At 63.9% G+C, this 105,779-nt stretch carries 81 protein-coding genes and 1 tRNA gene; 40 read left to right on the top strand and 42 right to left on the bottom strand.

Annotated features, from left to right (window positions below):
- Window positions 1–42: 42 nt before the first annotated feature.
- The 3 genes from ACG2LG_RS09340 to ACG2LG_RS09330 all read right to left on the bottom strand — a co-directional run bounded on the left by ACG2LG_RS09340 (window position 43) and on the right by ACG2LG_RS09330 (window position 3,565).
- On the bottom strand, window positions 43–2,091 hold the full coding sequence (locus tag ACG2LG_RS09340) for a TonB-dependent receptor (protein ID WP_396258382.1): 2,049 nt from the start codon (window positions 2,089–2,091) through the stop codon (window positions 43–45).
- Window positions 2,092–2,275: 184 nt separating this feature from the next.
- Window positions 2,276–2,704, bottom strand: coding sequence for a hypothetical protein (locus tag ACG2LG_RS09335; RefSeq protein WP_396258380.1), 429 nt, complete (start codon window positions 2,702–2,704; stop codon window positions 2,276–2,278).
- Between the two features lie 132 nt (window positions 2,705–2,836).
- Window positions 2,837–3,565 carry a hypothetical protein gene (locus tag ACG2LG_RS09330; RefSeq protein ID WP_396258378.1) on the bottom strand — a complete coding sequence of 243 codons (729 nt, stop codon included), beginning with the start codon at window positions 3,563–3,565 and terminating at the stop codon, window positions 2,837–2,839.
- Between the two features lie 207 nt (window positions 3,566–3,772).
- Between ACG2LG_RS09330 and msrB the strand changes: the two genes are divergently transcribed.
- A complete protein-coding gene (msrB, locus tag ACG2LG_RS09325; protein ID WP_396258387.1) occupies window positions 3,773–4,258 on the top strand; it encodes a peptide-methionine (R)-S-oxide reductase MsrB in 486 nt (161 codons plus the stop codon).
- A gap of 336 nt (window positions 4,259–4,594) precedes the next feature.
- Here msrB and ACG2LG_RS09320 read toward each other — a convergent pair whose 3' ends face one another.
- Window positions 4,595–5,410, bottom strand: coding sequence for a TIM barrel protein (locus ACG2LG_RS09320; RefSeq protein WP_396258377.1), 816 nt, complete (start codon window positions 5,408–5,410; stop codon window positions 4,595–4,597).
- Between the two features lie 144 nt (window positions 5,411–5,554).
- On the opposite strand from ACG2LG_RS09320, the gene ACG2LG_RS09315 reads away from it, so the two are divergent.
- The 3 genes from ACG2LG_RS09315 (at window position 5,555) to ACG2LG_RS09305 (ending at window position 9,123) form a co-directional block, all read left to right on the top strand.
- On the top strand, window positions 5,555–6,838 hold the full coding sequence (locus ACG2LG_RS09315) for a Gfo/Idh/MocA family protein (RefSeq protein WP_396258375.1): 1,284 nt from the start codon (window positions 5,555–5,557) through the stop codon (window positions 6,836–6,838).
- A 15-nt stretch (window positions 6,839–6,853) separates the two neighbouring features.
- Complete coding sequence (locus ACG2LG_RS09310) at window positions 6,854–7,447, top strand: hypothetical protein (protein WP_396258374.1); 594 nt, start codon at window positions 6,854–6,856, stop codon at window positions 7,445–7,447.
- A 209-nt stretch (window positions 7,448–7,656) separates the two neighbouring features.
- Window positions 7,657–9,123: a rhamnulokinase family protein gene (locus tag ACG2LG_RS09305; protein ID WP_396258372.1), complete on the top strand. Its 1,467-nt coding sequence runs from the start codon at window positions 7,657–7,659 to the stop codon at window positions 9,121–9,123.
- Window positions 9,124–9,182: 59 nt separating this feature from the next.
- Here the strand turns inward: ACG2LG_RS09305 and ACG2LG_RS09300 are convergent, their stop codons facing one another.
- On the bottom strand, window positions 9,183–10,298 hold the full coding sequence (locus tag ACG2LG_RS09300; protein WP_396258371.1) for an aldo/keto reductase: 1,116 nt from the start codon (window positions 10,296–10,298) through the stop codon (window positions 9,183–9,185).
- Window positions 10,299–10,420: 122 nt separating this feature from the next.
- Between ACG2LG_RS09300 and ACG2LG_RS09295 the strand changes: the two genes are divergently transcribed.
- Window positions 10,421–10,915 (top strand): DUF5362 family protein, encoded by a 495-nt coding sequence (locus ACG2LG_RS09295; RefSeq protein ID WP_396258369.1) that lies wholly within the window; start codon window positions 10,421–10,423, stop codon window positions 10,913–10,915.
- Here ACG2LG_RS09295 and ACG2LG_RS09290 read toward each other — a convergent pair.
- The gene (locus ACG2LG_RS09290; RefSeq protein WP_396258368.1) at window positions 10,912–11,892 is read right to left on the bottom strand and encodes a hypothetical protein; all 981 of its coding nucleotides are present in this window, start codon (window positions 11,890–11,892) and stop codon (window positions 10,912–10,914) included. The two genes, ACG2LG_RS09295 and ACG2LG_RS09290, sit on opposite strands and share 4 nt — an antisense overlap.
- Window positions 11,893–11,936: 44 nt before the next feature.
- Entirely contained in the window at window positions 11,937–12,812 is an 876-nt protein-coding gene (gene cysE, locus ACG2LG_RS09285; RefSeq protein WP_396258366.1) for a serine O-acetyltransferase, read from the bottom strand.
- On the opposite strand from cysE, the gene ACG2LG_RS09280 reads away from it, so the two are divergent.
- On the top strand, window positions 12,811–13,224 hold the full coding sequence (locus ACG2LG_RS09280) for an RrF2 family transcriptional regulator (protein WP_396258364.1): 414 nt from the start codon (window positions 12,811–12,813) through the stop codon (window positions 13,222–13,224). The genes cysE and ACG2LG_RS09280 overlap by 2 nt on opposite strands.
- Before the next feature lie 6 nt (window positions 13,225–13,230).
- Here ACG2LG_RS09280 and ACG2LG_RS09275 read toward each other — a convergent pair whose 3' ends face one another.
- From ACG2LG_RS09275 to ACG2LG_RS09265, 3 genes are read right to left on the bottom strand one after another with little or no spacing between them, the layout of a single operon-like run.
- Window positions 13,231–14,064 (bottom strand): S1C family serine protease, encoded by an 834-nt coding sequence (locus ACG2LG_RS09275; RefSeq protein WP_396258362.1) that lies wholly within the window; start codon window positions 14,062–14,064, stop codon window positions 13,231–13,233.
- A gap of 14 nt (window positions 14,065–14,078) precedes the next feature.
- Complete coding sequence (locus ACG2LG_RS09270) at window positions 14,079–14,468, bottom strand: hypothetical protein (RefSeq protein WP_396258360.1); 390 nt, start codon at window positions 14,466–14,468, stop codon at window positions 14,079–14,081.
- 59 nt (window positions 14,469–14,527) lie between these two features.
- The gene (locus tag ACG2LG_RS09265) at window positions 14,528–15,127 is read right to left on the bottom strand and encodes an RNA polymerase sigma factor (RefSeq protein WP_396258358.1); all 600 of its coding nucleotides are present in this window, start codon (window positions 15,125–15,127) and stop codon (window positions 14,528–14,530) included.
- Between the two features lie 110 nt (window positions 15,128–15,237).
- Here ACG2LG_RS09265 and ACG2LG_RS09260 point away from each other — a divergent pair, with 110 nt between their 5' ends.
- Both ACG2LG_RS09260 and ACG2LG_RS09255 read left to right on the top strand, forming a co-directional pair.
- Window positions 15,238–15,765 (top strand): adenine phosphoribosyltransferase, encoded by a 528-nt coding sequence (locus ACG2LG_RS09260; RefSeq protein ID WP_396258357.1) that lies wholly within the window; start codon window positions 15,238–15,240, stop codon window positions 15,763–15,765.
- 46 nt (window positions 15,766–15,811) lie between these two features.
- Window positions 15,812–17,365: a glucose-6-phosphate isomerase gene (locus ACG2LG_RS09255; RefSeq protein WP_396258355.1), complete on the top strand. Its 1,554-nt coding sequence runs from the start codon at window positions 15,812–15,814 to the stop codon at window positions 17,363–17,365.
- 47 nt (window positions 17,366–17,412) lie between these two features.
- Here ACG2LG_RS09255 and dnaA read toward each other — a convergent pair whose 3' ends face one another.
- Both dnaA and ACG2LG_RS09245 read right to left on the bottom strand, forming a co-directional pair.
- Entirely contained in the window at window positions 17,413–18,837 is a 1,425-nt protein-coding gene (dnaA, locus tag ACG2LG_RS09250; protein WP_396258353.1) for a chromosomal replication initiator protein DnaA, read from the bottom strand.
- A 367-nt stretch (window positions 18,838–19,204) separates the two neighbouring features.
- Window positions 19,205–20,842 carry a sodium/solute symporter gene (locus tag ACG2LG_RS09245; protein ID WP_396258352.1) on the bottom strand — a complete coding sequence of 546 codons (1,638 nt, stop codon included), beginning with the start codon at window positions 20,840–20,842 and terminating at the stop codon, window positions 19,205–19,207.
- Between the two features lie 252 nt (window positions 20,843–21,094).
- On the opposite strand from ACG2LG_RS09245, the gene ACG2LG_RS09240 reads away from it, so the two are divergent.
- The 7 genes from ACG2LG_RS09240 to ACG2LG_RS09210 all read left to right on the top strand — a co-directional run bounded on the left by ACG2LG_RS09240 (window position 21,095) and on the right by ACG2LG_RS09210 (window position 26,299).
- Window positions 21,095–21,331 carry a hypothetical protein gene (locus ACG2LG_RS09240; RefSeq protein ID WP_396258350.1) on the top strand — a complete coding sequence of 79 codons (237 nt, stop codon included), beginning with the start codon at window positions 21,095–21,097 and terminating at the stop codon, window positions 21,329–21,331.
- A gap of 69 nt (window positions 21,332–21,400) precedes the next feature.
- On the top strand, window positions 21,401–22,156 hold the full coding sequence (gene kdsB, locus ACG2LG_RS09235; RefSeq protein WP_396258349.1) for a 3-deoxy-manno-octulosonate cytidylyltransferase: 756 nt from the start codon (window positions 21,401–21,403) through the stop codon (window positions 22,154–22,156).
- Window positions 22,157–22,178: 22 nt separating this feature from the next.
- Window positions 22,179–23,810 carry a CTP synthase gene (locus ACG2LG_RS09230; RefSeq protein WP_396258347.1) on the top strand — a complete coding sequence of 544 codons (1,632 nt, stop codon included), beginning with the start codon at window positions 22,179–22,181 and terminating at the stop codon, window positions 23,808–23,810.
- Window positions 23,811–23,955: 145 nt separating this feature from the next.
- Window positions 23,956–24,030, top strand: a tRNA-Arg gene (locus tag ACG2LG_RS09225).
- Between the two features lie 107 nt (window positions 24,031–24,137).
- Complete coding sequence (locus ACG2LG_RS09220; RefSeq protein ID WP_396258345.1) at window positions 24,138–24,563, top strand: hypothetical protein; 426 nt, start codon at window positions 24,138–24,140, stop codon at window positions 24,561–24,563.
- Window positions 24,560–25,330, top strand: a complete 771-nt coding sequence (locus ACG2LG_RS09215) for a metal ABC transporter ATP-binding protein (protein WP_396258343.1) — start codon at window positions 24,560–24,562, stop codon at window positions 25,328–25,330. The genes ACG2LG_RS09220 and ACG2LG_RS09215 overlap by 4 nt, the downstream gene beginning before the upstream one ends.
- A gap of 120 nt (window positions 25,331–25,450) precedes the next feature.
- Window positions 25,451–26,299 (top strand): metal ABC transporter permease, encoded by an 849-nt coding sequence (locus ACG2LG_RS09210; RefSeq protein WP_396258386.1) that lies wholly within the window; start codon window positions 25,451–25,453, stop codon window positions 26,297–26,299.
- Between the two features lie 303 nt (window positions 26,300–26,602).
- On the opposite strand, the gene ACG2LG_RS09205 is transcribed toward ACG2LG_RS09210, so the two are convergent.
- Window positions 26,603–26,857 (bottom strand): FitA-like ribbon-helix-helix domain-containing protein, encoded by a 255-nt coding sequence (locus tag ACG2LG_RS09205; protein WP_396258342.1) that lies wholly within the window; start codon window positions 26,855–26,857, stop codon window positions 26,603–26,605.
- Window positions 26,858–27,151: 294 nt separating this feature from the next.
- On the opposite strand from ACG2LG_RS09205, the gene ACG2LG_RS09200 reads away from it, so the two are divergent.
- From ACG2LG_RS09200 to ACG2LG_RS09180, 5 genes are all read left to right on the top strand, one after another.
- On the top strand, window positions 27,152–28,105 hold the full coding sequence (locus ACG2LG_RS09200; protein ID WP_396258340.1) for a DUF4007 family protein: 954 nt from the start codon (window positions 27,152–27,154) through the stop codon (window positions 28,103–28,105).
- A complete protein-coding gene (locus ACG2LG_RS09195; RefSeq protein ID WP_396258338.1) occupies window positions 28,102–30,987 on the top strand; it encodes a hypothetical protein in 2,886 nt (961 codons plus the stop codon). Before ACG2LG_RS09200 ends, ACG2LG_RS09195 begins: the two co-directional genes overlap by 4 nt.
- Complete coding sequence (locus ACG2LG_RS09190; RefSeq protein ID WP_396258336.1) at window positions 30,890–32,119, top strand: HNH endonuclease domain-containing protein; 1,230 nt, start codon at window positions 30,890–30,892, stop codon at window positions 32,117–32,119. The genes ACG2LG_RS09195 and ACG2LG_RS09190 overlap by 98 nt, the downstream gene beginning before the upstream one ends.
- Before the next feature lie 18 nt (window positions 32,120–32,137).
- On the top strand, window positions 32,138–32,983 hold the full coding sequence (locus ACG2LG_RS09185; protein WP_396258334.1) for a phosphoadenosine phosphosulfate reductase family protein: 846 nt from the start codon (window positions 32,138–32,140) through the stop codon (window positions 32,981–32,983).
- Between the two features lie 110 nt (window positions 32,984–33,093).
- A complete protein-coding gene (locus ACG2LG_RS09180) occupies window positions 33,094–35,139 on the top strand; it encodes a hypothetical protein (RefSeq protein WP_396258333.1) in 2,046 nt (681 codons plus the stop codon).
- Here ACG2LG_RS09180 and ACG2LG_RS09175 read toward each other — a convergent pair.
- A complete protein-coding gene (locus ACG2LG_RS09175; RefSeq protein ID WP_396258331.1) occupies window positions 35,136–36,689 on the bottom strand; it encodes a cysteine desulfurase family protein in 1,554 nt (517 codons plus the stop codon). The genes ACG2LG_RS09180 and ACG2LG_RS09175 overlap by 4 nt on opposite strands.
- Window positions 36,690–36,780: 91 nt before the next feature.
- Window positions 36,781–37,017 (bottom strand): hypothetical protein, encoded by a 237-nt coding sequence (locus tag ACG2LG_RS09170; RefSeq protein ID WP_396258330.1) that lies wholly within the window; start codon window positions 37,015–37,017, stop codon window positions 36,781–36,783.
- A gap of 158 nt (window positions 37,018–37,175) precedes the next feature.
- On the opposite strand from ACG2LG_RS09170, the gene crcB reads away from it, so the two are divergent.
- Together crcB and ACG2LG_RS09160 are read left to right on the top strand one after the other, a co-directional pair.
- Window positions 37,176–37,565 carry a fluoride efflux transporter CrcB gene (crcB, locus tag ACG2LG_RS09165; protein WP_396258328.1) on the top strand — a complete coding sequence of 130 codons (390 nt, stop codon included), beginning with the start codon at window positions 37,176–37,178 and terminating at the stop codon, window positions 37,563–37,565.
- Window position 37,566: 1 nt separating this feature from the next.
- A complete protein-coding gene (locus ACG2LG_RS09160) occupies window positions 37,567–38,451 on the top strand; it encodes a glucosyl-3-phosphoglycerate synthase (protein ID WP_396258327.1) in 885 nt (294 codons plus the stop codon).
- A gap of 25 nt (window positions 38,452–38,476) precedes the next feature.
- Here ACG2LG_RS09160 and ACG2LG_RS09155 read toward each other — a convergent pair whose 3' ends face one another.
- Complete coding sequence (locus ACG2LG_RS09155; RefSeq protein WP_396258325.1) at window positions 38,477–39,589, bottom strand: hypothetical protein; 1,113 nt, start codon at window positions 39,587–39,589, stop codon at window positions 38,477–38,479.
- A 173-nt stretch (window positions 39,590–39,762) separates the two neighbouring features.
- Between ACG2LG_RS09155 and ACG2LG_RS09150 the strand changes: the two genes are divergently transcribed.
- The 7 genes from ACG2LG_RS09150 (at window position 39,763) to ACG2LG_RS09120 (ending at window position 52,838) form a co-directional block, all read left to right on the top strand.
- Window positions 39,763–40,668: a 3-methyladenine DNA glycosylase gene (locus tag ACG2LG_RS09150; RefSeq protein ID WP_396258323.1), complete on the top strand. Its 906-nt coding sequence runs from the start codon at window positions 39,763–39,765 to the stop codon at window positions 40,666–40,668.
- A gap of 36 nt (window positions 40,669–40,704) precedes the next feature.
- Window positions 40,705–41,727, top strand: coding sequence for an AAA family ATPase (locus ACG2LG_RS09145; RefSeq protein ID WP_396258322.1), 1,023 nt, complete (start codon window positions 40,705–40,707; stop codon window positions 41,725–41,727).
- A 97-nt stretch (window positions 41,728–41,824) separates the two neighbouring features.
- Window positions 41,825–42,754 (top strand): DUF58 domain-containing protein, encoded by a 930-nt coding sequence (locus tag ACG2LG_RS09140; RefSeq protein WP_396258320.1) that lies wholly within the window; start codon window positions 41,825–41,827, stop codon window positions 42,752–42,754.
- Window positions 42,751–44,913, top strand: coding sequence for a BatA domain-containing protein (locus ACG2LG_RS09135; protein WP_396258318.1), 2,163 nt, complete (start codon window positions 42,751–42,753; stop codon window positions 44,911–44,913). Before ACG2LG_RS09140 ends, ACG2LG_RS09135 begins: the two co-directional genes overlap by 4 nt.
- A gap of 4 nt (window positions 44,914–44,917) precedes the next feature.
- The gene (locus ACG2LG_RS09130; RefSeq protein ID WP_396258317.1) at window positions 44,918–47,287 is read left to right on the top strand and encodes a hypothetical protein; all 2,370 of its coding nucleotides are present in this window, start codon (window positions 44,918–44,920) and stop codon (window positions 47,285–47,287) included.
- Window positions 47,287–51,699: a hypothetical protein gene (locus tag ACG2LG_RS09125; protein WP_396258315.1), complete on the top strand. Its 4,413-nt coding sequence runs from the start codon at window positions 47,287–47,289 to the stop codon at window positions 51,697–51,699. The genes ACG2LG_RS09130 and ACG2LG_RS09125 overlap by 1 nt, the downstream gene beginning before the upstream one ends.
- Window positions 51,700–51,857: 158 nt before the next feature.
- Window positions 51,858–52,838 carry a prenyltransferase/squalene oxidase repeat-containing protein gene (locus tag ACG2LG_RS09120; RefSeq protein ID WP_396258313.1) on the top strand — a complete coding sequence of 327 codons (981 nt, stop codon included), beginning with the start codon at window positions 51,858–51,860 and terminating at the stop codon, window positions 52,836–52,838.
- Window positions 52,839–52,853: 15 nt separating this feature from the next.
- On the opposite strand, the gene ACG2LG_RS09115 is transcribed toward ACG2LG_RS09120, so the two are convergent.
- Both ACG2LG_RS09115 and ACG2LG_RS09110 read right to left on the bottom strand, forming a co-directional pair.
- Complete coding sequence (locus ACG2LG_RS09115; protein ID WP_396258312.1) at window positions 52,854–53,723, bottom strand: hypothetical protein; 870 nt, start codon at window positions 53,721–53,723, stop codon at window positions 52,854–52,856.
- Between the two features lie 50 nt (window positions 53,724–53,773).
- Window positions 53,774–55,024, bottom strand: a complete 1,251-nt coding sequence (locus ACG2LG_RS09110; RefSeq protein WP_396258311.1) for a hypothetical protein — start codon at window positions 55,022–55,024, stop codon at window positions 53,774–53,776.
- Between the two features lie 330 nt (window positions 55,025–55,354).
- On the opposite strand from ACG2LG_RS09110, the gene ACG2LG_RS09105 reads away from it, so the two are divergent.
- The 5 genes from ACG2LG_RS09105 to ACG2LG_RS09085 are packed head-to-tail and all read left to right on the top strand — an operon-like array spanning window position 55,355 to window position 65,659.
- Complete coding sequence (locus ACG2LG_RS09105) at window positions 55,355–57,268, top strand: hypothetical protein (protein ID WP_396258310.1); 1,914 nt, start codon at window positions 55,355–55,357, stop codon at window positions 57,266–57,268.
- A 23-nt stretch (window positions 57,269–57,291) separates the two neighbouring features.
- The gene (locus tag ACG2LG_RS09100) at window positions 57,292–59,973 is read left to right on the top strand and encodes a hypothetical protein (protein WP_396258308.1); all 2,682 of its coding nucleotides are present in this window, start codon (window positions 57,292–57,294) and stop codon (window positions 59,971–59,973) included.
- Window positions 59,974–59,975: 2 nt separating this feature from the next.
- On the top strand, window positions 59,976–62,696 hold the full coding sequence (locus ACG2LG_RS09095; RefSeq protein ID WP_396258307.1) for a hypothetical protein: 2,721 nt from the start codon (window positions 59,976–59,978) through the stop codon (window positions 62,694–62,696).
- Window positions 62,697–62,750: 54 nt separating this feature from the next.
- A complete protein-coding gene (locus ACG2LG_RS09090) occupies window positions 62,751–64,736 on the top strand; it encodes a purple acid phosphatase family protein (protein ID WP_396258305.1) in 1,986 nt (661 codons plus the stop codon).
- Window positions 64,736–65,659 carry a tetratricopeptide repeat protein gene (locus tag ACG2LG_RS09085; protein WP_396258384.1) on the top strand — a complete coding sequence of 308 codons (924 nt, stop codon included), beginning with the start codon at window positions 64,736–64,738 and terminating at the stop codon, window positions 65,657–65,659. Before ACG2LG_RS09090 ends, ACG2LG_RS09085 begins: the two co-directional genes overlap by 1 nt.
- A 24-nt stretch (window positions 65,660–65,683) precedes the next feature.
- Here the strand turns inward: ACG2LG_RS09085 and ACG2LG_RS09080 are convergent, their stop codons facing one another.
- The 7 genes from ACG2LG_RS09080 to ACG2LG_RS09050 form a co-directional block, all read right to left on the bottom strand.
- Window positions 65,684–66,550 (bottom strand): sugar phosphate isomerase/epimerase family protein, encoded by an 867-nt coding sequence (locus tag ACG2LG_RS09080; protein ID WP_396258304.1) that lies wholly within the window; start codon window positions 66,548–66,550, stop codon window positions 65,684–65,686.
- Window positions 66,551–66,630: 80 nt separating this feature from the next.
- On the bottom strand, window positions 66,631–68,073 hold the full coding sequence (locus ACG2LG_RS09075) for a tetratricopeptide repeat protein (protein WP_396258302.1): 1,443 nt from the start codon (window positions 68,071–68,073) through the stop codon (window positions 66,631–66,633).
- Between the two features lie 161 nt (window positions 68,074–68,234).
- Entirely contained in the window at window positions 68,235–69,641 is a 1,407-nt protein-coding gene (locus ACG2LG_RS09070; RefSeq protein ID WP_396258301.1) for a DUF4159 domain-containing protein, read from the bottom strand.
- Between the two features lie 107 nt (window positions 69,642–69,748).
- Window positions 69,749–70,201: a hypothetical protein gene (locus tag ACG2LG_RS09065; protein ID WP_396258299.1), complete on the bottom strand. Its 453-nt coding sequence runs from the start codon at window positions 70,199–70,201 to the stop codon at window positions 69,749–69,751.
- On the bottom strand, window positions 70,198–70,608 hold the full coding sequence (locus tag ACG2LG_RS09060; RefSeq protein WP_396258297.1) for an ExbD/TolR family protein: 411 nt from the start codon (window positions 70,606–70,608) through the stop codon (window positions 70,198–70,200). Before ACG2LG_RS09060 ends, ACG2LG_RS09065 begins: the two co-directional genes overlap by 4 nt.
- Complete coding sequence (locus tag ACG2LG_RS09055; RefSeq protein ID WP_396258295.1) at window positions 70,605–71,027, bottom strand: ExbD/TolR family protein; 423 nt, start codon at window positions 71,025–71,027, stop codon at window positions 70,605–70,607. Before ACG2LG_RS09055 ends, ACG2LG_RS09060 begins: the two co-directional genes overlap by 4 nt.
- Window positions 71,024–71,731: a MotA/TolQ/ExbB proton channel family protein gene (locus ACG2LG_RS09050; RefSeq protein WP_396258294.1), complete on the bottom strand. Its 708-nt coding sequence runs from the start codon at window positions 71,729–71,731 to the stop codon at window positions 71,024–71,026. The genes ACG2LG_RS09055 and ACG2LG_RS09050 overlap by 4 nt, the downstream gene beginning before the upstream one ends.
- A 148-nt stretch (window positions 71,732–71,879) precedes the next feature.
- Between ACG2LG_RS09050 and ACG2LG_RS09045 the strand changes: the two genes are divergently transcribed.
- Window positions 71,880–72,164, top strand: coding sequence for an antitoxin (locus tag ACG2LG_RS09045; protein ID WP_396258293.1), 285 nt, complete (start codon window positions 71,880–71,882; stop codon window positions 72,162–72,164).
- Window positions 72,145–72,582, top strand: a complete 438-nt coding sequence (locus ACG2LG_RS09040) for a TA system VapC family ribonuclease toxin (protein ID WP_396258291.1) — start codon at window positions 72,145–72,147, stop codon at window positions 72,580–72,582. The genes ACG2LG_RS09045 and ACG2LG_RS09040 overlap by 20 nt, the downstream gene beginning before the upstream one ends.
- A 40-nt stretch (window positions 72,583–72,622) precedes the next feature.
- Here ACG2LG_RS09040 and ACG2LG_RS09035 read toward each other — a convergent pair whose 3' ends face one another.
- The 14 genes from ACG2LG_RS09035 to ACG2LG_RS08970 form a co-directional block, all read right to left on the bottom strand.
- Complete coding sequence (locus ACG2LG_RS09035; protein ID WP_396258289.1) at window positions 72,623–73,324, bottom strand: M48 family metallopeptidase; 702 nt, start codon at window positions 73,322–73,324, stop codon at window positions 72,623–72,625.
- Window positions 73,317–76,565 carry a type I restriction endonuclease subunit R gene (locus ACG2LG_RS09030; RefSeq protein WP_396258288.1) on the bottom strand — a complete coding sequence of 1,083 codons (3,249 nt, stop codon included), beginning with the start codon at window positions 76,563–76,565 and terminating at the stop codon, window positions 73,317–73,319. The genes ACG2LG_RS09035 and ACG2LG_RS09030 overlap by 8 nt, the downstream gene beginning before the upstream one ends.
- A gap of 511 nt (window positions 76,566–77,076) precedes the next feature.
- Window positions 77,077–78,396, bottom strand: coding sequence for a Fic family protein (locus tag ACG2LG_RS09025; protein ID WP_396258286.1), 1,320 nt, complete (start codon window positions 78,394–78,396; stop codon window positions 77,077–77,079).
- A gap of 16 nt (window positions 78,397–78,412) precedes the next feature.
- The gene (tnpA, locus tag ACG2LG_RS09020) at window positions 78,413–78,865 is read right to left on the bottom strand and encodes an IS200/IS605 family transposase (protein ID WP_396258285.1); all 453 of its coding nucleotides are present in this window, start codon (window positions 78,863–78,865) and stop codon (window positions 78,413–78,415) included.
- Between the two features lie 452 nt (window positions 78,866–79,317).
- Window positions 79,318–80,610, bottom strand: coding sequence for a restriction endonuclease subunit S (locus tag ACG2LG_RS09015; protein ID WP_396258284.1), 1,293 nt, complete (start codon window positions 80,608–80,610; stop codon window positions 79,318–79,320).
- Window positions 80,611–80,622: 12 nt separating this feature from the next.
- The gene (locus ACG2LG_RS09010) at window positions 80,623–81,645 is read right to left on the bottom strand and encodes a hypothetical protein (protein ID WP_396258282.1); all 1,023 of its coding nucleotides are present in this window, start codon (window positions 81,643–81,645) and stop codon (window positions 80,623–80,625) included.
- Complete coding sequence (locus ACG2LG_RS09005) at window positions 81,620–82,216, bottom strand: hypothetical protein (protein ID WP_396258281.1); 597 nt, start codon at window positions 82,214–82,216, stop codon at window positions 81,620–81,622. The genes ACG2LG_RS09010 and ACG2LG_RS09005 overlap by 26 nt, the downstream gene beginning before the upstream one ends.
- A 47-nt stretch (window positions 82,217–82,263) precedes the next feature.
- Window positions 82,264–83,760, bottom strand: coding sequence for a type I restriction-modification system subunit M (locus ACG2LG_RS09000; protein ID WP_396258280.1), 1,497 nt, complete (start codon window positions 83,758–83,760; stop codon window positions 82,264–82,266).
- A gap of 3 nt (window positions 83,761–83,763) precedes the next feature.
- Window positions 83,764–84,351: a restriction endonuclease subunit S gene (locus ACG2LG_RS08995; protein ID WP_396258279.1), complete on the bottom strand. Its 588-nt coding sequence runs from the start codon at window positions 84,349–84,351 to the stop codon at window positions 83,764–83,766.
- Between the two features lie 12 nt (window positions 84,352–84,363).
- Window positions 84,364–84,651 (bottom strand): DUF3892 domain-containing protein, encoded by a 288-nt coding sequence (locus tag ACG2LG_RS08990; RefSeq protein WP_396258278.1) that lies wholly within the window; start codon window positions 84,649–84,651, stop codon window positions 84,364–84,366.
- A gap of 315 nt (window positions 84,652–84,966) precedes the next feature.
- The gene (locus tag ACG2LG_RS08985; protein ID WP_396258276.1) at window positions 84,967–91,953 is read right to left on the bottom strand and encodes a tetratricopeptide repeat protein; all 6,987 of its coding nucleotides are present in this window, start codon (window positions 91,951–91,953) and stop codon (window positions 84,967–84,969) included.
- 236 nt (window positions 91,954–92,189) lie between these two features.
- On the bottom strand, window positions 92,190–94,367 hold the full coding sequence (locus ACG2LG_RS08980; RefSeq protein WP_396258275.1) for a tol-pal system YbgF family protein: 2,178 nt from the start codon (window positions 94,365–94,367) through the stop codon (window positions 92,190–92,192).
- Complete coding sequence (locus ACG2LG_RS08975) at window positions 94,364–95,626, bottom strand: DUF1501 domain-containing protein (protein WP_396258273.1); 1,263 nt, start codon at window positions 95,624–95,626, stop codon at window positions 94,364–94,366. The genes ACG2LG_RS08980 and ACG2LG_RS08975 overlap by 4 nt, the downstream gene beginning before the upstream one ends.
- Window positions 95,627–95,738: 112 nt before the next feature.
- Window positions 95,739–98,180 carry a DUF1553 domain-containing protein gene (locus tag ACG2LG_RS08970; RefSeq protein ID WP_396258271.1) on the bottom strand — a complete coding sequence of 814 codons (2,442 nt, stop codon included), beginning with the start codon at window positions 98,178–98,180 and terminating at the stop codon, window positions 95,739–95,741.
- Window positions 98,181–98,343: 163 nt separating this feature from the next.
- Here ACG2LG_RS08970 and ACG2LG_RS08965 point away from each other — a divergent pair, with 163 nt between their 5' ends.
- From ACG2LG_RS08965 to ACG2LG_RS08950, 4 genes are all read left to right on the top strand, one after another.
- The gene (locus ACG2LG_RS08965) at window positions 98,344–99,804 is read left to right on the top strand and encodes a sulfatase (RefSeq protein ID WP_396258269.1); all 1,461 of its coding nucleotides are present in this window, start codon (window positions 98,344–98,346) and stop codon (window positions 99,802–99,804) included.
- 118 nt (window positions 99,805–99,922) lie between these two features.
- Window positions 99,923–102,178: an NAD-dependent DNA ligase LigA gene (gene ligA / locus ACG2LG_RS08960; protein WP_396258268.1), complete on the top strand. Its 2,256-nt coding sequence runs from the start codon at window positions 99,923–99,925 to the stop codon at window positions 102,176–102,178.
- 221 nt (window positions 102,179–102,399) lie between these two features.
- Complete coding sequence (locus tag ACG2LG_RS08955; protein WP_396258267.1) at window positions 102,400–102,726, top strand: hypothetical protein; 327 nt, start codon at window positions 102,400–102,402, stop codon at window positions 102,724–102,726.
- Window positions 102,727–102,794: 68 nt separating this feature from the next.
- Window positions 102,795–102,956 (top strand): hypothetical protein, encoded by a 162-nt coding sequence (locus ACG2LG_RS08950; protein WP_396258265.1) that lies wholly within the window; start codon window positions 102,795–102,797, stop codon window positions 102,954–102,956.
- Here the strand turns inward: ACG2LG_RS08950 and ACG2LG_RS08945 are convergent.
- The 3 genes from ACG2LG_RS08945 to ACG2LG_RS08935 all read right to left on the bottom strand — a co-directional run.
- A complete protein-coding gene (locus tag ACG2LG_RS08945) occupies window positions 102,927–104,546 on the bottom strand; it encodes a peptide chain release factor 3 (protein WP_396258263.1) in 1,620 nt (539 codons plus the stop codon). The genes ACG2LG_RS08950 and ACG2LG_RS08945 overlap by 30 nt on opposite strands.
- A gap of 417 nt (window positions 104,547–104,963) precedes the next feature.
- Complete coding sequence (locus ACG2LG_RS08940) at window positions 104,964–105,215, bottom strand: hypothetical protein (protein ID WP_396258261.1); 252 nt, start codon at window positions 105,213–105,215, stop codon at window positions 104,964–104,966.
- Window positions 105,215–105,779, bottom strand: a 565-nt coding sequence (locus tag ACG2LG_RS08935; RefSeq protein ID WP_396258259.1) for a hypothetical protein, incomplete at its 5' end; no start/stop codon positions are given. The genes ACG2LG_RS08940 and ACG2LG_RS08935, both read right to left, overlap by 1 nt.

Raw genomic sequence — 105,779 nt, 5'->3', positions numbered from 1 at the left:
TGACAGGAGAGCCGCCAAACTCCGGCGCAGACCCACTCCGGGTCAGAAGCTCCAGCGCACCGAGGCGTAGCCGAATCTTCCCGCGTTGGGGATCCGCTGCCCCACCCCGACATCGCTGCCCGCCACGCGGTTGATCCCGCCAAGGTGGTCGGCATAGCGTTTGTCGAAGAGGTTCTCGACCCCGGCCTCGATCCTGACGCCGCTGGCGAACTCCCGGGCCGCCCGGAGGTGGAACACCGCATACCCGGGCGTGGTCGGCTCGTTCTGGATCCTCGAAACCTGGTTCTGCGCGTCGGCCCATTCGCACTCGAAGGAGGCCTCCCAGCCCGCATGCGCGTAATCGAGCGCCGCCAATCCCCGCAGCGGGGCGATGCGGTAGAGCGGGTTGCCGGTGGACGCATCGCGTCCCCGCACCCAGCTCGCGTTCGCCCGCAGCGTGAGCCGCTCGTGCAGTGCGGCATCGAATTCAAGCTCCGCCCCGTAGAGCTCGGCCCGGTCGATGTTTTGGAACTGCAGCACGGGGCGTCCCTGACCATCGAGACGGGCGATCGGCCGGCCCTCGATGTAATCCGAGACACTTTGGTAGAAGGGCGTGAACGATGCGCCCCACCGCTGCTGCCTGTGGTGCAAGCCGAGCGCGACGTGCAAGGCGCTCTCCGGATCGAGCGCGGTGTTGCCGAGGTAGGTGCGCCCGTCCGCGAGGCCGGCGCTGGCATTCGCGGGTGTCCACAGGTAGCGCTCGACGAGTGACGGTGCCCGGTTCTTGAGGCCAGCCGCCAGCTCGAGCCGCGTGTCGTCGCGGAACTGCCAGCGCAGGGCGGCCATCACATCCACCAGCAGGTCGGAGTGGGTCCGCTTCCCGGCGTTGAAGGCCGCCTGGTCCGCGGCCACCGGGGGAGGCCCGAACTGGTTGCGCACGGCCCCGGCCCGGGTCTGCACGTAGTCGGTCCGCAGGCCGAACAGCGACTCCCATTCGTCGGACCACTCCCGCTCCCACTCGCCGAAGAGCCCGAAGCGCTCCCGCCGGTTGTTGCGGAAGGTGTCGCGACGGAGCCCGGCGGCATTGACCTGCTCGGCCTCGAACTCCGCCCGGTGCAGGTCGAGTCCCGTCCGGAGCACCCCGTCGGCCAGCCCGGTCTCGATACTACTGGAGATCCCGTAGTCCCGGCTCGCCGCCGGCGCCTGCATCCGCATCGGTGCGGGACGGAGGCTGAAGTTGTCCATCAGGTGGTCGACATCGTGGAAATAGACCCGCGTCTCCCAGCTGCCCCAGGCGAAGCGCTCGAGCTGATGCAGCCCGAAATGCCACGAATCATCGCGCACCATGTCCATCGGCAGGGCAGGAGTCCCAACGTCGCGACTGCGGGAGAAGCCCGTGTCCACCGAGATGAATCCGCCGTCGGTCCGCCACGATCCGATCCAGGTGTGGCGCTGGGTCTCGAAGCCGCTGGCTCTCACCGTGCCGCCCGGAAAGCGCAGGTTCCCCGCGTCCATCCAGCTGCCCCGGTATTCGCCGCGCAGCCGATCGGTCGCGCCGAAGAGGCGGGCCTCGGCAAACCAGGCATCCCGGTCGCCGCGGAAAGAAGTCCCCAGCTCGCCGCCGAGCAAGCTGGCACCCGCCGCGGCAAACTCGGGTTCGGGGCGGTAGATGCGGATCGTGCCGGCGATCGAGTCGCCCCCGGCACTCACCGGAGAGATCCCGGCGAAAAGCTCGACGAGATCGCCGGAGGCCACGTGGGCATAGTGCAGCGGCGGGTCCATGTGGTTCGGGCAGGCCGGCGTGATGGTGCGGTCGTCGACCTTGACGCGGACGCGGTCGCCACCGAGTCCGCGGATCTGGGCGAGACCGGTCTGCGGCCCGTTGCGCATGATCGCGACACCGGGCATTCCCCGGAGAAGGTCACCGCCGTCGGCCGCGCCGGGTCCGGTGCCGGGGATTTTGCGGCCATCACTGGCCCACTTGGAGTTTTCCGCGATACCCTCGACCACCAGGGGATCGAGGTTTCCGTCGGGGGTCTGGGCCCCGACCGCGGTGATGGTGGCGGCCGACGCCGCCAGAATTGAAAGGATTTTGGAACTTGAAAGATACATGGTTGAAAGAATCTGTTAGATTGTGAAAACGGGAAATAGGGAGAAATGGACGGGCGCAAGAGCGCTCCGGTTCGGAAAGGCCCGAATCCAAGGGATCAGCCCACGACCGGGGGTGCCTGCCGACCCGGCCGACGCAGTAGCCGGCCGATGCGGGTTCCCGATCGAAAAGTCCGATTCCCGGAGCTCAACCCGGCTCGCGCGGAGGCGGCACCTCGGGAAGTCCCCCGCGGGGCTCCGGGCAGCGAACACTGCCCCACCGGCTCCATGCCCGGGCCTGGTCGCGACCATCCGGCAGCGGCACATCAACGAGTTCGTGGATGCGCAGGCTTTGACCGAGGCTTTCGGCCAGCCGGCGCTGTTCATCGCCGGTCGGCAGAGCCGGCGCCGGCTCCTGCTGCTCCATTTCCTCGATGCACTGGCACAGGGCGCACGGGCGTTCGCCGCTGAAGGTGTCCTGCAATCCGCGGGCCAACCCGTCTTCCGCCGAGTAGCTGATCAGCATCCCGGCCCATGCCAGCAACTGCAGTACCACCAGAGGTCCACCGATCAGATGCACTCCGCCCAACGCCACCAGCAGGTGACGCCATCGACCGTGTTGGAACCGGCGCAGCACGACCCGGGGTGGTAGCCCTGTTCACCCGCCCGCGCAATGCCGACTTTGCCGGTGCCCCCATAATCAGAAAATCGGCGCAATGTCCGGAGGCCGGGCGGTGGATGGCGCCCCGCCGGCCCGACCCACGCCCATTCAGTTGTCGGAGGGCATCAGGGACCTTCTCTGCTGCACCAGTTCGGTGACCGGGCGGTCGAGATCGATGATCAGGACGACCACCAGCGAGAAGGCCACGATGAGGGCGGAGCTGGCCAGCCGACTTCGGCGGCCGTGCAGGCCGGAGTTGATCCCGAGCATCACCGTGGCGATCGTCAGGAGGAAAAACAGCGTGCCCCACAGGGCGTTCGGAAAGCGGTTCGAGAAGGCGACCGCCCGCCGCTTGGCATCGGTGTCGATCAGGTCGTTCAGCGTCGCGAGGTAGAGGTTGAGCGCCGTATCACCGGTCTCACGGCGCAGCGTCACGGCCTGCTCCCAGAGCTGCCCCTGGATCGCCTCGCAGCGCGTGATGACCTCCTCGATGCCTTCCAGACTCCGGCGGTCCACCACTTCCTTCCGGATCCGCACGTATTCCTCGATCAACGACTTGGCGGTCGCCCGCTCCCCGGCGGGCAGTAGATCGGCGCGCAGCATCAGGGTGCCGGCGGTGTTGTGATCCTCGAGGATGAGCGCCCGTCGCTCCGAGTAGCGCTTGGTCGCCATTGAGAAGGAAAACCCCAGCATGAAGGCCATCAGGCCGAGCAGCGCCGTGGTCACCGCCGCTTCCATGGGGTGCTTGCTCAGGCCCTTCTCCCCCGCCCGGCCGGACAGCCAGCGCCCGGCCCGGAATCCAAGCTCGATGATGACCGACAAGAGGACAATCAGCATCACCCCAAACCAGATCACGGGAATCGAATCGAACGCCTGCACTTCCCGAAGCAAAGCCTTCGCGGTCTCTCGTGGCAAGCCGCAGGTTCAACGAAAGGCTTCACTTGCACCCCCTTCGACCCACCCTAGATTGGCCGCATGAAAATCATCACCGTTCTGGCTGCCCTGAGCCTCTGCGCCTGTGCGGATGACAGCACCAACAAGAAGATGGAAACCGCCGACAAAGCCCCCGAGCAACCGACCCAGCCTGTGAAGAAGACCGACGCCGAGTGGCGCAAGGAACTGACCCCCGAGCAGTATCACGTCCTCCGCGAAGCCGGCACCGAGCGGGCCAACGGTCCCATCTACAAGGAGTTCAAGAAGCAGGGGGCCGGCACCTACTACTGCGGCGGCTGCGATGCCGAGCTCTTCTCCTCGAAGGAGAAATTCGACTCCGGCTGCGGCTGGCCATCCTTCTACGACCCGGCCAACGCCAAGAACGTGAAGACTTCCACCGACTACAAGATCGGCTACGCCCGGACCGAGGTCCTTTGCGCCGTCTGCGACGGCCACCTGGGTCACGTCTTCACCGGCGAGGGCTTCGACACCCCGACCGACAAGCGCTACTGCATCAACGGCGTCGCGCTGAAGTTCGTGCCCGAAGGTGAAAAGCCTGAAAACAAGGCGGCAAAGGAACCGAAAAACGGAGAGTAGGCGGCGGGTCGCCCCTCCAAGACCCGGGAATCCCGATCATTAAGGGATGGTCTATCAGAGGATCTGCGTGGTGACTCGCCGGACCTCTCCATAGCCTTCTGCAAAATCCATTCCGGTCCTGGCTGGACTCCAAAATCCGAGATGCGATTCCGGGGGGAGCGCTTCCGGACAGTTTCACAAGGTCGGACCAATCAGAAGGCGCGGGCTGAGAATCCTGGGGGGATCCAGCCCGCGCTTTTCTGTGGAGAACTGCTTTGGAAGCCGCTTCAACTTGGGTGCCTTGGGCGAACCGTCAGCGGCTTGAAAAGCCGCTCTCCCCATTCCGGCTTGTCGCGATCAGCCTGCCGACGCGGCATCCACCCGATGCAACCGCTCCGCCGCCCGCCGGGGATTCCCGCCTTCCGGCAGGCACTCGGCACCGAGGGGCAGCGCGTAGCCGATCTCGCGCACCTTGCGAAACACTTCCGAGTAGTTCACCTCGCCGGTGCCCGGCTCGTGGCGGCCGGGTGAATCGGCGAACTGCACGTAGCCGATCCAGTCACGGCCCTTTTCCAGCCCGTCGATCAGGTTGCCCTCGAACCGCTGCATGTGGAACAGGTCCCAGTTCAGCTTCACCTGCCGCGAGCCGACCGCCTCGCAGATCGCGATGCCGTCCTCGCTGCCGTAGAGGCAATGAGCCGGATGGTTATAGGGGTTCATCGGCTCGACGATGGCCGTCAGGCCATGCTGCTCGAGCAGGGGCACCACGGCCTTGAGTTTCTCGACCACCGAGGCGTGCATCTCGGCCTTGGTCAGACCCTTGATGTCGTCGCCCGCGACGATGCAGAAGCGGTCGCAGCCCGGAAGCCGGGGAGCCGCGTGACAGGCTGCCTCGATTTCCTCGACGAAGCTCTCGACCGGAAAATCGGGATGGTTGATCTCCTGCCCGAAGCCCCACGCGGTGAACTGCGTGGCGGTCATGCCGTGCCTGTTGAGGGCCTCGGCTCCGCCCGCCAGATCCTTGTCGCGCCAGGTCCACAACTCGATCGCCGGAAAGCCGAGTTCGGCCGCCTGCTCGATCCGCTCGACGAAGTCTCCCTCGAACCACATCTCGATGTTCACGGCGACGGGGGTGTGCGGCGTGCGTCCAGGCTTCTCGATCGTCTCTGCCATGGCTCAAGCCAAACCCGGCGCCGGGCCGAGCGCACGTCCGAAAGCCTCAAACTTGCCGTCCGGGCCACCTTCAAAGATCATCCGCCTTCGGTGAAGAATCCGGCGGCGGCCAGACGTAGAGTTGACGCACCTCGCCCTGAATCCATGTCGCTCACCAGCAGTCGCCGCAACTTCATCAAGACCACCGCCCTGGCGGTGGGTGTGCCCACTTTCATCCCCGCCTCGGCCCTCGGCCGCGATGGACACGTCGCGCCGAGCAACCGCATCGTCCTCGGCGCCATCGGCATCGGGCCCCGCGGGCGCCAGGTGCTGTCGTGCTTCCTGCGGGAAAAGGACGTCCAGTTTGTCGCCATCGCCGATGTTCAGGAGGACCGCCGCGAAACCGTCCGCCGCATGGCCATGCGCAAGTATGGCACCGAGGACTGCGCGAAGTACAACGACATGAACGAGCTGCTGGCGCGCGACGACATCGACTCGGTGCTGATCTGCACCGGCGATCACTGGCATGCGCTGGCCTCGATCATGGCGGCCAAGGCCGGCAAGGACATCTACTGCGAGAAGCCGTGCAGTCTGACGATTCGTGAAACCCAGGAGCTCGCCGATGCGATCCAGCGCTACGACCGGGTTTTCCAGGCCGGTACCCAGCGCCGCAACGTCGACAACTTCCGCTTCGCCTGCCAGCTCGCCAACAGCGGCAAGCTCGGAAAGATCACCGAAGTCCACGCCGGGATCCTGAAACTGGGTGAGAGCTTCGATTGGCTGCCCGAGGAACCGGAGCCGGATCCCTCGGTGTGCGATTGGAACCGCTGGCTCGGTCCCTCGCCATGGCGTCCCTTCAACAAGCGATACGTGCAGGGCCGCTGGCGCGGATACTACGATTTCCACGGCGGTGCCGCGCTGCCGGAGTGGGGCGCCCACACCATCGACCTCTGCCAGTGGGCGGCCGACGCCGACGACACCGTGCCGGTCGAGTACGAGGCGAAGGACGACACGACGGTCCACGCCACCTATGCCAGCGGCATCAAGCTCATCATGCGCCTCTCCGGCTTCAAGGGCGAGGGCGGCTGGAATGTGCCCGGCACCTGCCCGGTCCGCTTCGAGGGCGACAAGGGATGGATCGAGGCCGCCGACTCCGGCAAGATCGCCACCAGCGACGACGCGCTGGCCGAGGGTTTCCCGGCGGGGGGCCTGGCCGGCACCGATCCGACCAAGCACGTCCGCGATTTCCTCGACTGCGTCAAATCCCGCAAGCAGCCGGCCGCGAATGGAGAAATCACCCGCCGCGGGCACATCGTCTCTCACGCCGCTTCCATCGCCTGGCGCGTCGGACGCAAGGTCCGCTTCGACCCGGAGAAGGAGGTCTTCCTCGACGACGACGAGGCCAACCGCATGTGCAGCCGCGCCCGCCGCGCTCCCTGGCACGTCTGAAACCCTTTTTGACCCATGAGTTCCAAACACGTTCTTAGCGAAGAGTCGCAACTCGCGATTCTCAAATCCGACGCCCCGCCCCACGAGAAGGCCGTGGCCTGCCACAAGCTCGTCTATGTCGCCGGACCGAAGTCCGTCGCCCCTCTCGCCGCCATGCTCAATGACGAGATACTCTCCGACTACGCCCGCAGCGGGCTGGAGGCGATCGAGGATGCATCCGCGTCCCAGGCGCTCATCGACGCGCTGCCGAAACTGAAAGGCCGGCTGCTGGCCGGCGCGGTGAACTCGCTGGGGGTCCGGCGGGAGGGCAAGGCGGTGGGAGTCCTTCTGACCTTCTCCGAGAAGTTCACCAGCGGCGATGATCTTGCGGTCGGGGATGCTGCAGTCTCCTCCCTCGGCATGATTGCGAGCGAACCTGCAGTCGTCGTTCTGAAATCGCTCATCTCTCGAAGCTTCGATTCACATCGGACAGCAGTTGGGCACGCGTCGCTGATGGCAGTTGAGCGCCTCAGATCCGACGGCAAGGCGGCGGACGCAGAAGAGCTCCTCGATTTCCTGGCAGACGCCTTCCCCGACGGTCCCATTCACGACGCCGCCAAGCGCCTGTAGGAACCGCGGATCGGCGCGGCGGAGCGCCGATTATGAAACCGGCATTCCTGTGAGGTGAGTGGGAAGCGGCCGTCGAGATGCAGTGCCACGCTGCCGGGCCACGAGGAGGATGGGTGAGCTGACGATGCCGGTTTCATAACCGGCGGTCCCTCCCTCGCCCGGATAAGGATTGAACTCGGCAGGCGAGACCCTTGAAATCAGCCCCGCCCATGAATGTCTTTCTCTCCATCGACCTCGGCGCCGGCTCCGGCCGCGTGATTGCCGGTCTCTCCGACTCGAAGACCCTCAAGCTTGAGGAGGTTCATCGTTTCGACAATCCCGGCACCGATCTTCCCGGCGGTTCGTTCTGGAACATTGTCGGACTCTTCCGCGAGATTCAGGAGGGGCTGCGCATCGCCGGTGAACGCTACGGCGATCAGGTCGTCGCGATCGGGATCGACACCTGGGGCGTCGACTTCGGTCTGCTCGATGGCCAGGGCCGCCTGCTCGGCATGGTCCACCAGTACCGCGACCCCCGCCACGAGGGCATGCCCGAGGTCATGCACGAATTGATGCCCGAGGCGGAGATCTACCGCCACACGGGCATCACCACCAATTTCTACAACTCCTCGCTGCAGCTCCTCGCCGAGAAACAGCGTGATTCCCCCGCCCTCCAACACGCCGATCAGTTGCTCTTCATTCCGGATCTCCTCGGCTACTGGCTTTCGGGCAGGAAGGCGGTCGAGCGGACCATCGCCTCGACCTCCCAGCTCGTCGATCCGGCCACCGGCGATTGGGCGTGGGAAGTGATCGAGGCCCTCGGGTTGCCGAAGGGCATCTTCGGCGAGATCGTGCCCCCGGGCACGGTGCTGGGATCGCTGCGCGACGAAGTCCGGCGCGTCACGGGGCTCGGCGAGGTCCCCGTCGTCGCCTCCGCCTGTCACGACACGGCAGCGGCCGTCGCCGGCATCCCGCTCGAGGGGGAGAACCAGCCGTGGTTGTCGTCCGGCACGTGGTCGATCATGGGCCTCGAGACCCGCGAGCCGATCCGCACGCCGGAATCCTTCGCCGCCCGCTGCTGCAACGAGCTCGGCGTCGACGGCACCGTGCGTTTCCTCAAGAACATCTCGGGACTCTGGATCATCCAGGAATGCCGACGCCAATGGCAGATCGAGGGTGAAGAACTCAGCTACGGGGAAATGACCCGGCTCGCCGACGAGGCCGATGCCTTCACCGCCTTCATCGATCCGGATCACGCCGATTTCGCCGCACCCGGCGACATGCCCGCACGCATCCGCGAATTCTGCCGGCGCACCGGCCAGCCGGTGCCGGAATCGAAGGGCCAGGTGCTGCGCGTCGCGACCGAGTCGCTGGCGCTGAAATACCGTGTCACCCTCGAGGCCTTCCGCCAGCTCTCCGGCAGGGACTTCAACCGGCTCAGCGTCGGCGGCGGCGGCATCCAGAACACCTCGCTGGTCCAGGCCACGGCCGATGCCTGCGGCGTCGAGATTCTCGCCGGTCCGGTCGAAGCCACCTCCTGCGGCAACCTGATCGTCCAGATGATGGCCACCGGCCATCTGTCCGACCTGCCCGCGGGTCGCCGGCTGATCCGCGACTCCTTCGACTTCGCCAGCTACTCGCCGCGGGACACCGGGGCATGGGACACGGCGGCTGAGCGGTTCGAGGCGCTGCTTTGAAGCGTTTCCTCGCTCGAAGCTCGACCCCCTGAAGGGGAACCACGTACCTCCGCTGCCCGCTACCACTCGTCTCCCAGCCCGTAGCGGCCGGCGAGTTCAAGAAGCTCCTCGCGCATCGGCCACTCGTCCGGCCGCTCGCTGACCTCGTGACGCTTGCTCGCACCCTTGAGCATCATGCAGCCGGTGTTGTCGCCGATCGCCTTGACCTCCTCAATCTCCTCGGTCGAAAGCCGGACCTCGGGCAGGACCGCCAGTTCACGAATCCGCTCCTCGATGGGCCGGGCCTGCTCACTGGTCTCCTGGATGAAGGTCGGAACCACGCTCTCCACCGGCTTCTGGCTGAGGTTCCAGATCGCGGCGAACTGGACCATGGAAAGCCCGTGCCGCTCGGCGATCGGGCGCATCTTCTCGATCTTCTCGAGACCATGCTCGACCCAGCCCTCGGGACGGTAGGCCCGGTGATCGCCGGGCTTGAACTCATGCCCCGCCTGCATGTCGCCAAAGAAAAGTCCGCCGAAGTCGACCACGCGCGTCAGCACCTTCACGTCGTGCTTGTCACATGCCGGCAATGCCAGCCCCACCGGCCACGGCTCGAGCGGATTGAGGATCAGCATCGCCCAGTCGATCATGTCGCCGAATTGCTCAAGGCAATGCACCAGATCGAGCGTGAATCCATTCGCCGGCCCCGGGGCGATTCCCAGGCGATCCGCCAGGCCCTCCTCCTTGAGTCCGGCCATCGCCTGCCAGACCGCCTCGCTGGTGTAGCCGAGCTCGTCCGGGTTGTGCAGCATCACGAGGTCGAAGCGATTGGTCCCGCAGCGTTCCAGGGACTTCTCGCAGGCCATTCGGAGGTATGACTTGTAGCCCTCCGGGCCGCGCAGTTCGGGATCGGTGAAACGCGGATAGCCGCGATTCCCCTGGCGTTGGCCCTCGTAGAAATCATGGCCCAGCGTGCCGACGAGACAGTAGCTCTCGCGATTGACGCCCTCGAGAGCCTGCCCGATCAACTCATCCGCCTTGCCGTTGCCGTAGACATCCGCGGTGATGAAGGTCCGGAAGCCGGCCTCGTAGGCGAGGCGGATGCACTCGATGTAGCGTTCCTCGCTCAGCGTTTCGCCGAAATGCATGAAGCGCCCGCCGCTCCAGGTGCCGTAAGCCGTGGTGGTCAGATCCATGCCGGGGAAATAGGGCCGCAAGGCCCGCTGGTCAACGGCGGGAACCCCGAGGACCCGAAGGAAACGCGGACTTGTCCACCCGACAACCGCCGGACAAGCTCGCGGTCATGGAGAATCCTTACATGAGCTCCGGTGTCGATCCGATCTCCCGCAGCGAAGGCAACGTCATGACCCCGACGCTCATCCAAGCGCTTGCCGGCACCAAGCCCTGGGTGCAGTTCTGCTCGATCATCGGTTTCATCATCACCGGTCTGATGCTGCTGGCCGGTGTCGGAATGATGATTGCCGGCGGGTTCATGGCGACAACGGGCGACAGCCCCGGGATGGGAGCGATGGGCATGGCGCCGCTTGCCCTGATGGGTGTCGCCTACCTCGTGATCGCGGGCTTCTACTTCTTCCCTTCGCTCAAGCTCTGGCGCTACGGGTCGCAGATCGCCTCATTCATCGGAAGCAACTCGGTGACCGACCTCGAATCCGCCCTCGAAGCCCAGCGTTCCTTCTGGAAGCTCGCAGGCATCCTCATCTGTGTCGGAATCGCCCTCTACATCGTCTTCATGATCTTGATCTTCGCCGCCGCCGCCGGCAGCGCGATGCTGTTGCCGTCACCCGCCCCCTAGTCCTTCTGGGGCTCCCACGAACGGGACTTCACGACCTTGATCGCCCCCTGTAGACGGGTGGAAAGCCCTCCACCGCTGCCGGCGGTGATGGTCTGGACCGTCTGATACTCCTCCCGCATCAGCACGGGATGCAGCAAGGACGCCCAGATCCTGCCCTCGCTGATCGAGATCTCCGCGTCCCGCTCCTTGCCCAGGAAGTCGACCTCGGAGCGCACCGAAAGGTCGCCGGTCACGGAAAACACGCCGCATGGATGGCCTCCGACGGCCTCCTCACCTTCAAAGACAAGCTCGATCCGCCCGCTCACGTCGGCTGCTTGAATCATCCGGATGGCGCTGCCGGTGAGGACCACCCGGTCGCCCGGCTTCCATCGCCGCGACGAGGAAAACCACTGCGCCCGCGGGTGGGCACCGGTTTCCACCAGCAGCCGCGGAATCGCAGTGTTCATCGATTGTGCCCAGTTCACCTTGCGGAACTCTCCCGAGGCACTCCCATCGACGCTCCATCCGTCCTCGGTGAGGACAAATCCCAGCGACTCACCCTCGAGATCCGAGGCCCCGGCCGGCACCGCTGCATTTTCCTCCTGGTCGGGAAGGATCCGCCGCCCCGCCTTCTCCAAGGTGATCGTGAACCGACCCGGATACTTGTCGTAGACGACCTCGGTTTCCAGAATGTGGTCCCAGCGGGTATTCTCCGATCCCAGCTCCGATTTTTCGACCACGCGGACCCCGTCGTGATCACGCGAGACGCGAAGCCGCCCGGTCACCGTCCCGGGAAAATCGAGGTCGCGACGGAAGCTCACTCCGTCTTCATGGCGTTGCACTTGAGCCGCCAAAGCCGGATCGACCTCGCCTCCGGGCTGTGGGGTTGTCGGCGCCAGTTTGGCAATCTCCCCCTTGCCCAGCAGTTCGCCCACCTTGTCACATCCGCCGAGCAGCAGGGAGGCCAGGGACAGGGCGAAGACGGGCAAGGCTCTCATCGAGTGACACGATTAAACCAAGGCCGGACGCGCCTGACCAGTCCTCATCCGGGGCCGCCCGCAGCATTCCGACAGATCAGGCGCTGGTCCATTTCGAGAGCCGGAGCATCCTCCGCCGCCTCACCCACGAGCTGCGCGGGCACCCCGGCCACGGTGGAATGGGGCGGCACATCCGTGAGCACCACGCTGCCCGCTCCGACCTTCGCCCCTTCCCCGATTTCCACCCGTCCGAGAATCTTGGATCCAGCGCCAAGCAGCACCCCGGAACGAACCACCGGATGGCGGGCCCCGGTCTGTTTGCCGGTACCGCCGAGGGTCACCTCGTGGAGGATGGACACATCGTCCTCGATGATCGCCGTCTCGCCCACCACGAAGCTGGTGGCGTGGTCGAGCAGGATGCCGCACCCGATCCTCGCCGCCGGATGGATGTCCACCGCGAACACCTCGCTGGCGAGGCTCTGGAAATACAGCGCCAGCTCGATCCGGTCCCGCTGCCAGAGGTGATGCGAGATGCGGTAGGTCGAGATCGCCATGAAGCCCTTGAAAAAGAGCAGCGGCTGGAGCGGCGAATCACAGGCCGGATCGCGCTCGACGATCGCGCAGATGTCGCGCGCCATGCTGGCGACCAAGGTTTCATCCTCGGCGAGGATCCCCGTGAGCAGTGGATTGAGTTCCTCGCGGGTCATGTCCTCGCGGGCCAGCTTCCGCGCCAGCCGGACGCCGGCGGCCTGTCCCAGGGACGACTGCTTGAGAATCACATCCTCGATCAGCACACGCAGCCCGTGCTCCTCCTCGTGGATGGCGGACGCCCGATCTCGAATCGACTGCCACACAGCCTCGACATCCACCTGTGGAGCACGGCAGATTCTCACCGGAGCGTCTTCTCCGGTGGTCGTGCCGTTCTGCTGATCTGAATCCATGCGAATCTCCCAGAAACTTGAGTATGCGTGCCGGGCCATGGCGCAGCTCGCGCGCCGCCATCCTGAGCGCACCCTTACACGTCTCGACGAACTCGCGCAACGGGAAGCCGTGTCCTCCTCGTTTCTGGTGCAGATCCTCAACGACCTCCGCCGGGGCGGCCTGATCGAGAGCAAGCGCGGCAAGGCCGGCGGCTACCTGCTCGCCCGGGAACCCGAAACCGTCAGCCTGCTCGACATCGTGGAGGCGGTGGATCCCTCGCTGCTGACCAACTCGACCCGCGGCGACGGCGAATCCGGCGAGGGCGTCCGGCGTGCGTGGCAGGGCATCGCCGGCGCCACCCGGGAGCAATTGGCGGGCATTCCGCTCAAGCACCTGATCGCCCGGGGCGACGCGCCGATGTACTACATCTGACCCGGCTCAGGATTCCGCCGAACGGGGCACCAGTTCGAGCATCACCTCCGCCGATCCGCGCCGGACCTTGACCCGGACCGCTCTTTCCGGCTGCAGGAGGAAAAAGGCATTCACCGCATCCCCGTAGTCGGCCAGACGCCGGCCGCCGATCTCCGTCAGCACGTCCCCCGCCCTCAGGCCTGCCTCCGCCGCCGGCGAGCCGGCGACCACACGCTCCACCTTCGTGCTGCCACTCTCGGGATTGAGGACGAGCCCGATCCAGGCCTTTGAAACGCGGCCGTCGCGCGAGTCATCCAGCACCCGCCGCACCACCTCGACCGGCAGCGCGTAGAAAAGCCCCTTTCCCGCAGGCTGGTGGGCCAGCGCCACCACCCGCCCGCCCGCGTCCAAGAGCGGCGTTCCAGGCCTCGGCGGCGGACCATTCGTCGTCAGGCGCAACAGCGTGAAGGGCAGGTAGCGTCCGCCCACCCGCTCCACCCGGTCACGGATCTGATAGTTTCCCCTGCCGCCGGCATCCTTCAAGACCCCGCCGGCAGGCGCCACGGCAGCCAGCGGCAAGCCCGATCCGAGATTTCCCCGGGCTCGAAAGACGACCAGACGGGAAACAGGATCCACCACGCTGCCGTCCATCGCGGCAGTGGCGCCCAGCAACCGGGCCTGTTGCAGGTCCTTGCCCGCCACGCCGAGCGTCACCACCTCGCGGCCACCGGCGACGACAAAGGCCGCCGCTTCGGCCTGATTGGAACCAAAACTCGAACTCAAGCCGGGAGCCGCCGATGCCTGAGTGATCAGCAAAGCCAGTCCGAGACCGAGCGGTCTCCGCTTCCCGAGGGGGGACATCGGGGCAGGGTCGGTCAGAACTCCTGCTCGCCCAGCTTCCCTTCGGAAGTCGGGCGGAGGTCCAGTTCGCCGAGCTGGCTTGGAGTGGTGTCCTCTGCGGGCACCGTCACCGGATGATTGACCGGCTGCAGGGCGGGTTGCTCGATTTGCTGCCCACGGGGCATCGAGAGAACCATCACCATGACGGCGGCGTAGGCCACTCCGGCACCGCAAGCCCACTTCGCCCAGCCCGGGTCGGCGAGCCATTCATTGAATCGCTGCCACAGCGTCAGGCGACTCCCCTGCTGAACCGCTTCCTCGCGGCGGCGCAGGTGGAATTCCCGCAGGAGATCCTCCATCGTTCCCTCAGGCGGCTTCTCGTGGCGCTTGAGCGAAAGCAGGTTCCCGAGCTGTTGGTCAGTCATGTTCACGGCGTCGGATGGTTAAAGAATCTAAAATATTCACCTAAATGCAAGATCTTTTTTTAAAAACGCTGTTCCCAGAAGTCTTGCAGGTAGGTTTGGAGCTGTTGATGGGCGTAGTGGAGTCTCGACCGGACGGTGCCGACCGAGACCCTCAGGATCCCGGCGATTTCGCCGTGTGGCAGACCCTGAACGTCGAACAGTGTCACCACCGTTCTGTGGGGTTCTGACAGGCGTTGCATGGCTTCGTTCAATCTTTTCTGCAGCTCGTTGACGTTGGTGTGGCGCTCGGGGTCGGATTCCCAGCCGGTTTCCACCAGTGCGGGGTCCTGCTGCACCGCTGAATCCATGTCGTTGAGGCTGAGCCCGCTCCTCCGTTTGCGCTTCTTGAGGAAGTTGAGCGTCATGTTCACCGCGATCTGGTAGATCCAGGTGTAGAAGGTGGACTTGCCCTTGAATTTCGGCAGCGACTGGTAGGCCCGGGCGAAGACGTCCTGGAGGACGTCGTGGGTGTCCTCCTTGTTGGAGGTCATGTTGTACACCAGCCCGTAGAGCTTGTCCCCGTACTTGAGAATCAGCTGGTCGAAGGCACGGGTATCCCCCTCGCGGGCGCGCTGAACAAGATCGGCGTCCGCATCCGGCCTGGGGGTGTCATCCGGCATGAACGGGCTGTAAGGGGTGAACGCCCCGAGGCTACACGCAGCGGGCCTTCTGTCAGCAAGGAAAGCGATCCGGACTTGGCCCGCGGGCGCGATTCCTCCAGCCTCCCGCCATGCCCACCGCCGAACTCATCCGTTCCGCCATCCGCGACATTCCCGATTTCCCGAAACCCGGCATCATCTTCCGCGACATCACCCCGGTCCTGGCCGATGCCGAGCTGTTCCAGCACTCGATCAGCATGATCTGCGAGACGGCCGGCACGGTGAAGATCGACAAGGTGGTCGGCATCGACGCCCGAGGGTTCATTTTCGCCGCAGCGGTGGCCGACCGCATCGGCGCGGGCTTCGTTCCGGTCCGCAAGGAAGGCAAGCTGCCGTGGACCACCCGCGGCCTTTCCTACACGCTCGAATACGGCGAAGCGGCCGTCGAGATCCACGAGGACGCGATCCAGCCCGGTGAAAAAGTGCTGCTGGTCGATGACCTGCTCGCCACCGGCGGGACCGCCTCGGCCGCGGTGAAACTTCTCGACGGCCTGCGGGCCGACCTGATCGCCGCCACCTTCCTGATCGAGCTGACCGGCCTCGGCGGCCGCGAAAAGCTCGGCAATCACCGCATCGAGTCCATCATCTCCTACCACTAGCCCGGTTGCGTCATTCAAAGATTCAGCATTCGACATCCACCCTGCCATGTCCTTCGACCACTACTCCGCCTCGCTGCTCCGCTATCCGGAATTCGGCTTCTCGCTCGACACTTCGTTGCTGGAGGTCGGCGAGGAAGCCCTCGACGCACTCACCCCCGATATCGCCCGCGCCTTCAATGACATGAAGGCCCTGGAATCGGGAGCGATCGCCAACCCGGACGAAAACCGGATGGTCGGCCACTACTGGCTTCGCAATCCCTCGCTGGCTCCCAGCGAGGAGATCCGCAACGCCATCACCCGCCCCCTGCGCGCGCTCAAGGACTTCGCCGAACACGTCCACACCGGGAACATCGCCCCCCCGTCCGGCGGCGCGTTCCGGCAAATCCTGCTGATCGGCATCGGCGGCTCCGCGCTCGGCCCCCAGTTCGTCGACGACGCACTCGGTGCGCAGGCAAAAATGCCCATCCTGTTCTTCGACAACACCGACCCCGCCGGCATCGACCGGACGCTGGCCTCGATCGGTCGCAAGGGACTGGCCTCGACCCTGGTGCTCGTCATTTCAAAATCGGGAGGAACCCCCGAGACGCGAAACGGCATGGTCGAGGCCAAGGCCGCCTACGACGCGGCCGGACTGGACTTCGGCAAGCACGCCGTGGCGATCACGGGCGAGGGATCCAAGCTCCACCAGTTCGCCGACGAACACGGCTTCATCGCCCGCTTCCCCATGGAGGACTGGGTCGGGGGACGGACCTCGGTCATGTCCACGGTCGGCCTCGTGCCCGCCGCCCTTCAGGGTCTCGACATCGATTCCTTTCTCGCCGGCGCCGCGGCGATGGACGAGCAGACCCGCCGCACCGATGCGCGGACAAATGCCGCCATGCGCCTCGCCCTGTGCTGGCACGTCGCCGGCAACGGACGCGGCGAGAAGGACATGGTCGTCCTCCCCTACAAGGACTCGCTGGTGCTCTTCTCGAAGTACTTGCAACAGCTCGTCATGGAGTCGCTGGGCAAGGAGAAGGATCTCGACGGCCGGGTGGTCAACCAGGGCATCGCCGTCTATGGCAACAAGGGTTCGACCGACCAGCACGCCTACGTCCAGCAACTTCGCGACGGCGTCGCCAACTTCTTTGCCACCTTCATCGAGGTCCGCAAGGGGCGCGACGGCGACACGATCGAAGTCGAGCCCGGTAGCACCTCGGCCGACTTCCTGCAGGGCTTCCTGCGTGGCACCCGCAAGGCCCTGCACGAGTCCGGCCGCCCCTCGATCACCATCTCGATCCCCGAGGTGACCCCCTTCCAGGTCGGCGCCCTGATCGCCCTCTTCGAGCGGGCCGTTTCCTTCTACGCCTCGCTGGTCAATATCAACGCCTACCACCAACCGGGCGTCGAGGCCGGCAAGAAGGCCGCCGCCGCCTTCCTGGAAACCCTGCACGCGGTCGGCAGCCGGGTGACCGGGGATCCGAAAACGGCGGCCGAGATCGCCTACGAGATCGATGCCGACACCGAGGACGTCTACCACTGCCTGAGCCACCTGGCCGCCAACGGCGACGCCCAGATTTCCCTCGGCAAGGAGCCGAAGCACGACACCTTCTCACTGTGAGCGGGTCCCTGTGAGCGGAGCCGCGGGGTGGTGCCCCGCCCTCCCCGTCAACGGCGCAGTTCCGCCTCGATCTGGGCCACCTGACTGCGGATTTCGATGTCGGTTTCGATCCGCTCGGTGACCTTGCGGACGGCGTGGATCACCGTTCCGTGGTCGCGGCCACCGAAGGCCTCGCCGATTTCCATCAGCGACGACTTGGTGAGCCGCCGGCTCAGATACATCGCAATCTGACGCGGGCCCGCGATGCTCGCCGGGCGGCGACGGCTGGCCATGTCCGCCAGACGCATGTCGAACCGCTCGGCCACCATCCGCTGGATGGCATCGATCGAGACCTGCTTGCCGTTTTCCTCGCGGAAAAGGTCGCGCAGCAGGTGCTCGACCTTGTCGGGCGTGACCCTCTCGCCGGCGAGCGAGGAATAGGTTCCCACCCGCATCAAGCCGCCCTCGAGCCGGCGGACGTTGGTGCGGATCCTTTCGGCCAGCATCCGCACGATGCCTTCGTCGAGCTGCAGTTTCCACTCCCTGACCTTGTGCTGGAGGATCGCCAGCCGGGTTTCGAACCCCGGAGGCTGGAGTTCGACCGTCAGGCCGCACTCGAAGCGCGACACCAGCCGCGGCTCCAGGCTCTGGATCTCGGAGGCCGGGCGGTCGCTGGTGAGCACCACCTGCCCCCGCCCGTCGAGCAGGGTGTTGAAGGTGTGGAAGAACTCTTCCTGGGACCGCTCCTTGCCGCTGAGAAACTGGACGTCGTCGATCAGCATCAGGTCCGCCGTCCGATAGCGCCGGCGGAATTTCTCGAGCCCGCCGGTGCGAACGACATCGATGAACTCGTTGATGAACCGTTCACAGGTCAGGTAGACGATTTTCGCCCGGGGATTCCGTCTCAACCACTCCTGGCCGATCGCCTGCATCAGGTGGGTCTTCCCGAGACCGGGCCCGCCGTGAATGAAGAGCGGGTTGTAGCCGGTCCCCCTGCCCAGGGCCACCGCCTCGCAGGCCGCGTGAGCGAACTGGCTGTTGACGCCCACCACGAAAGATTCGAAGCCGAAGGAGGGATTCAGGCCGACCCGCTTCAGGCGCCGGTCGAGAGCCTCCGCCTCATCCGAAATCGGCTCGCTCGCCTCGAACCAGTTGTCCGCATCCTTTTCCATGGCCACCTCCGCTCCGTTGCCGGGCTGACCATCATGAACCTCCAGCCGCACCTGTGCAATCTCCGGAATCACATTCCGGACCGCCGCCGTCAGCTCGTTCAAATAGTTGGTCTCGATCCAGACCTGATGGATCTCATTCGGCACCGAGACCTCGACGTGACGGTCATTGACCGCGCTCAATCGCGATGCCCGGAACCATCGGTCGTAGGCATCGCCGCTTACCAAGCCACGCAGGTGCTCGCACACCTTGCTCCAAACCTCTTCCTCCCTGGCCCGATTGTTCCCGTAGTCCAACCCTGCCGTCGCCTCCTCCCGTTCCATCTTTTTCCAATCTCAATCACTAAGGGTTTCCCGATCGCGCTCCCCGTTCCGACCCCCGATCGGACGTGCGCTTCCCCAACAGAAAAGCGACCCGGCGTGGTTTCGAAAACTCCTTAGAATCCCACTCTAACAATTCGCTCGTTCCGCAACGAATTTTCAAGGGTTCCACGCCCATCGATTTTTAAAATCTTGACCTTGGATTTCGTTAAATTCGCTGAACCAATTCACCCGCAACCACTGCTTCCAGGATGTTTCCACGCTTTGATCCTGTGGCGCTTGCGAAATATTTTCACGCACACGCCAAGGGTTTCGATTCCGTCACATTCACGGCTCCGGGTTCGGCTCCTCCCGCGACCGGCACAAAAGTTCACGACGCGGCCGACCCAACCCTGGCCCTCGCGGGCAGGTAGCCGGCCAGGAAGGTGATGAGCGCGGTGACCGGCCAGGCCCAGACGTAGCTCCAGAGGGGTTTGACGACTCCCTCTGCAAGCGCCTCGGCATCAAAGGTACCGAACACCCCCAGCCATTCCAGGGAGACGTTCGCCTTCGCCAGCAGGACCCACAGGTCGGGCCGGCAGAGCGCGACCAGCACGAAGGACACCGCCGCCCCGACCGCCAGACCGCGAATGCTTCCACGGCCCAGAATCGCGCAGCCCATCAGGGCCAGCAGCGGGCCCATGGTGTAGGTCGTCATCCCGAAGGCCAGCGGCAGAATCGGAATGCCCTCGCGGGCAATGTTCAGCAGCCAGGTGAAACCGGTCAGGATGATACCCCAACCAATGACCAGCATCCTCGACTTCCACACTAGATTCATCGTCTCCAGCTCCTCGTCGCTGCGGTCCTCGGGGTGGTAGAACATCGAGAGCGTGGTCTGGCTCAGCGCCGCCAGGATCGAGTCGAGACTGGAGATCGACGCCGCGAACACGCCCGCCAGGATCAGCCCGCTGAGACCCACCGGCAGCACCGTCGTGATCCACATCGGGAACACGTAGTCGGGCTTTCCGGGCTGCAGCACGTTGCTCTCGCCCACCGTCGCGGTTCCGGCCTCGACCAGCGCCGCCTCGGCCTCGGTGAAGGGATCCACATGGTAGTGAACGAAGAGCGCCGCGCCGACGAGCAGCATCAGCAGCGTCAGGACCTGGCCGAAACAGGAGAAGATCAACGCCTTGCCGGCCTGCTTGGCGTCGCGACAGCAGAACATCCGCTGGGCATTGAGCTGGTCGACCCCGAAGGCGGTCAGGTTCTGGAAGGGCACCGCGAGAATCGCGACCCAGAAGGTGAACTGGAGCTCAGCCTCGAATCCGAAGGTGAAGTCGAAGGTCCGGGTGCGGCCGAAACCCGAGGCGATTTCCCAGAACTCTCCCCAGCCGCCGTTCAGGCTGGCACAAATCCAGACCAGCGCGATCACCCCGCCGACGGTGAACAACAGGAACTGCATCACATCGGTCCAGATCACCGTCCGCATCCCTCCCATCAGCGTCCATCCGATGGCGAACATCCCGATGATCAGGATGCTCCAGTGGATTTCCAGCCCGGTCACCACCTGCAGCGGAATCGCGGCGACCAGCACCCGCACGCTCTGGCCGAGAATGCTGCCGAGGGTGAAGAGCACCGTCGCGAGCTGCTTGGCCGCCCGACCCAGCCGACGCCCCATGTAGTCGTAGGGGCTGTAGATTTCCTGCTCGTAGTAGAGGGGCACCAGGTATTTCGCCACCAGGAAGCGGGCGAGGATCGAGCCGATCGCCCACTGCAGGTAGGTGAAGTCGCCGTTCAGCGCGAACAAGGTCCCCGGCACCCCGATGAAGGTCACCCCGCTGATCTCGGTGGCGATGATCGAGCCGCTGACGGCCGGCCAGGGCAGGGAACGGCCGCCGAGAAAGAAATCGCGGATCGTGGCCTGGGCTCCGCTCATCCGGTGCCCGATCCAGGTGCAGAGGGCCAGGTAGCCGAAAAGCACCAGCCAATCCACCACGGTGAAGTGCGTCTCAATCGCTCCGATCAGCATGGCGCACGCTAGGGAATGGCCCCCACCCCCGTCCACGCCCGAATTGATGGGTTCATGGGTTCATGGGTTCATGGGTTCATGGGTTCATGGGTTAACGGGCTCACGGGCTCACGGGCTCACGGGGTCATGCTTTGGCACTTGGAACTTTTCACTTGGAACTTCGGGCTCTGGCACTTGGAACTTTTCACTGGGAACTTCGGGCTTTGGCACTTGGAACTTCTCACTGGGATCTCCGATGCGCAGCCTCGCCGCATGCACGACCTCGCCGACCTGCTCCGCCGCCGGCTCGAGATCATCGCCGATCACGCCTGGCGGGATCGCGATGCCGCCGCCCACCTCGATGCCCTGCGTCAGGTCTCCGAAGACATCGCCGCATGGCACGACCAGCACCGCGGCACGCTTCCCGCCCGACTCGAGCATTTCCTCACCGGTTGCTCGTACGACAAGGCGCTCGCCTTTGTCGAAGCCGCCGCCGCTGACACGAAATAAGTCGGATTCGTCACGGGGCGCTTGCGCCTGCCATGCGCTGGCCCTTAGGCTGCGGCCAGCGCTTTTCTCGTGAGTTCCGGCGGCAACCACATCACCGGCATCCTCCCAGCCCGCTGGGGGTCCAGCCGCTTCCCCGGAAAGCCCCTTCATCCGATCGCCGGCAAGCCGCTCATCCAGCACGTCTGGGAACGCTGCCGCCAATGCGGAAAGCTCGATGAACTCGTCATCGCCACCGACGACGACCGCATCCTGAAGGTCGCCGAAGCCTTCGGAGCGCATGCCGTGATGACCTCGCCGCACCACCCGACCGGCACCGACCGCCTGGCCGAGGCCGTTCGCGCGATTCCGGCCTCCACCCACATTCTCAACATCCAGGGCGACGAGCCTCTGATCGATCCGGCACTGATCGATGAGCTGGCCCAGGCCATGATCGACGATCCGGGCCTCGACATGGCCACGGCGGCCAACCCCATCGGCCCCGACGACCCGGCGGTCGCCGACCCCAATGTGGTCAAGGTCGTGACCACCCTGACCGGCCGCGCCCTCTACTTCTCCCGCTCTCCCCTTCCCTATTTCCGCAATGCGGTGGAGGGACTGGCGGTGTACCGCCACAAGGGCATCTACGCCTACACCCGCCCATTCCTCGAACGCTTCGTCACCTGGCCGCCCTCGCCGCTCGAGCAGGCCGAGTCGCTCGAACAACTCCGCGCCCTCGAAAACGGTGCCTCAATCCGGGTTCTCGTCACCGACGACACCTCCCCCGGGGTCGACACGCCCGAACAGGCCCGCGAAGTCGAACTTCTTCTCTCCACCACCGCTCACTGATCACCGCTTACTCGGCACTCCCATGAAATACATCTTCGTCACCGGCGGCGTCGTCTCGTCCCTCGGCAAGGGCCTCGCCGCCGCCGCCATCGGCACCCTCCTCGAGCACCGCGGACTGAAGGTGCTGATGCAGAAGTTCGACCCCTACCTGAACGTCGACCCGGGAACGATGTCGCCCTTCCAGCACGGCGAGGTCTATGTGCTCGACGATGGCGCCGAAACGGACCTCGACCTCGGCCACTACGAGCGCTTCACCTCGGGCGTCCTTTCCCAGATGAACAACCTCACCTCGGGACAGGTCTTCGACTCCGTGATCCGGAAGGAGCGCAAGGGCGACTACCTGGGCAAGACCGTCCAGTTCATCCCGCACGTCACCGACGAGATCAAATCACGCCTGCATCAGGTGAAGAACGACAACCAGGACGTCGATGTCCTGATCACCGAGATCGGCGGCACGGTCGGCGACATGGAGGGACTGCTCTTCCTCGAGGCCCTACGGCAGTTTGCCCTGGAGGTGGGGAAGGAGAACGTCTGCTTCATCCACGTCACCCTGCTGCCCTTCATCAAGGCCGCCGGCGAGGTGAAGACCAAGCCGACCCAGCAATCGGTCGCCAAACTGCGCGAAATCGGCATCCAGCCCGACATCATCATCTGCCGCACCGAGGCGGACCTCGACGAGGACAACCGCCGCAAGATCGCGATGTTCTGCAACGTCGAGCACAAGAACGTCGTGGCCTTCCGCGACGTCGCCCACACCATCTACGAGTGCCCGCTCGACCTGCGGCGCGACAAGATCGACCGCCTGGTCGTCGACCGCATCGGTCTCGGCCACACCCCATCCCCCGACCTCGAGGATTGGGAGGCCTTCGTCGACAAGGTCATCCACCCGAAGAACCGCGTGACCATCGCGGTCGTGGGGAAATACATCGAGCTTCAGGACGCCTACAAATCCATCTACGAGTCGCTGATCCACGCCGGTGCGAAACACGACACCAAGGTCGCGATCGTCCGACTCGAAGCCGAGGCCATCGAGCAGCATGGCGCCAAGTCGGTCGTCGGTGACGTCGACGGCCTGCTGGTGCCCGGCGGCTTCGGGGACCGGGGCATCGAGGGCAAGATTCTCGCTGCCAAGTATGCCCGCGAGGAGGGCATCCCCTTCTTCGGCATCTGCCTCGGCATGCAGATCGCCACCATCGAGTTCGCCCGCAACGTCTGCAAGCTGCGCAACGCCAACTCGACCGAGTTCGACAAGAACACGAAGTATCCCGTGATCTGCCTGCAGGAGGAACAGAAGGGCGTCGAGGACATGGGGGCGACGATGCGCCTGGGCTCCTGCGAGAGCATCCTTTTCGCCGGAACCCGGGCCTCGGATCTCTACGACGGCGCGGATCGCATCCACGAACGCCACCGTCACCGCTACGAGTTCAACTCCGACTTCCAGGACCGGCTCCAGGAAGCCGGACTCGTGATCTCGTCGGTGTCCGCCGCCGAGGGCCTGGTCGAGATCATCGAGATCCCCGAGCACCCGTTCTTCCTCGCCGCGCAGTTCCACCCGGAGTTCCAGTCCAAGCCGAACAAGGCCCACCCGCTCTTCTCCGGCTTCATCGAGGCGGCGCTCAAGCACTCGCAGGCCCATCCGCCGCGCAAGGATTGAGTCCGGTGGGAAACCCGAGGGAAAGCACCGAGGTTGTCCCACACGGTCCCAGCCTCACTCTCCCTCCGGTTTCCTTCGCGTGGAAGATTTCAGCTTTTCAGCTTTTCAGCATTTCCGCTTTTCCCTACGACTCCGCCCCCGCAAAGGACCCGTATTTCAACGGATAGAATGGCGGCCTCCGAAGCCGCAGATGCAGGTTCGATTCCTGCCGGGTCCGCCAGCCGTCGACAAGCCTTCGGCTGGCAGGTCGCTTCTGCAAATCTCTTGCATTTGCAGGCTTGGGGCTTTTGATTGGGTCCGAGGCTGCAGGCCGGCCTCCCTCTGAACATGCGCGGCTCGCCCCTGATCCGAACCATCGTCGTACTGCTGGCCCTCCTTGCAGCGGCCTTTGGCATCCGGAAAATCGCCGTCGATCCGGTGTCGGCGCCCGTCCAACCGCCGGCGCCCGTCGCCGGCGCCGCGTCCAGCGCCCCGTTCTTCCTCACCTTCTCCGCCCCTCCCTCCGAAGTCATTCTCGAGAGTGCGGGCGAAATTCTCAAACTCCGGCCGGAGGGCACCACGGCCCACGGTTCGATCAAGCTTTCCGACGACCACCCCACCCTCTTCGTCTCGATCCTGTGGGACGCCGGGGACGATTCCGTGCCGCGCTTTGCCAAGCTCACGCTCGAGCCTCCCGGGCAAGCAACCAAGACGCGGACCTTCGACGGACTCGGGGCGATCGATGACGTTTGGGAACTCCATCTTCACCCTTGAGCGAAATCCACCACGACTGCTGCGAGCACCACGACCACCACCACGAGTTGGTGGTCGAAGATCTGTGCGTGACCTACCGCAGGCACCTCGCCCTCGACCGGGCCGGCTTCGCCACCTCCTGCGGCAACCGCGTGGCCCTCATCGGTCCGAACGGGGCCGGCAAGACCACCCTGATCAAGGCCATCGCCGGGCTGGTCCCGCGGTCCGGCGGTTCGATCCGCTGGCGCGGCACCGCCGTGAGAAAATGGTCCCGGGAATTCGCCTACCTTCCCCAGCGCGAGGAGGTCGACTGGTCGTTTCCGATCACCGTCCGCGGCCTGGTCGAAATGGGGCGTTATCCGCAGACCGGATGGTGGGGACGCTTCAAGCCAACCGACCGGGACGCCGTGGAACGGGCCATCGAGGCCCTCGAACTCGGCGAACTCCAGCACCGACAGATCCGCGAACTCTCGGGTGGCCAACAACAACGGGTCTTCCTCGCCCGCGCCATCGCCCAGGAAGCCCATGTGCTGCTTCTCGACGAGCCTTTCACCGGCCTCGACCGACGGGCGGCCGCCCAGCTCGGTGAACTCCTCTCGCGGCTGTCCCACGAAGGCCGGCTGGTGATCGCCTCCCATCACGACCTGCGCAGCGCCCCCGAGCTCTTCGACGAGGCGCTGCTGCTGGCCACCCGGCAGGTCCGTTTCGGCCCGGTCGCCGACGTTCTCACCCCCGCCCTTCTCGACCAAACCTTCGGCGTCCCGACGGGAAAGGAGCGCCGACCATGAAATCGGCACGCCTCACCCCGCCACATCTGTTTCGCCCCTGATAGAAAGCCCAAGCCCCCGCCTCAACCCTCTCCCACCTTTTCTTTTTCCTCATCCCAGAACCCTACTCGCCGCCAAACCATCCCATCCTCCATCAACGATCTTCTCCATAACCCCTTTTTCCAGCGCGCGCTGGCCGCGGCCCTGCTGATCGGCTTTTCCAACGGCTTTTTCAGCGGCTTTGTCGTGCTCAGGAAGCACGCGCTTTCGGTCAGTGCGCTCTCCCACACCATGCTTCCCGGCATCGCGCTCGGCATCGTGGTCGCGGGTGCCCTCACCCAGCTCAGTGCCTTCCTCGGCGCACTTTTCGCCGCGCTTTTCGTCGGACTCGGGTCGGTCGTCGTATCGCGGGGCAAACGCGTCGCCCAGGGAACGGCGCTGGCCGTCATCTACACCACGGCCTTCGCCGCCGGGGTGGCCGTGCTGCCCCATCTGGACACCCGGCAGGAGCTCGAGCACTGGCTCTTCGGAGAAATCCTGGCGGTCGGCAACGGCGACCTCTGGACCATGTTCGGCATCGGCTCGCTGACCCTGCTCACGGTCAACCTCCTGATGCGCCCGATGCTGCTCACGCTCTTCGAGCCCAATGTGGCGGCCGCCCAGGGCGTGCCGGTACGGCTAATGCAGTACCTGCTTTTCGCCCTGCTGGCGCTGTCGCTCGTGGCCTCGCTCCAGGCCGTCGGCTGCGTGCTCTCGGTCGGCCTGCTGGTCGCCCCGGCCGCCACCATCTCGCTGCTCACCGACCGCACCTCGCTGCTCTTCTGGGGCGGCGGTCTGCTCGGTGCGGGCGGTGCCGTCGGGGGGGTCCTGCTGTCCGCCGCCTTCGACCTCAGCACCGGTCCCACCATTGTCATGGTCCTCGGTGGCTTCTTCCTCCTCGCCTGGATCTTCAGCCCCCGCTACGGCCTCCTCGCCGCCAGGCGGGCGTGATGGACCGCCGATTATAGAATCGGCCCTTCCGTCGGTGCAGGTCGATACCCCTCACACCCCCGAAATCGGGCGGGCCACATCCGGACAGTTTCTCAAGATTTCGTGATCCCTTGTGTAGAGCCAAACGCCGAGCGATCTCGCTCGTGCCACGTAGGCCGCATCGTAGAAACTCAGATTGCTCGCATTGGCTTCCGCCAGCACGACCTCGTCGTCGCGGTCCGCACAATAGCCGACCATCCTGACCTTTGGGGAATCGCATCCAGCTTGACCCACGCTTTGAGATTCCCTTCCCCCTTCTCCGGGCTACGCCCGCCCTTCACGCTTGGCGGCATCGATCTCCGCGGCGCTCAAAAAAACCCTCACCCTGTCCCGCAACGCGGCAGCTTGCCGGATTTCCCGCTCGACGCGGACCCGGCGCTCCTCGTCGGTCTCGGCAGCCTGGGATCGACTCAAATCCTCAATCACCTGCTGGTTCAAACTACGCCGGTTCCGTCGCGCCCGCTCCTTCAAAGCCGCGTGCAATTCATCCGGCACGTCCCGAATCGTCATGGTCTTCATGAAATCCATTCTAGTTCCACGAAATCAAAACCCAATCATTCTGACAGCATGGCCTTGCGAAATCGGATTCCACGCGTGGGGAGGCCTCCATCCCCGGCACAAGCTCTCTGCCAGCGTTGACCCTCACCCGTCCCGCGCCGGCCACATTCTCCCAAAAACCCGTGCCCGCCCCCTGTCTTTGTCCCACCCTCGGTGTTGTTTTCGGAGTCGAAACTGGCGCAAACCTACTCAAACGTAGCCCGCATCACGATTGACGCCAGAGTCACGATATCCCAACCTCCAGAAGCGTTCAAAATGCCCACCGCCACCGCACCACAACGCCGCTTCACCGGCCACGAAACTTTCGTCTGTCGCTATGCGTGGCTTCCAAAGGTGGTGCGGGAACTCGACCCCGACCGCAGCGGCAACCCGCTCCTCTTCAAAGACGAGGACGACGCCATGGTCCGTCTTGGCGTCGGGAAGAACATGGTCCGCTCGGCCAAATTCTGGGCGGAATGCACTGGAATCATCGAGGAGATCGAAGGTGGAGGCCATGGCCCGACCGAGTTCGGCCGCCTGATCCTCGGCCACGACGGCTACGACGAGTTCCTCCAACGCATCGAAACGCTCTGGCTCCTCCATTGGAAGCTCGCCACCAATCCAAAGCGCCCACTATTCCACTGGCAGCAGATGCTCAACCACTGGCAGCGTGCTGAATTCAGCGAGTCGGAGGTGCTGCCTTTCCTGATCCGAGGCCTGCGCACCGATGAGACGGTTAAGTCGGAGCGCACCTTCGCCGATGGCTTCCGCGTCTTCGTGAATTCCTACCTGCCGACCCGCGGCCGCAAGGGCGAAATTGCCGAAGACAATCTCGACTGCCCGCTGGTCGAGCTCGGCCTGCTTCAAAAGGTCGGGGAAAGGCTCAAGGACGCAAACACCCGCGAGCCGGTCTATAGCTTCGTGGTCGACCGCAAACCTGGAATCTCAAGCGCGTTGTTCGCCTACTGCATCTGGGACTACTGGCGGAATAGCCCCTACGACGGCCAGTCCTCTCTGGGCTTCCGCTTCGTTTCCTCCGCCGAAGGAAGCCCCGGCCAAATCTTCAAACTTCCCGAACTCGCTGTCCGCCCGCTACTCGACGGACTCTCATCTGCCACCGATGGCGCTTTTGCCTTCGTCGAGTCATCGTCCATGCAGCAAGTCGAAATGAAATCCGGCCTCACCGAGGAGGATCTTCTCCGGTTCATCTACACGCCCGCCGACTCATGACCCTCGTCAGCGACTTGTTGAATGTCAGCCCGCGTTTCATGCGCTCCGTGAATCTGGAGCGTGATTTCGCCGACCCTCAGTCCCTCGATGGCTACGTCACCACCCCGGACACGGTCACCCACCTCAAGCAGATCGCCAACGGCCTTCGCAAGGAATCCGGGCAGCGTGCGTGGCACATCACCGGCGACTTCGGCTCGGGAAAATCCAGCTTCGCCTTGGTCCTTGCGACCTTGATGGGCCGCCCTTCCTCGGAGATCCCTAAATCCCTCAAGGAACTTGGCACTGCGCTCGGCTTGGGCGCGAAAGCACCCCGTTTCCTCCCCGTTCTCGTCACTGGCTCCCGTGAAGCCATGTCAACAGCCGTTCTGCGTGGACTCGTCACCGCTTTGGAAAGCTCCCACGCGGGGAAAAAGAAATCGCCGACCCGCACCAAGGCGGCAGCTCTTCTCTCCAAGGGCGGATTTCAGGACCGCGAGGTCGTCGCTTTGGTCGAGCAAACGGCGACCGAACTGGTCCGCGCAGGCTCGTCTAGTGGACTACTTCTCATCATCGACGAACTCGGGAAGTTTCTCGAGTTCGCAGCCCTGAACCCCGACGCGCAGGACGTCTTCTTCCTCCAGTCGCTCGCGGAATCCTCGTCGCGCAGCCAGTCAGCACCGATCCACTTGGTGGGACTTCTGCACCAAGGCATCGTCGAATACGCCGATAAGCTTTCCATTACCGCCCAGCGCGAGTGGCAGAAGGTCGGTGAACGCTTCGGGCAAATCGAGTTCAAGCAGCCGCTCGGACAAGTCGCCACCCTCGTCTCGGCGGCACTTCGGGTAAATGACGGCGCGAAAGAGCTTCGAGGCTGGAAGTCCGCCGCCAAGGAAGCAATGACCGCAGCCGTGGAACTCGGCCTCTTCGGTCCCGCTCCCGGAAAAACGGAACTCGTCCGCCTTGCGCCGTCGCTTTACCCGCTTCACCCGACCGTCATTCCGGTTCTCGCGAAATTCTTCCGGCGCTTTGGCCAGAATGAACGCTCGTTGTTCAGCTTTCTCCTCTCGGCCGAACCCTACGCGCTCAGATCCTTCGCGGAGCAAGCCGCGTCCGCCGACACCACCTTCCGCCTTGCGGACTTCTACGACTTCGTCGCCTACAATTTTTCCCACCGTCTCGGCAGCCAGAGTTACCGCAGCCACTGGAACCACATCGACGCCGTCGTCCGGGGTGCCTCGGAAGAGGATCAGGAAACACAACAAATCCTCAAAACCGTCGGCATCCTGAATGTCCTCCAGGAACCGGAGCTCCATCCGACCTTGGACGTCGTTTCGCTCGCCCTCGGTCACCCCAAGGATCTCGAAAAGCGTCTACTCAAGCTCTGCCAGCGCGGCATCCTCTACAACCGCGGCCAGCTTTCCGGCTACTCGTTGTGGCCCCACGCCAGCGTCAATCTCGAGCAGCGCTTCATCGCCGCCACCGAGACCGTCACCCACAGCGCGCCCATCGCGTCCGTCGTTCAGGCCCGCCTGGACGCCCGTCCCGTGGTGGCCCGCCGCCACTACATCCAGACCGGCAATCTCCGCTCCTTCGATGTGCGATTTCTGACGGCCTCCGGCTTCGCCGCTGCGAATGCCGAACTCCAGGCCACCCACCCCTCTGATGGCGTGATCGCCGTGGTCCTCTGCGAATCCGCGGCCGAACGCGCCGAGGCGGAAAAGGCCGCCCGAAAGCGGAAGGACGATCCCCGTCTCCTCGTCGCCATCAGCCCGCCACTGGAGTCCCTCGCCAGCTATTCGCTGAATCTCGAACGCTGGCACTGGGTCGAGCGCTCCACCCCGGAGCTGAAGGACGACCGCTTTGCCGCCGAGGAAGTCGACCGCCAGATCAAGGCCGCCACCCAGGCGCTGGAGCTGCGCATCCAGGAATTCGTCGGCTTCCGTGGCACCGACGCGTCGAACTCCGTCTCCGGGGTCGCGTGGTATCACCAGGGCAAGGAACCCGCCGCGCTGAAGAGGCGCGAACAGTCCCTCCAGGAATTCCTCTCCAGTCTCTGCGACGATCTCTTCCAGCTCGCCCCACACGTCCGGAACGAACTCGTCAACCGCCACGCGATCAGCACCGCCGCAGCCAGAGCACGCCAACTGCTCTTCGTGGGCATGCTCCAGTCGGCCGACCAGAAACTGCTCGGACTTCCCGAGGACCGCTACCCGCCGGAGAAATCGATGTATCTCTCCGTGCTCGCGGCCGGCGGCGTCCATCGGGAGCGGAAAGGCAAATGGTCCCTCGACTTCCCAGCTGAGGACGAGGATCCGCTCCACCTGCGCCCGGCTCTAACCGCGATTGTCGGGAAGTTGGAGAAAGTGCCCGACCGCCGCGTGCCGGTCTCCGAGCTCTACGAGATGCTCCGGTCCGAGCCCTACGGCGTCCGCGACGGGCTCATTCCCATCCTGCTCCTCACCGTGTTCATCGTCCACGAAACGGAGATCGCGGTTTACGAGGACAATGTCTTCCAGCCGGAAGTGGAGGAGAACCTCATGATGCGCTTCGCGCGGCGCTGGGAAACCTTCGAGTTCCAGCTCTGCCGCATCCAGGGCGTCCGGAAGGTGCTCATTACCGAGCTGGCCGCCGTCGTCGATGCCGACAAGGCCGAAAGCTCGAAGATTCTCTCCATCGTCCGGCCCCTCTACCTGTTCGTCGCCGGATTGCAGGACTATGCCCGGCAGACCGACCAGCTCGCGCCGGAAACCCTCGCGCTGCGTAAACGCATCGATTCATCAGTCCGCGAGGCACCTCGCGAAAATCATGGAAGATCAAATCACGAGCCGCCGCAACTTCGTCACAGGGGCGTTACGGATCATAGCTATTTCCTGCGCAACGAGTATGCAAGGAAGTGCGCATGAGATTCCGAACATGACTCAGGGAGATCTTTCAGTCCTCGGTGATGCCTTCCCGGAAGAAACCCACTACCTTGGGCAGGTTTTCAACAATACGACGAACTCGTACAAACTTTTCTGGTTCCTATCCATCGTTGAGATCGTCAGCCGAAATGCCTCAGAAAGGCTTCCGTTGAATGAAATCTTCGCTGAAATGGTGGTTTCGGCGTGGCATCCGGTATCTCTGTTTCGGCTCTCACTTGGCAGGCAGGACAAATTGCAAGACCTGGTGCAAGAAGTTCAATTAGAGTCTGGCCTCGCGAACGACGCGAAGCCGACAGAGGTAAGAAAATGGATTCTTGCCTCTAACAGCATCAGCGCGAAGCTCGATTTCTTTCGGCGCTACGTGCCAACACGCTTTTTAACCCCCTGGTTCGGTGCTGAGCTTTCCGGGGTTCGGGATGACCTAAAGAGAACAAAACTGATCGTCGAGCAAGCCGCATTGAGTCAGAGACAATCCCCCTCGGCACCATACTTTTTCGAGGACGATGCGATTGTCATAAACACGTCGTGGTTGACCTTCTTCAGGAAGAACTTCGGCGTCGTTAAGGCGTTTGCCGAACACAACCTTACGCTATTTCTTCAGGCTAGGAATCCGAACATTCCCTCGGTGGTGAATAAGCTTCGAGCGCCGAGCGAAAGAAACTTGAATGAAGCCAAGAAGTTTTGGGGCGAAGCACGGCTTGGATTGCTCCGAGAGGGCCGAGGGAATGATTTTGTCGACATTTACACGGACAAAGAGCTCGGTGAGAAGTTCTCGATCGACCATTTTCTTCCGTGGTCATTTGTCGCTCACGATCTGCTGTGGAACCTCGTTCCCGTGGACAAGGCAGTCAATTCCAGCAAAGGCAACACATTGCCAGATCTGGATGAATACATGCCGAGATTTGCGCGTATTCACCTAGCGGCTATCCACGCAAATCGAAAAAAACCGAGGCTCTTGGAGCAGTATCTGGATTGCTTCCAACTCGACAACCAAGGCTTGCTTCGTCTTGGAGAAGAGGAGTTTCTCACCAAGTATCGAAGCGTGATTGTTCCGCAGTCGCAGCTCGCAATGAATCAGGGTTTTGCACACGGCTGGCGGTTCGTGCCTCAGTAACTCCAACTACTTGAACCGTTGAATTCTCCGGATCCAGATTCTTTTCTATGTGAAGAAAACCGCCATGTTTTGAACGTGTCTGGCGGCAAGGACAGTTCGGCATTGGCCTTGTTAATGGCCGGTCGTGTCAAGGGCTTCGAGCACTTCCGGCACGATGGCATGGAATACGTCTTCTGCGACACGCAGAAGGAGCTGCCGGAAACCTACGAATACCTCGCCCGGCTCGAAGCCGAGCTGGGTTCGAAGATCATTCGCCTGAATGCGAAGGCGGGCTTCGATCACTGGTACAAGCTCTTCAATGGCTACCTGCCCTCGCCGCAGAATCGCTGGTGTACGAAATACCTGAAGCTCAAGCCCTTCGAGGCCCACGTCGGAAACGACAATGTCGTCAGCTACGTCGGCCTCCGAGCCGATGAGGATCGCGTTGGCTACATCAGCCGGAAGCCGAACATCAAGACCCGCTACCCGCTGAAGGAGGCGGGGATCGACTACAACGGCGTGATCAAGATTCTCGAAGACAGCGGGATCGGGCTGCCGACGTTCATGAAGTGGGGACGCACCAATTCGGGCTGCACCTTCTGTTTCTTTCAGACGCCTTTTGAGTGGGCGAAGCTGTTTGAGCGCTATCCCGAGTACTTTGAGGAAGCCATGGGCTACGAAACCCTTGATCCCTCAGATCCCAACAAGCAGTTTACCTGGATGGAGGGGGCTCCTCTCAGCGCGCTCCTCGACAAGGAAGTACGCGAACGAGTGTTACAGTCTGGAATTCGACCTGCCGCTTCAAAATCAGACGGCAAACTGACCTCGATTTTCGGTGTGGGCGGCGGGTCGGCACCATCGTCCTGCCTTCTTTGTCAGAAGTAGGAACACCCTGCTCTTCGGAGTGATGTGTTTTGGTTTTCGTAAAATTGTGTGACATCAAAACCTAGAGGTAAGGTCGCGGTAATTACCCCTTTGTAGTTCAAGCGGTCGATTTGGAAGCCTGCCTTACCATTTACGACGACGGGGAAGGTCAGCACCCCGCGGATTTCGAGCGGACGTTCCTTTCCTTGCTCCAGGGGAACAAGAACGAGATCCCGTTCGTTCAGGGGAAGTACAACATGGGCGGGACCGGGGCGATCGTCTTCTGCGGGGAGCATCGCTACCAGTTGATCGGCTCGAAGCGCTTCGATGGGACGGGCGAGTTCGGCTTCACCCTGATCCGCAAGCACCCGCTTTCGGCTGAGGAGAAGAAAACCAAGAAGAACACCTGGTATGAGTATCTGAAGATCGACGGCAAGATCCCGAGCTTCCCGATCACCGAGTTGGACACCGGCCTGGCCGACCGAAAGTTCACCACCGGGACGATCATCAAGCTCTTCGACTACCAGTTGCCGTCCGGGAGCCGCGGTGGCCTGCCGCAAGAGGTGAGGCGGGCGCTGAATCAGTTCCTTTTCGAGCCGGCTCTTCCGATCTACCTGAAGGACAGCCCGGAACGCTATCCGAACAACAAGGTGCTGGAAGGGGACACCTTCGGCTTGAAGCGTCGGCTCGAAGAGGACGACAGCAAATACGTCCAGGAGCACTTCACCGACGAGCTCAGCCACAAAGGCGTCGGGACGATCAAGGCGACCTGCTACGTCTTCAAGGCGAAGGTGGATGGGAAGAGCGTCAAGGAGACCCGGGACAGCATCTCCCGCGAGTTCTTCCACGATGGAATGTGCGTCCTGTTCTCCCTGAACGGCCAGGTCCATGGCCACTTGGGCACGCAGTTCATTTCCACGACCCTCAAAATGCCGCTGCTGAAGAATCACCTGCTGATTCACGTGGATTGCACGGGCCTCGACTACGACTTCCGCTCCGAGCTTTTCATGGCGTCCCGGGATCGCCTGAAATCTGGTGACAAGACCGCCGAGCTGCGTCAGTTGCTCAAGGAGCTTCTGCTCAAGAGCCAGCTCACGGAGATCTACAAGCAGCGGAAGAACGCGATTTCGGTCGAGGGCGGCGATGCGAAGGACCTGCTCAAGTCGTTCTCGAAGAACCTGCCCTTCAACAAGGATCTGATGCGCCTCCTGAATCAAACCTTCAAGATCGAGCAGCAGGACGAGCAAAAGAAGAAGCAGGCCAAGCCGGAGAAGCCGAAGGAGAAGAAGCTCAAGGAGCCATTCAATCCTCAGCGCTATCCATCGTTCTTCAACCTCAAGGGCGGCGATGGGAAATCGTTCCTCACGATTCCTGAGCGTGATGAAAAGACCATCCAATTCGCCACGGACGTCGAGGACAGCTACTTTGATCGAAGCGAAGATCCCGGCGAACTCAAGGTTTCCATTCTCCAGCGCCGGAACAACGAGTCTGACGGCGGCGACTTGCCAGGGATGGTGGACACACCCGATGATCTTCTCGACATTCGTAAGTCCAGCCCGAAAGACGGAACCATCCGGATCGGACTTGGGGCCACCAGCGATCTGAAGGTAGGTGACGAACTTGAGATCAAAGCGACTCTCGGAGGTCCTGAGGATTTAGAATGCCGCTTCTGGGTCAAGATCACTGAGCCGGCTCAGAAGCCCAAAGAAACGAAGAAGCCCGATCAGGACGAAGAGCCTCCGATGGGGCTTCCGGATTACCAGCTTGTTTACGAAAAGGAACAGGAAGACTCACCCGACGTCCTGACCTGGGAAAAGCTCGGCGAATCCGGGATTGAGATGGATTGGGAAATCCCGATGCAGCCGCACGTCGGCGACGACGGTAACCTTGAGAAGGTTCTCATCAACATGGATAGCCGGGTGCTGAGAAACTTCATCAGCCGCCAAGGCGCGATCGGAATCGATCAGAAGGAGCTCGCGGAGAAAAAATACATCAGCTCCGTCTACTTCCACACGATCTTCCTCTACAGCATTACCAAAAATAAAAAGTACGAATTGAAACAGGGTGAGACGCCCGTGGATCTTCAAGACTACCTCAGAGACGTCTTCGCAAGCTACTACTCGGAGTTCCTTCTGAACTTCGGGATGGAGGACCTGATCTCGTCGATAGCGGACTAGGAATTCAGTTCTGCGAACGTCTCAAGCGCGGCGATCAACTGGCGAAGATCGTCTTCGGTCGATTCCTGCCCCAGACTCACCCGAATCGACTCGTTGGCCAGGTCGTGGGAACCGCTAATGGCGAGAAGCACATGGGACGGGGTGATTGCGCTCTCCAGGCATGCAGCGCCAGAAGAAACGCAGATGCCTTGTTGATCCAAGAAGGTTACCAGCGCGTCCCCATCCATTCCGGGAAGGAACACGTTCGAGGTGTTTGGCAGGCGACTGCTCGCGCAGCCGTTGATGTCGGCACCTGCGAAGCTCGCGAGGACTTGCCGCTCGAATTGGTCACGCTCAGCGGCGATTCTCGCCCATGGATCTAGACCAGCGGAGCTGACAAGCTCGGCGGCAGCACCCAAGCCAACGATTTGCGAGACATTCTCCGTCCCTCCTCGTAGCGAGTGCTCCTGCTTGCCTCCGTGAATCAGCGGAACGAACTTTTCGGGTTCTCTGACGACTAAAGCCCCGACTCCCTTGGGGGCTCCGAACTTGTGCCCGCTGAGTGTCAGAAAGTCGATTGGAGCGTCTTCAAATGACACCGGGATCTTGGCAACCGCCTGAACGGCATCGGTATGGACCGGGACACCTGCGTCCGCAGCGATAGCAGCCAACTCGCGAATCGGCCAAATCACTCCGGTTTCGTTGTTCGCCCACATCAGCGAAACAAGCGTCGTGTCGGGCCGGATTGAGCGACGCAAGGATTCCAGATCGAGGCCGCCTCCAGAATCGACGTGGAGGCGAGTGACTTCGATGCCGTGCGTCTGCTCCAGATAGTCACAATAGGCCAGGACCGCCGAGTGCTCGACCGCTGAGGTTACCACGTGCCGCTTGCTTGGATCACGGAACACCGCCGAGTGAAGGGTGGAGTTGTTTCCTTCGGTCGCTCCACTGGTGAACACCACCTGCTCGGGAAGCGCGCCCACGAGCGCCGCCACCTTTGCCCGCGCTTCCTCGACAGCCCGCCGGGAGAGGCGGCCAAGGCCATAGATGCTCGAAGGATTCCCCCAGTTCTCGCGCAACCACGGCAGCATCGCGTCCACCACTTTGGGGAGCACGGGGGTTGTCGCGTTGTGGTCGAGGTAGATCACGCGAAGGTCAGAACCCAAATTCTCGCCGTTGCCAAGCGAGGTTTCTGGATCGGGCGGAAATTTCTCCGGGAGGATGGGCCTCCGCCGTATAGACTCCCACCACCGCCCCACCTCCTGCCCTCCTCCTAACTTGGACAAGGAAGCAGTGCGCACTACGTTCGTGCGGTGAAAAACATCACCCTCAGCGCCGATGAGCGGACCATCGAGCTGGCCCGAGAGACCTGTTCCCTGGGCGAAGCCAAGCTCGCATGGCGTGAGCGGAGCGAGGCCAAACGCCGACATGCTGACATCCGAGAGAACCGCAGCACGAAGCGCGGCGCTTGTCGGCACCCAACGCAAACCCGGATGCCGGCCCAACAAGCCCTCCCACTCCTCCACCGGAGTGCTCGGCTCGATCAGCCTGCATCGTTCCTTCAACCGCATCTCTCATGCCGTGACAGCGGCCACGATCAAACCGTCCGACTCCAATTCGTCCGCGATCCGGTTCTCGCGACCCACTCCATGGCGCCGGCGGTCAGTCCTCCGGATCCTCGATCTCGTCGATTCGCCGCATCACCTCCAGAGCCTCCCGCGAGAGCCGCTCCTTCTCGTCCCGCAACCGTCCGGCTTCTTCCGCCTCGGGCGCGGTCATCTCGAGCTTCCACTCGATGGCTTCCGTCCGGTTGATGAGGTCATCCAGAAGGCGCTTGAGCGCCAGCAGCTCTCCATCCGGCAGGTCTCCGGCTGCGGCGTCGGGTGAGACGTTGATCACGATTCAAGATACGCCGGAGCCCGGCGGCGTTTGTCGAGCAACGCACCGAGGCGCTCGGAAATGGCAGGACCTCAAGCTCCCCGCTCCCCGCTCCCCGCTCCCTGCTCCTGGAACTTGGAACTTCTCACTGGGAACTTCGCGGCGATAGGCTGCGCCGCATGACATCCGGCCTTCTGATTTTCCTCGGCGGCGGACTCGGGGCGCTGTGCCGCTGGCTGCTCTCGGGCTCGGTCCAGACGCTGGCCGAAAAGACCGCGCTCCACCGCTTTCCCTGGGGCATCGGCACCTGCAACCTGCTGGGCTGCTTCGCCGTCGGCCTGGCCTTCGGCGCCTTCGCCACCCGCACGGCTCCGGCGTGGGTCTTCCCACTGGTGGTCACCGGCTTCCTCGGCGGCTTCACCACCTTCTCCACCTTCGGCAACGACACCCGGGAACTGCTCCACGAGGGCTTCGGCGGGCTTGCCCTGACCAACGTGCTGATCTCGACGATCGGCGGCGTGGTGCTGGTGTTCATCGGATTCCGCGCCGGCCATTCCATCGTTTCCTGAGGTGAAAACCTTCCACCACACCGAGTTCGCCGACCCCGCCACGCTGCTCGCTGAAAAGCAACGCCAGGGAATCGCCCTCAGCGTCTGCATTCCGACCCTCAACGAAGAGGGCACCATTGCGCGGATCGTTTCCTGCCTGCGGGAAACGCTGATCACGAGATTTCCGGTTCTCGATGAACTGGTGGTGATCGACTCCGGATCGACCGACCGAACCCGCGAACTGGCCGCCGAGTCGGGGGCCACCGTCCAGCTCGCCTCCGACATCCTCCCCAACCACGGGGAGCGCTGCGGCAAGGGCGAGAACCTGTGGAAGGCCGTTTACGAATGTCGCGGCGACATCCTCTGCTTCCTCGATGGCGACATCGGCAACATCGATCCCCGATTCGTGCTCGGGACGATCGGGCCGCTGCTGATCGATCCCGCGCTTGACTACGTGAAGGGCTTCTACGAACGCCCCCTGCTCGCCAGCGAGGGCGTGGATCCGCGCGGTGGCGGGCGAGTGACCGAGATCCTCGTCCGCCCCCTGCTCAAGCGGTTCTTTCCCGAGCTCGCCCGGCTCCACCAGCCGCTCTCGGGCGAGTATGCGGCCCGGCGACGGGTGCTCGAGCGCATCCCATTCCCGACCGACTACGGGGTGGAAACCTCGCACCTGATCGACGTCGCCCGCCTGGTCGGTGCCCAGGCCATCGGCCAGACCGACCTCGACGAACGGATCCACCGCAACCGCTCGCTGGCGGACCTCGGCCGGATGTCGGGCCAGATTCTCGATGCCTTCTTCGCCCGCCTGCCCGGCGGCCCGGATTCCGAGCGCGAGCGCCCGCCGATGATGTCGCTCGACGACTACCTCGACCGCTTCCACGCCAATCCGGAAGCTTCCAGAGTATAGCTCCGGTTCGCGGGCTTCGAACGGTCTACTGCTGCACAACCCCACCGCGCCGAACCATCCGCATCAGGTTCGATTGTCCCTCGCGCCACTTGTAGCCGGTTCCGAAATCCAGCGGCTGCGACCCGGCCCGGTAAGCGTTCCGGAGGGTTTCCTGGCGCCACTCGGAAAACAGCTTGATCGGCCCGTCATAAGTTCCGAACCGCGTGATCTCCCAGTCATCCGCAGCAAAGAAGCCGTAGGGAATGCCGGAGTCATCCTGGATGACCACCTCGCTGTGCGACAACAAGTGCCCGCGGATCACCGAGAAGTATTCCTTGTGCATCAGGTAGGAGGCGGCCTTGGCATAGGCCGCTCCCGCCGGCCGCGCCTCCAGGAATTTGAGGAATCCGGTCTTCCCGATCTCGAAGTCGGCCACGTTGGTCGAGAAATAGAACAGGGAGCGCTTGGCGACCGGTTGGGAGCGGTCGGCGAAGTCGATCCTCACCCCGTCCACCTCCGGACCGGCCTGGCGGACGGGCCGGACCGTCCCGTCGGGTTTCAGCTCGAGGTACTCGAGATCCAAGACCTCCTCGCCCGAAGCCGCGAGGAACAACAGCATCACCGGAATGGTTCCGGGAAAGATCTCCTGCCGCAGGTCGTCCTTCATGTCATTGGTCCTGAAAAAGCTGAACTGGAGGATCTCACCCAGCGCCGAGCGGATCTCGCGAAGCCCCGCCGCGGCATTCGGGGCGGTCAAGCTCTCAGCGGTGGGGGCCTCGCCGACCGGCTCCAGCCCGCAGAGGATGAAGGTCCCGGCATCGGGAAACATCCGGAGGGCATGCAGGATGTCGGGACCGCTGAAAATGTAGCGAACCACTCCGCCTTGCCTGGTGTGGGGCGTCACTTGCTTTCCCGCCCACGCCTCGATCTTCTTCAGGGTGTTGTCCTCGTACGCCTCCCAGCGTTTGCCCATCAGTTGCTGATGCGTCTTCCACGCTTCCGATTGCGACCACGCCGGCGGTTCGGAGTCCGCGGGTTGGATCCCCGCGAGGAAACAGGCGGCATCGTCGTAGGCCGGTGTGGCCGCCCCGGCGCCGAGAACGAGACCGCAGAGCGTGGAGCAAATCGCGACGACGGAGCGGAGGCGTGAGTGAGGCATGGCGAGAAGCCACAGCAATCCTCCGGCCAAACCAAGGCAAATCACGCACCTCACGGAACGGCCGGCCCCGTACCAATTTCCCCGGGTCGGGATCTCCCGGCAGACCACTGGCGCAGAGCGGCGGTGGCGAGTTCCGGATTGCGGGACCGCGCCCTCCAACCGAGACTTCCGCCGTGTCGGCAACCGAGCCCATTCCCGTGGCCATGCTGTCCGCCGAGCAGTGGCGGAGGCACGTCGGGCGGCACCGTGAGCAGGTCCGCCGGAAGACCACATCGACCCGGAACCGGAAGGCGGCCGGCAGGTCCCACCCGGTCGAGGACTTTCTCTTCACCTACTATTTCATCTCCCCGACCAAGCTCGAGCAGTGGCATCCCGGTGCCGGGATCGTCCTCGAGAATGCTGCCGATCTGCCGGACTGGTTGAGTCACCCGCCCTACCTGAGCGACGATCGGGGCACCTTCCTTCCGGAAACCGGGCCGCCTGCAAAAGCCCGCGAGCGTCTGCGGTGGATCCTCGATCTGCTCGTCGCCACCCGCGGCCGCGCTCCGAACTTTTCGTGCCATGGCCTCCACGAATGGGCGATGGTTTACACCGGCACGGATATCCGCCATCGCGAGTCCTGCCCGCTGCGACTTCCGCAGGCCGAGATCGACGCCCTGGTCGAGTCCCGCCCGATCTGCTGCAGCCACTTCGACGCCTTCCGCTTCTTCCATGCCGACGCGCGCCCCCTGAACCGGCTCCAGCCCACCCTCGACCTGCGCCAATCGCTCGAGCAACCCGGCTGCCTTCATGCCAACATGGATCTCTACAAGTGGACCGGCAAGGCCATGCCGTGGGTCGGCTCCGAGCTGCTTTTCGAGACCTTCGAACTGGCCTTGGAACTGCGCGAACTCGACATGCGTGCCAGCCCCTACGATCTCTCGGCCTACGGCCTCGATCCCGTTCCCATCGAGACCGAAGCCGGTCGCGCCGACTACGTCCGCCAGCAGCAGGCCCTGGCCGAAAAGGCCGCCCCGCTACGCCAACGGCTGATCGACGCGCTCCAAGCCCTGCTTTCCCCACCTCCCAAAATTGCTTGAAAGGGGCATGAAGGGCTTCGAGTAGAGCCCGAATCAATGACTGACAATACCGACGACGTGAAGGCCGTGAAGCAGCTCGGGGAAGCCCGGGACGCCATCGTGAAGGAACTGCGCAAGACCATCGTCGGCATGGACGAGGTCATCGACGAGATGATGATCGCCATCTTCGCCCGCGGCCACTGCCTGCTGGTCGGCGTGCCGGGGCTGGCCAAGACCCTGCTGGTCAGTTCTCTGGCCGAGACGATGTCGCTCGGCTTCAAGCGGATCCAGTTCACGCCGGACCTGATGCCGTCCGACATCACCGGCACCGAGCTCCTCCAGGAGGACCCCGAGACCCACCAGCGGCGCTTCATGTTCCAGAAGGGGCCGGTGTTCACCAACCTGCTGCTGGCCGACGAAATCAACCGCACCCCGCCGAAGACCCAGGCCGCGCTGCTCGAGGCGATGCAGGAAAAGCGGGTCTCGTCCGGCGGCGAGGAATACAAGCTCGACGCGCCGTTCTTCGTCCTTGCGACGCAGAACCCGATCGAGCAGGAGGGCACCTACCCGCTTCCCGAAGCCCAGCTCGACCGCTTCCTCTTCAATATCCGCGTCAAGTATCCCAGCCACGCCGAGGAGCTCGACATCATGAAGAGCGTGACCAGCGACGAGGTGCCCGAGGTCCGGGAGGTCGTCGACGCCAAGGCCATCCTCGAGTTCCAGCACGTGGTGCGCCGGATCCCGGTCGCCGATCCGATCTTCGAATACGCGGCGCGGCTGGTACGCGCCACGCGCCCGGACGAGCCGGATGCGCCGGAGTTCGTCAAGAAGCTCATGTCGTGGGGTGCGGGACCCCGGGCCTCGCTCAACCTGATCCTCGCCGGCAAGGCCCGCGCCGCGCTCCGGGGACGCTGTCATGTCTCCGAGGACGACATCCGGGCCATCGCCCCGCCCATCCTCCGCCACCGCATCATCCCCAGCTTCGCCGCCCGCTCGGAAGGCATGACCCCGGACACGCTGGTCGAGCGCTTGCTGAAGGAGGTTCCGGCGGGAGACACCGCCCGGCGAAAGGCAGGATGACCGGGCGTTCGTGTCGTTCCAGACAGGCGGTGCGCGACAGTGTCGTGCGTTCCGTTCCGGTTTTCTGAACTCTCAATTCTGAACTCTTCACTCGAACGTGGAGCATCTTCCCGAAACCTACTACCTCGACCCCGAGACCCTCCAGCGCCTCGGGGACCTCGAGTTGATCGCCCGCGAGTTGGTGGAAGGACTGCGCGTCGGCAGTCACCGCAGTCCGCTCAAGGGGTTCAGCACCGAGTTCGCCCACCACCGCCAGTACACCCCGGGCGATCCGATCCGGGACATCGACTGGCGCGTGTTCGGCCGCACCGAGCGCTACTACACCAAGCTCTACGAGGCGGAGACCAACTTCGACTGCCACCTGCTCATCGACGCCAGCGCCTCGATGACCTACGCCTCGGGCAAGGTCAGCAAACTCGAGTATGCCAAGTTCCTGGCGGCAGGCCTCGCCTACATCGTCCTCAAGCAACGCGACTCGGTGGGCCTGTCGGTCTTCGACTCCGAGGTCCGGGCCTATCTCCCGCCGCGGTCGACCATGGGCATCCTGCTGCAGATCGACCGCCTGCTGCGGGAAACGAAGTCGGTGCCGCGCACCACGCTCGCCAAACAACTTCACGACATCGCCGTGATGGTGAAGCGCCGCTCGTTCGTGATCGTCATTTCCGACCTGCTCACCGGCGTCGACGACGTGCTGGGCGGCCTCGACCACCTTCGCCACGACGGCCACAACGTCCTCGTCCTCCACACGCTTGATCCCTACGAGATCCAGTTCCCGTTCGACGGCCTCTGGCGCTTCGACGGGCTCGAGCAGGAGGAACCCGTGACCACCCAACCCGACCGCATCCGGGAGGATTACCTCGGTCGGTTCGAGGAACACTGCGAGGCGCTGAAGGCCGGCTGCATTGCCAGCCACATCGACTACGCCCTGGTGGACACCTCGCGCCCACTCGATGCCTTCCTGAGTGAATTCTTCCACGAAAGGCAGGAAACCATGAACGGAGGATCCGCCGGAGCCGCACGACCATGAGCTTCCTCAATCCATGGCTGCTGCTCGCCGGACTCGGGATCGCCCTGCCGATCCTCGCCCACCTGCTCAACCGCCAGAAGGTCAAGCGGACCGACTGGGCGGCGATGCAGTTCCTCAACCGCAACGTCCGGGTCCGCTCGCGCCAGATCCGCCTGCGCGACCTGCTGCTGCTCATCCTGCGCTGCGTGGCACTGCTGCTGCTCGTGCTGGCACTTTCCCGGCCGGCATGGACCGGTGATGCCTCGTGGCTGCCGGGCGAGCGGCGGGCCGGCGTGGTCATCGCCATCGACTCGTCCTTCAGCATGGGCGAGGCGGGTGCCGGCACCAGCCGCTTCGACGAGGCGCTGAAGCGCGTCGAGGTGATCCGCGGCGAGATGCATCCGGGCGACCCGGTCACCCTGGTGATGCTCGGCGACCAGCATCGGGTGATCCTGCGCAACATGGCCTACGACGAAGAGCGCTTCGAGCAGGCGCTGCAGGAGCTGGATGCCGGACCCGGCGCCCTCGAACTCGGCAGCGCGCCGAAATTCCTCGCCGACCTGGTGACCGACATGGAGGCGCCGCAGAAGGAGGTCTACCTGATCACCGACGGCCAGGCGACCGACTGGAAGCAGCCTTCCGCCCAGCTCCGGAAGGCCCTCGCCGACCTCGGCACACAGGCGCAGGTCTTCGTCGTTCCGGTTCCGGGCGAGGCCGCCAACCTTGCCGTGACCGGCCTCGAGCTGGTTCAGGGGGTGCTGCGCAAGGGGACCACCGCCCGCTACCAGGCCACCGTGCGGAACTGCGGGCCGGCCGCCGCTTCCAACATCGAGGTGCAATGCCGCGTCGACGGCGTCGAGATCGACCGCAAGAACATCCCGCTGATCGCGGTCGGCGCGTCGGAAACCGTGTCCCTTTTCGTCCCCTTCCACAATCCGGGCGCGACCGGGATCACCGCCGAGATCACCGGCGACGGCCTGGCCGCGGACAACGTCCGGCGCACCGTGGCGGTGGTGCGCGACCGCGTCTCGGTGCTCTGCGTCGACGGCTCGACCGGGGATGCCGGCCGGGTGGTGACGGCCGCGCTGCTGGCGCGGGCCGACGGCGTGCAAGGCGAGGACTACGTGGTGCGCGCGGTGCCGTGGTTGTCGCTCCCGGCCGAGAACCTCGAAGAGGTTGACGTGATCATTTTCGCCGACGTGCCCGAGATCACCGAGGAGCAGGCCGCCCAGCTCGAGCGCTTCGTTCGCAAGGGCAGCGGCCTGGTCTGGTTCGGCGGCGACAACGTCAAGCCCGCCGCCTGGAACAAGCTCGCCGCGAGCGGCGCCAACCCCTTGCTTCCCGGTGAAATCGGCAGCCGCGTCGACACCAGCGACGCCCTCGGTGCCGGCAAGCCGCTCGATCCGGAGATGCCCGACCACACGGTGTGCCTGCCGCTGCTCTCGCTGCCGGAAGACCTCTTCAGCGAGACCCGAATCCTTCGTCAGTTCGAGGTCAGCCCCCGCGCCTCGGCCTTTCCCATACTGCAGCTGGCCGGAAGCGGGCTGCCCGTGCTTCTCGAGCAATCGCTGGGCCGCGGCCAGGTCTTCATGTTCACCACGACCGCCGACACCGCGTGGAACAACATGGCGCTGACCCCGGTCTTTCCGATGGTCATGCAGCAGATCGTGACCTACCTCTCGGGCCGCGAATTCGAGCGCCCGAGAATCGTCGGCGACTCGCTCACGCTGACCTACGTCGAACAGCCCGATGCCAGCGATGCGGTCTTCGACACGCCCTCCGGGGAAACGATCACCGTGCCGGTCCGCGAAGTCGGCGGGCAGTTCGTCGCGCTTCTCGAAGAGGCACCCGAGGCGGGCTACTACACCGCCCGTGTCAGCGTCCAGGCGGCCGGCCTGCCGATCGCGGTGAATGTCGACCCGCGGGAGTCGGAGGTCGCCTGCCTGCCCGAGGCCGAACTCCGTGCCAATCTCGAAGGCCTCGGCCTCGACGTCGTCACCGGCGATGCCGAACTCGCCGCGGCGATCGGCACGACCCGCACCGGCCGCTCCGCGTGGCGCGTCTTCATGATGGCCGGCCTCGCCTTCCTGGTGATCGAGGCGCTGTTCGCCAACCGCCTGCTGACGCGGGCCCGCCGCCGCAAGGACCAACCCGTCAACCCCGTGCCGCAGGAGGCCTGAAGCCATGATCATCGCCGCCGGATTCGACGACTTCTTCTGGGCCCGCCCGTTGCCCGCACCGCTCATGATCGCGGCCTTCGCCGCGGTGGTGCTGCTCACGCTCTTCCTCTACCGCCGCTCGTGGGGGCTGCCGGTCTGGCTGAGGATTCTCCTCGGCGCGGCCCGCCTGATCGCGCTGGCGCTGATCGTTGCCTCGCTTTTCGAGCCGACCCGCGTGGTCCGCGAGACCCACACCCAGGCGCGCACCCTGCCGGTGCTGATCGACGTCTCCGAGAGCATGTCGATGCAGGACCCGCGCAAGAACTCGGAGGACGTCGCCGACGCCGCGGCCGCGCTGGGCATGCTCGCCGAGGATGAATCCGAACCGGACCACGTGGTGATGGGGCTCGACGCCGACCAGCGGCAGGCCATCCTTTCCGCGTCGCGGCTGGACCTCGCCCGCGGCATCCTCACCGACTCGGCGCAGGCGGTCTTCGAGGGACTGGGTGACTCGCTCGACATCAGCTACCACAGCTTCGGCCGTTCACCGCAGATCGTCAGCGACGCCAATACGGTCACCGTGGATGATCTCGCCGGACTCACGCCCTCGGAGCCGACCACCTCCATCGCCGCGTCGCTGGAAAGCGTGGCCAAGTCGGGTGCCACCGCGCCGGCCGGCATCGTGATGCTCACCGACGGCATCGACAACGCCTCCTCGCAACGCACCGAGGCCGTCTTGCGGGATCTCGGCGCGCGCGGGATCCCGGTCTTTCCGGTGCCCATCGGGCTCGAGGAACCCGACGACGTGTCGATCCGCAACATCGTCATGCAGGAGGTCGCCTTCTCCGGCGACCGCGTGCCGGTCAAGGTGCAGTTGCTCTCGAAGGGCTACGAGAAGCGCACCGCGAGGCTCACGGTCCGGCTCAATGATCGCCAGGTCTCGCAAAAGCGGGTGCGCTTCGAGGGTGGCCTGCAGTTCGAGGACGTTGATTTCAACGTCGACATCTACGAGAAGGGCGCGGCCCGCATCGAGGTGGCGATCGAGCCCTTCGACGACGAGGTCTCGGTGACGAACAACCGCGTCGACCGTACCATCCGGGTGGTCAACGAGAAGGTGAAGGTGCTCTACATCGAGGGCAACAACCGATGGGAGTTCCGTTACCTCTCCGCGATCCTCAAGCGCGACCCTCGCCTCGACACCACCTTCATCTCGTCGTGCGCCGGCCCCGAGTTCGCTCGCAACTCGCCCGAGCACATCGAGCGCTTCCCCTCGAAGCGCGAGGATGCGTTCCAGTACGACCTGGTCATCCTCGGCGACGTCGACGCCGCGTTTTTCACACCCGAGGAACTCGGCCTGCTCGAGGAGCTCATCCGCGACCGCGGCGGCTCGCTGCTGGTGCTCTGCGGGCCGATGCACACCCCCGCCTCCTTCGCCGACACCCCCGTCGAGACCATGCTGCCGGTGCGTTTCGATCCGGACAGCGAGTGGGAGATCACGCCGGAATCCACCTACCCGGTGCTCACCTCCGAGGGACGTAGTAGCATGGTCATGCTGCTTGAGAATTCAACCGAGGAGAACGATCGCATCTGGAGTCGCGTCGCCCCGCTCGACCACCTGCCGCCGCTGATCGGCGCCAAACCGGGCGCCACCGTGCTGGCCACGCTTTCCGATGCCAGCGGCGGCTCGCAGCGCTACCCGATGGTGGCCTGGCAGCGCTACGGCACCGGCAAGTGCCTGTCGCTCGCCACCGACCGCCTCTGGCGCCTGCGCTTCAAGACCGGTGACAAGTACCACTGGCGCGTCTGGTCGCAGTGCATCCAGTTCCTCACGCTTTCGCGCCTGATGGGCGAGCACAAGCGCATCCGCCTCGAGACGGACCGCTCGACCTACCGCGACGGCGAACAGACGCGGCTCTACGCCCACGTGCTCGACGAGGACTTCGAATCGGTCGTCCAGCCGTCCTTCGAGATCACGGTCAGGGGCGTCGGCGACAACGCCCTGACCGAACGCGTGCGCCTCCAACCGGACCGCACTTCGCCCGGCCTTTACGAGGGCTACTTCACCGCGCCGGTGCCCGGCCGCTACCGCCTCGAGGCCAACGAGGACGACCGCGAGGTTTCCAACACCACCGAGTTCCAGGTGGCGGTCGTGAACGAGGAACTGGCCGACACCAACATGCAGCTCCCAGGCCTGCAACGCATCGCCCAACTGACCGGAGGACAGGTGCTGGGCGTGCGCGACCTGCCAAGGCTCGGCGGTCTGGTGGATGACGAACCGATCACGACCACGGTCCGCTCCGAGCGCCCGCTGTGGGACAACGCCCTGGTGGCCGTCCTGCTGGTCGGCCTCCTCGGGATGGAATGGCTGCTGCGCCGACGACACGACCTGACCTGATGAGCGAATCCAATCCCAGTGCCCTGACCCACTGCCTTCGCGCCGTCTGGATGCGGATGCAGCGCAAGCATTTGCTCGGCGGCCTGCTGGCCTTCGCCCGCTGGTTCGTGCCGCTGTTCCTGATCGCCATCATCATCGACCGCTACACCTTCCTTCCCGGCTGGGCGCGGGCGGGCCTTGCGGTGATCCTGCTGGGCGTCGCACTGCGCCAGGCCTGGCGTCACGGCTGGTCGCGACTGCGGAGCTTCAACGCCACCCGCATCGCACGGCAGGTCGAAGACCACCGGGGCGGCATGGACAGCCTGCTGGTCACGGCGGTGCAGTTCGAGAAAAGCGGCGCCGCTCCCGGCACCTCCCCGGCCATGTGGGAGGCGGCCCAAAGCCTCGCCGAACAGGCCGCCCAGGACATTCCCCCACGGGAGGTGGTCACGCTGCGGGATCTCAGCTTCCCCTTGCGGATCGCCCTTGGAGTCGTCGCGGTACTGGCCGTGATTGCCGTGCTCAACGGTTCCTTCCTCGCCGCCGGAATCGGACGCATGTTCACGCCGTGGCTGGCGATCGACTACCCGACCGACACCCGCATCGAGCTCGGGGAAGGTGATCTCGTGCTCAAGGAAGGCGCGGCGGCGAGCATCGAGATCGGCCTCTCAGGCTCGGTCCCGGAAAGCGCCCTCATCGCCCTCCAAACCGGCGAGGGACGGCCCCGCGAAATCGAGCTCGAGGTGATCGACGGACGCTGCACCTACGAGATCGCCTCGGCCTCGCGAAATTTCACCTACCGCGTCCGGGCCGGCGATGCACGCAGCGACTGGCGGCAGGTGCGGGTGATTCCCGCGCCCCGCCTCGCGGAGGTCAAGGTGGACCTCGACTTTCCCGACTACATCGATCGCGAGACCGAGACGGTCGAAGCACTCACCCTCACCGTGCCCGAGGAAACCGCGGTCCGCTGGCACCTGACGCTCGACACCCCGATCCGCGAGGCCACGCTCCATCGCGACGGCGCCGAAGACCTGCCGCTCACGGTCGGTGACGACGGCCGCACGCTCTCGCTTTCCGAATCCGCCTCGGCCTCGCGGGGCTACAGCTTCTCGTGGATCGAGGATGAGCACGGCTTCGACTTCACCAGCCCACGCTATTTCCTTCAGGTGGCATCGGACCAGGCGCCCCGGATCGAACTGGTCGCGCCAGAGTCGAACCTGGACGCCATGCTCGGCCGCCCGCTGGAGCTCATCGTTCGCGCCCAGGACGACCACGGCATCGGCACCACGACCATCACCTACCGGGTCAACCGACGCCCGGAGAAGGTCGTCAAGCTCCCCCAGCCCGTCAGCGGCGAGGGCGAGCAGAAGCTCGACTGGGACTACCGCGAGGAACTCCCCGACCTGCAGATCGGCGACTCGGTTTCCTTCGTCGTCGAGGTGGCCGACAACTACCCCGGCGAAGACGGCACGCACCGCGCGCGCACCGAGTCCCGCCGCATCACCTTCCTCTCCCGCGAGGACTACCTCGCCGGCATCACCAAGCAGATGGAGCGGCTGCTCACCCGCGTGCGCAACCTCTACCGCCAGGAGCGCGCCGCCCATGAGCTGGTTCTCGGGCTCGATCCCCGGGCCGATTCCTACCTGCCGACCTGCCAACTCGAGGCGATCCGGCAGGAAATGGTCCGCGAGCAACTCGTCAATACCTCCGATCAGGTGCAGGCCCTGCTCGACGACCTGGCGGCCAACCAGGTCAGCGATGCGGTCGAGAGCGACATGCTCGGGCTGGTGCGCGACGAACTCCGCACCATCGCCACCGAGGATGTCGCCGGAGCCGCCGACTTGCTGCGCGGCCAGGTGGGCACCGGAACCCGCGACCCGCAGCCCTCCATCGCCGCCGTCAACAAGGCCGCGCGGGAACTGGGCGAACTGGTCATGCGACGCGGCATCGACGCCGCCCGTGAGGTCTTCGCCCGCGAAACGAACATGCTGGCCGACGAACTGGCCCGCCTGCGGCTGCAACTGCTCACCGCCACGCCGGAGCAGGCCGAAGCCCTCGCCGCGGCCCACGAGGAGGTGGCCACCTGGACCGATGAACTTCTGGATCAACTCGATGCCCACATGCGCTATGACGAGAAGGCACTGCACGTGCTGGGCCTGAACCGCCGCATCCACGCCCTGCGGACGGGTGCCTTGAGCGAATCGATCCGGAAGGTGGCCACGCTCACCCGCGACGGCAAGGTCATCGAGGCCGCCGTGGGCTCCTATCCCCTGATCCGTCCCCTGCTGGAGGCGGAATTCACCATGCGCAGCGGTTCGCAGTATGCCCAGCTGCGCGATCTGCGGGAACGGGTGGATTCCATCATCACCGCCCAGACATCGCTGGCCGACGAGATCAAGAACGCCGGAGAACTGAGCGAGGCCTTTGCCGGACGGCAGTCCCGACTGCGTGACCAACTGGTGCTGGCCGCCCTCCCCTCGATCCCCGCACCCCGCGCCGGTCTCTTCGATCTCACCCTGATGCCGGAGCCACCCAGTGACGAGCGACGCCTGCAGGCGGAGGCCTCGATGGCCGACGCGCTCACCGCCCTGCAGAACAAGGATCGGGATGCAGTGGTGACCGCGCAGACCGATGCTTTGACGGCCTTGAACGACTTCGCCGCCATTCTTGAAGTCTGGTCGGTGGAACTGGCACAGATGTCCCTGGGCGTTTCCGCCGATGTCTCCGACGCCACCAACCGCCTCGGCGTGCTCGAGCAGTTCGAGGCCCGGCAGATCGCCCTGCTCGAGCAGACCGAGGAAGCCGCTCTCGACGAAAAGAACCCGCCGGGCCTGCTCGACGACCAGCTCGCCATGATCGAGGAGGTGGAGCTTTTCCGCGCCGAGTTGGCACAGGGCGACGAAGGCCCGCCCAAGGCGGCCCTTCCCTTGATCAACCGGCTCGATGCCGTCCACCGGGCGATGAAGTCGGCCGCAACCCAGCTCGAGGCGAAGAAGGGCGAAGAGGCTCTCGAGCCGCAGGAAGACGCCGCCAATGCCCTCGCCGAAGCGCGCGAGATCGCCGAGGCCCAGCTCGGCCAGCTCAACAAGCTGCAGGCCCTGATCGGCTTCCGGCAATCGGTGGCCAAGGCGACCGCGGGCATGGCCGATGTCGTCGGCGGGCAGAACGACCTGATCGCCGCGACCCAGGAGGCGGACGAGCAAGACCTCGAAGCGCTGCTTGCTCCCCAGAACAACCTGCTCACCTGCCTCAGCGACATCGCCCCATCGCTCGACCTGGTCGCCGCCCGTCTCGACGTGGGAACCCCGCTGGTTTTCGCCGCATCCGACGTCGAGGACGCCCTGCTGGCGATGGAGGACGGCGATGCCGAGGACGCCGCCGAGATCCAGGAGATCGCCGTCGAGTCGCTGGCCAAGGTTCAGGGGCTGGTCGGCGAGATCGCGGTCCAGACCGGCTACGTCGCCGAGATCGTCGAATACCTCAACAACGCCCAGTCCGACGCGGAGTTCTTCGCCTTCCGCCAGCGCCAGCTGCGTGAAGAGCAGCCGGATGATGCCGCTGCCAAACAGCAGGCACTCACCTCCGACGTGGACGCTTTCTGTCGCGTCCTGTCCGAAGTCGCCGGCAAGGTCGATTTCGAACGGCTCGACGAAAAGACCCGCGACAGACTCGAGGACCTTGACCTGAGCATCGATTTTCAGGCCCCGGCTTCGTCGATGAAGGAAGCGGCGCAACTCATCAAAGCGGGACAGGATGCCGCCGATGCCATGACCGCCGCGGAGAGCGCCCTCCGGGCGGTCGGAGGCCAGATGGGCGTCATCATCGAAATGCTCACCGGCCTGCCTTCCACTCCGGTCACCAATGCCGAGCCGCCCGAACTTCACCGGCTGATTGATGTGCTCGACGTGGCCAGCAAGAACCGTCAACTGCTCCGCCGGACCCATGGTGCGGCGGACCAGTACCTCGCCGCCCTCGCTCCCGATCAGGAGAGCCTCGCCGCGAAGCTTGAAGCTTTCCGCGAGGGCGAAATGGGAGACCCGGCCGTGGCGATCGCTCATGACCAGATCAAGACCGCGGCGACGGCCCTCAAGTCCTCGCGCAAGGGCGACGCCACCCAGGCCCAGATCGCGGCCGACCGAGGCCTTCGCCACTTCATCATCCAATGGGCTCTGATCCTCAACACTGCCCCACCTCCCCCGTCGGCCAGCGACAGCGATGTGCTGACCGAGTCCGAAACCAACGACCTCTATGAGACGGAGATCAGCGGCTTCGTCGCGGATTTCGTCAGTGGTGAGGCGCCCGGCGACAAGGAATCCGAGTGGGAGATCCTCGGCGAACGCAACCGCGCCGCCTTGAACCAGAACTTCGCCCGCGAACTGCCGCTCGAGTACCGCGCCACGCTCAAGAACTACTACGAACGCGTCGCGAAATGAAAAATCCGAATGACCAAGAACCCAAACACCCAATGAAATCCGAAATTCCCAAGTTCGAGTTCTGGCGTGCGTCCCGCCTAACATTCGGATTTCGTCCTTCGTCATTCTTTGGGTGTTTGGGTGCTTGGGTATTTGGGTGCTTCTCCCTCCTCTCGCCCGTGCACGCTCAAAGCGACCCCGAGCCTCCTGCCGGGACCGAAGCCCCCGAGCTGACCGAGGCGGCCGACCTCGCCATCGAGCGGGGTCTGCAATTCCTGATCAACACGCAGCGGCAGGACGGCTCGTGGGCCAGGGAAGACGGCACCTTCTCCACGGCCGGCACTTCGCTCGGGCTCATGGCCTTCATGGTGAAGGGCCACTTCCCCGGCTTCGGCCGCTACGGGGCGGCGCTCGACCGCGCCAAGGAATACCTGCTCAAGAAGGCCGAGGAGTCATCCACCGGATACATGCCCGGGATGTATGAACACGGGCTCTACACCCTGTGCCTCTCGGAACTCTGGGGCATGACCGCGAACAACGAAGACAACGCCCGCATCCAGTTGCAGCTGGAACGGGCCGTGCAGGTCATTCTCCGGGCGCAGAGTCCGTTGGGGGGCTGGCGCTACCATGCGCGTCCGGATTGCGGTCAGGACACCTCGGTCACAGCCATGGTCTTCGTCTCCCTCGCTTCGGCTCGTCAGGCCGGAGTCCTCGTCCCGACCGAGACCATCGACCGGGTCGTCGGCTACCTGCGGGACCAGGTCTGGAACGAGAAGACCGGTGGCTTCGGCTACCAGGGCAGCGGCGGCTCGACCCTCGCCTGCACCGCTGGCGGTGCCTACGCCGCCCAGCTGTGCGGCATGCGCGACACCGAGTGGGTGCAGGCCGCGGTCCGCTACCTCGAGAACAGCCCCAAGGTCTTCAACCGCGAGGAGATCGGCTACTACTACTACGCCCACTACTACGCCATCCAGGCCATGGTGCAGGCCGGCGACGAGCACTACGCCAAGTGGTATCCCCAGATCCGCGACGCCCTCATCGCCCTGCAGCAGCCCAACGGCTCGTGGGAAAATCCCAAGAAGCCCTACCCCCACACCACGCCGATGGCCATCATCATCCTCGGCACGCCGCACCGCTACATCCCGGTGTATCAGGAGTAGGCCGATTCAGTTCTCCTACTCTTCCAAGCGCTCCACCTTCACGCGAGCAAAGACCGGGCCAGACCCATCCGAGAGAAGTTGCTCCACCCATTCGAAGCCCCTGGGCACGTCATCGGCGGAGATTTCTTCGTTAGCATCCAGTGGTTGCCAGCCGGCCAGCGAGGATGTCGACTCGGCGAAGACCCGCAGCGTGGGGTCGTCCATCCGGCGGAGGTAACGAACATGGATCCCGGTGACACGACGTTCCAATCGAAGAATCGGCGAGAAATCGGCGAAAGCAGCAGAACTTCCTGTCCCATACTCCAACAAGTTCGAACGACCGTCGAAATCCGGATCGGCGGTCTCGAGCAGGTCTGCTGCAGGCGTGCCTTCAGGCATCTCGTGGGCGATCCAGTATTCGAAGTCCGACCTCACCGTAGCCGGCAATGTCGAAAAGCCGCCTTCCGACTCTCCCCCGAAGACAACGGAGGCTTCACCGAGATGCCGGGTGTAAAAACCCTCGAAACCGCCGACTTCATCCTCTGGAACCACCCCGGGGAGCCGGAGCAAGGAAAATTCATCGGCATCCGCTGCTTGGGGCGCGTTGAAGATCAGCAAATGGAGTCCAGCCACCTCCGTGCCCGCAGGCGTCTGCACCACCGACTCAAAGCCCCCGTTGTTGCCGGTTGCCCCCACCCCGACGGCCGTACTGCCAAGCGGAGCCGAAGCTGCCATCACGCTTTCGACTCCTTCCTCTGCAAGCTGCTCGATCTCGGACGAATTCAATCCGGGGAAGATGACAATTTGAATCAAGTCCCCTTCATCGAGCGGCATTCCCGAGGCCTCAAACAGTGAGGCAGGTCCAAAGTCTTCGCCGAGATTGGAAAGAATGAGGTCCGCTGCCAAGGCCTGCCCCAGGGTGCCGAGAAGGACTGCCACCAGCAAGTTTCGTACTTTCATGACTCTGTTTCTTCAATGATCCGGATCAGGCCGCCCGGGCGCCGCTCACAGTCGACCCAGCAACGCTCTCCCTCGGCGGTGACCGTCGGACTCCAATCCTCCCACCCCCGATAGGAAGCGGCACTCCACTGCACGCGATAGGCAACTCCCGGCTCCGAATACCATTCGACCCGAATGCCCGAATCTCGCGATTTCACGTCGATCAATTCCGCCCCTTCAACACCCGCCGGAGCTGAGCTTCTGGCAAGCGGTGTCGAGGCTGCCGGGCCCAGACTCGTGGGAATCGTGAAACCCTCGAATCTGACAAACTTCGATACTCCCCTGCGGTGGAACTCCAGAGCTTCAAAAAGTTCAACCGGATATGCCGAGGCCGGTCCGGACTGCCCGATCTCTCGCCATTCGAAACCGGACCCGGACGAGGAGGCGCGATAGAAGAAGGGACTGACACCGCTCTGCCAATCGTGGATGCGGATCACATCGGAAGCGGGAGCGGATCGGCCCGACTGGATGTCGAACACTCCGGCACTCTGGAAATAGTCAGCCACACTTCCCTCCAATGGATTGACCCCCATGCTGAGAAAATTCCGACCGGTCCAAACTCGAAAATAACGCTGCCTTGAGGGCATCGGAACGGCGCCTACAACAAGAAAGGAGAGGATCTCGTCCCCCCGGCGCGTGTAAAGTAGCGGACAGGGATGAGGAACGACGGTAGCCGACCGGTCTCCCGCGGCGGCGTCCTCAGCATCGACCCAACCCACTCCCTCCTTGGCAAACAGGGTGGTGGTTTCCTGAAGTTGGGGATTCCAGATACCGATGAGGTCCGAATTCTCCGGGTCGGTTCCCCAATTGATCTCGGCCTGGGTCGCGCGCGACATGATGCCGCCCACGGTCCGTTCCGAAATGACCTCAAGCATGTCTCCCGCCTGGATCATTCCCATTGGATCAAACCGGGTGGTGAGCGAGGCGCCGGAGATCGCGGCCACGCGCATGGACACTCCCTCTCGAAGCCCTTCCCGCACCTGGAGAAAGCACGACCCCAGGCGGGACACATTCTCCTCACTGACCGCCCAAGCGAGACTGATTACATTGCCACTCACGGCCGAAACAGGGACTCGAATCCCGTCCATCCGGTAGAGGCCCAAGGGCAGGACCCGCTGCTCCCCCGGCACTGCTTCAAGAGTGGTGTAGCCAACCGGATCGGTTACGTCTCCACGGGCCGGCACCAGTTTGCCGCACCCCAAAATCATGACTGAAACCACCACGAAGCAACGATTGTGAAACTTTGCCACCGGCGGTCTCAGGGTCATGGGGAAAGGCTACCGTGCCCACCCAGAATTTGAAGGCTGAAATCTGACAGCGAGCTGCTGGACCTTCTCTGCAACCTGCTTGCGCGCCCCTGCGGATCGACCGAGGTTCCACCCGGAAGCGGCTACGAATACCGACACGCATCCGGTGCCCCTCACCGGGCTGTTAACCAGACAGATGGCAACATCGGCCGACCGGCATACTCGTGGACAGATTTCCCGGCGAAAGAGGAACCTGCTCCGGCACGTTACAGAGGGCCACACTGCGCTCTCATGCAATTCCACAAGCACCTGTCCCCTGCCACCGCACTGGCGGCGACCGTCATCGTCCTGATCCCGGCCGCCGGGGCCCGGAATCAGGAAGAAATCCCGCTCAGCACCCGCGGCAGCGAACTTCACGAAAACTACACCAAGGAACTGGAATCACTTCGGGCGGAGGTGGTTGCCGCCCTGCCCGGGATTGATGAGGCCAGGAGGTCGCGCTTCATGGGGCTCCGGAAGACCTGGGACGGGATCTCCGGGGTCAACGATGACACCCCGCCCGCTGAGCGGAAGGCCATCGAGGAATTGCGCGAGCAGACCGAGAGTGCCTCCCTCGATGCCGCCGGTGCCCTGCTGGAAGACCTGGCTCCGACCCTCGCCTCGGATGCCCTTGATTCGAAACTGATGCGGATCGCCGTGCTCACCCATGCCACGCCCCGTGGCCTCGCCGAATTCGCCCAGAAAGGTGACAAGCACAAGAAGCTGCTCGACGACTTCTTCGCCGACGACGCCCTGATGCGCCAGGTGCTCGAGGCCGGCGGGGCCAACGGCGGTGAATACGGCGAGATGATGGAGGTCTACACCGCCATCCTCGATGCCAGCGAGCGCGCCCGCGAGCGCGGCACCATCTTCCAGCGGCTGGCACTGGGCATGGCGATCCAGATGCCGTGGCTCAACGCCGAAAGCACCGGCGGCGAGGAGGGCAGGGCCGGCATCCATGCCACCGTCTTCAGCGCGAATGCCAACATCAAGCAGATCCCCCGCTACCTGCACTATGAGAAGGCCTATCTCGATGGCGAACTCGATCCCGCCTTCCCCGAAATGAATACCTGGGAATGCCGCTTCATCGCCAACGATCCCTACAGCAACGAGGACCTCGCGTGGTTCCGCCAGATGCTGCGTGTCTACCGCCCGGACCACATCCGCATGGACGATTACAAGTGGCGCTACATCCGCATCGTGAAGAGCGACGTGCCCTATTGCAGCCCCACCGACGACCCCGCCCTGGGCACACCCGGCCAGCAGCACATCGCGCTCGGCGGCATCTGCGGTCGCCGCGCCTACTACGGCCGCTTCTCCACCCGCGCCTTCGGGATTCCTTCACGACAGTCGACCCAGACCGGTCACGGCGCGATGAACCACTGGACGCCCGACGGCTGGGTGATCTGCCTCGGGGCCTGGTGGTCGATGGCCTGGTGCGGACCGTGGGGCGGCCTGGATTTCCTGCTCGATTCCCAGGCTCGTGAGTTCGAGGAGGATTATCAACTCGTGCGTCGTGCCCAGTGGATCGGAGACGCCTACGATGAGCCGGACACCGCGCTATCGAACGGCAGCTATGGCAAGGGTGGCGGCTTCTGGAACAGCCTCGCCTTCGTCAAGAAGCAGATCATCGTCAAGAAGGCCGAGGTCGAAGCGCTTGAATTGGTGGGAGGCATGGAACTCGGCGAGTCCGACAACCTGATCGGCGACGAGGAAGGCGAGGACATCGAGATTCCGGATGAGTTCAAGGAAATCACGGTGGCCGACGACGGGATCATCACCATTCCCGCCGTGGCCTGCTACTCGCCCCGCAAGCCCAGCGACCGCATCCTTTTCCTGGAAAGCTGGGAAGACGGCTACCAACTCCACTACAGCCGCCTGGGCCAGCGCCCCGAGTTGTTCAAGTACCGCGTCGAAGTCCCGGCCGCGGGAGAGTACGAGCTCACCGCGCAGGCCGCGACCGTCTCCCCCGACCTCGAGGTCCTCGTCCGGATCAACCGTGACGAGCCCACTCCCTTCGCGATGCCCTACACCAAGGGCCTTTGGCAGACCTCCGAGCCGACGAAGGTGACGCTGTCCGAGGGTCGCAACACGATCAGCGTGACCGCCCGGGTTCCCAATCGCGGAGTCAGCATCAAGAACTGGCAGATCAAGCCGGTGCAGTGATGCTTTCCAGACCCTCACCTGCCATGAGCGCCATCCTGGTTCCGCCACGCCTCGTCGTGCTCGCCCTCGGCATCCTCGCGACGCTTTTCCTGGGCCTGCCACGGGCATCGGGCGAGGAGGCCATCACCGAAGCGACCATCACCGAGCTCGAACAGGCGCTGGTCGAAGCCACGGACGCCTCGTCGGACGCCCGCAAGCGGCTCGCGGTGCGCCGCGTGATTCGTGACACCGAGTTACTCATCGAGGCCCACGCCGGCAAACCGGAGCGCTTTCTCGCGCTCGAGTTCCTGTTCCGGGCGCAGCAGCAGCTCATCGCGATGGACGATGATTCCAAGCACCGGGCGGCCCTGATGAAAACCTGCGCCGAACTGGTCAAGGCGCCGGACGAGTATGCGCACTTGAAGTTCCAGGCCGACCTCCTGCTTTCCCAGACCGAACTCGCCAAGAGCGGAGCCAGCGACGAGGAACGCGCGGCGGCGCTTCGGCCGCTCATCGAGCGCTACATTGAAACCAAGGAGGGAGCCAAGGTGCTGCGCGTGGCGATGGTGATGGCTCTCGAACTGGGCGACGTCAAGTTGGTCGCGGATCTCCGCGAACTCATCGCCGTCCACTACGCGGCCGATCACGAGATGATCCAGTTCCAGCGCGACAAGCTGGGCGGGCAGGTGCTTGGGGTTCCATTCGCCGGCAGTTTCAAGCGCTCCGATGGCAAGCTCGTGCGCCTCCCGATGGACACCTTCGGCCGTTCGACCATGGTGCTGTTCTGGTCGAGGGAAGGCGAGGGACTTGCCCATGCCAAGGGACTCGCGGAGGCGACCCTCAAGGTCAAGGATCAGCTCCCGGGCCGGATGGAAATCCTGAGCTTCAATCTGGACGGCCTGCCCGACGCCGGAGAGTCCATCATCCGCGGCTTTGGCGCCGACTGGCAATGCCTGCATCTTCCAGGCGGCCGGGAAAACTCGATCTACAAGGCCTATGCCAGCCGGGATCCGCTGGCCATGCGGGTCAGTTCCACCGGCCAGGCCGCGCTGATCATGGAAGGCGTCGGCCGCACCAAGCTCACGGAGGACGGATCGGTCGACTTCGACCGCACCTTCGGTTCCGCCTTCGCACGTCAATGGACCCAGCCCGACTATTGCGCCCAGCTCAGCTCGCTGAGTGCCGGGGATTTCCTGGTGTTTGATCCGGCGGGCGGGATCGACCCGGCCCGTCCGCCCGAGCTCAAGGCCGTCTCCGCGGGCAAGATGCTCCCGCGCACGGGACAGAGCGTTCCCGAGGCAACTCTGCAGGCGATTCAGGAATGCTTTGTCGCCCCACCGACACGCTACCTCATTCCCCACGAGGAGATTCTTTCCCACTACCGCAAGGCCGTGGAGCTGGGCCGCAAGGCCGTGGTGGACCACCCCGACGCCCCGGACCTGTGGATCGTCAGGAACCGCCTGATCGTGGCCCTGCTCGGACTCTGGAAAGTCGGCGGTGACCTCGGCCAACTCGAAGCCGCGTTTGAGGAAGCCCGGGCGGCCGTCGCCACAGGCTATCCCGAGGGCTGTGACCTCGTCGCCCGCTTTTGTCTCGCCCGCGAAGCCTTGCGCGATCCGGAAGCCGACACGCGCCAGGTGCTGGACCGGTTTGTGGCCGAATCCGGCGGGGAAAAGGCACCCGGCCCGGGGCTCGCCGCGGCATCCATGCTGGCCTTGGACGTGGCCGAGCGCCTTCGCTTCGAGGAGTTTCGCGAAGTCATCCTCAAGCAGCATACGGAAGATCCGATGATGTGGATTTTCACCGCCTTCCTCCTCGACCGCCATCATCACTACTGGCTCTTCCAGGTGCCCTTCACCGCCGGCTGGTCCTATGGCCGGCGCGAGGGCTACTTCCAGACCAAGGGCGATCCGGAAGACGCCCACCGCATGTTGAAGGCCGACCTGCGCACGGCGGATGGAAAGTCCTTCCGCATTCCCGGGGATCTCAGCGCCGACTACACCGCCATCTTCTTCTCCAACCCCGGCCCTTGGAGCAGCAACCGCGACGACGGCCTCCCCCCGTCGCCCGTGCGTACCATTTCCGGCTTCACGGCATTCGCGGACGCCCGTCCGAGCGGGGATGTCCAAACGGCCTTGGCCGTCTTCGACGACGAACCGCACCCCGGCGTCATCAAGGACCACAAGGGCAACGACATTGAAATCCCCGGCATGATGCTGAGCCTGCCGGGCGGCCTCGACAACCCGCTGGTGCACCGGCTCGGCATGCTCTCCACCACTCGCGACGTGAACTCCGTGCTGGTGGACAAGCAGGGCCGGATTCTCGCCGCCATCTCCGGTCTGGCCACGCATTCCGACCGCAGTGGCAGCACTCTCGTCAATGTGGTGACCCACCAGGACGCCCTGAAGGTCGATGCCCTGCTGGAAGAGGGCAAATTTGATGCCGCCAGGGACTTCATCTTCTCCCTCGCGCCACCCTACGATCCCGAGGCGGTGGATGACCGCGGCCGCAAGCTGAGGAAGCCCAATTATGCACTCTCCCACCTGCGGGCACGCGCCCGCGTCTACATGGCCATGGAGGATTGGGACAAGGCCCTGGCCGACGCCGAGGAGATCTGCTCCCAACAGCTCAGCAAGGATGGCGGCATGAGCCTCCGCACCGACCAACTCGAGGCAGATGAGGCCCTGCGCGAGGAGATCAAGCAACAGATCGAAGAGACTCGCTAGGGATGCACCGCCGGAGCCACGTCATTCATGCCATTCGTCTGGGCATCTTCTGCCTCGCCCTTGCCGTGCTCCATGCCGCTCCTGCCGCGGCAAGCGAGCCCCCTGACGCCGGTCTGGAGGAGTTCGAGGAGGCACTACTCTCCTCGGAGGATGCCGGTTCCGTCGCGCGTCAGCGCCTGGCCGTGCGTCGCGTGATCCGCGACGCCGAGAAACGACTGGAGGAAGGCAAGAGCGAGGCCACCCGCTGGTCGACCCTTGAGTTTCTGTTCCGCGCCCGCCAGCGGCTCGTCGCCCTCGACGACGACAACCAATACCGGGAGGACCTGATCGAGACCTGCCGGGAACTGGTCAAGGCACCCGACGAGTTCGCCGAGTTACGGCTCGAGGCCGATCTGCTTCTGTCGCAGGTGGAGCAGGCAAAGAGAAGCGACGGCACGGGCGACCGCTCCGCCGCCCTCCGGCGATTTATCGACCGCTATGTTGGCACGCCCGCAGGACCGAAGGCCCTTCGAACCACCATGGTGATGGCCCTTGAGATCGGCGACACCCGTCTCGTCAATGATCTGCGGCAAATCATCGCCGAGAATTACTCCGCCGATCTCGAAATGATCACCTTTCTCAGGGACCACCTCGGCGGGCAGGTCTTCGGGGTTCCCTTCGTCGGTCACTTCCAGAGGTCGGACGGCAAGACGGCATGCTTCCCCATGGACGGTCTCGGGCATTCCTCGATGGTCATTTTCTGGTCAAAGGAAGACCCGAGGGCCCTGCAGTACATCGCCGATCTGGCGGCGGCCCAGAAGGTCGATCACGAACGGATCGATGGCCGCCTTGAGCTGATCAGCATGAATCTGGACGACCTGCCCGACGCCGGCGAATCCATCATCCGTCGACTCGGCGCCGGCTGGCCCTGCCTGCATTTCCCGGGAGGCCGGGAGAACCCGATGTACCGCGCCTACGCACGGGTCGACCCCCTCAACATGCGGGTGGCCCCCACCGGCCAGGTGGCGATGATGATGCGTGAGTCGTCGCCCAAGCCCACGCCGCTGACGCCGGAAGAGCTGGAGGAAACGCTCGGCAGCATCAAACCCAGCGAGGATCTCAAGCCCCAGACCGAGTCCTTCCGGCGCACCCTGATCCGCAGTTGGAGTCGCGATGACTATGCCCAGCATCTTTCCGCCCTGATGACCGGGGACTTCCTGATCTTTGATCCCGAGGGCGCCCTCGATCCGACCCGACCTCCCGAACTCAAGGCCGCTGCCATGGGAGGAAAAGTCACGCCACTTGAACGCGGTGCCGGCTCCGTCCCGGAAGAGACTTTGGTCGCAATCCAAGACTGCCTGATCGCGCCGCCGCAACGCTATCATTCGAGTGTGGCCGAGATCCGGGCCGGCTACCGGAAGATGCATGACCTTTGCCGCAAGGCGCTGAAGGATTATCCGGACGCCCCCGACCTGTGGATCGTGAGGAACCGGCTCATGATTGCCCTGCTTGGCCTCTGGAAGACGGACTTTGATCCCGCGTTCTTTGAAGCGGCCGTCGCCGAGGCGCAGCTCGCGATGGCGGCCGGCTACCCGGAAGGCACCGATGTGATCCCACGATTCTGCCTGACCCGTCAGGCTCTGCGGAATCCGGATGCCGATCCGGGAAAGGTCATCGATGCCTTCGTCGCCGGGCAAGGCGGTGCGTCGGCCCCCGGTCCCGTTCTTGCGGTGGCGGCGCTGCTGTCACTGGATGTGGCGGACGAGGCACGCTACGAACGCTTCCGGTCCGTCATCCTCGCGGGCCACACCGAATACCCGTCGATGTGGCTTTTCTCCTCATTCCTGCTGAGCCGCTACCATGACTACTGGATGTTTCACGTGCCGTTCACCGCCGGTTGGTCGTTCGGGCGGCGCCTGAAGAACGAGATGACCAAGGGATCGATCGAGGAAGCCCGGCGCATGCTGAAGCTGGAACTCGCCACCTCCGACGGAAAGACCTTCCGGATCCCCGAGGATCTCGAAGCCGACTACACCGCCATCCTGCTGGCGCAGCCTGGAACGTGGCGTGGCAACGATCGTGAAGACACCCGCCCTCCCTCTCCCTCGAGGATCCTCAGGAACTTTCCCGGCTATGCCTTGCAGCGCCCCGATGTGGACCTCCGGGTCGCCATGCTCGGGAAGGCGGACGAACAGGCCGTCCTCGAGGACATCAAGGTGCGGAACAGCGAAACCCAATGGGATCATCCCATCCTCGAGATCCCCGGCGGAATGAACAACCCCTTGGTTCACCGACTCGGCATGCTGGACGACGAGGCCTGCGCCGTGCTGGTCGACAAACAGGGTCGCATCCTCACGAATCTCACCTCCGAGGTCGGCAACGTCTCCTCGGTGTTTCCCGACACCATTCACCTGCTCGACGAGCAATTCGTCATGGAAGCCCTGAAACGCGGCGACATCGAGGCCGCCGAGCAGCGCATCATGTCGCTGGCTCCGCCTTACGACCCCGAAGCGGTCGACGAAAAGGGCCGGAAGCTCCCCGAGCCGAAGTACAGCCTCCCCCACCTCCGGGCACGCGCCCGGGTCTACATGGCCCTTCAGGAATGGGAAAAGGCGCTGGCCGACGCCGAGGTGGTCTTCCAGGCGGAACTGGGAAAGGCCGGCGGCATGAGCCTGCGCACCAAGGAACTCGACGAGGCGGAAGCCCTTCGCGACTCCATCAAGGAGGAGATGAATTCTCGATAGAATGGACATCCCCTCCTGCTGGCGCTTCCATCGGGCGGAAAACCCTCAAGCAACATGATGCGAACCTATCTCGGAACCCTCACGCTGGCCCTGATCGGGGGTTCGGCATCCATTGCCGCGCCAGCGCAGGATTTCGAGCGGGCCCCCTACGTGCAAATGGCGACTCACGAGTCGATCCGCCTCGTCTGGCGTACCGACCGGGCCATGAATCCTGTCGTCCGCTTCGGCGAGGCGGCGGGCGCACTGGACCGGGAGGCTGCGACGGGTGACATGATCGTTCGACGTCTGCCTGGCCAATCCGGCGATCCGGAAATCCCGAAGGGCCCGGACCTGTTCCAGGGCAATCCGCAGCAAAGCGCCCGGGAAACGGTCCGCCAGTACGAGGTGACCCTGAAGGGCCTTGAGGGTGGCCGGACCTACCACTATGCGATCTTCGACGGCGACACGCGCATGACGCCGCCCGATCCGAGCTACCGGTTCCGGACTCATCCGGCTCCGGGGACGGAGACCGGGGTGTTGTTCTGGGTGGTCGGCGATTCGGGAACCGGAGGCGATGCCCAACGACAGGTTTACGAGGGAATGCTCAAGGCCCTGGGGGACCGGCAACTCGATCTCTACCTCCATGTCGGTGACATGGCCTACGGCAGCGGCACGGATCCGGAGTTCTCGAACAATTTTTTTGCGGTCTACGACCCGACCCTGCGCAACACCGTGTGCTGGCCAGCGATGGGCAACCACGAAGGGGCCACATCCAAGGGCAAGGACGGAATCGGGCCGTACTATGACGGCTACATCTGCCCGACCAGGGGCGAGGCCGGCGGGGTGCCCTCCGGCACCGAGGCCTACTATTCCTTCGACTACGGCAAGGTGCACTTCATCTCGCTCGACTCGCACGACCTCGACCGCAAGCCGACCGGTGCCATGGCGAAATGGCTGCGGGCCGACCTCGAGCAGACCCAGGCGGACTGGCTGGTGGCGTTCTGGCATCACCCGCCCTACACCAAGGGCACCCACGACAGTGACAAGGAGGGGCAGTTGATCGAAATGCGGGAGCACATCATGCCGATCCTCGAGGCGGGCGGCGTGGATGTCGTCTTCACCGGACACTCGCACATCTGGGAGCGGTCGATGCTGATGGACGGTGCCTACGACACCCCGACCACGGCCAAAGGCGTGATCTTCGACGATGGCGACGGCGACCCCGAAGGCGATGGAGCCTACCGCAAGAGCGAGGGATTGCAGCCTCACAATGGAACCGTGCAGGTCGTGACCGGAAACGGTGGGGCGGGAATCGGACGCCGGGGCACCTGCCCGGTGATGCGGCGGATCCTGGTCGAGCATGGCTCGGCCCTCGTGCAGATCGACGGCAACACCCTGGTCGGCGTGATGATCGACAAGCACGGCGAGCGCCGGGATCTTTTCCAGATCGAGAAGGCCGGCGTGGTCGAGCAGACCAGAATCGCCAACCCCTGGCAGCCGGAGCCGGCACAACCGGTCAACGAGCAGGCTCACAAGGGCCTGAAGATGCCGCCACAACATGAAGTGATGATCCCGCGCGGAGCCGAGTGGGCCTACCGGGCGGCCAAGGAGGCGCCGGACAAGGAATGGGCGACACCGGATTTCGATGACAGCTCATGGACGCGCGGGCCGGCGGGATTCGGCTACGGCGACAAGGATGACAAGACCGTCCTCGATGACATGAAGGACCACTACAAGGTGGTCTATGTCCGCAAGGAGTTCGAGTTGGACGACCTCTCCACCGTCGACCGGATCGGCCTCGCGGTGAGCTACGACGACGCCTTCATCGCCTACCTCAATGGCAAGGAAGTCCTGCGGGTCGGAGTCGACCGCGGCCGGGGCGAATCGGCCCGGGGCTTCCATCTTCACGAAGCCAAGGGAGAGTTCCGATTCTTTTCCCTCGCCAAGTCGAAGGGTGTGTTCCGCAAGGGCCGCAATGTCATCGCCATCGAGGGACACAACGGCAACCTCAACAGCAGCGACTTCACCCTGGATCCCTTCCTCGTGAAGACCCGCAAGTGATGCGCCCGCTGGCAACGATCGGGGGATGCCTGCTGCTGCTTGCCGCGGAAGTGGCGGGGCACCATGGCCCCGAGGAGGTGGTCGCGGAGTTGACGGCGCAACTCGAGATGGACCCGGAGAACGTGGAGTTGCTCAGCCGCCGGGCGACCGAATACCGGGCACTCGGAATGCACGCACAGGCCGAGGCCGATCTGCGACTCGTGCTGGGCAAGCACCCGCAGTCGATCGCCGACACCGAGTCCCTGGCCCGGGTCCTGTGGGCCCGGGGGAAGTGCCCCGAGGCGATGGACATGATCCAGCGGGCCGTCGAACTGGCGCAACCCGGCCGGGAACGGGCCGCGGGGTGGATCCTGAAGTCGGAGTGGGAACTGGAGCAGGGCCGGACGGACGCCGCGTTGGCGGCATGCCGGAACGCCTTCCAGGAAGATCCGGAGGGAATGGTCGACTGGTATCTGCTGCGGAGCCGGATCGAGGAGCGTCTGGGACGGCCCGCCGACCGCCTGGCGGGACTGAAAGCCGGGCACGAGGCTCTGAAAAGCATCGTCCTTCGCAATGCCTGGGTGGATGCCGCGCTGGATGCCGGCCATCTCGACGAAGCCGCACCGGTCATCGAGACCGAACTGGCGAAGTCGCGCCTGAAGAGCTCATGGTGGATCCGCCGCGCCCGCCTGCGACTGGGAGCCGGAGATCCGGACGGCGGCACGCAGGACTTGAAGGCGGCGGTCGTTGAACTGGACCGGCGCATTCATCTGCAGCGACCGGATGCCAAACTGTTGGTCGATCGCGCCCAAGCTCGGGCACTGCTCGGGGACCTCGATGCCGCGCGGGATGATCTGGCGCTGGCACGCGAGCACGGGGCGGATCCTTGGGAGGTCGGGCGCCTGGCCAACCGCATCCGGGAAGAGGCGAAACCCACCCCCTGAATCAAGGGCGCTCAGGCCTTCCCGCTATCCGAACAGCGAGCGCAGGAGCTTGAGGTTGCTCTTGTAACTGGGAACCATCTCGGCTCCCTTCGGGATGGCGCCCTCGATCTGCATCCACCCGGTGTAGCCGCAGTCCTCGATGGCGGCACGCACCTTGTTGAAATCGACCACTCCCTCGCCGAGCAACGCGCCGTTCTCCTTCATGTGGACCTCGCAGATCTGGCCCTTTTTTCCAAGCCAGCGGATCTCCGAGTAGATGTCGTAGCCCATCTTGTTGGAGTTCGCAACATCGTAGTAAACCTTCACCGCCGGTGACCCGACACTGTCGATGATGTGCATGTGCTCCTCACCGCTGAGCCAGGATTCAATGCCCAGGGTGACGCCAGCCTTCTCGGCCTTGGGTGCCACATCCTTCAGCCGGCGGATCACTTCATCGGTGCCCTTCTTGTCGCCTTTCAAATCCCCGGCCCCAAAGAAGGCGAGCAGTACGACTTCGCGCCCCAGCGCCTTGCAGGCGTCGATCGATCCGCTGACCCACGGGATGGTGCGCGGGTCGGACTTGTAGGGAATGGCATTGAGGGTGCCGATCGCCAGCGAGGCGATCTCGACACCGGTGCGCTTCGACGCATCCAGATAAGCCTTCTGGATCTCCGGCTGCCGCAACTGCATGTCGTCCGCCTCGGTGCCGAGGCTGACCTGCACACCATCGAGACCGATCTCCTTGGCCACATCAAAGGCCTTCAAGTCGGCCCGGCAGCCGATCGACCAGTCGCACGCGCCGATCTTGAACTCGCGGTCTTTCCAGGCAGCAAGCGCCTCGGCCAGAGCGGGACTGATGCCGAAACCGGCAGCAAGGGCGGTGGTTCGCTTGAGGACGGAGCGGCGGTTCATGAGGCGGGACATGGCAGACAGGGGCGGAGTTGCGGGTGGAAGTATGACTCAAAGCCCAGGCGACGGATAGGCGGAAACGACTACTTCTCCTCCGCCCCGCCGAGGGTGACGTGGATGTTGTATTTCTCCTGAAGGTGGGCGTGGGCGCGGGCGGCTTCGGCCGCCTTCGGATAGCGCTTGCAGGTAAGCTGGAATGTTCTGATGGCCTTCTCCTTTTCGCCGGCCTCCTCGTGGGTGAAGGCGATTTCAATCGAGGCCCGCGGGGCGACTCCGTCGATCACCTTGGTCTGCTGGTAGAGCAGGATGGCCTCGTCGTATTCCTTGAGCTTCCGGTGGCAGGCTGCCATCGCGAAATGGTTCTTCGGGAAGTCATCGATCATCCGGTAGATCGCGATCGCCTTCTTCCACTCGCCCTGCTTCTCGTAGCAGCCGGCGATCGCCCACTGGTATTCGCTGGCTCGCTCGCCATCGAGTTCGAGGAGTTGGCGATAAATCTCGAGCGCCAAAGGGATATTCCCCTCCTCCATCGCCATGCCCACGAGGTGACGCTTCCCTTCAACCACGTTCTCGAAGCGCTCATACCAACGACGGGCCTCGTCGCGCTTGTCGCGCGCCAGCAGCCAACTCGCCCGGTTCCCACGCAGCGCATCATCGGTGCCATGCGCCTTGGCGATCTCGTCGTAGATCTTCCAGACCTGGTCCGGGCGACCCACCATCGCATGCAGGCTGCCGATCCGGTAGAGCACGCCACTCGTCAGTTCGGGTGACTGCCGCAGGCTGGCGATGATCTGGTCGGCCAGTTTGCGGGCGTCGGACCGGGTCTTCTCCTCCTTCCACAGGTGCCCGATGGTCGCAACCGTCATCTCGCGAACCTGCTTGTCGAGTTCCCCGTCCTCGTAGGACGTCGCCAGAGCCTTGCGTCCCTGCTCGAACTCCTGGGAGTAGAAATGCATGCTGGCGAGTTCGCGGGAGGCATCGAGGCAGGCCTGCGCGTTCTTTTCCGTCCGCTTGAGCTCGAAGGTGAACTCCCGCAGGATGCGCAGCACCTCCTCGTCATTCTGGTGAAGCTTGGCGTAGGCCAGCAGGTCAAGCCGGGCGCGGGTGGCAATCGCGTGATCCGGGTAGTCGTCGAGGATCAGGCGGAAGGACGCCGTCGCCTCCTTCACCTTGCCCATCCGCTTGTAGGCATCGGCCATGCAGTAGGCCGCCAGCGTCGCTTCGTGACTCTCGGGCCAGTAGTCGATCACCGACTGAAACCCGTCGCGCAGCGCGGTCTGCGGCTTCTTGAGCTTCATCAGCGAGTGGCTCCACATCAGCTGCGCGTAGGGCGCCCCGGGGCTCTTCTCGTAGAGCGTGAGAAACTTCTCATACTCGGCCAGCGCGATCTCGAAGCTGCCCTTCAGGTAATGCTTTTCCGCCACCTTCATCTGGTAGCGCTCGACCTCCCTCATCGCCTCGTAGCTCTTGAGGTCGATCTGCTCGAGGTCGGACAGCCCGGCCGCCGCTGGCACCGTAAGCAGCATCACCGAAAGCCATAGACAGACGATGAACCGCAGAGGCGCGGAGAACGCAGAGATATTGGAATTCTGGAAATCCGTCCCCATGGATTTGCACAAGCACTCTGTGACCTCTGCGCCTCTGCGGTCAGAAAACTGCCGCCACCGGTCACCGTTGGATCTTCGATTCATTCCTCGTCCTCCTTCGTCGCATTCAACCACCGGTCATACTCGACGTGGGCGTAGAAAATCACATTCACCCCGAGTTGGTAGCAGGATTCCCAGATTTCCCGCGGCACGCCGGAGTGACCGTCCGCCCACGCGTCGCCGATATCCCCGGGATGATAGTAGGCAACCAGTCGTCCGTCCACGACCCACCCGAGGGCATCAGAGCGCCCGTGCTTCGCGACGTAGGGCAGCTTGGGCAGCGGATAGGGCGCCCGGTGGATCGGGTGGTCGAGATACAGGGAGATCGGCTCCACGCGAGGCAGGACGCGGCGCATCATGTCGATGAACTGGCTTCCCCAGCCCGGACTGCCGCCATTGTCCCCGAAGAGCATCCCGTGCTGATCCGTGAGGTAATGGCGCAGCACCTTGATCTCCGCCGAGCTCACCTGGATCCCCCGCTGGCCGGTCATGTAGACCAGCGGCGGGCTCTTCCGTGCGGGAAAGCTCCTTAGGCGCATGATTTCCATCGGCTCGGGCCGGTCGCTCACGGGGTGTCCGGTGCGCACGCCGTATTCGGTCAGGAGGTTCAGGTCCGAACCCCGATTCATGTCCTGATCCCAGTCGCCGCCGTCGTATTTCAGACGAATGAAACGCACCTTCCCGCGCTTCGTTCCCTTCGAGAAACCGGCCCCGTCGCCCTTGCCCTGCCCGACCTTGTAGAGGTGCTCGGTGACCTCGAGCAGCTGCAGCTTGATCTCGTTGATCGGCGGCGGGTTGAAAACGACGCTGCTGAAGGGGTTGATCACGTACTTGCGGCGCTCGACCTTCTGGATCTTCACCACCTGCTGGAGCTGCGCCACCTCCCCTCCTCCGGCGGGACTCTCATAGATCGAGCAACCGCGGAACTGGCTGATGACCAGAAAACACAGGCAAAAACAGAAACCGTAGGAGAGAATGGTCGCCAGCGACTGACGCAGCTTCGGACTCCGACAGGCATAGTACCACGCCGAGAGATTGAGCGGGTTCCAGATCCGCTTACCCGAGCCATCCCGCTCGTCGCGGGTCGCACCGTGCACCCACCACACGACCCACGCGAGTCCAGTGAAAAAGACCACGAAGACCCCCAGCCACTCGAAGCGCCGTGACCACTCATCCGCTCCGAGGATGTGGGTCAGGTAGACGAGAAACTGCCAGACGGAAAAGATCGACAGGCTCCACACCGCCCGCTGCTTCCACTTCGGCAGACGGCGCGCACGCACCACCGCCACACCCGCGACCACCAAGCCTGTGGTGAAGATCCCGAACAGCAGCCAGATCGGAGCAACGAAGAAAGCCCAGGCGTCGAGCCACGCGAGCAGCCACACCCCCGACGCCGCGACACCAAGCAGCGGCTTCCGATTCGTGGATAGATAGGTGCGCGGATTCATGACACGGAGGAGGTCAGACACTCCTGTCTGCCGGCGTTAATCGGGTTTCTGTCAGACAGGCGTGTCTGACCTCCATTCGCAGATTCATCGCCTTCAGCAAGTTGGGCTCAGTCGAGTTCCTCGAGGAAGTTGCCGGTGTCGCTTTCGAGTGGATTCACGTTCGGCGGTGCCTTGATCTCCTCACCAACCCCCAGGGTCTCCAACGCATCCGGCCCTGCCGGCGCTTCCATCACCGCAGGCTCAGGCACCTCTTCGGCGGCGGCCGGGGGTGTTTGGGCAGCCTCTGCCGTTTCCGTGGCCTCGGGTGCCGGTTCCGATTCACGCGTCAGGTAGGGGATCACCGTGAAGACGAAAAGGATCGCCACGATCAGGATGAGGGACTGGACGATGGCGCGAAACAGGCGGTTGCCGGTCACCATCCCGAGCATCTCCTGGGGACTCCTCCCCTTCATCTCCGCAAGGAAGGCTTTCAGTTCGGCCACCGTGGCCCCGGAGTGGTTGCGCAGGTTCCGAAGCTCGCTCCGGGTGCTGGCAAGAGGGGGTTGGGATTCTTCGCTCATCGTTCGGATTCCTTGGTTTCGAGAATGTGGGTCAAGTCGCCGCCGGCTTCGCTGATCGCCTCGATCACCGGCTCGAAGCGCTCGGCGGGCGTGTCCTTGTGGACCTTCAGATGGACGCGGCGGGAGCCTTCCGGAGCGTCGCCGAGAATGGTCTCGAGCTGGCCTGCCAGTGAATCGGCGGAGGTCTCGCGTCCGTCGAGGTAGATCTTCATCCCGCTGTCGATCGCCACGCTGGCCCGGGCAGCCGCCGCCGGCTCGACCTCCTCAACCTGCGCGGGGACCCACTGGATGTGGCTGTCGTTCTGAACCCGGGCGAGAATCACGAAAAAGATCAGCAGCAGGAAGCCGATGTCCCCCATCGCGAAGGTCGGGATCGTGGCAGTGAGCTGACGGCGCTGGATGATCATCGGACCTGGATGCTTTTCTCCTCCGCCACTTCCAGGGTGAGCAATCCCCCTGCCTGATCGATCACCTGCGAAACCGCAATCCACCGGGTGTAGGGCGTTTTGGGCGCACTCTTGAGAACGACCACCCGCTCCTCCTCGCGCTTCCTTTCGGCCAGTTCCTCCGCCAGCCGGGCAGGAAAGCTTGCCTCATCCAACGGTGCGCCGTTGAGGACGATGCTGTTGGCCGTGATCGACACTTCGAGGTTCTTCGACTGCTTGCGTTCATCCGCCTGTGGCTCGGCGCGCGGTAGTCGCTGATCCTGCCCGTCTTCCGGCTGCACCGACGCGCAGACCAGGAAGAAGATGATCAGAATGAAGGCGATGTCCGAGCTGGCACTACCCGGCGGATCGACCAGAAGCTTTCCTCGTTTCAGCTTCATGAGTCCTCCTGCTGGAGCGTCAGGCGCAGGGTCACCACCTCGATGAGTTCGGCGGCGGATGATTCGACCTGCAGCACGAAGCTGTTGATGATTCCGGTGAAGTAGTTGAAGGCGAGGTAGGCGGGAATCCCCACAATCAGGCCGAAGCAGGTCGTCAGCAGAGCGATGCGGATTCCGGAAGCGGCGGCCTGCACGATGTTCTGCTGGCCGACGTTCGCCTCAATGTCACCGAAGGCGACGACCATGCCCTGCACCGTGCCGAGGAATCCGAGCATCGGGGCCACGCTGGCGACCGTGGCGAGGATCGGCAGGTGCTTCTCGAGCGCGGCCACGATGTGCACGCCGTAGTTCTCCATGCTCTTGATTACCTGATTCTCGAGCTGCGCGGGGTCGTAGTTGAGGCGCCGCAATACCAGATACTTGCGCAGGCCGTTCGCAAGGATCGCCGGGACCGGGCCCTGCGCGGAGTCGCAGCGTTCGAGCGCCTCCTCCACCCGGTCCTCCGAAAGCATTTCCAGCACCTCCTCGCGAAGTTCGGAGGGATCGTCGTCCAGCATCCTCAGGCTGCGGTAGCGCTCGATGATCACCGCCAGTGCGACGACCAGCATGATCAGGATCGGCCACATGAAGATGCCGCCTTCCAGCAGCAGGCCGGAGGCGCCGCTTTGGAAGAACTCGCTGATACTGGCTAGAGGAAACGTCATGATGCTTGGGGATGAAAGAGCCTGACTTAGAACGCCAGCCACCCGAAGGGTTTTTCGAATCAACTGCAAGGATGGGTTAAGTTCGGCACAGCGCGCCAGACCGAGGTCATGCCTTGACGGAAAACCAGAAAGCTGGAAAGTTTCCTCCATGAAGACCACCCTCGACCTGCCGGAAGAACTCGTGCGCGAGATGAAGGTCCGGGCGGCACGCGAGGGACGAAAGCTCCGGGATGTCGCCACTGAAGTCGTCCGTCGAGGGCTGGAGCAGCCCGACCCTCCCAGGAAGCCCGGGAACCGGGTGAAGCTTCCCCTCTTCGAGGGCAAGCCACCGGCCAATCCGGAGGACGAACTGACGCCGGAGAGGATTCACGATCTTCTCGCGCAACAGGAAGTCGAGTGGATGCGAGAAGCCGATGAAGCTGCCCGACGCTAACGTGTGGTTTGCCGTGTCCGTCCGCGGACACACGGGTCATGCGGGAGCGATGGCCTGGATGGAGCAGCAAACCGGCAGCGACACCATCCGCTTCTGCCGCCCTACCCAGCAAGCGCTGGTTCGCTTGCTCACGATGAACGGGGTGATGGGTGGCTACTCACTCCCGCCCGCAAGCAACGCCGAAGCTTGGAAAGCCTATGAAACCTTCCTTGGCGATGACCGAATCGCTTTCGCACCCGAGCCCGCGGGAATCGAGGAAACGTGGAAGACGTTCGCCTCCCGCAACACCCCTTCCCCGAAACTCTGGATGGACGCCTATCTCGCCGCCTTCGCCGTCCGCGCCGGGTTCCAGTTGGTCACCGCCGACAAGGCCTTCACCCAGTTCGACGGATTGGATCTATGTCTGCTCGAGGCGTAGTGGCAACCGATTCCGCAACGCCAATCCTCCTCCAGCCTCATCAAGCCTGAAACCTCTCCAAACGAAGTTTAATCGCTTCCCAACCCGGAACCATTGCCGAAAGCAGTCGAAAGAACGCTGGGCTATGGTCGGGGTGCTTGAGATGGCAAATCTCGTGAGCAATCACGTAGTCGATGCAGGCGGAAGGGGCGTGAATCAGCTCGGGGTTCAGGGCGATGCGACCGTTCCTCCCAGCGCTTCCCCAGCGCTTCGGCATGCGCCGTAGCACCAGCTTGGGCTCGGGAAGCTGGTTACGCTGACACCACGGACGCCATCCCCCGAGCCGGCGCGTGAACTGCTGCCTCGCCTTTTCCCGGAACCACGCATCCAGCAAGCCCCGGATCTCGTCCTGACTGCCCGAGGTGGATACCACATGGAAGTAGACACCCTTCAGCAGGACGGAGCCTCGTTCGCCGGCCAAGATCTTCAGGCGATACTGCTTCCCAAGGTAGCGGTGGGTCGCACCGGTGACGTAGCGCCGGGGCATCCGGGTCGCGTTCATGTCGGCGAAGGCTTTCCGCTGGCGCTCGATCCACTTGGTTCGCTTGCCGACCTTCTCCCGGATGGAGGACTCTTCGGAGTCCAGGGGCGCCGTCAGTTCGAGCGTCCCGTCCGGCAGCACGCTGATCGCAAGGGTTGTGCGGCCCGTTCGCTTCAGCACAGCGGGGCCGGCGGGAGTCTCCAGCGTCCGGACCTTAGACATCGTCCCGGCGGTTGATCGCGATACCGAGGACGGCATCCACGATGGCGTCGACCTGATCCCAGCTCAGCGAGATGCCCTTCTCCCCCTGCAGCTCGACGAAGAAATCGTCGAGGTCGTTCCGCATCCGGTTCTGGGCGTCTTGGTTCTCGCGCCAGCGCACGACGGCGTGGCGGCGGATGATGTCCTCCATCTCGCAGGCCGCTTCCGCCATCACCTGCTCGAAGGTCACGGACTCGGGATCGTTCCGGGTCTTGTATTGCGCCGGATCCTCATGCAGGCCGCCCTGACCCGTGGCCATCTTGTCCTTCAGCGCGCCGAACAGGGCACGGGAGAGGTCCCGCTCCTTGAGGATCTCCGGACCTTCCTTGGACTTTCCATCCCGGACCTGCTCCATGACCTCCGTGACCCGGCGCAGGTACTCGGCATCGCTGATCCGCTCGGCGCGGTATTCATCGATGACCTGCTGCAGGAGCTGGGAGAACCGCCGGTAGAAGAACGGATCTTCGTCCATCTTCTCGGTGATCGTCTTCTTCGTCCGGTTGGCGATGGTGTCGGCCTTGGCGCGGGTGCTCTGCGCCTTTTCCACCTCGGCCTTGAAAGCCTCCCGTTCGAAGATGTTCACCGGATCGACGATCTGGATCACCTCGTCGGCCTGGACGTAGGTGTTGAGCATCTTCTGGATCTGCTTCTCGTAGTCCCGGTAGTCGATCTCCTCGGCATAGCGCAGCTTCACGCTGGCCCGGAGCTTCTGGAAAAACGCGGCCTCCCGCTTGTAGCGGTCGACCTTCGCCTGCGGCGTGTCGGTGATCCAGTGGATGCTCGACAGCGCCATCTTGAGCAACCGCGTGAACTTTGACAGGCGGGTGTAGAACTCGTCGCGCTTGTCCTTGTCCTCCAGAGCGAGCTCGAAGGCCTCCTCGTCCTTCTTGTTCTTCACCTCCTTGAAGAGATCCCACAAGGCATCGTGGAGCGCGGGGAGCTTCTTGATCTCCTCGTCGATCACCGTCAGGGCGCCTTCCAAGTCCTCCTCGTCGAACTTCCCTTCGAGGCTGCTGTAGAGTTCCAGCGCATCGTGGAGCTGGGTGACGACTCCGTAGTAGTCGATGATGTAGCCGAAGTCCTTGCCGGGGTGCAGACGGTTCACCCGGGCGATGGCTTGGAGCAGGTTGTGCTCCTTGAGGCTCCGGGCGATGTACAAGACGACGTTCCGCGGTGCATCGAAGCCGGTCAGGAGCTTGTCGACGACGATGAGCAGGTGTGGCTCCTCCTTCTTCTTGAAGGCCTCGATGATCTGCCGGTTGTATTCCTTCTCGGAACCGTACTTGGCCATCATCGCCTTCCAGAAAAGCTCGATGCTCTCGTCCTTCTCTTCCTGCTGGTGTTCCTCTGGGTTCTCAATCTCGCCGGGACCGGAAATGATCACCTCGCTGGTCACCTTGCCGAACTGATCGAGGAAACCCTTCAACATCAGTGCCTCCCGTTTCCCCGGTGCGGTGACCTGCCCCTTGAACTCCGTGCCCAGCCACTCTTTGGAGAAGTGCTGTGAGATGTCCCAGGCGATGATATACATCCGGCTTTGCAGGCGGTTCAGTTCGTCCTTGGCGGAGAACTTGCGCTTCAGGTCGGCCCGTTGCTCATCGGTGAGGCCCTCGCACATGGCGTCGAACATCTTGTCGACTGCCTTGGTGTTCACTTCCTGGAGGACGTGGCGACCCTCATACAGGAGCGGCACAACGGCCTTGTCCTCGACGGCATCGCGGATCGTGTAGGTCGCCTCCTTGATGAAGCCGCCGAACTTGTCGGCGGTGCTCTTCTCCTTCTTCATCAGCGGGGTGCCGGTGAAGCCGATGTAGCAAGCATTCGGTAGCGCCTTCTGCATCCGCAAGTTCGCCTCGCCGTAGTGGCTACGGTGGCTCTCGTCGATGAGCACGAACAGGTTGTCGTCCTCCACCTTGAAGCTCTTGGAGTCCTTGGCCGCCGCGCCGAACTTCTGGATCAGGGTGGTGATCACGCTGACGTGCGGATCCTTGAGCAACTCGACCAGGTGCGGACCCGTCTTGGCCTGCACCGGGTCCTTGCCGCACTGGTGGAAGGTCTTCCAGATCTGCTCGTCGAGATCGATGCGGTCCGTGACGATGACGATCCGGGCATTGGGGATGCTCTTTTCCAGCGCCAAAGCCTTGCCAAGCAAGACCATCGCCAGCGACTTCCCCGACCCCTGTGTCTGCCAGATGACCCCGCCCTTGCGCCGTCCGTGCCGGTCACGCTGGCGGACCCGCTCAAGAGTGCTCCGGATCGCGAAATACTGCTGATAGCGGGCGATCTTCTTCACCGCCCCGCCCTCGTCGTAGAGGATGAATTGCCGGGCCAGCTCGATGAGGCGCTCGGGCCGGCACAGCGACCACAGGAGGAAATCCTGACCGGTCGGCTCCCTCCCGCCCATCGCTTGCTCCTCGAAGTCGGCCTTGGCGAAGGCGAACATCCCCTTGAAGAGCTTCACGTGTTCTTCGGGGCGGACCGGGCTGTTGACCGCCGCCCGCACCGCATCGCTCACGTCGTGGATATCGCGCCACTTCGCCCAGAACTTCGCCTGGGTTCCGGTCGTTGCGTAGCTCCCCTCATTCTTGTTGAGGGCCAGGACGAGCTGTGCGTAGTGGAACAGGTGCGGGATCTCGTCCTCCTTCTGGTTGCGGACGTTCTGGTTGACCGCCTGCTCCAGGGAATGCTTCTGGTCGGGCCGCTTGCACTCGATGACGAAAAACGGGATGCCGTTGACGAAGCCGACGATGTCCGGCCGCCGGGTGTCGTGGCTGCCGGTGCGCTCGACCTCATATTCGGCCGTGACGTGGAAGGTGTTGTTGCGCGGATTTTCCCAGTCGATGTAGCGCAGCGTGAATCCCTTCGTCTCGCCCTCGATCTCCTGGTCGAGGCTCTTGCCAAGCGTGAGCAGGTCATAGGCCTTCTCGCTGGTCTTGACGATGCCCTCGGGCGGCAGGTCACGCAGCGCCTCGATGGCCTTGGCCAGGTTCTCCTCCGAGAAAGCGACTTCCTTGCCCTTGAAAGAGATCCGGTTCAGACGGCGGAGCTGCTTGGTCAGGACGCCTTCCAACAGCACCCGTCCCAGCTTCCCCTTCCGCTCGACCGCCACCTCCTCGGGGCCGAGGTAGCTGTAGCCGAGTTGCTGGAGCAGCCGCAGCGCGGGGATCTGGCTGATCGGGGCCTCTTTGAAGTCGGGGGTCATCACTGCTGGGATTCGCTGCTCATGGGCAAAAAAATACCCGCCAAGTTGCGCATCGTGGAGAGGCGTGGCGGGTGTATTCTGGAGGAATGGAACGGAAGGGCAAAAGCCCATGAAGTAAAGCACCCGCCCTGGTGCGCATTGCAAAGAGGCGTGGCGGGTCTGTTGGATTCAGAATAATGATTGGGGCTTTCGAAGCAAGCCCCGACCCGCGCGTTGCAAAAAGGGGGCTCGTCGGTGAGACACCACTCGAAGCTTGGCTTTTGCAACATCTCCGGGCAATCTTCTCTCCGCCTGCCAACATTGAAAGTCGTCTCCATGGCGTCGCGGGGTACCCCGCTCAGGTGTCCGGTGGGCACTCCGACCGATCCAAAGGTTCCACTCCGGTGACAAGCGCCCACGGGGCCCTTCCCTGAAATGGGATAGCCGGGGTGGTCGTTGGGGAATTCGAGGCCGATGATGCGTCCTTCCATGGTTGGCTTGTTGCGTCAGTTCCTGAAGATACCTGAGGTTTCTATGTCCGCGGACTCGCCTTGCCGCGAACAACCCCGAAGGTCTTCGCAAGAATCCGGGAGGTTACGTTGTCGATCTCCTCGGTCAGAACGGGATCGGAATAGGGCTTGGAAACAAGGACGTTACCATCGTGAGTGATCGTATATTTTTTCGGAGGGAAATGGACCCCCACCGTGGTTTCATGATCGAAGGGTGTCGCGGCTTCGCCCAGGTATCGAATGAATCGGAACGTCATGAGGATTTGTCCACCCGGAACCTGGAAGCTGATGTCGGATTGCGACACTCCAGCTCCCGTAGAAGCCGCTCCTCTTAGATTCTCGGTAACGACCTCATATTTCGAAAACATCGGCTTCAACCCTTCCATCTTACGCTCAAGCTCCTTGATGAACGGCTGAAAACTGATCTCTGAGAGGTAGCCGAGATTTTCCTTGGTCGGCATGTCTCCTTCTTTGTTCCCTGCCAATTCACCTTTTACAAACAGCGCCACCTGTTTTTCCACATCGCTCGGCTCCTCAATGTTTTCTCCGTTCCCGGCTCGGATTGCCAATTCGAGCGACGCACGGACGCGGTCTCTGAGGTAGTTCACCAACTCCGCAAGATCCCCGGCGTCCGCCATGCGCAGCGCTGCGAGGTAGGCCTTCTTCTCTTCGGTCGGAATGATGATCGGCGGGTATCCGGACCGCAACAGCAGGTAGTTGACCAACATACGCGCCACCCGGCCGTTGCCGTCATCGAAAGGATGAATGAGGACGAAATCGTGGTGAAGCTTCGCTGCCACCATCGCGATGTCTTCCATCGGCCCCTCAAGCTCCGTCCAGAGCCAGTCCACCAGCGCCTTCATTTTCGCCGGGACTTCGTTGGGCGCGGCGAACTCAAAAACTTCGCCAGTCGCTGTGCGAACGTTGTTCGGCGTCGTCTTGTATTCTCCAGGAATGATCTGCTTGCGAGTCGGCTGACCATCTGCCGTTTCCGTGGGTTTCCAGAATGGCTCCTTGAGGATGATCTCGTTCAGGTCCCGGATGTCGGTCTCCGAGAGACCCCGCTCAGGATCGGCGGCAAGCTTCCGCAGGTGCTCGATGCCCAGATCGTGGGCTTTCATCTCGACATACTCGCGGATGTCGTGGGTGCCGTGCGTCTGATCGTGGAGCAGCAACAGCTCGGTTTCACCGTAGGTCAGCGTGTTGCCCTCGATGTGGTTCGAGTGGTAGTTCCATTCTAGGCGGAGCTTCTGCCACAGGCGCTTCTCACGATCGGGCTGGAGGGGCTGGAGGGAGCTCCATTCCGACTTTGCTGCAAGGAGGGCTTGAAGGTCTTCGTTCATGGTGCTGGAGGATGGTTCAATCCCAGACATAGCGCTCGTCGTAGTCGATGCGGTATTTCTCCAGTAGCGCACGGTATTCTTCCTGGAAGGTCCGGGTGCGTTGGTGTTCGCGCTGGTTGCGGATGTAGTCGCGGACCGAATCCCGGTTGGACTCGCTCACGGAGAAGGCACCGTAGCCGCTTTGCCAATGGAAACCGCGATAAACCGGGCCTCGGGCGCGAAGCCATTCGGTGGCGCTCTTCTTGACGGCACCGACGACGTCACTCAGGGCAACCGTGCGAGATAGAAGAAAGAGGAGGTGGGCGTGGTCGGGTTCCGTGTTGATCTCGACCGGGATGCATTTCAGGCCGTTCAGAGTGCCGCCCATGTAGGCATGCAGGTCCGGGCCGTCCTCGGCCGACAGGATGCGGTCGCGGTTCTTCGTTGAGAATACGAGGTGGATGTAGAGCTTGGAGAGCGATTGAGGCATCGGCCGCGGAGGGTTTCAGGTGGAGGCTGGGGACAAGGGCGGGGCGGACCTTTCTCGCGCCCCTTCAGGGCGCGGGAAATCCGGTGGTAACGCAACCCGGGGCATCGCTTCGCTCAGCCCCGGGCTGGATTCCCGGCCCCCGTTGGGGGCGCACCGGATTTGCGGAGTGAAATCGCGGTCGCCGTTGAGGGCGCGCCGGGTTTGTGGGGTGGAATCGAGGTCGCCGTTGGGGGCGCATCGGGCTTGCGGGATCGCATCGAGGTCGCCGTTGGGGGCGCATGACGTCTCCGGGCGGGTGCATCGCACCCGGGCACCGGCCCGAAGGGTCGGTAGATTCCAGCCCGGGGCTGAGGAGGCCGCAGGCCGACGATGCCCCGGGACCACGAACCATACCACAACCCCATGCCCTGAAGGGGCATGAGACAGGCCGGATGATATGGAATCGCAGGCGTTCATGGCGATGCAACCGGTTCATCCACCGCCACCCGGATCTTGCCGGTGAGGAGGCGCTGCATGAGGCCGCGCTTCTGGAGGTCGAGGGCGTCGCGTTGGCGGCGGAGGAGGGTAAGTTCGGCGTCGCAGGTGTCGAGGATCTCACCGATGGCTTCCTGCTCCTCGATGGGTGGGAGCATGAGGCCGATCTTGAGAAATGCAGTCTTGCTGAGCACCCGGTTCCGCCCGGCACCGCCCGGCGAAGCGAGTCCGCAATCGAAGACGAAGCGCTTGGTTCGGATGTAGTGGCGGAAGAAGGCACGGGAGGCTTTGCCGGCTCTGAACGAGAAGGTCGGAAAGCGATGGGAAACCAAGGCTCCATCGGCTTCATCGGATACGATCGCTGCGGCTCCCTCCCAGGCGAAGGTGATGTTGACGATCAGGTCGCCCGACTTGATCTCGTAGAGTTCGTCGAGAGCGATGTCGGCAGGGATGAAGTCAGGCTTCAGGAACACCCCCCGGCCGTGGCTACGGATGCCGGCGGCCAGAAATGGTTTGGAGGGTTTCGGAGTCGGGCGCGGCGTCGGCTCGAGCACCTGCGCGAGCGTCGTCGTTCGCCATTCTCCCGTTGCTCCGGCAACGCGCTTCCTGCCCGTGAGAAGCTGCAGCATGAGCGCCTTCTTGCGGCGGTCCTTGGCGGCGATGAGGGCGTCGAGCTTTTCGAGGGCCTCGTCCCAGGTGGTGAGGATGTCTGCGATCTTGCGTTGCTCGGGGAGTGGAGGAAGGGCTACGTGGATACCTAGAAATGCAGACTTTGAAATATTTTTCATACTCTGACTGGTGCCAGAGGCTCGGTTGCGCATTTCTAACCGTATTGTCGGCAATCGAAGTACCTGAGATAGCCATTCTTCGCTTGCGTTGGCATTTTTGAGTAGCCGGACTTGCCAAAGTTTGTCTGGGAGGAACAAGTTACCTGGTGTTTCTTTGATTAACGCTGATTCACCGACAAGTTCCGGAGAATTACTGCGACTCACTAGAATGGCACCAACTCGAGGGCGAAGCCTAGCCCGCAAAATCTCGGATGTTTCGATAGCCTTGTTCTCATCGGGTAGAAAACGCCCATCGCTGACGGCACTGACTTTAAGAACTCCTTGCTCGTTACGAGCAGCAGGTCGGTCACTACCAGAAACACTCACACCAGCTTCGAGTTTATCTATTAACCTTTCTAGCTTCGCGCACTCCCAATCCACGGGAATCTCTCCCGCAGCGGTCTGCTTGGTTTTCTTCGAAGCGTTGAGAGAGAGCTTGGGCATGGCGATGGGAGATTAGCCGAGGAGGGCATCCAGATCGGCGAGGAGCGACGGGATGATGGCCGTTCCACGAAGATCGGGGGTGGAGGCCCAGCCATGGGTGGCGGAGGCGCGTGAGAGCGACGGAAATGCCTGCCTGAGCACTTCGCGGAGCTGGATGGCCTGGAAATTCTCCGACTTTTCCTCAAGGCCGGGCTTTCCGAGGGCATCGAGGAAGGTTTGCAGCGCGTGGAACAAGGGAGCCCAGCTGACCCATCGCGGGAAGGTCTCCGCATTCGGCCAGGTGAGCAGGAAGCGCCATTCGTCGGGGCGGAGAATGTAGAAGGTCTTTTCCCTGCCCACGCGCATGGAGCCAATGTGGCCGGACGCCGTGAGGTCGTTGAGGACGTTCTGGATGCTGCGGCGGTAATAGCCGGTTTGGCGGGCAATCTCCGCAGGGTGTCCCTTCTCGTGGGCCAGCATCCAGGCCATGACTTCCGCCCTGGCTTGCACCCCGAAGAGGGCACGGAGCTTGAAAAGGAAGGTGGCGGGTTGGTCGGGCCGCGGTGACTGGCTCATCTCGCGGAGCTCGATGCTGCCGCGCTCCAAGCCGTGCCTGAGGAAGACCGGATCCGGTTCCTTGAGAACCGGGATGGATGGAAACAGCCGCCGAACCATGGTACTGCCCGGGGACTCCCCTTTCTCGACCCGGCGGATGAGGAGCTTCCACTTCTGGTTGGTGGAATCCCGCGAGACGAGATCGGCGATGGCGGCGAGGACGGCGGAATCGCCCAGCTGTTCGTCCTTATGCAGGCTTCCCAGCCTTCCCAGGTTGATCCAGCTGCCGTTGATGTGGAGCCAGTCGAGGATCTCGTCGAAGAGGCGGCTGTCGTGGCGGGCGATGTGGGTGGAGAAAAGCAGCAAGGCCTCAGGGTCGATCAACCACGGGTCCTCGCTGCGGGCATAGCCCGCCACTCCCAGAGCGGACCATTGCCGCCAGAGGAAGTCGAGAAGCCGCTGTTGCAGGCTTTCCCTAAAGTTGTGCAAGGAGGGGTTCATGACCGAGTGCCTTGAGGACCCCTCCCAGGACGAAGAGGAATCCTTCCGAGGGATCTTGGGTGCGGGTCCAGCGAGCGGCGGCAAGCAGCTCCTCAGCCGTCGGCTGGAGATCCTGCAGATCCTCATAGTGCCGTCCGGCGTCTGAATCCGCCGTGGCGTAGAGCTTGAAAAAGATCTGATCGTAGCGGCTGATGAAGCTGATGCGCAGATTTCCATCTGGGCCGTAGTCGCGCGGGATCAGGCGGGCTGCCATCCCTTCGGGGAATCCAAAGCGGAAAAAGGAGTCGTCGGATGGTCCCGTGTTGAACCAATTTTCCAAGAGCCCCAATTGGCTACCGACTTCCTCGGCTGCCTTGTAGAGCCAGTCAGGCAGTGGTCTGGCGTTGACCAAGCCATCAGTCTCGGCGCGGGCTAGGACGTCCACGTCGCGGGTTTTGTCGCGACTGACCAGCCCAAGCGCCAACAACGACGAGCCGCCGCAGACCACCCAGTGCTGTGGCGGGTGGTCTGATGTCAGCTCGGCGAGGAGATTCAGGGCTTCGTCGAGAAGTGTTGAATCGAGCTTTTTCATTCTTTAATGCTATTCTAAACACCCGGAACGGGTATTTCAAGTAGCATTTAGAGTCCAATTTGATCCAAATGGGACTTCATTTTCTCCCGAACGGCGGCAAGTTCAGCTTCCAGGGTGTTGATTTCCGTCTTCACCGCGTCGAGGTCGATCTCCTCCTCTTCCTCGAAGGTATCGACGTAGCGCGGGATGTTGAGGTTGAAATCGTTGTCAGCGAGTTCCTGCGGGGTGGCGCGGTAGGCGTACTTGTCCACCGTCTCGAAGGCGCGGTAGGTGGCGACGATCTTGTCGAGGTGCTCCTCCGTCAGGACGTTCTGGTTCTTGGCATCCTTGAACTCGCGGGAGGCGTCGATGAAGAGGACGTCGCCATGGGTCTTGCCCTTGTTGAAGATCAGGATGGCGGCGGGGATGCCGGTACCGAAGAACAGGTTGGCGGGCAGGCCGATGACGGCTTCGAGGAGGTTCTCCTCGATCAGCGCCTTGCGGATCTTGCCCTCGGCAGCGCCGCGGAAGAGGACGCCGTGGGGCACGACCACGCCGACCTTTCCGGTGCCCTCGCGGGCGGTCTCGATCATGTGGGTGATGAAGGCGTAGTCGCCTTTCGACTTCGGCGGGATGCCGCGGTGGTACCTTACGTAAGGGTCAGCCCCGGCCGCGTCCTGTCCCCACTTGTCGAGCGAGAAGGGCGGATTGGCGACGACGATGTCGAATTTCATGAGCTGGTCGCCCTCGACGAGGCGCGGGTTGCGCAGCGTGTCGCCCCACTTGATCTCGAACCTGTCCATGCCGTGAAGGAACATGTTCATCCGGCACAGGGCGTGGGTGGTGCCGTTCATTTCCTGACCGAAGAGGGCGAAGTCCCGCTCGTCCGCCTGACGGCCGACCTGGATGAGCAGCGAGCCGGAGCCGCAGGCCGGGTCGCAAATCGTGTCGCCCTTCTTCGGATCGAGGATGCGGGCGATGAGGCGCGAGACTTGGGCCGGGGTGTAGAACTCGCCGGCCTTTTTCCCGGCGTCCGAGGCGAAGCGTTCCAGAAGGTATTCATAGACGTTGCCGATGACGTCCTCCGAGCCGACGACCGACGGGCGAAGGTCGAGCCGCTTGTCGGCGAAGTCCTCGAGCAGCTGCTTGAGCTTCGGATTGCGGTCGCGTGTTTCGCCGAGCTTCGATTCGGAGTTGAAGTCGACCTCGCGGAAGACCCCTTCGAGCTTGGCCTTGTTGGCCTCCTCGATTTCGGCCAGGGCGATGTTCATCTTTTCCCCGATGTCGGTGCGGCTGCGCTGCTCGTAGAGCGAGTAGAAATCGGCGCCCTCGGGGAGCTGGAAGCGTTCGCGGGAGAGCCGGCGCTGCACGCGGACCTCGTCACCGTCGTATTCCTTCATGTAGCGGTCGCGGTGGTCGCGCCAGACGTCGGAGGCGTACTTCCAGAACAGCATCACGAGGATGTAGTTCCGGTAGTTCTCGGCATCGACGAGGCCACGGAAGGTGTCGCAGGCGCGCCAGGCGGCCTCGTTGATTTCGGCTTGGTTGTGAATGGGCTTGGCCATGGGTCAGGGGAGCTTGGCTCGTTGGAGTAAGGATTGTTCTAGGTGAAGGGAGCGTAGGACGGCGAGGCGGGATTCGAGAGCGGAGGCGAGGTGTCCGAGGCGGTCGATTTCAACGATGGCATGCTGAACCTCAAGCGGGGGAACCGGCAATTCGAACGCCTCAAGCGCAGGCTTTTGAAGGGTCAGCACGTTGCTCCCCCGTCGGTTGGCGTCGAAGTAGGAGAAGGCCTCGCGGGTGCGCAGCATCCACGCCAGATAGGCCCCGAGAATTTCGTCGGAAACTGGCCGGATGATGAAGAATTGCGGCCCGACCAAAGCCGGAAGATCGCTGTCGTCGAAGACTGCCGCCGTCGTCCGACTGCCGCGATTGGGGAAGATCAGGTCGCCGGAGCGCAACAGCAGTTCACGGTTGAAGGATTCTCGCGGCGTAATCCGGACGAAGTCCCGGTTTCGAAACGCTCCGGCATCGTCAAGGTCGCTTATCTGGATCAGCCGATAGGGTCCCGCGGGATCGTGACGGGTGGCGTCCCGACCCCGCAGGGTCACCCCCATGCGGATGGTTGCCAAGTCTTTGAGTGGAAACGTCGGCATGGGGACTCGCCACTACGGACACTCCTGGAGACTCAGCAGATTGTTGGGCTGCTCGCCGTCGTTCTCGGTTTTCAGGTATTTCCGGCCGCTCGCACTGATGGCGATGATGACGCGGACCTTGGTGCCGGCCTCCATCACGTAGAAACTCCACTTGCCTGCTTCGATGCCGGCAATGGCGTCGTCGAGGGTGAGTTTCCAGCGATTTCCATCAGGGTTGGTGCCTCCAACGTGGGAAATACGCTCGTGGGCACTGTGGCGGTCGGTTTTGTTGATGCAGCGAATTTGGACTTCAATGGCCATTGGTTCGTATTGGGGTTGGACCCGCTCGCTCCGCTCGACGGGTTGGTTCTTGATCCGGCGTCACCCAAGATTACGATGCTGGCGAACGACCATACATTTCCTTGGAAAAGGCGGACGAAAAGACCCGGGGAGTTACCGCTCCCCGGGTTTCTTCTCGGCAAAGCGAGCTGAAAATTCCTCACGATGGGGAAATTTGCAAGCATTCAATTCGGATTTTTTACTCACACACACTAATCGTGATGCACAACCACTCAAGCTGCTCGTTGCTTCGACTGCCTCCACCGGCTTCCGAGCGGCCCTCGTCCGATTCCGACCTCAATCGCCCAGATCCGCCTGCCGGTCGAACTCGGAAAGCAGCTCCGGCAATGCCAGGCGGCCGCGTGAGTACTTCGCCGCCTCGCTTTCCGGGAAGTCCCAGCGGCAACGGTTGTAGCGGCGGAAGGCTTCGGGGATGTTGCCGGCCATGCGGTAGCTTTCGCCGGACCAGAACAGGCCCTGGGAGGTCAGCTCCTCGTCGGGAAAGCGCTTGGTGAACTCGTCGAAGGCCTCGGCGGCGTTGCCGAACTCCTCGTTCTTGTAAAGGGCCTGCCCGACCCGGAAGGCCATCTTGGGCGCCCACTCGTGGGTTGGGAATCGCTCGAGGAACTTGCGGCCGACGCTGGCCGCGACCGGGAAGTCCTCCTTCTGATAGAAGTGTTCGCTGATCCGCAGCATGACGTTGGCGATGAGCGGGCTCTTCGGATAGGTGGCGGCGAGGGTGGCGTAGTCCTCGAGCGCCTCGTCGAGCTGACCGGCCTCCTCGTGGCACTGCCCCATCTTGTAGAGCGCCTCGGGCGCCAGCGAATGCTGCGGGTGGTTGCGCACCACGGTCCGGTAGGCGCTCACCGCTTCTTCCCAGTCCTCCAGCTCCTGGGCGAACTGCCCGAGCAGGTAGAAGACACGCGGCGCATACTTTGGATCCGGAAAATCCTCGCGAAGCTCCTGCAGCACCTTGCGACCCGCCTCGAGTTCAACCATGGCCTCCTCTTCCTGCTCGAGCGCGCGATGGCTCTTGAACAACTCGAAGTGGCACTCGGCGACATGGAACTGCGTCTGGATCGCCAGGTCCTCGTCGCGGAAGTTCTTGCTGAAGGCCAGCGCCGATCCATCGACACCCATCGCCACGGCGACCTGCAGCTCGACCACCGGCGTGCCGTCGGGTCGCTGCATGACATTGTCGAGGTAGCCGACGGTCAGGGTGTCGCCGAAGAAGCACTCCACGCCGCCCTCGGGATTGCCGGGTGTCGGCTTCGAGGCGGCGACCAGCGGGAACGAGGCGTTGAACACGCCGCTGTGGCTGAGGGTTTCGCTCAGCTCGAGCGTTTCCTCCTCGCCGCTTTCCGAGCGCACCCGCACCAGCGCAATGTCGCGGCCGGGCGTGATGTCGAGATCCGGATCCTCGACCTGAAGGTAGAGCCGCTTGCCGAGGAAGACTCCTTCGACCGCCTCCTCGTAGCCCTCGTCCAGCACCTCCAGACTGCCCCGCGTCCGGAAAACCGCCTCGCTCGTCATCGACACGACTTCCGCGTCCGGCCGACGCTCGTCCGCATAACCGGCCGTCACCGTGTCGTTGCCCTGGACGTTGAGGATCGCCGCCTCCCCGCCACCGGATTCATCCGCGGGCTCGACGGCCACGCTTTCCACATCACCGAGAGCCAGCGGGATCTGCCCGACGAAGCGACCGGCCTGCAGCGCCGGATTGAGCGAATCGTCCTGAATGGCCAGACCCGGGGAATGGTCGGTGGAAAGGGCACACTCGATCCGGGCACGGGTCCCCTGGCTGCTCTCGACGTCCACCTCGATCCGGCTGCCGGTGTGGAGTGCCCGGTCCGGATCGATCACTTCGATCGTGAGTGGAAGCCTGAGGCTGACCTCGACCGGACCGTCGCCCGCGACCTGCTCCGGCGTCATCGCCGGTGACTGCCCCGGCAGCGCACCCGAAGCGATCACCCGCATGGATCCGGCACTGGCGTCATTGACGATCACGTAGGACTCCCGGACGTAGGCGTGCCCGGGGAAGTTGTTCTGCTCGTCGCGGTAGCGGAGGAACACCCGCTCCCCCGGCGCGACCTGGATCGCTCCCTCGGCCGCCTCGGCCGAGGTCTCGACTTCGGCAAGGAAGACGCCGGTCGTCGGGCCGGTCTCCGTCGCCGTCAGCACCGTGCGCGTGCCGTCGGGCGCCTCGACCTCCACTTCCACCTCGTCGCGCTTGATGCTTCGATCCAGATCGTAGTCGACGACCTCGGCCACGATCCGGTCGCCGGGCTCGATCCGCAGCAACTCGTGGCGCTGGCGCCCCACTTCTCCGGATCCACCCCGGCTAAACGAATAGGTGATCGGAGTCACGCGACCGTCGCCGTAGGTCGCCGTCAGGCTCCCCTCGAGCAGGCGGTTCCGGTTCAGCCCGTCCGCCCCGATTTCGTCGAGGTAGGAAATCGTGACCTGATCGCCTGGAGCGAGTTCCAGGGTTTCGTTTCCGGCGAGCTCGAGCACGTCTTCTTCGGTCGGAATGTGCGTCGCCCCCCCGCCCGCGACCGTCATGTGGTTCACCGAAACACCCGCTCCATTGAACTGGGTGAACTCCCACCGCAGGTGCCGCAGCTCGAGCGGTGCCTGCTTCAGGATCCATGCGGCGCCGTCGCGGACCAGCGGGCCACCTATGGGACCGGTCACCCGCTCCAGGCCGGCCACCGTTGTCAGGTCGAAGTCTTCGGCGACGAAGGGCGCCAGATGCACGTTCGCGCTGCGGCGGTTTTCCCGCGCCCGGCTCGCCCGGGCCGCCTGCTCTCCCGCTGGAACCATCGAAACGACCACCAATTCATGAATGCCCTTCGCCGCGTGGACGTCCACGCTGCGCCCCCCCTGGCCGACGGGCAACTCGAGCCGACCGTCGAACATCAGGGCGGTGTGCTGGCCTTCGATCGAAAAACGGAGCGCGCCCGCCCGCGGCTGGACCAGGGGCCCGGACCACACGACCAGGTGCACCTTGTCTCCCTCCACCGGCGGCTGCCACGAAAGTTCCTCGACCACCGCTTCCTCCACCGGCTCGAAGGCCTCCAGCACCTTGGCCAGATCCGCCCACGAAACGTTCTCGGGCAGCTTGTCCTTCGGAGCCTCGAACACCCGCCGCACCATTCCCTTCATTTCCGACCGGGGCAGCGGCACGGCTTCGATCGACGGATGCTCGGCGAGCTTGTACCAGAAACGTCCGTCGTGGCTGGCGTGCAAGCTCAGCTCGATCGGCATCTCGGAGTCCTCCCGCGGCGACTCCAGCCGGACACTTTCGACCACCCGCGGCTCCTTCATGTCGACGGTCAGGCTCTTGGGTGCCGCGCCATCCAGCGTGCTGCGCCAGCTCGACTCGCGCCGCTGGTCGATCGCCATCAGCGGGCTGTGGTCGATCGCCGTGTCGCTGGCCCGCGCCCCCGCCGGCAGTTCCCCGGTCGGAATCGCCCCGACGAAGACCCCGCCGTGCGCCGAGCGCTCGCGGACCGGCACGCGAACCACGTCACCACTGCTCGTCGCCAGCTTGACCGCCACCTCGTCGGGTTGCTCGGTGCGGTCCTGGTCGCCGTCGGTCACCCGCACGTGGATCAGGTTGCCCGGCTTGACCTGGTTCACCGGGCGCTGATCCGCCAGCGTCGGCGTCTCTTCCTCCTCCTTGCGAAGCGTGTCGGTGAAGCTCTCTTCCTCATCCTCTTCGAGTGTCCGACTCGCCACCTCCAGACGGCCATCGGTGGCAATGCGAATGCGTGATCCTTCGAGAATCTGATTCTTGAACTGCTCCTTGAACTCAGCGGGGTAGTCCACGCGGATCAGGTCACCGCCCGTGACCTGCAGAATGCCGTCGTTGGGTTCGGCCACCCCGAGCACCGACGGGATGTCGGCGAGGAAGATGCCGCGACCCGCGCCACCGCTCAGGAGGAAGGAATCCTCGACGTCACCGCCGGGATCGGTGGTCACCCGCACCGGCAGCTTCATCTCGCCACGGCTGATGCCCAGATCCGGATCCTGCACCACCACCGCCAGCGCCTTGCCCGGCGTCAGCCAACGCTGCGATTCGCGACCCAGCCGCCCGACCGTTCTCAAGGTCTCGAGCTGCGCGAGGTAGCGCTGCTCGATGCCATAGACTTCGGCGAGGTGGTAGAGCGTGGAATCCGCCAGATCGATCTCCGGCACCTTCTCCAGCACCGTCAGGAAAATGCGACGTGCCTCGTCCGGCTCGTCGAGGCGGATTGCCACCAGCCCCCGCATGAAGTCGGCACGGATCGCCACGCGTGGATCGCCACTGGCCGCGAGGTCCTCGAAGATTTCCAGGGCCTGGTCTTCGATCCCCTGCGCCAGATAGGTTTCACCGATGCCGAACTTCGCGTCGATGGTTTCGGCCTCATCCGGATAAAGCTGCAACAGCGTGTTGTACTCGGCCCGCGCCACATCGTAGCGCTGGGACGCAAGGTAGTTGCGCGCGAGCAGGAGCTGAATGCGGGCCTTGTCGCGGCTCGCCACCTGTTCGGACTCCCCATTGCGGACCAGCCATCCGCGAAGCATTTCCTCGGCACGTTCGTGATCGCTCTCGTCACCCAGTTCGATGTGCGTCTCGGCGGCGAAAAGCAGCAACTCGATCGGCAGCTCCGCCACATGCTTGTCGAACAGCGCACGGCGCTGGAAGTAGGCCTGTTCCGCCTTGTCGCTTTCTCCCAGCCGCAGATTGAGGACCACCTCCAGAAGCGGCGCGATCGGGCTGTCCTCGGGAATGTCCGATCCGAGGCTGCCCATGCTGGCGTAGGCGGTCCGGAGACGGGCACGCGCCTTTTCCATCTCCTTCTCATCCACACCACCCACCGAATGGAGCATGCCGTTGAGGATCGCCGCGGCGAGCGTCATGTCCCGGCGGCGGATCGCCTCCAGCGCCCGGTCGTAGAGCCGGGTCCACGACTCATGGTGCCGGTCCGCACCCCGGATCGCCTGCTGGAGATTCGTGATGCGTTCCCATGAAGGCTCCTCGAGCAATGCCAGCCGGGCACCCGCCTCGGCGCTGATTCGCCCGATCCGGAGTTTTGAAATGGCGGCATAGACCTTCGCCTTGTCCCCATCCGGCATCTCGGAGGACTTCACCGCGTGCTCCATCCAGCCACGAGCCGGCCATTCGCCGACGTGCCAATCCTGGAACGGACGCGCATCCTGACGCTCGCGGGTCGCCTTCGTCCACTTGGCGAAGGAGGACAGATCCCCGGCCCGAAAGGCCCGGTCCGCCAGAGCCATGGCGATCGGTCCGTGCACCGTGTCCGAACGCTGGAAGGCCTCCTCCAGTTTCGCCACGGCCTCGTCCTCCTCCATGGTGCCGGTGAGGTGAATCAGTGAATCGACCCCGCCGTGTTCGTCGGGCCCCAGTTCATACTGCCGGCTCCACCATCGACGCGCATCCGCCTCCAGCTCCACATCCGCCAGCAGCCGTCCGATCCGGGCGGCGTGCCAACCCGGCGACCCGGCAAGCTCCGCACACTTTCCGGCCCACTCGGCGGCCTTCCTGCGATGAGCGGCATCCCCCACCTCCACCACCCGCACCCGGGTATCCGGATGGGCCGCATAGGGTGCGAAGGAAAGCATGTGCCGGGCCGCTTCCAGCTTGGCGGCATCGTCACCATAAACCGCCGCCTCGAGCCACGCCTCCGCCGCCTTGCGATCCTTCGGGTAGGCCTTGCAGTAGTCGCGAAACGCCTCATGCGAACGCTGGCGGACCTTGTCGCCCAGCTCATGACGATGCAGGTGGGCCTTGCGGCGCATCACCCACTTCTTCTGCTCGGAGGAAAGCGACTGCTTGAGCAGTTCGTCGCAGGCCCGCGCCCCCTCCTGGTGACCCTTCCACGCACGCGACCAAAGCCGCACCACCGGATCGCGCTCGAAGTTCCTCCTGGCATTGTCGATGAGCTTGCGGCGCGCGGGATCCTCGCTCCGCCACCGCCACAATGCCTGCCAATAGCCCTCGAGGTGTGCACCCCGTCGACCACTCTCGATGATTGCCGCAAGATCAGCGTTCACCTCTCCCTCGTCGGCTGCCTGATCGATCAGGCATGCCACAATGCGATCGGCTCCCTGAGCGCTGGGCGACTTGGAAAGCCACTCAAGCGCCATCGCGCGGGACTTGCCGGCGTCCTTGATCCGGTGCTGATAGAGATCGACGGCCAATACCTCCCTCAACGCAGCACCGCTTCCGGCCTGTTTGCCCACCTGCCCGCGCAGGAATCCCTCGGCCCTTCCATGATCGTCACCGCAGGCCTCGACATAGCGACGGACAAGATCATGAGAGTAATCGCCGCCTGCCATCTTCGCTTCGGCGAAAGCCAGCCCCTTTGCCGCCTGATCGCCCCCGACATAGGCATCGAATGCCCGCACGGCCGCTTCATGGGCAACCGGATCGCCCGGCAAAATCTTCGCCACTTCGCGGGCCTTGGCGGCCAGAACCGAGGCATCGGCCCCGGCGGCGGCCAACTCCCGAAGGAAGCCCGCCCAGTGCTCCCGATCGTCTGCATCCAGCGCCCCCTCCATCGCTGCGGCGGCTTCCTGATGGCGACCCCGCCTCGATTCGAACTCTCCAAGCCGGAACCAGAGCTGTCGCTTCAGTGCCGGATCACCCTTCGCGGCCGATACCGACCGACCCATTTCCGCACCCGTTTCCCACTGCTCGGCGCGATGGGCCAACTCCATCCCCTTCAAGGCCGCGGAAATCGACCATGGCTCCGATGGCTTGTTGCCCAAAACCGCGGCCGCGAACTCCGCTCCTTCACGCGCCGCCTGGGCATTCTCCGCGCGGTCGAATCCATCCAGGGCACGCTTCACCATCAGTGGATCGCCCTTCAAGCCCAGTGCCGCCCAGTGGCCCGCCGCCTCTGCAGGGCGTCCCAGTTCCTCGAAGGCTTCCGCCATCGCCCGATGCGCCCGCGGTGCGGACGGATCATCCGCAAACAACTCAAGGAAGCGCTTCCCCGTGGCCACCACATCCGCATGTCGCGCGCCGGCGGCATGACCCTCCATCAGACGCACCATCACCTCGGCACGCCGCGGGTGCCCTGCCTGAGCGCGGACGAAATCACCGGCCGTCTTGATGACCCCGAACACGTCCTCGTTCGCCTCGCGCTCGCTGAGCAATTCGAGCATCAGCTCCGCCGCCTCGGGGCTGTCGGTTAGATGATCCCTGAGTTTGGCCTCCAGATCATCCACGTCGGCGGCGGATACGGCGGAGTGAAGAACGATGATCGCGATCAAACAACTCAGGGGCCGAAGGTCCCCGAAGAACACAGCCCAGGGCAACGCCCTGGGAATCGATGTGGACCCATATTGGCGGGCTGAAGACCCGCGAGACCGTTCGCTCCCCGCATGTGGCAGGCCTTCAGCCTGCGGATTTCCTCCAACCTCACACCCAGGGCGTTGCCCTGGGCTGGTATCTGAAAGCCCTTCAGGCTTTGGCACCGGGCGGACCAATTGATCGAGAACCCCCCTCATCAAAAGCCTCCTTTCTTCAGGGCCTCGACAATCTTCACCGACTCGGCGGCGACATCGCTCTCGGGAAAATCCTGGATGATCTGCTCGAAGCGGCCCCGCGCCTCGCTCTTGCGGCCGAGCTTGTAGAGGCAACGGCCGTGATTGAAGAGAATCACGTCGAGAAAGGCCGCGTCCGGATAGTCGGCGAGCACGTTCTCGAAGACGTCCACCGCACGTTCGTAGTCCTGCTTCTGGTAATAGAAGGATGCCATCTTGGAAACGGCCTCACCGACCTTGCTGGAATCGGGAAACTCCTCGTAGACCTTTTTGTAGGCCACGAAAGCCTTCTCGAAATACCCGTCGCCACGCCCGCCAGATGCCTTGAGCGCCATCGCTTCGTAGCACTCGCCGATCGCGAACTGGGCATCCCCCCGAAACTTGCTCTCGCGCATGGAAACGATCCCCGAGTAAAGCTGGATCGCCCGGTTCCAGTCCTCCCGCTCGCGCTCGACATGAGCCTGCTGGAGCATCGCCTCATCGACATAGGTGCTCTCGGGAAATTCCTTCTGGAGCAGACGACTCATGCTCAAGGCGAGATCGAGCTCGTCCATCGCGAAGTAGATCCGCCACAACTCGACGTAGGTTTCCTCGAGCAGCTTGCCGCCTTCCTTGCGGGCGTCACCCAGCAGTTCCTCGCAGACCTGCAAGGCCTCACGGTATTTCGCCATCGCCTGCTCGTGCAGCCCGAAGTCGTCGTACTGCCCGCCCACCCGCGTCAGCGCCCCGGCCGTGCGCAGCTGGGTCTTCAAACGCAGATCCTCGTCGCTGATGTCCGACCGACTGACGCGCATGTCTCCGAGATTGCCCTCGATCACCCGCGCCTCGGCCCGGCATTCGAGCGAGCCCTCACCGAAGTGCTCCTCGTCCTGATAGACGAGCCGCAGCCACTGACCCGGCTCCGCCTCAAGTCCGCGATCGCCTCCAATCGCGACAGACGCCCTGAAGACCCCGGGCTCATCGGACTCGGTCAAGCTCACCGCTTCCGATCGAACCGCCACCCCGGGATCGATCTTTGATCGCAAGTCTTCCCCTTCCGGCCCCTCCGCCGCTTCACCCGCCGCAACCCGCCGCGCGAGTTCCTCGTCGATCTCGTCGGCAGTTCGCTTCCGCCAGACTTCGAGCTTCGCTTCAAGTGCCTGCGGCCCGGGACCGGTATCCAGATCGGCATCCGTCACCTCAAGATGCACGGCCTTGCCCAGGACGGCGGCCCGCAGGTCCTGCTCGTAGCCGCCATCGGTGATCCGGGCCCGACCCGTTCCGACCACCGTCACCTGATGCCGTCGTGGCACATCCTGGGCGCGCTCAGCCGCATGCGCATCGATGTACTCGACCATCACCTCATCGCCTCCCCGAACCTCCAGAATTCCATTGCCCTTCTCCGGATTTGCCAAGGCGGTCGCCAGGCTGCCAAGCGCGACCTTCACTTCCCGGCCGACCGGATGACACGCCACGCTTTCTTCGTCACCACTGCTGCTCGTGCAGCGCACCATCACCGCCTCACCCCGCGGCAGGATCGCCAGGTCCTGGTCGTCGATGCGCACATGCAGGCGCCGGCCGGCTTCGACCTTGGCAACGGTCGGGCCATCCGCGCCCACCGCGGTTCCCACCTTGTCGAGCGCCTCGATCGCGCGGCCGTAGTGGCCTTGTTTGAAATGACTCAGCCCGATGTAGTAATGGGCGTCGTTGACTTCCGTTCGTCCGGGAAAGCCCTGGATCAGGGAACGCATCACCTTGAAGCAATGACCATACTGGGCCGACTCGAAATGGCACACGCCACTCATCAGCAGCGCCCGCACCCGCAGATCCTCATCGCCGTTTGCCTCGACCGCTGCCGCCTCGTAATGCTGGCGCGCCCGATCGTGGGCCCGCTCCTCCTCGAGCAGGAAATCGGCGACCCGCAGATGCGCCTGAAAGCGAATCGGGCTGCGCGGATAGCGGTCGATCACCGATTCCCAGACTTCGACCGCCTTCTTCGTCTCGCCCAGCTCCATCCGCACATCGCCGGCCTGCAGCAACTTCCTCGCCGCCCGATCCTCGACCACCGAACCCCGCTCCTGCGCGAAACCAGGCGGCAGGACGAGCAACGCCAGTGCCAGCAACCATCCCGCACGCAGCGGAACGAACCTGCTCAAGCTCATGCGGGGAACAGTTCCTTGATCGGTTGAGCCTCCTTGCGCACCAGACGCATCGGTCGGCCTTGGGGGGAAATGACTTCACGATCCGGCGCGATGCCCAGGGCATGGCAAACCGTCGCGTGGATGTCGGCGACCTGGATCGGGCGTTCGGCCGGCACCATGCCGTCGGGATCGGATGCCCCGACGATGGATCCGCCCTTCAGCCCGCCTCCGGCCATCAGCGCGCTGAAACAGCGGGCATGGTGGTCGCGGCCGCCGTTGCCGTTGATCCGCGGCGTCCTGCCGAATTCGCTCAGCACGATCACCAGCGTGCGGCTCAGCTTGCCATTCGCCCGCAGGTCCGAGATGAGCGAGGCGATGGCGGGGTCCATCACCGCACCATGCGCCCGCATGGCGTCGAAGATGCCCCCGTGGTTGTCGAACCCTCCACGATTCACCTGCACGAAGCGGACCCCCTTCTCCACCAGTCGGCGGGCGAGCAGTGCACCGCGACCGAACTCGGTGTCGCCGTAGCGCTGGATGGTTTCCGGCTTTTCGTCGTCGATCTCGAAGGCCTTGAGCGCCGGGCTCTCCATCAGCTTCACCGCTTCGCGCAGGGCGACCTCGGTCGCCTGGAACTCCGGGCATCCGGTCGATGCCGAATGCCGCGCGTTCATCTCCGCGAGGATCTCGAGCCGCTTCATGCCGCGTTCGTGATGAATGCCCTCCGGAAAGGCGAGATACGGATCCTTGTCGCCCGGACGGCCCACGAAGTAGGCCTCGCAGCGCTGGCCGAGGTAGCCGGCCTTCGATGCCTGGCCACTGATGCTGACAAAGGCCGGAAGGTCGCCGAGCGGCTCCATTTCGTGGACGACGATCGAGCCCAGCCCGGGGTGCACGAGGTTCGGCGTCTGATTGAAACCCGTCTGCAGTTCGTACTGCGCCCGGCCGTGGTCACCATTCACTCCGGCGATGGAGCGCAGCAGGGCCGCGTCGTGCATTTGCTTCGCGAGCTGCGGGAAGATCTCGCTGATCTCCATCCCGTCGACCGAGGTCTTGATCGGCTCGAACTCGCCCTGGACCTTGCGGCCGGGCTTGGGATCCCAGGTGTCCAGGTGGCTCATGCCTCCGCTGTTCCAGAACAGGATCACATGGTCGGCACTGCCCTTGCGCGAGCTGTCGATGTCGGCAAGCAGGCGGCTGATGGGCATCCCCATCATGCTGGCACCCACCATGCCGAGCATGCGGCGGCGGGTCATGTGGTAGTCGGTGCATCCGGACATGGTCGGTGAAGGTTGGGGATTTCAGATCTGGGATTTCAGATTTCAGATTGTCGATGGAAGAACAGGAGGTGGGAGCACTTGGCAACACCCATGCCCATGGATTCACGGGACTTCACGGGATGAAACGGAATTCGTGGCTGTTGAGCAGAGCCCAGCGGAGATCGGCCATGTGCTCGGCGGGGTCGCCTTCGGCCGCCAGAAGCTTGAGCGCCATCTGCATCTCGCGATCATCGGGCAGGCGGGTCAGGATTTCGCGGTAGGCCAACTTTACCGCCTGCTCGTGGCTCTCCTCGAGCGCCCGATGCATCGGTTCGAAGGGACCGACCCTCGCTGCTTCGTTGGTCAGGCGACCGTTGATCATCATCAGTTGCTGGCGCATCGAGGCATCGTCCTCGCGGAATTCGCCGAGCCCCTCGCGCGACGGCTGACCGAAGACCCGCAGAAAGTGCGCCGGCGGCGCGGGGCTCGCCATCCGCAGGGCGGAACCGAAGACCGGGTTGTCATCCACCTCACGGGTCTCCGTGCGGGTCTCGTAAATCGTCCGGGTCCGGTTGGTTTCCTGCATCGCCATCGCCCGCTCGCGCTCCGCGAGGCGCTGGTCCTCCGCCTCCCGCATCGCGATCAACTCGGCCTGGCTCTGCTGCTTTTGCAGGCTCTCGAAGTCCAGCTCGAGGGTCGTTTCCAAATCATAGCCATCGGTCCGCTTCGTCGGCATGCCCGCCATCATCGGTGCCGCCCCCGACGAGGCGCTTTCGCCTTCGGGGAGATCCTCGGTGCCGACGGGCACCCGGACCTGGTAGGTCTCGGTGCGCAGGTTCGCGCCGGCCGGCCACTTCGGCTTCTGCAGATGCCCGGCGATCACGATGCTGTCGTAGAGGGTTTCTCCCAGCATCCGCCGTGCGGGGGCCGCCGCGAACAAGCGCTCGGCGTGCTCGCGGTCGCTGGCGGTGGTGCCGATCGGAGCCACGCTCCGGCGATAGGCTTCACTGCCGACGATCATCCGGATCAGCGACTTGATGTCGTAGCCGCCGGCGATGAACTCCTGGGCGAGAAATTCCATGGCCGAAACGTGGACCGGGTCGTTGTAGGCCGAAAAATTGTCGAGCGGCTCGACAAAGCCGTGGCCGATCAGCTCCGCCCACATCCGGTTGACGAAGGCCTTGGCGAAATACGGATTCCGGGGATCGGTGATCCGGTCCGCGAGGCGGGCGCGCAGCTCGCTGGTCCGATACAGATCCTTCTCCACCTGCAGCTGGCGGCTTTCCTTCAGCGCCTCATCCAAGACCGAGTCCCCCGTCTTCTCATCGATCGCATCGAGCAGATCCTCGATCTCCGCTTCGGCGACCGCCTCGTCCGCTCCGGGCTTTCCTCCGGCCCGCAGCTTCTCCAACCGCCGGATGTAATCCGGGGTTTCCTCGAACTCGACCAGCTCAAAGGGATAGTGGGCATCCACCGGCCTGCGCTTCGCATCGCCCGCCTTGTCTTCGGGCGGCCACATCACGGTCGTGTCCCCGGCTTCGGTCACGTAGTTGGAGCCACGGTCGCGGCGCCCCACCGTGCGAGTCTTCCCGAAGAAGGCGGCGAAGTCGTAGAAGTCCTCCTGCTCCCAGTCGTCGTAGGGATGGTCGTGGCACATCGCGCAGCCGATCTGCACGCCGAGAAAAACCTGCGAGGTCACCGCCCCAAGTTCGAGCGCATTGGCCTGCTCGGCGAGCAGGAAACCGACCGCCGGCATGCTTCCCGGCCGACCGGAGGACGCGATCATCTCGCGCACCATTTCGTCGTAGGGCTTGCCCTCGCGCAGCGCGCGGTGGACCCAGCCGAGCCAGAGGTTCGCCGCGGGCTGGTTCGAGCGGATGCGAAGCATGTCGGCGAAGAACACCGACCAGCGGTCGGCGAAGCGCGGATCCTCGAGCAGCTTCCCGACGAGCTGGTCGCGCCTCGTTCCCGCGGGCCACGCCAGGTATTCGTCGATCTCCTCATTCGTCGGGATGCGTCCGATCAGATCGACGGTCGTCCGGCGCAGCAAGGCGAGCTCATCGATCGGCGGCGTCGGCGTGATCCGCTCCGACTCCAGAATGTGCCCCACCAGGCCATCCAGCATGCGGGACGCGTCCGCAGCATCCTTCGGAGCCCGCTCCGGCATCGGCGCCCGCGGAACCGGAGCCGGTTCACGCGCGCTCAGCGTCACCCCGTCCGGCCATGGCGCGCCACCGGCGACCCAGGCCACGATCACATCGACCTCCTCCTTCTCGAGCACGCGGCCCTTGTCCGGCATGTAGCCCTCGTCGATCGGCCGCAGCAGGATGCGGCGGGTCACGCCACTGCCGGCAACATCCCCGGGAATGAAGTCCTCATCGCTGCCGCCATCGAAGAAATCCTCCTTGTTGTCCATCCGCAACCCGCCCTTCACCTTGTCCTCCTGGTGGCAGCGCACGCAGTGCTGCTCGAGCAGGGGCTTCACCTCGGTCACGAAGTCCGGCACGGTCGCCTGCCCGGCCACCACCGCCGGAAAGGCGATCGAGACGAAGAAGGACAGTCGGGCGTGTTTCATGGGCAGTACCGGCGACGCCGGGATCAGGGGAAAAACTACATTCCCTCCCCTACCCCGTCACGCAGGAACACCTTTCACCGCACGAATTCCGTCGGTCGAGCCCGCCCTCCCACTGCGAGAATCCTCGGGACCTCCCCGTAGAAAGGACCTCGTCCCCTGGAACATGAGACTTCTCCTCTTCGCCACCCTCGCCCTGCTCGCCGTTTCCGCCGCCCGGGCAAGGCAGCCGAATGTCATCGTCATCTTCACCGACGACCAGGGCTACGAGGACCTCGGCTGCTTCGGATCGAAGCGCATCAAGACCCCCCATCTCGACCAAATGGCGGCGGAAGGAATGAAGCTCACGAACTTCTACGCCCAGCCGGTGTGCGGGGTCTCGCGAGCCGCCCTGATGACGGGTTGCTACCCGATCCGGGTCGGGGAACCGGGCAACATCAAGCGCCTGCATACCGTTCCCCACCCGAAGGAGGTCACCATGGCGGAAGTCCTCAGGGACGCCGGCTACGCCACGGCCCTGATCGGCAAGTGGCACCTGACCGAGAACAAGAAGGGAGATCCGGGCGGCTTCGACCGCAGCACCATGCCCAATGCCCAGGGCTTCGATCATTTCTACGGAACACCGCTCTTCAACGGCTACACCGTCTTCGTCAAAGACACGAAGTTCCGCAGCCCGATCTTCCGCAACGAGGAGGTGTTGGTCCAAGCCGTCGAGAGCTGGGACACCATCACCCGCGACTACACCCGGGAGGCCATTACCTGGATCGAAAAGCAGCGCGAGCAACCCTTCTTTCTCTACCTCGCCCACAACCTGCCGCACATCCCGGTGGGGGCGTCCCCGGAGTTCAAGGGCAAGTCCGCCTACGGCCCCTACGGCGACACGATCGAGGAAATCGACGCGTCCTACGGCGAAATCCTGGCCGCCCTGAAGCGACTCGACCTCGATGCGGACACGCTCATCGTCTTCACCTCCGACAACGGCCCCTGGATCGAGACCACCCGTGGCATGAAACCCGGGGGCAAGCCCTTCATCCCCCGCGACCACAGCGGGTCGGCCGCCCCCCTGCGTGGCTGGAAGATGAGTGCGTGGGAAGGCGGCTGCCGGGTCCCCTTCCTCATCCGCTGGCCCGGCAGGATCCCGGCCGGTCGGGTCTCCGACGACATCCTCACCACCATGGACCTGCTTCCCACCTTCGCCTCCCTCGCCGGGGCCAGGCTTCCATCCGCGACGCTCGACGGCGTCGACGCCTCCGCCTTTCTCACCGGCAAGGCCGACCAAAGCCCGCGCGACGAATACCTCTACTACTCCGGCTGCCTGCTGACGGGAGTTCGCAGCGGAAAGTGGAAGCTCGTCCTTCCGCGGCCGGCCAACCCGCCCGGCACCGGCTGGTGGGGACGCATGCTTGAAGCGATCCCCGAGGTGCGACTCTACGACCTCGACGCCGACCCCGGTGAAACGACCGACCAGGCCGGCGCCCACCCCGGGGTCGTCGACGCCCTTCAGCAGCGCATTACCCGGGCACGCAGGGAGCTTGGCGACATGGATTGCGTGGGGAGTGGTGCCCGCTTTTTCGATGAGGGCCCGCGCAAGCCGCTCATTCGAAGAACGGACGTCGCGCCGAAGTAGAAGGATTCCGTTCAACCGGTTCATCAGGTCCATCATGCTTCCCATTTCCCAACACGACGCTTGATCCTGTCCCCGCTCTTGGCGGAGGGCCGATCCCGGTTCAGACTTTTCCCGCCTCATGGACGATCTTTTCTCCGCATCCGACCCCGGCCAGCGCGCCGCCGAGCTCCGAGCCGAGCTGGAGCGGCACAACCGGCTCTACTACACCGACGCTGCTCCCGAGATCTCCGACACGGAGTACGACAAGCTCTTTCGCGAGCTGGAGGACCTCGAAAGCCGGCATCCCGAGTTCGCCGACCCGAACTCCCCCACCCAGCGGGTCGGCGGCGAACCCATCGAGGGTTTCCAGCAGGTCAAGCACCTCGTCCCGATGCTCTCCATCGACGATGTATTCGAGCTGGACCCCGATGAATCGGACACGCCGGAAGTCGAGCTCATCGACTTCTACCAGCGCCTCCGCAAGAACCTTGGGCGGGACGACGTCGCGGTGACCGTCGAGCCCAAGATCGACGGCGTCGCCGTGTCACTCGTCTATCGCGACGGCCAACTCGACTATGCCGCCACCCGCGGCGATGGCGAGACCGGCGACGACATCACCCACAACGTCCGGACCATCCGCTCCGTCCCCCTCTCGCTTTCCACCTCCTCCACGCCCCCCGCCCTTCTGGAAATCCGCGGTGAGATCTTCATGCCCAACGAGGCCTTCGCCGCGATGAACGCCGAGCGCGACGAACAGGGCCTCCCGACCTTTGCCAACCCCCGCAACGCCACCGCCGGCACGCTCAAGCAACTGGATCCGAAAAAGGTCGCGGAACGCCCCCTGGATTTTCTCGCCCACGGCCTCGGTGCCTACGAGGGGCCGGAGCTTGGGTCCGAGGATGACTTTTCGAATCTCCTCGAGGAGCTCGGCATCCCGCGTAACCAGCCCCTGATCCCCGCGTCCACGCTCGATGGAACCCTCGCCGCCGTGGAGCGAATCAACCACGAGCGCCACGACCTGCCGTATGGCACGGATGGCGCAGTGATCAAGGTCGCCGACTACGAAGAACGCCGTACCTTGGGCTTCCGCTCCCGCGCCCCGCGCTGGGCGGCCGCCTACAAGTTCCGGCCCGAACAGAAGGAGACCGTGCTCAAGGAGATCACCATCCAGGTCGGACGCACCGGCGTGCTCACCCCGGTCGCCGAGCTCGAACCCGTCCTCGTCTCCGGCACCACCGTTTCCCGCGCCACCCTGCACAATCAGGAGGAGATCGAGCGCAAGGACGTCCGCATCGGCGACACCGTCCTCATCGAGAAGGCCGGCGAGATCATCCCGGCGGTGGTCAGGGTGATCCCGGAGAAGCGCCCTGCCGATGCAGAACCCTTCTCACTCCACGACCATGTCGGCGGCCGGTGCCCGTCCTGCCACGGACCGATTGCCCGGGAAGAGGGATTCGTCGCCTGGCGCTGCGGAAATTTCGAATGCCCGGCCCAGGCGGTCTCGAAGATCAAACAATTCGCCTCCCGCAAGGCGCTCGACATCGATGGCGTGGGCGAGATCGTCGCCGAGGCACTCGTGAAGCGGGGCATCTGCACCACCGCGCTCGACCTGTTCACTCTCGAAGAAAGCCCGCTGGGCACGCTCAACCTCGGGACCGACGAGGAACCGAGGCGCTTTGGCGAGAAGAACGCCGCCAAGGTGATCGCCGCGCTCGACCGCGCACGCGAAAAGCCGCTGGACCGCTGGCTCTTCGCCATGGGAATCCGGCAGGTCGGCGAGTCCGCCTCCAAGGAACTCGCCCGTCTTCACAAGCACCTCTCCGATCTTCCCGGCAGTGAAGTTCTGCATGCCCTGCGCGACAGCGCCCGGCTCGAGGAGGAGCGCAAGCGGGTCTCCCCGCGCAACAAGGACAACCCGCCCACCGACGAGGCCGACAAGAAGTCAAGGCAGGAACGGCACGACAAGCTCAAGCAGCAGATCGCCGAACTGGACGCGCGGCTCAAGCCCTACGAGGTGAGCCCGGATGTCGGCCCGGTCGCGGCCGAAAGCGTGCTTTCCTTTTTCGAGTCCGAGGCAGGCCGGCACGTCCTCGAACGCATGGCAGAGCTCAAGCTGCAACCGGAGTCCGCGAACTTCCTGCCCAAGCCAGCCGAAGCCGACCGCTCCGAGCTCCCTCTCGCCGGGAAGACCATGGTCCTGACCGGCACACTCAGTGTCAGCCGCGATGAAATGAAACAGCTGCTCGAAGCCGCGGGGGCCAAGGTGAGCGGCAGCATCTCGAAGAACACCGACTACCTCGTCGCCGGCGAAGGTGGCGGATCCAAGCGCGACAAGGCCGGAAAACTCGGCGTCGAGATCATCGACGAGGACCAGGCGCGCGCCCTTCTCGGATAGAGCGTGACATCCCGCCAGATTCTCCTCGGCGGCGGGTGCCTTTCACTACCGGTCGCGGGCTCCCGCAAACGCTGAAGCGAAGCTTCCATGCAGCGAGTGCACGTGCTTAGTGACTTACACCCGATCACGTAATATTCTTCAACTTGGATCATGCTAGCTTTGGCGCGTCGGGAATCACTCCCGGCCACCGGATCCCCACCGGAAACACACACCCTCCCCTGATGAACTCCCCCGCTTCCCACGCGGTTGTCTCGCAACCCCCGACCCGATTCCTTCCGGTCCGTCTGGCCGCGCTTGCCGCCTGCGCGGGGGGCATGCTGATGGCCGCATCCTGCTCGACCTCATCACCGGCAGCCCCCGGCTACGTCAGCACGCCGAGCGGCATCAGCGTGAGTTCCATCCGGGCCGGCCGCGGGGCCTCCCCCACCGAATGGAACCCGGAATCGCTGCCCTTCTCCGGCGACGCCCGCGATCTTTTCAAGGATCTCGGCCCCGACTATTTCGCCGACCTGCTGAAAAGGTTTCCGGCGGTCGACGGCAACCCGTGATCCGGTTCACGAAGGATCCGCCGAGCTGGCTGGCGGCAACCCGGGCGAAGAATACATCTTCCTCTTCGTTGAAGCCCCCTCTCTATGCCAAGAACACGATCTGGGAGAACACCTCATGGAACGGAGCCCCGCTGTCGAACACGGACCCCGCCATGCTCATCGGCATCGCCGGAATCTTCCCTCCCGGACACACGCTCCGCTCACGGCTCCACCGGCGGCGGGAATGGTGAGTCGCTGATCTCCCAGTCGGCGTTCTTTTCCGTAAAGGTGCCAAGCGTCCACTCGCTGGGGATGAGCGCGACCAGATGCCCGTGAAGGTCCCGCACCAGTTTCACATCCATCGAAAGCTCGGGCAGGTCCTCGGGTGTGGTCTCGCCCTCCTTCTTCCGCATCCACCTGGAGAATCCCCACGAGGCGTGCTCGATCCGGGTCTCGGCGTCATACTCGCCCTGCAGCCGGTGCTGGAGCACCTCGAACTGCAGTGGACCGACCGCGCCCAGCAGCGGGACGTAGGCCCCGGTGGTGTCGAGCGGTTGGAACTCCATCACCACCCCCTCCTTGAGCATCTGCGCCAGGCCGGCCCGGAAGCGCTTGAACTTCGCGGTGCTGGCATTGTGCAGGTAGGCGAAGCACTCCGGGGCGAAACGCGGAATCTCATCGAAGGCGATGTCCTTGTTCGACGACAGCGTGTCACCGATGAGGAAGTCGTGATTGCCGACCAGACCGGCGACATCACCGGCAAAGGCGTCGTCCACGGTCTCGCGGTCCTGCGCGAAAAGCCGCATCGAGTTCGACAGGCGGACCTTTTCCCCGGTGCGGGTGTGGATGACGTTCATGTCGCGCTCGAAACGCCCGCTGACGATGCGGATGAAGCTGACCCGGTCGCGGTGCTTCGGATTCATGTTGGCCTGAATCTTGAACACGAAGGCCGAGAAGTCCTCGGAGGTCGGCGCCACCTCCTCGCCATTGCTGGTGCGCGATGCCGGCGGCGGAGCCAGCTCGATGAACCGGTCGAGCAGGAGTTGAACACCGAAGTTGTTGGCGGCGCTGCCAAAGAAGACCGGCGTCAACTCGCCGGCGGCGACCGCTTCGTAGTCAAACCCGGCACCCGCCCCTTCCAGCAGCTCGAGTTCCTCGGTCACCTGGTCATACACATCGGAGTCGAGCTTCTCGCGGACGATGGGATCCGAGATGTCGTTCACCGACTCCGGCGCGCGGAAGGCGCCGCCTGGGGTGCGCTCGAAAAGGTGGACCTGCTTCTCCTCGCGATCGAACACGCCCCGGAAACGCGGGCCGTCACCGAGCGGCCAGTTGAGCGGGATGGCATCGATCCCGAGCACGCTTTCCAGTTCGTCGAGCAGTTCGAGCGGCGGCCGGGCCGGACGGTCGAGCTTGTTCATGAAGGTGAAGATCGGCACCCCACGCTTCCGGCAGACCTCGAAGAGCTTGCGGGTCTGGCTCTCGATGCCCTTGCCCGCATCGACCACCATCACGGCCGCGTCCACCGCCGTCAGCACGCGGTAGGTGTCCTCCGAGAAGTCCTTGTGGCCGGGGGTGTCGAGGATGTTGATGACCCGGTCCTTGTAATCGAACTGGAGGACCGTCGAGCTGACCGAGATCCCCCGCTGTTTCTCGAGCTCCATCCAGTCGGAGGTGGTCGCGCGCTGGTTCTTGCGGGCGGTCACGCTGCCGGCAAGCTGGAGCGCCCCACCGTAGAGCAGGAACTTCTCGGTGAGGGTCGTTTTCCCCGCATCCGGGTGGGAAATGATCGCGAACGAGCGGCGGCGGGCCACTTCGCGTTGGAGCTCGGCATTGGACATCGGCGCCGAGGGGCCTAGGGCCGAAGGCGGCGAGCATCAAGGGCGAATTGACAGCACCGATGCCGGGCTTTTACAAGCCAACTACTTTGACAGCCCGAAGTCCGTTGACCATGATCGCAACCAACATCATCGGACAAGTCGCGTTTCTTACCGGCGTGAAGGACTGATGCGCTGCCTGAAAGATGGAATTCAAGGCGCGGGTCTGGACTGGCCGGGACAGCACAGGATTGGGAGAGGGGCCAGGTGTTGAAACGTTCGGAATGATAAGACGGCAAGCACCTTCGGGGCCACTGCACACGAGAAGCTTCGATCGGAAACTTGGCATGGAAATAGGATGGCACGCACATTGCTATTGACTGCAACTATCTACTGCGAACAGCAACCTCGCAAGCAGTAGTCGTAGTGGAAGCTCTCTCATCATACTCCAGCTTCCTCAATCTCCCGCAATTCTTTCACCCACCCGAACTCCTCCGATGTCAGGTAACCGTGGGCTTCGATGCCAACCAGAGCTTTGTTCAGTTTTTCTAGAACACTCAGAATCTCAGCTTCCGAGCCAGCCTCACCCAACAATTCAAGAGCTTTTCGGAACACAACCAGCCCCTGTTCCGTGTCTCTCGACAAAGCGGAATCCAACAGATTCGTCGTCAATTTTACTACGCTCTCCTTCATCACCATCCTAGAAGATCGGTTTTAATTACTGTGGAATTAGGGAGGTTTGGAACATCAATCAGCCCTTGATAACCTCCACCTGCTCTAATCTCTCCTGTCAGATCACCAACCTGCCGCGCTGCCGTTCCCTCACTAATCCAAGTTCCTCTGGCAGGCTTGAACGTCGTCACCCGATCAATGGTGATTCCCCATTCATCCAGAATGGCTAGATCGTTGCGAAGAGCTTGTTCAGAAGTGTGTTTCTTGTTGGTCAGGTAGTTGTTCGTTTTCCCCGTCCGGTTGTTTACACCATGATACTTGTAGAAAATTTCATCCCCTGAGACTTGGCGGTTTACATACTTTCCTCCTGTGAAGTTCTTCACATGGTAGGCGGGAACAGTTGGCCCAGGTATCCTCCTTGGGGCCAAGCTTCTAGCCTCTCGGGACAAAGCGGCAAATTGGGGCGACGCTAGAAAGCGGCTCACTTGGGCGGAGTGCCAGAACTCGGGCCCAGCATGGGATAAGATGCCTCCAGTTCGCAGCTCGGTGCCGACGGCGTGCAGCGCTCGCGCCCCGTTGAAGCTG

This window comes from Haloferula sp. A504 (genome assembly GCF_044385805.1).
Lineage (GTDB): Bacteria > Verrucomicrobiota > Verrucomicrobiia > Verrucomicrobiales > Akkermansiaceae > Haloferula.
This window is presented reverse-complemented; position numbering and strand designations above follow the sequence as displayed.

Coding starts and splice junctions, on each gene's coding strand:
- ACG2LG_RS09340 (WP_396258382.1), bottom strand. CDS start 2,091: ATGTATCTTTCAAGTTCCAAAATCCTTTCAATTCTGGCGGCGTCGGCC.
- ACG2LG_RS09330 (WP_396258378.1), bottom strand. CDS start 3,565: ATGCTGATTGTCCTCTTGTCGGTCATCATCGAGCTTGGATTCCGGGCC.
- msrB (WP_396258387.1), top strand. CDS start 3,773: ATGGAAACCGCCGACAAAGCCCCCGAGCAACCGACCCAGCCTGTGAAG.
- ACG2LG_RS09320 (WP_396258377.1), bottom strand. CDS start 5,410: ATGGCAGAGACGATCGAGAAGCCTGGACGCACGCCGCACACCCCCGTC.
- ACG2LG_RS09315 (WP_396258375.1), top strand. CDS start 5,555: ATGTCGCTCACCAGCAGTCGCCGCAACTTCATCAAGACCACCGCCCTG.
- ACG2LG_RS09310 (WP_396258374.1), top strand. CDS start 6,854: ATGAGTTCCAAACACGTTCTTAGCGAAGAGTCGCAACTCGCGATTCTC.
- ACG2LG_RS09305 (WP_396258372.1), top strand. CDS start 7,657: ATGAATGTCTTTCTCTCCATCGACCTCGGCGCCGGCTCCGGCCGCGTG.
- ACG2LG_RS09300 (WP_396258371.1), bottom strand. CDS start 10,298: ATGGATCTGACCACCACGGCTTACGGCACCTGGAGCGGCGGGCGCTTC.
- ACG2LG_RS09295 (WP_396258369.1), top strand. CDS start 10,421: ATGAGCTCCGGTGTCGATCCGATCTCCCGCAGCGAAGGCAACGTCATG.
- ACG2LG_RS09290 (WP_396258368.1), bottom strand. CDS start 11,892: ATGAGAGCCTTGCCCGTCTTCGCCCTGTCCCTGGCCTCCCTGCTGCTC.
- ACG2LG_RS09280 (WP_396258364.1), top strand. CDS start 12,811: ATGCGAATCTCCCAGAAACTTGAGTATGCGTGCCGGGCCATGGCGCAG.
- cysE (WP_396258366.1), bottom strand. CDS start 12,812: ATGGATTCAGATCAGCAGAACGGCACGACCACCGGAGAAGACGCTCCG.
- ACG2LG_RS09275 (WP_396258362.1), bottom strand. CDS start 14,064: ATGTCCCCCCTCGGGAAGCGGAGACCGCTCGGTCTCGGACTGGCTTTG.
- ACG2LG_RS09270 (WP_396258360.1), bottom strand. CDS start 14,468: ATGACTGACCAACAGCTCGGGAACCTGCTTTCGCTCAAGCGCCACGAG.
- ACG2LG_RS09265 (WP_396258358.1), bottom strand. CDS start 15,127: ATGCCGGATGACACCCCCAGGCCGGATGCGGACGCCGATCTTGTTCAG.
- ACG2LG_RS09260 (WP_396258357.1), top strand. CDS start 15,238: ATGCCCACCGCCGAACTCATCCGTTCCGCCATCCGCGACATTCCCGAT.
- ACG2LG_RS09255 (WP_396258355.1), top strand. CDS start 15,812: ATGTCCTTCGACCACTACTCCGCCTCGCTGCTCCGCTATCCGGAATTC.
- dnaA (WP_396258353.1), bottom strand. CDS start 18,837: ATGGAACGGGAGGAGGCGACGGCAGGGTTGGACTACGGGAACAATCGG.
- ACG2LG_RS09245 (WP_396258352.1), bottom strand. CDS start 20,842: ATGCTGATCGGAGCGATTGAGACGCACTTCACCGTGGTGGATTGGCTG.
- ACG2LG_RS09240 (WP_396258350.1), top strand. CDS start 21,095: ATGCACGACCTCGCCGACCTGCTCCGCCGCCGGCTCGAGATCATCGCC.
- ACG2LG_RS09230 (WP_396258347.1), top strand. CDS start 22,179: ATGAAATACATCTTCGTCACCGGCGGCGTCGTCTCGTCCCTCGGCAAG.
- ACG2LG_RS09220 (WP_396258345.1), top strand. CDS start 24,138: ATGCGCGGCTCGCCCCTGATCCGAACCATCGTCGTACTGCTGGCCCTC.
- ACG2LG_RS09205 (WP_396258342.1), bottom strand. CDS start 26,857: ATGAAGACCATGACGATTCGGGACGTGCCGGATGAATTGCACGCGGCT.
- ACG2LG_RS09200 (WP_396258340.1), top strand. CDS start 27,152: ATGCCCACCGCCACCGCACCACAACGCCGCTTCACCGGCCACGAAACT.
- ACG2LG_RS09195 (WP_396258338.1), top strand. CDS start 28,102: ATGACCCTCGTCAGCGACTTGTTGAATGTCAGCCCGCGTTTCATGCGC.
- ACG2LG_RS09190 (WP_396258336.1), top strand. CDS start 30,890: ATGGAAGATCAAATCACGAGCCGCCGCAACTTCGTCACAGGGGCGTTA.
- ACG2LG_RS09175 (WP_396258331.1), bottom strand. CDS start 36,689: ATGCGGTTGAAGGAACGATGCAGGCTGATCGAGCCGAGCACTCCGGTG.
- crcB (WP_396258328.1), top strand. CDS start 37,176: ATGACATCCGGCCTTCTGATTTTCCTCGGCGGCGGACTCGGGGCGCTG.
- ACG2LG_RS09155 (WP_396258325.1), bottom strand. CDS start 39,589: ATGCCTCACTCACGCCTCCGCTCCGTCGTCGCGATTTGCTCCACGCTC.
- ACG2LG_RS09145 (WP_396258322.1), top strand. CDS start 40,705: ATGACTGACAATACCGACGACGTGAAGGCCGTGAAGCAGCTCGGGGAA.
- ACG2LG_RS09135 (WP_396258318.1), top strand. CDS start 42,751: ATGAGCTTCCTCAATCCATGGCTGCTGCTCGCCGGACTCGGGATCGCC.
- ACG2LG_RS09130 (WP_396258317.1), top strand. CDS start 44,918: ATGATCATCGCCGCCGGATTCGACGACTTCTTCTGGGCCCGCCCGTTG.
- ACG2LG_RS09125 (WP_396258315.1), top strand. CDS start 47,287: ATGAGCGAATCCAATCCCAGTGCCCTGACCCACTGCCTTCGCGCCGTC.
- ACG2LG_RS09110 (WP_396258311.1), bottom strand. CDS start 55,024: ATGATTTTGGGGTGCGGCAAACTGGTGCCGGCCCGTGGAGACGTAACC.
- ACG2LG_RS09105 (WP_396258310.1), top strand. CDS start 55,355: ATGCAATTCCACAAGCACCTGTCCCCTGCCACCGCACTGGCGGCGACC.
- ACG2LG_RS09100 (WP_396258308.1), top strand. CDS start 57,292: ATGAGCGCCATCCTGGTTCCGCCACGCCTCGTCGTGCTCGCCCTCGGC.
- ACG2LG_RS09095 (WP_396258307.1), top strand. CDS start 59,976: ATGCACCGCCGGAGCCACGTCATTCATGCCATTCGTCTGGGCATCTTC.
- ACG2LG_RS09090 (WP_396258305.1), top strand. CDS start 62,751: ATGATGCGAACCTATCTCGGAACCCTCACGCTGGCCCTGATCGGGGGT.
- ACG2LG_RS09085 (WP_396258384.1), top strand. CDS start 64,736: ATGCGCCCGCTGGCAACGATCGGGGGATGCCTGCTGCTGCTTGCCGCG.
- ACG2LG_RS09080 (WP_396258304.1), bottom strand. CDS start 66,550: ATGAACCGCCGCTCCGTCCTCAAGCGAACCACCGCCCTTGCTGCCGGT.
- ACG2LG_RS09075 (WP_396258302.1), bottom strand. CDS start 68,073: ATGCTGCTTACGGTGCCAGCGGCGGCCGGGCTGTCCGACCTCGAGCAG.
- ACG2LG_RS09070 (WP_396258301.1), bottom strand. CDS start 69,641: ATGAATCCGCGCACCTATCTATCCACGAATCGGAAGCCGCTGCTTGGT.
- ACG2LG_RS09065 (WP_396258299.1), bottom strand. CDS start 70,201: ATGAGCGAAGAATCCCAACCCCCTCTTGCCAGCACCCGGAGCGAGCTT.
- ACG2LG_RS09060 (WP_396258297.1), bottom strand. CDS start 70,608: ATGATCATCCAGCGCCGTCAGCTCACTGCCACGATCCCGACCTTCGCG.
- ACG2LG_RS09055 (WP_396258295.1), bottom strand. CDS start 71,027: ATGAAGCTGAAACGAGGAAAGCTTCTGGTCGATCCGCCGGGTAGTGCC.
- ACG2LG_RS09050 (WP_396258294.1), bottom strand. CDS start 71,731: ATGACGTTTCCTCTAGCCAGTATCAGCGAGTTCTTCCAAAGCGGCGCC.
- ACG2LG_RS09045 (WP_396258293.1), top strand. CDS start 71,880: ATGAAGACCACCCTCGACCTGCCGGAAGAACTCGTGCGCGAGATGAAG.
- ACG2LG_RS09040 (WP_396258291.1), top strand. CDS start 72,145: ATGAAGCTGCCCGACGCTAACGTGTGGTTTGCCGTGTCCGTCCGCGGA.
- ACG2LG_RS09035 (WP_396258289.1), bottom strand. CDS start 73,324: ATGTCTAAGGTCCGGACGCTGGAGACTCCCGCCGGCCCCGCTGTGCTG.
- ACG2LG_RS09030 (WP_396258288.1), bottom strand. CDS start 76,565: ATGACCCCCGACTTCAAAGAGGCCCCGATCAGCCAGATCCCCGCGCTG.
- ACG2LG_RS09025 (WP_396258286.1), bottom strand. CDS start 78,396: ATGAACGAAGACCTTCAAGCCCTCCTTGCAGCAAAGTCGGAATGGAGC.
- tnpA (WP_396258285.1), bottom strand. CDS start 78,865: ATGCCTCAATCGCTCTCCAAGCTCTACATCCACCTCGTATTCTCAACG.
- ACG2LG_RS09015 (WP_396258284.1), bottom strand. CDS start 80,610: ATGCCCAAGCTCTCTCTCAACGCTTCGAAGAAAACCAAGCAGACCGCT.
- ACG2LG_RS09010 (WP_396258282.1), bottom strand. CDS start 81,645: ATGAACCCCTCCTTGCACAACTTTAGGGAAAGCCTGCAACAGCGGCTT.
- ACG2LG_RS09005 (WP_396258281.1), bottom strand. CDS start 82,216: ATGAAAAAGCTCGATTCAACACTTCTCGACGAAGCCCTGAATCTCCTC.
- ACG2LG_RS09000 (WP_396258280.1), bottom strand. CDS start 83,760: ATGGCCAAGCCCATTCACAACCAAGCCGAAATCAACGAGGCCGCCTGG.
- ACG2LG_RS08995 (WP_396258279.1), bottom strand. CDS start 84,351: ATGCCGACGTTTCCACTCAAAGACTTGGCAACCATCCGCATGGGGGTG.
- ACG2LG_RS08990 (WP_396258278.1), bottom strand. CDS start 84,651: ATGGCCATTGAAGTCCAAATTCGCTGCATCAACAAAACCGACCGCCAC.
- ACG2LG_RS08980 (WP_396258275.1), bottom strand. CDS start 94,367: ATGAGCTTGAGCAGGTTCGTTCCGCTGCGTGCGGGATGGTTGCTGGCA.
- ACG2LG_RS08975 (WP_396258273.1), bottom strand. CDS start 95,626: ATGTCCGGATGCACCGACTACCACATGACCCGCCGCCGCATGCTCGGC.
- ACG2LG_RS08970 (WP_396258271.1), bottom strand. CDS start 98,180: ATGAAACACGCCCGACTGTCCTTCTTCGTCTCGATCGCCTTTCCGGCG.
- ACG2LG_RS08965 (WP_396258269.1), top strand. CDS start 98,344: ATGAGACTTCTCCTCTTCGCCACCCTCGCCCTGCTCGCCGTTTCCGCC.
- ligA (WP_396258268.1), top strand. CDS start 99,923: ATGGACGATCTTTTCTCCGCATCCGACCCCGGCCAGCGCGCCGCCGAG.
- ACG2LG_RS08955 (WP_396258267.1), top strand. CDS start 102,400: ATGAACTCCCCCGCTTCCCACGCGGTTGTCTCGCAACCCCCGACCCGA.
- ACG2LG_RS08945 (WP_396258263.1), bottom strand. CDS start 104,546: ATGTCCAATGCCGAGCTCCAACGCGAAGTGGCCCGCCGCCGCTCGTTC.
- ACG2LG_RS08940 (WP_396258261.1), bottom strand. CDS start 105,215: ATGAAGGAGAGCGTAGTAAAATTGACGACGAATCTGTTGGATTCCGCT.